The sequence below is a fragment of the Paenibacillus sp. DMB5 genome (assembly GCF_001517085.1).
Lineage (GTDB): Bacteria > Bacillota > Bacilli > Paenibacillales > Paenibacillaceae > Paenibacillus_AQ.
This window is the reverse complement of sequence record NZ_LRAC01000120.1, coordinates 230,686-346,028: the sequence shown is the minus strand read 5'-3', so window position 1 is coordinate 346,028 and position 115,343 is coordinate 230,686. Positions and strand designations below refer to the sequence as shown.

Genomic DNA, 115,343 nt, shown 5'->3' with positions numbered 1-115,343 from the left:
TCGAACAGCTCTGTGTAGAGGTGCAGCCCGCCGCAGGAGTTACCCATTGCATGGCTGTACTCGCAGAGAATGTACGGCTTTTTCGGGTTGTTTTTGGCATAGTGCTCAACCTCATGCGGTCTGATGTACATTGTGGACTCGATATCGCTGGCAGCCTCGGAAGGTCTGTAATGGAAAATCCCTTCATAATGCACCGGACGGGTCGGATCCTCTTCTCTCAGATAATCGTGCATGGCAATAAAGTTGTCGCCGCCGAAGGACTCATTGCCCAGTGACCAGATGATGACCGACGGATGGTTCTTATCGCGTTGCATCATGGAATTACAGCGGTCGATAACGTTGGCCAGCCACTCCGGTCTGCTTGCCGGAACGTTCGTCTCGACGAGCTCTTCCTGGCCGTATTTCCAGGAGCCATGGGTCTCCAAATTGGTCTCGTCGATTACATATAAGCCGTATTCATCGCATAGCTCATACCAGATAGACTGGTTCGGATAGTGGGAGGTACGTACGGCATTGATATTATGGGACTTCATCAGCTGCACGTCACGGATCATATCCGCTTTGGAGAGCGCGCGTCCGGTGTCACAGGAGAATTCATGGCGGTTGGTGCCCTTCATGACAATGCGCTTGCCGTTGATTTTCATCAGGCCGTCTTTAATCTCGAAGGTGCGGAAGCCGACTCTGGTGCTGACAAATTCCTGTACCTGCTGCTGATCGTCAATAACGCTAATAACTGCCGTGTACAGGTATGGCTTCTCTGCGCTCCACTTCTCCGGATTTGCGATATGCCGGCTAAGCTGGATCTCCTGCACATCCGTTCCATTAAAAGCAACAGCGGCAGACAGCGGCTGCTCCCAGAGCGCCTGCTTTTGTGCGTCATAGAGCTGTACTTCAACCGAATAAGGCTTCATTCCGCTGTTAAAATAATTCTCCAGCTGGATCTTCACCTTCAGCTCGGCATCGGTATATTCTTCGTCAAGCTCGGTTACTACAGAGAAGTCAGTAAGATGAACCTGCGGAGCTGTATACAAGTAGACGTCGCGGAAAATCCCGCTCAGACGCCAGAAATCCTGATCCTCCAGCCAGCTTGCATCACACCAGCGGTAGACTTCTACAGCCAGCTTGTTCTCGCCTTCCCGCAGATAAGCGGTAATATCATATTCCGATGGAGTAAAGGTATCCTCGCCGTATCCGACCAGTTCGCCGTTCACCCATACATAAAAGGCCGCTTCGACCCCCTGGAAGCTGATGAATACTGGCTGTCCTGCCCAGCCTTCAGGCACCGTAAAGGTTCGTGTATAAGAGCCGACCGGATTGTACTTTGTAGGTGCAAAAGGCGGCTTCAAGTCAGGCTCGGAAACGGCCCACGGGTAACGGACATTGGTATACTGAGGGTAGTCATAGCCCTGGAACTGCCAATGCGAAGGCACCGGAATTTCGGCCCAGCTGCTGTTGTCGTATTCCAAGGTATAGAAATCCTTAATCCGCTGCTCCGGAGTCTCTGCAAAAGCAAACTTCCAGCTGCCGTTAAGGGAATGATAGTTCGGGGACGCTGCGAACTCGCCCTGAAGTGCCTGCTCTACAGTTGTATAGGAGATCATGGAGGCATGAGCCGGCAGGCGGTTCAGCTGAAAGATTTCGGGATTGTTATTCCATTCGGGATAACCGTTGGCTGGTGGTTGGTAGTCTAGCTTCTTGCGCACATTAACATCTCCTTGTATTGTTATATTCATATTATAGAACGCCAAAAGGCTATAGGATATAAAAGGATATTAGTGTCTTATAATAAAATATGAAACAGGTGGATAACTATGAAGAGCATGATGGTGTTCTGCGCGGTGGATGATACGATTCAGCTGCCGCTGTATTCTACAACGATTGGATATTGGGAGCATCAGGAAGAAACCGCACGTCCTGCCGGATTTCCCGATTACCAGCTGCATCAGGTGCTGAGCGGTAAAGGGGAACTGACAGTCGGGGAGAAGCGGTATGTAGTTGGACCCGGAGAGATATTCTTCACCTTCCCTGATATACCTCATTCCTACACACCCATTAGCCGGGAATGGGAGCTGGCATGGATATCGTTTAACGGGAGAGAGGCAGGGGGAATGCTATCATATGCTGGTATCCGGGAATCAGGAGTCCGGAGATTGAGGGATATTGAGCTTCTGGTTCCGTTTCATGAGCTGCTTCAGCTGCCGGATGCCAATGATCTGGACAATAATCTGGAGCGCTCCAAGCTGCTGTATGCGATGCTGCTCGACCTGAAGCGGAATCTCCCGCCTGCCAGCGAGGAGGATGAGCTGGTGCGGATCAAGCCGGTGCTGGAACATATTGAGCAGCATCTGCATCGGGCACTGCCCTTGAAGGAGCTGGCAGAGGTGATTTCTGTTTCGCCGCAATACCTGTGCCGGCTGTTTCAGCGGACGGTTCATGACCGGCCGGTGACCTATATCAACAAGCAGCGCATTAACCGCAGCAAGCAGCTGATGTTCCAGCAGCGGGAGAAAAAGCTGTATGAGATTGCCCAGCTGACCGGCTTCGAGAATGCCAGCTACTTCTGTGCTGTATTCAAACGGTTGACCGGTATGCAGCCGGAGCAGTTCAAACAGCTGCACGGGCTGGATACATGATAATAGGAAAAGGCACGTTCCGCATAGTCCGGGGTGGACAGCAGAGCGTGCCTTAGGTCTTAAAGAAACTGGTGAAGGCCAAATTTTAACGGTAATACGGTTATATGATGCACTACGATGCAAGAAAAAGACTTGCTTTATGCACCTGTTCCGGCTATCGTAGATATAAGGAGTCTGTAATAGCTTTTTATAATTACGGATATTATAACTCTTGAAAGGGTGCTTTGGATGAGTGGAAAATCAGATGTAGTTATTATCGGCGGAGGACCGGCGGGTCTAAATGCAGCGTTAGTTCTGGGCCGGGCCGAAAATCTGTCATTGTGATTGACGATCTGCAGCCGAGGAATATCGTTACACGTGAGACACATGGCTTTCTTACAAGAGATGGGGCAAGTCCAAGGGAATTCCGGAAGACGGCGCATGAGGAGCTGGCGGCATATCCGTCTGTTAGCTGTGTCAGTGACACTGCTTCAGCCGTTTCAGGGAAAGATGGCGCTTTTGAAATTACAACAGTCTCAGGCGCGGTATATCATTGTAAGAAGCTGCTTTTTGCTGTTGGAAAAAAAGATCTTCCGCTGACCGTTGACGGACTGGCTGAGGTCTATGGCACAAGCGCCTTTGTCTGCCCGTATTGTGACGGCTGGGAGCTCCGGGACAAGAAGCTCATCCTGATTGTCAGTGGAGCCCACGCACTGCACCTGGCAAAAGTAATCTCCGGCTGGACGAAAGATTACAGTATTTGTACTAACGGGCCGGCGGAATTGACCGGTGAAGAACGCGGGGAGCTGGCGCGGCATGGGGTGCTGGTGCATGAAGCAGCAATAAGAACAATTGAATCGGAGGGAGGAATGGTGCAGCAGGTGGTTTTAGAGGATGAAACCAGACTTCCTTGCGAGGGGATTTTTTTCGCTCCCAAGCTGACAAGAGGCTCGGATCTCCCGCAAGCATTAGGCTGTGAAATGAATGATGGGGGCAGTGTACTCACTGATGATTTTGGCAAAACCAATATCCCCGGAGTCTTCTCAGCAGGAGATGCCGCCTCTGAAAAGTATCAGGCGATTGCAGCGGCAGCTTCCGGCGCGTTGACTGCCATTACCATCAATTCTGAGCTGAACGGAGAGGCATGGGATGCAAGTGTGTCAGTGGAATAGTGCAGTGTGGAAGTCTAAATTTACTGTGGTTTAGTGTATGGCCGCTTTTATAATCTGCCGGTAAACTGAATGTATCTTCAGAATAATCATGTGATGATGGAGGGAAATCATTGCGGGCGGCAACTGAAACCATAAATACTGTAAGGTTGAAGCTAAGACCATTTAGAGTGGAAGATGCACCGAGTATGCATGCTAACTGGATCAATGACATAGATGTCCAAAGCAATTACGGTGAACCTGTCTATAGTAGTATAGCTTTAGTAGAAGAGTTACTGCAGCAATGGGTGCTGTCCTATAATAGAAATGATTTTTACCGGTGGGCGATCATACTTAAAGATCATGAGGAATGTATTGGACAAATCGCCTTTTGTCAGGTTGACGAGGACCATCATCTTGCTGAAATTGAATACTGCATCGGCCGGTCGTATCAAAATAATGGGTATGCCACTGAGGCTTTAACAGCAGTAATACAGTATACCTTTACCCATACTTCACTGCACCGGCTGCAGGCATATCACCGCGGGCAGAATGCGGTATCTGGAAAGGTGATGCAGAAAGCTCATATGCAATATGAAGGTACACATAAAGAAAGTTACTATTATAGCGATACTGGAGTATACGATGATAAGCATTACTACGGAATCGTAAAAGTAACTATATGATTGTCATTAAAAAAAGAGCAGCCCCCGGCTGCTCTTTGACTCATTCACCGTAGATAAATCACCTAACCAGATAGGTTATCAGCGGATAACAGAGCTGGCCATTCCTGTTTTGGAGCAAATTTGAACAGTATATAAAGATACTGTAATATCTAATGTAATTAATAATAGAGTAGATTTCATAACCTCACTTCCGATATTGCTGTGTAAAGGAGCTTGTAATGGCCATGGATTATTCAATGGAAGCTATTCTTGAAGAAATGAAGCAGGAAATAGACAAGTGGATCGCATACATCAACGATAAGGATGCAGAGAAAATTGTAAAACGCACTACGCTTCAGGTCGGCATTCACGGGTACGCACTCCTTAAATATGAGGGTGGCAGAGTGGATGTGACGGATTACCCACTGGATTTATCTGTGCCGGGCAAAAGCAGGCTGAGTACCAGCGGCGGGCTTACAGAGGAGCAGGTGCGGGAGCAGATTGTTCCTGAGCTTGCCCGTTATATGCAGCATAGATTAAATTCACTCCCTTCTGCAGTGCTGGATTACCGGTTTAATTTTGAAGGGAACTTCCAAGTAATAAACGGCAGCACTGTCAAAGTGCCTATTCTCAAATATATGGACGACGCGAAGAAGCAGCTGCTGCTGGACCGGATCAGCTCCTATATCTCCAGCAAGCTTGAAGCCGGCAAATATCCGACCAAACCATTAGAAACTTTTTTCTTAGCCCGGCATCTGCTGGATGAAGAATTGTTTCCTGTCTTGGATTCCGGCAGAATCATTGGACTGTATGAGCGGATACAAGAGCTGAATAAGGGAAGCAAGCAGCTTGCAGAGCACCGCAATACACTGACCGTGGCCCTAAGGAATTGGGTTGAGGAGCAGTGGCTGCCCCGATACTTCGAGAACACAGGCAGCGAATGGCAGAAGGAATATACGAAGAAGAACGGTGCCGTGCTGGAGAAGAGCGGGAGCGGACAAGAAGCTGTAGAGCTGGTGATCTATAGTGCAGTAAGCATCCTCAGATATGAGCCTTCCTACAGCAGAAGCACCGGGCTCACCTTCCTGAATTGCGTGACCGCACTCGGCAGCACCCGGGCTGACCGGCTAATCCGGGAGGGCAGCGGAGCCTTGGCTGAGGATGTTACCAGACTTAAGGCTGAACTGGTGGATTGTATAGCTAATGATGTGTTTGCTGAGGTAAGTATCCATATGAAGCAGGAGTCAGGGGAGAGCTACGGTCAGGCGCTCCGGTTCCTGATTACGCTGCTTGAACGTGGCTTTCCCAAAAGCTATCAGATTAAGCTGAAATCTTCAGTTAAAAGCTGGCTGCCGATCAAGGGACTAGCCAAGTCGGGCACGCACCGTTTTTTTGCGAATGCGCTTGAGTACCCTGAGGTCCACCCGTTGCTGGAAGAGTACGCAAGGGCTGCCATGGAAACCTTCGAATGGTATACGGATGCGGAAGGGGAGAAGTGCTGCATGCCGGGCAGCTATGCGGTCTTTGGCCTTGGTCTCACAGACCGGGCATACTTCCCATTGGTCAGAGAATACATGGAAAAGGTAGACGTTGAACATCAGTCGGTCCAGAACGGGTTCACAGCAGCATTATATGGTCATTACGGCATTAGCACGGAGACTCTTTCTATTCTGGTTACGTGTATGCTGTACAGTACGGATTCATTAAAGCTAAAGATGATTAAAGAGATCGAGGATGATCAGCTGCTCACACTGCTGCTCAATCAGGTCCGCGGTCTCCAGTACTACCAGGTGGAACATCTTGTGTACCTTATTTGGGGCGGTAAGGACAAGCTGAAGAAGCTTGCTGACAAGGCTGAAGGGGATAAGAAGCAGGTTCTTGAAGAGCTGATGCAAGCTGCCAAACGCGGCTAACCTATCTCATGCATGAAGCATGATGACTCAGACTGGAGCCGGGTTCCGCGGCGGCGGACGCAAAATCCGCCTTATACGACACCTTAAAGATCCTTCAGATTGTGATGCAACCGGGTTAGCATGTCTGTCAGCAGACTCATCTCCTGCTCACTGAAGCCGTTAAGCAGCTGCCGGACGAATTCGGTCCGTTCCTTGTTAAGATTCACAATGCGACTCCGGCATTCCTCGGTCAGCCGCACAAAAGTCACCCGCTGATCTTCCGGGTTGCGTCTTCTGGTCACCATGCCTTCCGCCTCAAGCTGCTTCAGGTGACGTGTAATAGCAGCACTGTCGATGTGAATGGCCTTCTGCAGGTTACTCTGGGTTACCTCATCCGCGATATATAGCTGATATAGCAGATCGTACCTCGAAGAGCCGATGCCTGTGCAGCGCTCGAATTTCGGGCTGAGCTCATTACTCATTTTTTTGAGCAGGTACAATACAGCTTCTTGTTCCATTGAACAATTCATGGTGTTCCCTCCTTGATGTGATGTTAAAAGAAGACGGAGCTGTTCTCCGTCTTCTGCAATAGTTATTCAAGTAAGCAGATAATGTTTACCTTAAGCCCAAACTGTCGTTTGGTCAACTGGCAGACGGTAAGAAGTGAAGCCTTCACTGGCAGCCTTACCGATGGTCAGCAGCATGACCGGCAGATAGCGCTCTTTGTCCAATCCGAAGGCTTCAGCGATCTGGTCCTTCTCATAGCCGCCGATCGGATTCGTGTCGTACCCGTGCGCACGTGCAACCAGCATCAGCTGCATGGACACCAGCCCGGCATCGAGCAGAATAATATCGCGCATATCTTTATCGCTAATCTGCGAATACAGGGGCTTGAAGGCATTCAGCTGATAATCTTTTACTTCTTGCGGCATATAGCCGAGCTCTACAGCTTTACCATAGATTTCCTCTGCGTAATCGAAATTGTTCATGTCGCCAAAGATTGCAATGACAGCAGAGGCCTGAAGAACTTTCTCCTTATTGAAACGCGAGAGGGGAGCGAGCTTTTGCTTTCCTTCTTCACTGTCAATTACCAGGAAGCGCCATGGCTGCATATTGATAGACGAAGGAGCCGTACTGGCTTCCTTCAGAATTTCCGTCATTTCTTCTCTGCTGATTTTCACAGAGGGATCATAGGTTTTGATGGAACGGCGTCCATATACAATCTCATTAAAATCATTGGTTTGCTGAAATTCTTTCATGCTGGTTCTCTCCTTGAAGTTTATATTTTTATTTGATCCATCAATGATTGAGGGGTCAACTATTTATATATTCAATATATTTCAGATTCGCTTTGAATGCAATAGGAATGATATTACATCTGCGCTATCGAATGGTTTTTTCATATTTTTTGCTTGTTCAGTCCGGCTAAACCAAGAGTTTGCTTCAGCAGATCCAGATCCACCGATAAGTCCGCAAATCCCGAAAAACGGTCCTGCAGCGTTTCGTCAGCCTGCCCGTACATCATATAGTAATCGAGTTTGTTGTGGTTGCTGATCATCCAATAAGTAGGCACTACATGCCGTCTATGAAAAATTTCGACAACAACGGTTCCCATCATGCAAAAAGCAAGATTGGACAAGCCTGCACCATGCGGCGAAACAATCACTTTTGCGGAAGCAAACAGCTGAATTTGCTGGGCTACGGTCCAATCCTCCAGACAGACAGGAACGAAGCCATATGGCTCCAAACAACGGATTACTTCATTCTCATTGGTGATCCGGCGGGAAGAGGCTTTACTCCGGGAGATAAAAATACGGCCCGGAGCACGGAGCGTGGTGTCGCGTCCCGGCAGCATAAACTTACGCAGGACAGAAGTGGACCAAGGCGGGTAATGGGAATTCATCATCAGTGAAGGTGCCACCAGCAGTTCGGCCTGAATTTGCCGGTCTTCGCCCGTGCGGATCACAGACGATTCCGCTATGCCAAACATAGTTAACGTATCCTGTACGAAATTTCCATAAGGATTCGGGTTCATGATAAGGGTTTGAAAAGGGATATTTAGTATTCTAAGCATACCCAGACGCGGCAGCACATCATATAACCAATGAAAATAATTATGGCTCCCGCAAAAGGTCAACACGGCAGCCGTCCCCTGAAGGTCGTAATGCTCCCGGGCCTTCTGGCGGTGTAAAGCCGGGTGTTCCTCCGCTGTCAGCATTCTGTTAAGTTGTCCATCGTATTCCGGAGAAAGGTCGTAGATCAGTTTATCTTCCGATGTCAGGACTGAACCAGAGGGTCCCCAGACACGCCCATTTGGAATGTATGCAATATATCCGCCTTCGGGATGTAGAGTATAGGATTTCAAATACGGGTGAACTTCCGTTTCAACCGTTTTGGGGGCCTCATATTCAGCGGTTTCGCCAAAATCAAAAGGACTAAGCCTGATCCCGTCTCCAGAGGAAGCCGAAGCTTCCCATTCCCATACGTCTTGGTAAAACCCGGATGCACATAGATTTGTGCCTGCAGGGTTAGCCTTTCCGCTCATTTCTTCCATTATTCATCCCGCCATCCCCTTGTTATCTTGAAGCTATTTTATGCGGTCCGGGCTTAACGGGCACGAAGACGGAATAAATAGGCGGCACTGCGTTAACCCAGGCTTATTCCCCGTAGATAAACTGTTCCACTTTGCCCGCAGTCACATCAAGCTCAGGACTCGAATTGTCAATGACCGCTACATTTACTTCCGGCAGCGGCCAGGCGACCGTTCGGGGGCTGAATGCGGAGCGGAACAGCTCCCAGTTCCGGAACTTCCAGCCGTCAAGCGGAGAGTTGCGGCCGGCAATCCGTTCACGAAACAGCTCTTCGTCCTTCAAGGTGACCAGCACCACCTTCACTTCAACCTCCTGCAAAGTCATGCCGATCCGCTGCAGCTCAGTCTCAATCCAAGCCGGATCAGCAGCCTCCTTGGTGAAGGGTCCGACGACATAAAGATCGGCGGAGAGGCCGATGTTATCAAGTGCGGTATCCATAGTAATCCGGTAACCCAAATCACGGCAGAGCCTTTTATATTCGTCCGAATCCCGGTCATCAGGGTCAAGTCCGTGCATAGTCATTATTGCCGTGGCGGCAGGGCGTAACAGGATATCCATATCCAGTACCGCCGCCTTACGGCGGGAAGCCACAGCTTTGGCCAAACTTGTTTTGCCGGCGCCGCCAGGACCGAGAAAAAAGACGAGCTTGTTCATCATCAAATCTCCTTTATTATTGTCATAAGTGTATAGTAACCGGTTTCTGGCCTTTTACCAGTATAGTTCATTGCCCGGTTATCTTGTATAATTACAAAAGTAAATCGTACAAGATGGAGGCAGGGGCAAATGAAGATTAGACAGATAGAACATACGGACAACCGTTTCATTGAGCAAATCATCAGAGAATGTCTGATCGAATTTGGCGGCAACCGTGAAGGCCTCGCCTGGGCTGATGACAGCATGCATGATCTCTACAGCTATTACAACTCTGCTGATAACCGGGCATACTGGATTGTTGAGGAGGACGGCCAGGTGCTGGGCGGCTGCGGAATTGCACCTTTTGCAGAGTCGGATGAGGTGTGTGAGCTGCAAAAGATGTATCTTGCCAGCGCAACCAGAGGCACCGGTATTGCGGCTGAGCTGCTGAAGACTGCGCTGGATTTTGCAGCTCACCATTATAAGCAATGTTATCTGGAAACCCTGCAGACGATGGGTGCAGCGAACAGATTCTATCAGAAGCACGGTTTCACTATTCTTGATGAGCCGCTGGCCGGATCAGAGCATTTTGCGTGTGATGCCTGGTATATAAAAGCGCTTGAAAAGCATAACAAGCAGAGCATGAATAGGAGCTGCCTATGAGAAAACCGGTTATCGCAGTCGATATGGATGATACCATCTGTCATCTGGTTAAACGGGCTATTTACCATAACAACAATGATTTCCCGACGCATCTCCTCCGCTATGAGGATATGATTGACTGGAACACGGATCATTTGCGCCATCCCGACAGTACACAGGAGCTCTTTTTTGGGAGACCGGGGCTTTATGAGGAGCTGGAGCTGTTTGACGAGCATGTGGTGGAGGAAATGGAAAAGCTGCATAACGCCTATGATGTCATTATCGTTACTGCGGCTGCACCCAAGTCTGTCACCGAAAAGTGGAACTGGCTGCAGAAGCATATGCCATTTATTCCTGCTGAAAACTTCTTCACAGCTAAACGGAAGCATCTGATTAATTTTGATCTGCTGATCGACGACGGGCCGCATAATCTGCTGCCTGCTGTTCAGGAAGGTAAAAAGGTGCTGTGCATCCCGCATCCGTGGAATCTAAGGGCAAGGGAGGAGTATGCGTTTCCGCTGATGACCTCCTGGAAGGGTGCGAAGGAGCGGATTGATGAGCTGCTGCTGCTGGAGCGTTAATCCGCTGACCCAAAATCTAAAGAACTCCTCCGTCTGACTGCCTGTATCCAACGGGCAGCCATACGGAGGAGTTTTTTACATACAGAGAATTACGAGACTGGCAAGCTGTCAGCCATTTGAAGATCAGGTTCTTTTCTCTGGTAAAAGCGGCTGAAGCTGCCCCCGTAATCCCGCATCTCGCTTAGACTGCCACTCTCGGTAATTCTGCCGTCCTCCATAAACCAAATTTCGTCATACTGCTCAAGCAGCTCATCATTCAGATTGTGCGTAATTGTGATTAGTGTAAGATCCGGCAAAGCCAGCAGGCTGCTCTCAATCTCAAAGGCAGTCTGCCTGTCAACCGCAGATGTTCCTTCATCCAGAATCAGGATCGGCTTGCTGCGGATCAGAGCCCGGGCCACTGCAACCCGCTGACGCTGGCCGCCTGAGAGCCGGGAGCCATTTTCTCCGACAGCAGTAGATAGTCCTTCCGGCAGCTGCCGGACATAGGAATACAGGCTGCTGCTGCGGAGTGCCGCTTCCAGTACCTTTTCCGGAAACGGTTCATCCAAACAGATGTTGTGCTTAATGTCTGAGTCGAATAGAAATACATTCTGATGAATCATAGATGTTAAAAGAAGCATGGATTCGCTGTCCAGCGCTGATAGTTCAATACCGTCCAATAAGACAGAACCGTCATAGTCTTCGTAATACCCGCTGAGAAGCTTAACAAGCGTTGATTTCCCGCAGCCGCTCGGTCCGATTAGGGCGATTTTTTTTCCTTTGTGCAGCCTGAAATTTATATCCTTGAGGACGGGCTGGCCCTGCTGGTAACCAAAGCTGAGCTGCCGCACCTCCAAAGAATGTTCAAACACAGGTTTAGGCTGTTCTGATACTGAGGGCTGCTCCGCTTCGCCGGCAAGCTGTTCAATGCGCTGAAGGATTGGTTGCATGCTTCTGATCTTGGGAACATTCTGCATGATAACGAGCACAGGGCCGACCAGTCCGCCGCTTAGCTGGACCAGTGCAACCAGGCTGCCGGCGGAAATGTGACCGGTGATGATCAGATAGGCGGCAACGAACATGACGGTCAGCTGACTGAATATAGCCAGTGCCTCCGATATGCTTTCATTCGCAGCAAACAGCCGGTCGGCAGCAAAGCTGACATTGGCGGCATTTTGATTGGCCTGCTGAAATCCCTGTTCACTTTGCTTTTTAAGGCCAAAGGATCTGATCACTTCATATCCGGCCAAAAGATCTTTAATAAGTGCAGTGAAGCGGGACATCTCAGAAGATACGGCATTGAGCCTGCTCTGCAGCAGTCTTCCGAACAGCGAAGGGATCGTGAACATCAGTATCATGCCGATCGCGAGAATCAGTGTAATCAGCGGGCTTAACGAGAGGAGCACAATAAGAGAGGCTATAAAAATAACTGCGTTTTGAAAGGTTTGCAGGAAAGGCTGAAGAACATTTTCGATAACCAGCTTGATATCATTGGTCAGTGCTGACAGATAATCTGCTGTATTGGCCGCTTTGAAGTCAGCTGTATTTTTGTAGAGAACACCGCGGAATATCCGTTCCCTGATCGACACAGTAACATTGCGGACAAGGGCCTTACTGCATAAAGAATGGATGAATCCGGTCAGGCAAAGCATCAACAGGTAGACGATGGACACCAGGAGAATACGCTGGAAAAGCTGCATATCCCCCTGGAGCGCAGCATCAATTACTTCTTGCAAAACAAGAGCAATCAGCACACCGGCGGCAGCGGCAATCATACTGAACAGCAGAGTTACAGCCAACAGCAGCTTGTTGCGGGTTAAAGCGTGTTTCATCTCTAGATCAGCTCCATAATTAGATTTCGGTATAATTTGTAAGATGAAGATAACATACAAATATTAATTAAGTCAAATAAATTAGATCAACATCGAATATAAACTTATAAAAAAACTCCCCGAACCATGGTTACGGGAAGTCATTATCAATTATAAAAGAAACTGCTGCAAATCTGCGATCAGCTCCTGCATGTTCTCTGTGTGGAGATGATAGTATACTCTGCCGTTGTTTTTTTCGACCCGGACCATTCCGCAGGCAAGCAGGACGTTCATATGATGAGACATCGTTGCTGCTGTCAGTCCCAGCTGGTCGGCAATCTCCAGATTGTATTTGGGGCTTACCTTAAGTGAGGCAAGAATTTGTAATTTACTGTTATCGGCCAGCGCCTTCATCCGCAGCAGCAAAAGCTCTCTGGAATCAGAATGCTGCTTGCTGGCAATCGGCAGCATATCTACATATAACCCGTAATAGTGCTTGCCGGATAAAACCATCTGACCGAGCGGCAGGATGAGGGTAGGATAAACCTCCGGATTCTCATGATCTAACATGTTCACAAACTTAATAAACTGCTCATCCTGTTGCCGCTTAATGGACTGAACGTATGCAGGAATCAGCTTATTGATCTGCTTCTCATTCTCCCGGCGGGCTTTTTCAAAAGCCGGCAGATTCATTTTTACAATTTCTATAAGGGAAAGGAGGTGTTCACGCGGCTGGTGCAGCAGTGTCATCAGCTTCCATTTTGTAGCTTCCTTCAGCGGACTTCCGTTAAGAAAGCGGATCATTTCCTCCAGAGACTGAATGGACGACAGTTCCAGTTCTCGGGGAGAATGACTCTGCATCGCTTGCATTTCATTTATTGTTTTCAATATTTTATCCTGAACGGCCGTCTCAGCTATACCTTCCAGTGAAGTAAGCCACTCCGGATTTTCACTAAGCAATACCTGCAAAAGTAAGAAAAAGTCTGTAGTATCATCATTAAAAAAGAATACGGCGGTATCGTCCGTTTTCCTGTGTTTGGCGAAGCTGCCGATGTATTTTTCCATGATTTTCAGATGCTTGTTGTAAAAAGCTTCACCATCCAGGCCAAATTGTTCAAGGTCTTCAACCATTATTTTTCGGTAAGAGGCTTGATAGCTTACATACAATAATCCCATCGTTTCAAAGACCGGGTCCAGCTGTTCATGAATATGAAGTTTCATAGCGCCTCCGTCATGCGAGTAGTTTGGTGCTCATCTAATTAATTATATTGTGGTGTAATTGGATTGGCAAGGTAGTAGGGATGACGCGGTCACTGCTACGGAGAAAGGTCAAAAGAAAATAAAGTGTTAGACTATGCAAATAAAGGTTTAGACTTCCAATGCTGCATTAAGCTAGCGGATAGGATAGTTCCAATCGTTCTAAAAATTAAATGACCGTCCCCGGTTAAATACCGAGGAACGGTCGAAACCTAAAATTATGTCTTTGTAATCACGCACTGAAAGGTTAGTCAATTTAGATTCTGACGCGCCCATTCTGTCATGGTGGTTCCAGGACGTCCCAAAACCGTTAAGACGTCATCACGAACAACAGTTTGAGCAGTCATTTGACCTGCCGCTGCTAATTTCATCGTAATCACTGCGCTCTCCATGTAAGCACGTTCGGGAACTGTTGAAATCTGAGCAACATACGCTTCCAGGCTTGCAGGATCGAGTGTAATACACTTGATCTCTTTCCCTGAGGCTTCAGTTAGAATGTTAGCGACCTCTGGACCCGTTAGCACTTCCGTGCTCAACCAGTAATTAGCACCACCATGTTTCTCAGGACCCTCTCGCAACACGGTAGCAGCGACAGCGGCAATATCTGCTGCGAATACCCATCCTTGCGGCATGTCTCTCCAGTTGACTGTGAAAGAACCCGTTTCCGTTATATTAGCGAAGACCGTGTCCGTAATGACATTAGGGTGCAGATGCGTCCAAGCAATTTTACTTGCTTCAATATACGTTTCTATAAGGTCATGCCAGATAAAATGGGGGATAATATCACGACGCGAGGTGAAGACACCTAGATGAACGATGTGACTTATGCCTGCATCGACCGCTGCGTCGACCAGTTGTTTACTTTGGATCAGCATATCAGCCGTGTAACCAGTTAGTAAAAATACCCGATCGACGCCCGCTAATGCTGAAGCGAAGGTTGTCGGCTCATTTAGGTCAAGTACAACGGCTTCACGGCCCTCAGTTTGCCACTTCTCAGCAATTTCCCGACGACTTGTCGCCAGACGAAGTACAATGCCCTCGCCGTTTTTATCGAATTCTTTGACTACTTTTGAACCTACGGTACCGGACGCACCGATAATCAATACTCTTGGTGTTGTCATATAGAAGTTCCTCCAGAAGTTATATATATGGAACAATGTAGTTCCGTAATGAAATAATAACAGAAGCAATTATAGAACGCAATAGTACCGAATTGTTGGGGTGAAAATTGTATGATATTATAAGTCAAGGAAGGTGGCTAAGGTATTATGTCATATGATAAACAGCACGAAACAGAAGAAAAAAGAGGGCGCCCTATAGATTTGTCACGGAATAAAGTAATTCTTGAAACAACTTTAGATTTGCTAGCAGAAAACGGATATGATTCATTAACAATAGAAGCGGTTGCAATAAAGGCTAAAGTGGGGAAGGGTACAATTTATAGGCGTTGGTCTTCAAAAATGGAACTTGTAATTGAGGCCGCAACTGTAATGAGTCCTCTCGAAATATCACTAATGAAATTGAATACAAATCAAAACTTACGTGGACAGTTGATTGACCTGCTTTCTGTTATATTTTTGCAAGATAATATGAAATATCAGAAAGCCATGAATGCGATATGTAATGCTGTTAATGAACAATTAGACAAAGGTATGCGTGAGGCTTTTTACAAGCGGTATAGAAACGTTTTCGAATCGATTCTCGAACCTTATGTAAAAGAACATCTTATTACTGACGACGATTTAGAGCTAATTACAGATATTGGACCCGCTTTAGCTATGTATAACTATAGAAACCAGTCTACTAGTGTTCATTATGTTGAACGAATTGTTGATAAAATAATATTGCCAATAGTATTAAAACAAGTGTAAGTGATGGAATGGAAAGAAAGTCAATGTAAATTCAGCCTTCCGCCTTGCCAACAGCAGGCAATATCTATTGCGCTAACGGGAAACGCTAGTTTTATATAGCTTATAGATTAAAACCTCCCCTTAGAAGCAAACCAGATTTAATAGCTTCTAAGGGGAGGTTTTGATATGAAATTATAAGAGTTGTGGAGTTTGTATGAGGCAGACAAGCGAATACAAGGATTCAGTCCAAAAACATTAAAAGCATACGCCTTACAACACAAGATGTTAGTGATGGAGCTAGGCAATCTCGATGTCACAGAGGTAACGTTAAACCTACTAAAGGAGTAGTTGAATGTTTTCGCGTATAACTTAAGTCATCACGAATTTACGAAGTTCGCAAAAAGACGTTAGCCGAAAGAAGCTACTAGTTTAGGAGGAGTCTATATGATATTAGAAAAAGTTATAAACAGAATTGTAATACAAAGTGAATATAAGGATTTCGTTGATAAGTATACAAATACTATACTTACCGAATTTCAAGGCAAGATTCATAGCATTTATATGTGTGGCTCGATTCCAAAAGGAACTGCTAAACCTTTTAAGTCAGATGCAGACTTTACTATTGTATGTGTAAATCCGAATGATATTGATTATAAAAGATTGTCAAATATTAAAGACAGGCTTTTGGAAGAATATCCAGTTGTAACTAAGATTGATACGATAATTTGCTCGATTGACGATGTATTAAGTAAACCAAATGAGTGGGGTTTTTGGGTAAAGATCATTTGTGTTTGCATATATGGTCATGACGTTGGTGAAAAAGTACCACCGATAATTATTTCTCCAGAGTTCATTTTAGACTTAAATACCGAGACCAAGGAGGAAGTTGATCGTATACATAGTTTACTTTCTAATGCTAGTGATAACACAATGAAAACTAGATATATTAAAGGCTACTCCAAGAGATTAATTCGTGCATTATACTCTTTGGTTTTAGAAGATGCAGGTGTATGGCAAGATGACATTATTAAGATGAAGAATGACATATTAAACTATTGTGAGATTGACTCCACTTTAGTTGATTATCTGTATGCTTGTTACTTGGATAGTAATGTACTTGTTGAAGAGTTTCTGGGAATTGCAGATCAAGTATATAGCTATTTTGAGAACGCCTTAAATGCAATAGCTGCTTCCAGAATTTCCTTCGGATAACACCATATTGACGCTCCGGCTGAGAAGCGAGTGACCACATCCAGCCCCCTTAGCCCGAAAGGACGTCACTGCTTATTATTTTCCTAGAACAGAATCCGGATTGACAGACTCTTTGAGAGAGCGATATACTAACATCACTTAAACGTATAAGTTAAGCTTGTTATTCCATTTTAAGGAGTGTTATATTATGGATTTAGCATCCTTTTATCATGAGCCTAAGGGGCCTTTTTCGTACGCCTACGATACTGAAACACTGCATATCCGCATCAAAACCAAAAAAGATGACTTGAAGTCAGTCACTGTACTGGCGATGGACCCGTTCAACTGGAAGCCGGTCTCCAAAGATTCGCATGTCTATGAATTTGCTGTGGATCAGATGCAGCGGGTTGAGATGAAAAAGGAATATGTGACCCGATACCATGACTGCTGGTTTGCCGAGCTTACCGGGTTTAACTGGAGAAGAATTAAATACGCTTTTGTGCTGGATGACGGCATTGAGTGCTGCTTCGCAGGCTGCCAGCGTTTTACAACGTTAGAACGGGACTGGACACCACCTAAGGACTATACGAACTACTATAATTATCCGTACATTTTGGAAGAAGACCTATATACAGCGCCGGCATGGGTTCCGGATACAGTGTGGTACCAGATTTTCCCTGACCGTTTTAATCGAAGTGCCACAGCTGCTCCTTCTGAAGAAATTCTGGAATGGGGCAGTGACCAGCTTGACGGTAACGGGAAAAAGTTTGGCGGGAATCTGCAGGGAATCAGCGAAAAGCTTGACTATATCCGTGATCTCGGCTGCACCGGAATCTACTTTACCCCGCTGTTTGATTCACCGAGCTCCCACAAGTATGATACAAGGGATTATTTCAAGATTGATCCGAGCTTCGGCGACAATGAGGCTTTCGGTAGAATGGTGGAGGAAGCGCACAAGCGAGGCATTCGTGTGATGCTGGATGCGGTGTTCAATCACTGCGGTTATGAGCATCCGTTCTGGCAGGATGTGCTGAAGCATGGCAGACGTTCGCCATATTATGACTATTTTTATATTCTGGATGGAGATAAGGAGATTGTTCCGGACACGGAGCTGGCCGCCAGGGAAGGCTATTATTTCGGGGAGCACCTGAATTACCGCACGTTTGCCTATACAGAGATGATGCCCAAATGGAATACCGGCAATCCGGCCGCGCGGGAATATCTGATCAGTGCAGCCGTCTACTGGACGGAGCGTTATAACATTGACGGCTGGAGGCTCGATGTCGCTAATGAGGTATCCCATGATTTCTGGCGGGAATTCCGCAAAAGAATCAAGGCCATCCGCAGTGATATCTATATCCTCGGGGAAAACTGGCTCTACTCCAATCCGTGGCTGCAGGGCGACCAGTTCGATGCGGTGATGAACTATGAATTTACCTGGCCTGTTACCCGTTTCTTCGGGACAAATCTCCCGGTGGAGGAGCAGTACACTTCACAGGATTTCAAGTATGCCATTAACCAGCTGCTCATCAGCTATCCCAAGCATGTAGCCCGTAATATGTTCAATCCGCTGGACAGTCATGACACGGCACGGATTCTGCATTTTTGCGGTGACAACACGGAGCTGGTTAAGCTTACTTATGTTTTTCTGCTGACGTACGGCGGTTCACCGAGTATTTACTATGGCGGGGAAGTCGGGCTTAGCGGCGACGAGCATCACAACCGGCAGTGTATGCCCTGGAACCCGGAGGAGCAAAATCATGATCTGTATGACACTGTACGCAGACTGATCGGACTCCGGCGACAGAACCCGCTTTTCAAAGAGATTGATCTGGAATGGCTGTCTGCCGGGGGAAGTGAAGAAACAGTGGTTTATAAAAAATCCGCCGGCGGCGCTGCCCTGTACGTGCTGCTTCACAACTCGGCCGATGCTGCTGTTGTTAAGCTGCCTGATCAGCTGCAAAACCGGAGCTTAAGAGATTTGTATAACGGAATGGAGCTGGCAGCCGCTTCGGAAATCCGCATGGAGCCTTATTCCTTCCTGCTGCTGGCAGACGGGGAATAGACAACTTGAATATCAGCAGGAGGCAGATGTTATGACAGTCGATAATGTACCAGAGCTTTTGGATCAAATGAAGATAAGGGTCAGCCGTGAGAACAACCGTGCCGTCTCTTTTACCAATAAAGAAGCCGCCTATTATTACACACAATCACATCTGAATGATCATCCCGAGCATGCTTATTTTGAGGGGATGAATGTCGCGAAAAACCGGATTTTCGGCGGATACACCTTATATGCAGACGGGCAGGAGCTGGATAATGAGCTGGCTGAAGTTACGGTTAGTCCCTATTCGCTGGTCCGGACCCATGGCAGATTGACTGAGGAGCTGTGGCTGTTCGATTACCGGAATGTACTGGAGGTCATTGTTTCAGGGGCTAGTACTGAGATAGGCATCTCCTTAAAGGGAGAAGCGCTGGAATATCTGAAGCTTGAAGGAAACACGGCATTGTTCAAAGCAATGGAGGGGGAATGGATCGTTGCACTGCGTCCCGGAAAAGAGCAGCCGCTTAGTGAAAAGGACGGAGTCTTTCTGACAATGGCTGCGGCCGGAGGCTTTTTCATAGCCTGTGCACGGACGGCTGAAGAAGCAGTCAAGCTGATTGAGGATACAGAGCGGCAGGCTGACGCATTAAAAGGAGAGCGTGTCCGGCGTTTGGCGGAATTTTTGCAGAATAATGTTTACCTGAGCAGCAGCAATGAGGAGCTAACCCTCGCTTTGAACTGGATCAGCCTGACGATGGATCAGCTGGTGACCAGACAGCAGGGTGAGGGGATCTATGCCGGACTTCCGTGGTTCAACGAGTATTGGGGACGCGACCAGTTTATAGCAATGCCTGGTGCAGTGCTGGTCAGCGGCCAGTTTGAAACGGCAAGGCAGATTCTGCTGTCTTTTGCGGAATACCAGAACAGGGATGCGGCTTCTAAATATTATGGGCGGGTCCCGAACATTCTGGCTCCTGAAAACATCGATTACCACACTACCGACGGCACACCGCGGTTTATCATTCAGCTGCAGGACTATGTAAAATATTCCGGCGACACTGCACTTATTGAACAGCTGTATCCCGCCGTGTGCAGCAGCATCGAAGGCTCGCTCCGGTATTGGGTGGACGAAAAGGGCTATCTTACCCACGATGACAATGAGACGTGGATGGATGCGCGGGATGCTGAGCTGAAATCATACTCTCCGCGTGATACCCGGGCCAATGATATTCAGGCGTTATGGTACGGCCAGCTGCGGGCAGGTGTATATTTTGCCGATTATATGCAGGATCAGGAGAAAGCGGAGCGGTGGGGCCGTGTGGCTGACAGGTTGCAAAAGAATTTTGCGGCCGATTTCCATGATCCGGCCTATCCGTATCTGGCCGACCGGTTGGATGCGGACGGCGTGCCGGAGTTCACGCTGCGCCCGAATCAGCTGTTTGCCTTTGACCTGTTTGATGACCGGGCGTTCAAGGATACAGCTGTCCGCACAGCATGGGAGGAGCTGGTTTATCCTTGGGGCACGGCCTCGCTGGACCGGAGGCACCCGTTTTTTCATCCGTTCCATCTGACAGAGCAGTATCATAAGGACGAAGCCTATCATAACGGTACCGTATGGACCTGGCTGAACGGCATTGCCATGCAGCGGATGATTGAAGCCGGGCAGGAGGAGACGGCCTATGAGCTGTTCAGCAATATGAACCGGCAGGCGCTGGAGCTTGGTGTAGTTGGCGGACTCAGTGAAAACCAGGATGCTTATCCGCAGGAAGGAGCAAGCCGCGCGAAGCTGACTGGCGCTTACCTGCAGGCCTGGTCGAACTCGGAGCAGCTGAGGGTATGGTATCAGTATTTCCTGGGCATCCGCCCTGATCTGATCCTGGGGAAGGTTACTCTCGCCCCTCGGATGCCGCAGGAGCTGACCGATGTGCAGGTTCGGGTTAAGGCAGGGGAAGGAAGCATTGAGGCGGATTATTCTTCTGCTTCTGGCGGTGAGCAAGTGTTTGTTTTTTGTTTTGCGGGAGTAGAGCTTGCCGCAATCGTTGATGTTTCACCATTTGAGCTGCTGGAAATACCAGTGGCAGACGGAAATGAGCTGCGGATCATGCTTAACGGGGAAAAGCTGATGGCTGAGCTGCTGGACGGGAACGGGCAGCTGGCAGGACAATGGTCAGCAGACATTTCTGCTGACAGAGCCGCGCAGCAGCTTCAGAGCGATAAGATCTTTGATGGCGTACAGTTTGCGGAGCCGCTGGCTTTATCAGAGCATCCGGTGATGGAGCGGCGGTCAGCTGCGGTGGACGGAAAGACAGTTGCGGTGGATGCAAAGACAGCTGCGGTGGATGGAAAGACAGAGGAGTAAATATAGTTTTGGGCAGGGTAAGTGTTGGTGGAGCTCTATAATTGTGAGCCTCCACACCTGCTTGGAGACATAGTGGGAAAAATCCCTTTATATTGGCTTGCCTGGGGAGAAAATGCTGATATAAAGGGATTTTTCCGTTAATGAGGCCTTTTGTGGGGTGAGTGAGGTGGAATAAGGGGATTTTTCCCTTTGACAGGCTCACCTTGGAGTGAAAATGATAAATCAAAGGGATTTTTCCCTTTGACAGGCTCACCTTGGGGTGAAAATGATAAATCAAAGGGATTATTCCCTTTGATGGGACTCACCATGGGTGAAAATGCAGAATCAAAGGGATTTTTCCCTTTGATGGGGCCCACCCTGGGGTGAAGGAGCTGAATCAAAGGGATTTATCCCTTTGATTCCTTCCCAGGCATTTAGACGGCGGGCTCACCGCCACCTATGTGCATTCCTACAGCTCCATAAATGGGTCTATGCACATCTAATAACACGTGTTATACTTTTGCCGAGGTGCTGATATGAGCAAAAAAAGAGTGACCAGCCACGATGTAGCCAAGCTGGCGGGTGTATCCCGCAGCGTTGTATCCGCTGTGCTGAATGATACACCGGGCATCGGGGTAAGCGCCCAGACCCGGGAGGCGGTACTGCACGCGATCGCAGAGCTGAACTATCATGTGGATGCCCAGGCGCGCAGTATGAAGACCGGCCGCAGTATGACGCTGGCCGCGTTCGGTGATACCGGACATCCGCTGTTTATGCGGCTGCTTGAAGGGATGCAGCGGGAATGCGAAGCGGCAAGATACCACATTCTGCTCTGCTCTCCGGGGGAGCGGAGGCCGGGTGAAGCCAGAAGCGCGCTGCTGGACCTGTATCACCAGCGCAAGATAGACGGGATTGTAACGCTGGACAATACCAGCTACCGCAGTGCTGACTGGGCCGCCAAAGTGCATGACGCCGGTGTTCCCTACGTCTCCGTGGAAGGATACGCAGAGACAGAAGGAGTCTACTCTGTGCTGGCAGACTATAGAGGCAGTGTTCTAACAGCACTGGATTATCTCTGCAGGGATGAAGCAGAGTGTCAGGCGGGGCCGGTCTATGCGGAGGTACATCACGGAACAGACGGAAGACGGATCAACTGGTCCGAGAAAAACCGACGCAACGCCTATAAAGATTGGTGCAGCGGGCACGGCTATCAGCCGCAGATCCGGCGGATGGATGAATTAGAGGGCGCCCAAGGCTGGATTAGCTGGCTGACTGAGCTTCAGGCGCAGGCCGGCAACACATTGCCGCCGGTGCTGGTGAACTGGTCAAGTACAATTCCCGACCTCTACCGTGCAGCCCGTCAGCTTGATCTCATCATAGGTGATACGCTGAAGGTTATGGCCGCGGATAATACTATCCAGGGTGACCGCCTTAGTGTTCCGCGGCTTAGCTGTGTAGAAATTCCGTATGTAAGAATGGGAGAAGAGGCAGTGCGCTGTATCCTTAAGCAACTGGAGCAGGGGGGCGCTGGCGAACCGGGCAAACTGTGGCTGCCGGCAGTGTTGAGACCGGGAGAGAGTGCTTAGAATTTGGTTTATGAAGCGAATGAGAGAGTGCTGGTTAGGCTTAATGTAGCTGATTATTTACGGAATACCTCGTCAAAAAGCGGACCCGGCCATCTGCCGGTCTGCCTTCTAAATGGCATAATCACAAAGTGGATTGCCTTTTCTTTTTAGTATATAACACGTGTTATTAAAAGGAGGCTGAAAGCGTTGTTTTGGACAGATGAGAAGCTTGGTGCGCGAATTGCTGAATTGGAACGCTACCGGTACCGTGAGACTATTTTCTTGACAGAATGGCTTGGACTTGAAGACAAGGAAGGAGCCAACGGTGTATACCCGCCGGATTTGAAGCAGGGAGATCCCTACCGTGTTGGTGATTACTGGACCGGAAGGGACATGTACCTCTGGCTGCACAGAACGGTAGAGATACCGGTACACTGGCAGGACAAACGTATCGTCGGCCTGTTCGATTTCGGCCGTACGGGCGGCGGAAATAACAGCGGCTTTGAGTCGCTGCTGTTTCTGAACGGGAAGCCTTACCAGGGGGTGGACTCCAATCACCAGGAGGTTTTTCTGGAGCCGGAGACGGCGGGTACGGCAGTCAGCTTTACCTTCCGGCTATGGTCGGGCCTTGAAGGCGGCGGTCTGCCGGTGCCACAGGAGCACAGAATCAAACGGGTGGAGCTTGCATGGCTTGATGAGGCGGCCGACAATTTGTACTACACCGGCCGGGCGATGCTGGCCGTATATAAATCGCTTGGCGGCAGTGATCCGCTGAAGCAGGAGCTGCAGACCGTCCTGGACCGGGCCTTCCGCCTGCTGGACTGGTCGAGGCCGGGCAGTGAGGCTTTTTACGCTTCAGTACGGGAAGCGGATGAACAGCTGGCAGCGCGGCTTACGGCGATGGAACAGAAGCATCCGGTAACAGTAACGGCACTAGGGCACACCCATATCGACGTTGCCTGGCTGTGGCGGCTGACCCATACGCGGGAGAAGGCGGCGCGCTCTTTTTCCACTGTGCTGAGGCTGATGAAGCAGTATCCGGAATATATTTTTCTGCAGACACAGCCGCAATTGTACGATTACATCAAGAAGGATTACCCTGAGCTGTATGCCGAAATTGCCGGTCGGGTCAAAGAAGGCCGCTGGGAAGCTGGCGGTGCAATGTGGCTGGAGGCGGACTGTAACCTGACGAGCGGCGAATCGCTGGTACGTCAGATTTTGTACGGGACCAAATTTTTCAGGGAAGAGTTCGGTGTGGAATGTAAGTATTTGTGGCTGCCGGATGTCTTTGGCTATAGCTGGGCGCTGCCGCAGATTTTGCGCAAATCCGGAATAGATACGTTTATGACAACAAAGATCAGCTGGAGCCAGTACAACCGCATGCCGCATGATACGTTCCACTGGCGGGGGATGGACGGGAGCGAGGTACTCGCCCACTTTATTACGACACCGGAAGGACCGGAATCCAGCGCCTGGTACTATACCTACAACGGTTTAATGGAACCGTTTGCTGTCCAGGGCATCTGGGACTCCTACCGGGACAAGAATCTGAACCGGGAGCTGCTGCTTGCCTATGGATACGGGGACGGCGGTGGCGGGGTTAACCGGGAGCATCTGGAGCTGCGGCGGAGGCTCGATGCAATACCGGGGGTGCCGAATGTGAAGCCGGGCCGGGCGGATGATTATTTTGAGCGTCTGAATGAGACGATCCGCAGCACAGACCAGTATGTTCATACCTGGGACGGTGAGCTATACCTTGAGTACCATAGAGGAACCTACACCAGTCAGGCTTACAATAAAAAAATGAACCGCAGGCTGGAGCTGCTGTACCGTGAAGCGGAATGGCTTCAGGTGTTACTGGCTGCCGAGTCGGGCAGCTACGAGAAGTATCCAAAGCAGGAATTGGATGAGGGCTGGAAAATCATCCTGCGCAACCAGTTCCATGATATTATCCCGGGCTCCTCAATCCGTGAGGTCTACGAGGATTCGCGCGCCGAGTATGCGGAAGCTGAGGAGACTGGTTATCAGGTATCCCATGCAGCTGCTGAAGCTTTAACAAGTTCCTCCGTACAGGATACGGACAAAAAAGTGTATACGGTATTTAACGGTGCTTCCTTTGACCAGGCCGGACTGATCACCGTGTATGCCGAAGATTCTGAATACAGACAATGGCGGGATGAACACGGGGCAATGCTGCGTGCACAGCAGCTGGACAACAAATGGATGATCGAAGCGCCTGAGATCCCGATGCTGGCAGCAGCAGTCATCAGTGCACATTTTACTGACACTGTTGAACCGGAAGCTCAAACGGACTCTTTTGTATGGGAAAACTCCACCCTGACAACGCCTCACTATATTATGGAATGGAATGCCTCTGGACAGCTATGCCGCCTGTATGACCGTGATGCAGACCGTGAGGTGCTCGCTCCGGACGAATACGGTAATGTGCTGCAGGTGTTCGAGGATAAGCCGAAGCAGTACGATGCCTGGGACATTGATCTGTATTATCAGGAGAAAAAACGGGAAATCACCGGACTCGTCTCCATCGAGCTGCTTGAATCAGGTCCGCTGGCAGCAGTTTTACAGTTCTCCTGGAAGTACATGGACTCCACAGTCATCCAGAAAGTGAAGGTGTATGCCGGCAGCCGCCGGATTGATTTCGAGACGCTGGTTGACTGGCAGGAGCAGCACCAGCTGCTTAAGGTTGCTTTTCCGGTGGCCGTCCGTTCGACAGAAGCAACCTATGATATCCAATATGGTAATGTGAAGCGTCCGACCCACTGGAATACAAGCTGGGATTATGCGCGTTTTGAGAGTGTGGGGCATCAATGGGCGGATCTGTCAGAGCGGGGCTACGGGGTAAGCCTGCTTAATGACTGCAAGTACGGCTATGACATCAAGGATCATGTGATGCGCCTGTCGCTGATAAAGTCAGCAACCGCACCGGACTGGCAGGCCGACCAGGGTGAACACCGGTTCACGTACAGCTTGCTGCCGCATGAGGGGGACTGGGCCGAGGGAGGTACGGCAGAGGAAGCCTGGATGCTTAATAACCCGCTGCGGACGGTCCAAGGAAGACTCAACGGAGAAACAGGTAAATCACTGTTCCGAACGGATGTTGCAGGAGTCGCAATCGATGCCGTCAAATTGTCTGAACAGGGTGACAGTTGTGTAATCCGGCTGCATGAATTCTTCGGCGGCCGCCTGAAAGTTAAGCTGGGCAGCGGATACCCCGTTCATTCCTGGCAGCTGTGCGATCTCATGGAGCGCCCTCTGGGAGAACTTCATAGCGGCGGTGAAATCAGGCTTGAATTCAAGCCTTATGAAATTCATACCCTGCTTATAAAATTCTTTGAATAGCTCTGCTAACTCATTATCCGGGAGGATTGAACATGCCGCTGATCAGAAGAGTGAACCGGCTGCTGAAAGAGCTGCAGCTGCGCTGGATTAAGGAAAGCCGCGACATTGGAGAATGGTCCCTGCAAAGGGCGTTTTATGCGGATGAGGGAGAGTACCGGTATGAGGCTGAACGGGAAACTGCTGCTCCCGGCCGGCTGCAGAGCCAGGTTAGAGAGACGCTGTTTCTGGAAACGGCAGTCCAAATACCGGAGGATTGGGCGGACGAAAAAACCGGAATTATATTCAGGGCTGGAGGAGAGGGACTGCTGTCCATTAACGGGTTGCCCTATCACGGACTCGACAAGAACAGAAGCTTTGTCCCTCTGTCCAAGGCGCTTGCGGCAAGCGGTGAGCTGAAGCTGAGCATAGAGCTATATCATGTGCCGCTGATTCCCGACGACCCTTTAAACGGCCAGAAGGATAATGATGCTCCGCCAGTGCATTTTCAGGAAGCCCGGCTGGTGAGTGTAAACCCGGCTGCTGAAAGCCTGTATTTTACGTTGACCGTCTGTCTGGACAGCCTGAACCGGCTGGCGGAGCGGTCGGTGGAACGTCTTCAGCTGGAGCATGCGCTTGAGGATACCATTCTGCTGATCGGAGACCCGGCGGAGGCGGACGAGAAACGCTTCCGGCAGGCTGAGGAGGGACTGGTCAGCAAGCTTCAGGCTGCTGCGGGCAGCCGGAATCCGGGGGACGCCGGAACGATGCATATGGTCGGCCAGTCGCATATCGACCTGGCCTGGCTGTGGCCGCTGAAAGAAACCGTCCGCAAAACCGGCCGTACCTTCTCAACCGTTATTACGCTTATGGAGCATTATGAGGACTACCTGTATTCGCAAAGCCAGCCGCAGCTGTACGCTTATGTGAAGAAGCATTTTCCCGATTTGTATGAGCAGATCAAAAAGCGTGTCGCAGAAGGGCGCTGGGAGCTTGTCGGCGGAATGTGGGTTGAGCCGGATCTGAACATTCCTTCCGGGGAATCGCTGGTCCGGCAGCTGCTGTACGGCGGGGCTTTCTATGAACGGGAATTCGGCAAAACCTCCCGGGTGGAGTGGCTGCCTGATACGTTCGGGTATTGCGCTTCTCTTCCTCAGCTGCTGAAAAAGTCCGGGGTAGACTATTTCATGACTACCAAAATGAACTGGAACGACACGAACGCTTTTCCGTACGATCTGTTCTACTGGGAAGGTATTGACGGAACGAAAATTCTATCTTTTCTGAATCATGGGCTTAACGAGAACACACTGCCGGGAGATGTGGGTGAGCACTGGGACAGCTACAAGCAGAAAAAAGCCCATCCGGAGCAGATGCTGCTCTACGGCTTCGGGGACGGCGGAGGCGGCGTGACCCGGGAGATGCTGGAGGTCATTAGCCGTTCTGCGGCACTGCCCGGACTTCCGGTGAGCCGGTTCAGCACGGCTCATGATTTCTTTGACGGCGTCAGCGAGGCTGATCCCAAGCTTCCCGTCTGGTCGGGCGACATGTACCTGGAGCTGCACAGGGGAACCTACACGACACACGGTAGCAACAAGCGCTGGAACCGAAAAGCGGAATCGCTGTACCGTGAAGCCGAAATCTGGAACTCCCTGTCCTATCTGTCAGGTGCGGCAACACTTGAAGAATGTACGGAGCTGCAGCAGGGCGGACTCCAGGAAGGCTGGGAGCTGCTGCTGCTGAATCAGTTCCATGATATTATTCCCGGCACGTCCATCCCGGAGGTGTATGTTAAATCGGCTGAGCATTATGAGAAAATATTCAGCCGGGGGAAAAAAGCGCTCAGCAGGGGGCTTGAGGCACTGGCTGCAGCTGCAGATACCCGGGGAACAGGAACCCCTCTGCTTCTGTTTAACAGCCTTTCGTGGAACCGCAGTGATGTCGCCGTACTTACCGGAGGAGCCGAGCTGCTGAATAAAGCCCCGTATGACGCCGGCGGAAACCCGCTGCCATACGATCTGCTGCAATCAAAGGACAAATACCAGATGAGTTTTTGTCCGGGGGAGGTACCATCGCTGGGCTATACTACGGTATGGCTGCGGGATAAGACGGATGCAGATGCGGAGAAAGTTATGTGCGGGACTGAAGTAGCTGCGGCCAGCTGTGAGAATGCCGGAACTGCAAAGCTGAAAAGCTGGGAAACGGTGTTCTACAGCTTGTTATTTGACGATTCCGGGCGGATCGTCTCCTGGGTTGATAAAGCAGCCGGCCGGGAGCTGATTACTCCTGGCGCTGCCGCCAATCATCTGCAGCTGTTCCATGACCGCCCGACGGTCTGGGATGCCTGGGATATTGATCCTCATTTTGCGGAGCAGCCGGCGGCGGAAGCCGTTCAGCTCTCCAGTGAGGTCCTGCTACAAGGAAAGACCAGGGACATCTTGAAGTTCTCATGGCAGCTGAATGATTCGCTGATCGAACAGCGTCTGATTCTGCATCATCAATCCCGCCGTGTGGATTTCGAAACCAGGGTAGACTGGCATGAGGAGCACAAGCTGCTCAAAGTTGCTTTTCCGGTAGATATCCGCTCGGCCAAGGCGGTCTATGAAATCCCGTTCGGCAGCATTGAACGTCCGACCCATAACAATACAAGCTGGGAGCAGGCCCAGTTTGAGGTGTGCGGACACCGCTGGGCGGATCTGTCGGAAGGTGGCTACGGGGTAAGCCTGCTGAACGACTGCAAATACGGCTACGACATCAAAGGTAGCGTCATGCGCCTGTCCTTGCTGCGCTCCCCGCGCTGGCCGGACAACACCGCTGATATCGGTGTGCATGAGTTCACGTATTCCCTGTATCCGCATGAAGGCGGTTGGAGGGAAGGGGAGGTAGTACGGCAAGGTTTTGAACTCAATCAGCCACTGACGGTATACGCCGCAGAAGCGCATGATGGCATACGCCCTTCTACGGCTTCACTACTGGAGGTGCAGAGCCGGCAAGGTATTGTCGATGCAATCAAAATAGCTGAGGACTCCTGCGGAGCTGTAATCCGGCTATATGAATCCGGCGGCGGCAGGGAGCAGGTAGAGCTGGCCTTCTCCGCCGGGCCGGAGGGACGGAAGCAGACAAGCGGTGAAGCCACGGCTAACAGTCCGGACGGTCTGATCAAGGTGACAGAGACTAACCTGATGGAACAGCTGGTGGAGAACCCGCAGCTGTCAGTGAACGGCGGGTCGGTAACCCGCACGCTTACACCTTATGAAGTGGTAACACTCAAAGCAGCATTTCTCTGATAGTATGGTTTTAAGCAGCTTTTCCCTTGGGAGGAGCTGCTTTTTATTTTGGCGGCACAAGCGGATAGATATTTCCACCCGGTTCGTAGTTCCATGGGATACGTTAAATGGTGCGCACTTGCTACAATAACACTGTAAGCTAGAGGAACAGGTTCCAGCGATGATCGATCCTAAACAAAGGGGAGTGCATGTAAGTGACAAGAAAACGTTCACTGATCGGATCTCTGACTGCGGTGTTTGCCCTTACCGGGATACTGGCCGGCTGCGGCGGCAATAACAATGCCGGAAGCAGCGATGCAACAACACCGCCTTCCGGTTCGGCGGCTACAACGGCACCTGCGGCTACAGCCGCTGAAGTGCAGAAGGTGAATTTCTCAATTGTCTCGGCCAGACCGGGTGATGAAGCTTTTTACAAGGAACAAATGGACATTTTTATGAAAGCGAATCCAGAGGTGAAGGTGACGGTCATCGCCAATCCGACGGAGCAGTATAACAATGCGCTTCAGCTGTCTTTTGCCGCTAACGAAGGCCCGGATATCTTCTTTATTGAAGGCGGTCAGCCGCAGGCGAGAACGGTGTACGACAATAAATGGGTGGAGCCGCTGGACAGCTATATGGATGAGGCTTTTGTGGCCCGCTTCCCGGAAGGGGCCTTCAGCCGGACCAGTCAGACCCGGGTGAACGGGGAAGTCATCGGGATTCCGGTCCGCGACCCGCGCTTCGACAAGGTAAGACCACTGTACTACAACAAGACGATTCTGGAGCAGTACGGCTACAGTGAGCCGCCTAAGACACACAGCGAGTTCGTGGAAGCAGCCACCAGGATAACCAAAGAAGGCAAAGGCCAGGTGTACGGCTTCGCCATGATGGGGAAAGCGCCTGCGGTGTTCGGACTGAGTGTATCGGGACTCGGCTCAGGGCTTGAAGGCGGTGTAATCGGGTATGAGGGCAACACGATCATCAACCTGAAAACAGGGCAGTTCTCGTCGAAGTCGGCGACACCGGTCGTGGAAATCCTGCGACAGCTGAACGCCCAGAAGATTGTGGCGCCTGGCTGGGAAAACTGGGATACTGCACAGATGCACCAGCAGTTCGCAGCCGGACGGGTAGCGATGTTCATCGGGGCAGCGTGGCAGGCAGAAGAAATCCGCAAGCTGAATGCGGGCATGGATATGGGCATTGCAGCCGCACCGGTCCCTGATGCCGGACGGAGCGGATACCGGGATACTCCGACGATTGCTGAGCCGCGTTATGCGATGAGCTCACAGTCAAAGGTGAAAGAAGCTGCCTGGAAGGTATTGGACTTCCTCGGGTCGGTAGAGTTTGAACGGGCCAATTACGAATATGCAAAAGAGCTCGTGCTAATGCCTGCAGCAATGGAAGGTATAGCAATGTCCGCAGATATGGAGCAGATTGTGACGGTAATGGATGAGACCATCCGGATGCTCCGGCTGTCAATACGAATAACCAGAACTATGACCAGTTCTCGAAGAGCATCAGCGATGCCATGCCGAAGCCGAAGATTCAGGAGGTATTCCTGAAGGCAGTGGTCAGCAACGAGGATCCAGTCCCGCTGGCAGAGGATTATGATGCCAAGGCCAATAAGGTCATCGATGAGCAGATCAAGATTGCGAACGACGGAGGCATTGATTTTAGCCGAGAGGACCTGAAATATCCCGATTGGAACCCGATGGAGAATTATATTATCGAGTAAACGCTGACCTTTAGAACCCGGAAACCATACAGAAACAGACAGGAGTGAATTCACAATGGGCTACGGCACACCGCAGCAGAGCATGACTGCTTCCGCCGGCAAGGCTCCGCTCTCCAAAAGAGCGGAGCTGTTCAAACAGATCAAGAAGCACCGCTACCATTACCTGTTCGTGCTGCCGATGCTGGTGTTCTTTGCCGCTTTTACCTTGTGGCCGATGATTGCAAGCTGGTATTATTCGTTCTTTAACTGGGACGGCATCGGCTGGCCGACGGATTTTGTTGGGCTTGGCAACTTCAGGGAGGTCGCGTCCGATCCGGGCTTCTGGAATGCTTTTATGAACACGTTCCTGTTCGCCCTGACGCATGTGCTGATCCAGATGCCGCTGGCGCTGATCGTTGCGGTCATTCTCAACAACCAGTTTCTTGCGGGGAGAAATGTATACAGGCTGCTGCTGTTCGTGCCGGTTATTTCTACTACAGCGGTTATCGGTGTTATTTTCTCGATTCTGCTGAACCCGCTGGGCGGTGCGATCAACGAAATGCTGCTGGGCACAGGGCTTATCAATGAGCCGATTAACTTTCTCGGGTCAACCGCACTTGCGCTGCCGACACTGCTGGCTGTTTCTGTCTGGAAAAGCTTTGGCACTCCCATGATCTATTGGCTCGCCGGGCTGCAGACCATTCCTGGAGAGCTGTATGAGGCAGCCAAAATCGACGGGGCGAGCAAGGTGCAGAGCTTTTTCCGGATTACCGTTCCGATGCTGGCGCCGATTGGCCTTGTCATTACCCTGCTCACTTTTATCAACAACCTCGATCCGTTTGACCTGGTCCGTACGATGACTGAAGGCGGTCCGGTAAAAGCGACCGATGTGGTGCAGACTTACATTTTCCGTTATGCATTCGAGCCCGAAAGCGGCTCTTCCCGTTACGGCTTCGCCTCGGCAGCAGGCATCCTGTTCAGTCTGGCCGTTCTAGTTGTCGTCATCATTCAGGCGCTGACCGGCAAAGCTGCCCGCAAATCCGGCACGAAAGGAGCCTAAGCCTATGTACCGCCTAAACCGATTTCTTAGACAGCTGCCGGCCCAGGTCCTGCTGCTTGCCTTCACGCTTATCTGGAGTTATCCGTTCATCTGGATCATCTCCTCATCCTTCAAATCGCAGAGTGAAATGTTCCTGGGCGGCATCAACATCATCCCCAAGGAGCCGACGCTCGACAATTTTGCAAGGGCCTGGGATCTGGCAAACTTTTATCAATACTTTTTCAATTCGGTCATCGTTACCGCTTCGGTTGTTCTGCTTGTGCTTGTTATTACCTCCATGGCTGGTTATGCGCTGGGAAGAGGCAGCATGCCCGGTAAAAAGCTGATCATGACTATGCTGGTCGTCTCGATGTTCCTGCCCAAAGGCTTCACCATTCTTCCGCTGTTCGAGCTGATTGTCGGACTGGGCTTCAACAACACGCTGATGGGAGTTATCCTGGCTGAATCGGGTCCGTCCAAAATCGTATCCATCCTGCTGTTTGTCGGATATTTTGCCTCGCTGCCCAAAGAGATGGAGGAGTCCGCAACGATTGACGGGGCCGGTTATTTCCGGATGTTCTTCAGCATTATGCTGCCGCTGTCCAAGCCGATTCTGGGCACGGTAACGATTTTTAGCTTTATCGGGGCGTGGAATGCGTTTTTTGTTCCGCTGACGTTCACTTTAAGCAAGCCGTCGCTGCGGACGCTGGGTGTCGGGATGTACAACTTCTTTGGAACGAACAGTGTGGACTGGACCGGGCTGGCGGCGGGGGCGGTTATGTCGGTGGTGCCGATTATCATCGTATTCCTGTTCCTGCAGCGGTATTTCATCGAAGGTCTGGCCGGTTCCATTAAAGGCTAATCAGGCAGGAGGTGTAAGAGTTGGGCCAGTTAAAATCGTCCGGACGGAGGTTCTTGTTGTTGGAGGCGGGACAGCAGGCTGCGTGGCAGCCCTTGCGGCTGCTGAGGAAGGTGCTAAGGTGATCCTGGTTGAAAATGATGCCGCACTCGGCGGAGTGGCAACCCGCGGCGGTATCCACCGTTACTATTACGGTTCTCCGGGAGGTCTACAGGAGGAGATTGACCGCAGGACCGCAGAAGCGGCCTCCGTTTTTGGGGGGAAGACCAAGGGCTTTCATCCGGATGCCAAGCGGGTGGTGCTTGCCGCCCTTTGCCGGGAAAAGGGAATTGAGGTCTACCTGAATTCCGTTGTGTATGACGTGATTAAAGAGGAGACGGATGTCGCAGGCGTGCGTTTGCTGACTCCGGCAGGCCGGTTCGAAATCCGTGCCAAGGTAACGATTGACAGCACCGGGAATGCCCATCTGGTGCGTATGGCCGGCGGCAGGCTGAGGTACGGCCGCGAGCTGGACGGCGTGTATCATAATTACTCGCTCATTCCTCGCAGAGTGTTGGACGGTGAGATCGGGTACGACAATCTGGATGCCGGATGGGTAGATCCATATGATCCCTGGGATGTGTCGCGGGCTTTTAACCGCGGCCGGGAATGGGTTAGGCAAGGATATGCAGAGGGTGCGCATTATTTTGCGCTCTCGTCCATGCTCGGGGTGCGGGAAGGCGGACTGATCGAGGGAGACGCTACCATTACCCTTGAGGAGTACATTGAAGACCGGCCTTCACCGGAGGTGATCTGCCGCAGCTATTCCCATCTGGATAATCACGGCTTCGATACTGGGAATGAAAGTGAATTTAGCCAGCTGTGGATTGCGGTCATGGGCTTGTTCGTCAAAGGCTTGTGGTGCGATATTCCATACGGGGCGCTTTTGCCTGCCGGTATCGGAAATCTGCTGGTGGCCGGGCGGGCTTTGTCAGTAGACCGGGATGTGGGAATGGGTGTACGGATGCAAAAGGACATGCATAAAGTTGGCGAGGCGGCAGGGGTTGCCGCTGCAATGAGTAGCCGTTCCGGCCGTGCACCGCGGGAGCTGGATCGATCCGGGCTGCAGAACCGGCTGGTGGAACGGGGAGTACTGGAGGCTGAGGACCTAAAGCGGACTCATGGCCGGAATCTGCGCTTTAAGCGCGGTGAGCTGGCTGGTGTTGAACTGGGGAGGAAAAACGCCGCTTCGTACGCAGAACAGCTTGCATCTTATTTCGGGACGGACGAGCGGTGGAAGGCAGTCTGGCTGCTGGGCAGCTCAGCTGAAGCTTTAAAGGACAGTCAGATTACTCTTTTGCTGGAAAAAAAACTATATGAAGGAACACCGGAGGCAAGGTTCTGTGCTGCGATCACACTCGCCATGCTTGGAAGGGAGGCAGCGGTTCCATACCTGCTGGAACGTATTGCTGCAAAGGATATGAATAAGCTCAGCAATCATCCCAAATGTGTACCGTTCTGGATTGCTTCTTTTGTTCTGCTGCGTATGCTGAAAAGCACCGCTGGAGTGAGTCAGGCGGCGGCTGCATTTATAGAGCAGCCGGGTGCCGTTAACAGCACCTTTCTGCTGGATTACTTGTCTGCTGTTTGTCCATTGCTGAGCGCCGGGGAACGTGCTGAGGCTGCGGTGCAGTTGAGGCGTGGTTATCAGCTGGTGAACTTGGAACGGATTACCGGATGCACGGGGACCGGCCGGAATCGCTCGGCTGGAGCCTCGGGCTGAGAGCAGCAGCCTTGCTGGCAGAATTGAGCGCGGAGCAAGGGAGGGTCATTGGAAGTGCGGCTGCTGCCGGGTCGGCTGATCCGCGGGGGTATGTCCGCAATGCGGCAGTGCGGCTGCTTCCTTGGAGTTTTAGAGAGAGTGTGCCTGAAGACGGGGCTGTCCCGCTGCTCGGTGAGTTTGATGCTGCAGTGATTGGTGCGGGGACCGCAGAGGTTATCTGTGCGGCAGCATTGGGCCGTCAAGGCAAGAGGGTGGTGCTGATCGCGGACGGAAGTGCTTTGATGACGGAGGTTACGAAGTCTAGAGTGACCTTCTTTAGTGGAATTCATGCTGACAGTGATGTTGCGCATGAGCTGATTGGCCTGCTGCGGGAAGAAGGAGCTTGGAACGGGGATCAGCTGGAGCCGGTACTGGTACAGCTGGCGGCAGACCGGTTTTTGCAAAATGTAGGGGTAAGTGTTCTATACGAGGTGCGCTGTCTGGATCTGCAGGATGCAGAAGGGCGGAGTTTAATTGAAATTGCCTATAAGAACGGCAGAGGGTTGCTTACCGCCGGCAGGATTATTGGTCAGGCTGATCGGACGGGAGTTAAAGGGCAGGCTGTTCCATGTACACTGACTGCGGTTTTGATTGGCTCCGGGCCATTTGGAGAGACAGCAGACTGTACCTGGATGGAATGGAGCCATAGCGGCAACAGGCTGTCTATGCGGCTTCGGACTGGTTATTATCCGGAGGAGGCTTATCTGGATGTCCGGTTGCCTTGGGAAGCTGCCGAAACGGCAGGCATCGGGGAGCTGCTTATGCTGCCGGCAGTTGAGCATCTTCGACACCAAGGACTTATACCGGAGCATGCTGCGCTTGCCTATATCGCGGATGAACCATGGCCAGAAGGGCTGTCTCGCAGGCTGGAGGCAGGTGACGGGGACAAGGCTGAACAATTATGGATTGCGGGGAGAATTACAGCCGGAGCAGCCGCCGCAATCGGTTAAGCCTGATTATCGGAAATAGCAGGATTTATGTTCATAGAATGTCTATTCCAATTAAAAAGGAGCGATTATTCATGAGTATTCTATCTTCTTTGCCGTTAATGCGTATAGCTGAAATTAAAGTGGAAGCTTCGCCGGGGACTGAGATTACGTTCAGCTCCCTGTCTGCACTTGTGCCTGAGGGCACCCGCCATCTGCTTATTGAGGTAAATGCTGCCCAGACCTACACCGAGCGCAGATTCTGTGAGGTTATTCTGAACGGTGATACTGCCGCCCATTATAACCGCAGAGAGTTCGTGGCTACAGGCTCTGCGGTAACGACGACCAGCACAACGAATACCAATGTTGCTCAGGGCGTGGACATTCCTCCTTTAACAGCAGGATACGGGGGCGGGTATCTGCTGTTTCCGTTTGCCTTCCGCACGGATAATCTGAAGCTGTGGCATTCCATGGGATCTTCGCTGGAGACCAGGCTGCAGCGTCATGCCGGAGCCTGGGAGAATACGGCAGCAATTGACGCTATCACTCTGCGTCCGTGGCAAAATGTGCCCGGAGGGGTTAACCAGTGGGCTACGGGCTCAATCATCACTCTGTATGCAGTCAATGAAGCGCTACTGGCCGCAGACCGGCTGCCGGACACGCAGACCCGGAAATTCACCTTTGGCACCCTGCCAACGGATGCCAATCATCTGATCCTGCTGATGTATTTGCGGTCCAGCCATATTCAGTCCACCCGTCAAGGCGACCGGGTCTATCAGGAGCTCAATAATGATACTACAGCTGCCAATTACCCGCTCCACCGATTAGGAGGGGAGGGAATTGCGGATCCCAAGGTTATTGATGAGTACTTCGAAGAGAAGCGGGTAGGCTGGTCAACGGCGGCTACAGCTCCGGCGGATTCTTTCGGCAATCTGGTGGTGATGTATCCGGAATACCGCAGCACTGATTTTCATAAGCCGTGGATGAGCCAGCATGCTGCATATGAGGATATCTTCTACCCGGTCAGTCAGGAGAACGGCCGCAGAAGAAATACAGCAGCGTTAACCCGGCTGCACTATTTCCCAGGAATGGGCGGGGAATATTATATGTCCGGCTCCATCATCAGCGCCTATAAAGCAGAGTCTCCAGCAGCCAGGCACGTAGTCGCTGCCGCCGGTGAAGCCTCGGTCACACTCCAGGTTCCTGCGGGAGCTGCAGGCCTTCGCGCGGTCGTTGTGGCGAGAAGTAATTACGGAGACAAGGAAGACGGCCTCCTGCTCGGGCTGAACGGTGACCACTCGGCAGCCGGCTATGCTATCCGCCGGGCATCCGCTTATGGGGAAATAAAAAACGAGGGCGATAACGAAACTGCACTGCTGCCAGACAATGAGATCGGTGTGATTCCGGGCGCGGGTGCAGAAACTGGCCAATTTGGTTTCGGAACACTTTCCATTATCCGGCATGCCGAGACCGACCGCCATAAGCATATCCTGTCGCTTGCCGGCACATGTGGCAGCCGGATAGCCTTATACGGCGGACGCTGGAAGAGCAACGCAGCCGTAACCTCGGTGACCTTCAAGCCCAAGGCCGGGACGCTGTTCGCCGCCGGCTCTGTCTTTGAGCTGATTGTTGCTGATGATGCACTTTAGGCGAATTTAGGGCGAGCCGCGGTCAAATCAAGGACAAAAATCCCTTGATCCGGCCAAATGTGGCGGCCGGGGTCAAATCAAGGGCAAAAATGCACTTGATTCAGCCAAATGTGGCGGCCGGGATCAAATCAAGGACAAAAATCCCTTGATCAGCCAATGCAGCGGCCGGGGGCAAATCAAAGGGCAAAAATGCCCTTGACTTCGGCCAAATGTTGCGGCCGGGGTCAAAATCAAGGTCAAAAATGCCCTTGATTTGGCTCGGCGTGGCAGCACGGGTAACCGTCAAAAAGGAGTACTCCCCAATACACAGAGGGAGTGCTCCTTTTATCTTCACACTATGATTTGCCCTTATGGAAGCCTTCCTCCTCCCGATATTGGCTGGGCGTCTTGCCGACCAGTCTGCGGAAGATCCGGGCGAAGTATTTGTAGTCGGGAATGCCGACCTGTTCGGCGATTTCGCCAATCTGCTTATCTGTTTCACGCAGCAGCTGCTTGGATTTCTCAATCCGGTAGCGGGTCACGTAATCGGAGAAATTAATACCGGTCTGTGCCTTGAACAAATGGCTGAAATAGTTCGGGCTGATGGCTGTATATTCACTGATATCCGCCACACTGACGGGCTCCCGGAAATGCCTGGCGACGTAATCCAGCGCCTTCTGAATTTCGCTGCGCTGCACAGGCTGGTCGAAGGACAGCTGACTGGTGCTTTGCTTCCACAGGAACAGGCGCAGCAGAAATTCTTCGGCGTCGAAGATCGTTTCGATCCCGCCGAGCTCAGAGTGAAACCGGCTGCGGGAATCAGCATCTGCCGTAGTCCAGCGCACGGCCAGTTCCTCCATCCAGCGCAGCAGTTCAGCAGGCCGGAGATGCATCCGGGTAACCGGACGTATGTATTCGTCATACACCAGCCGCTGAAGCTGTGACGGATCACTCCAGCCGGCAAGCCGTTCAGCAGAGTCGGGAAGCTCAGGCAAAACGGGGTTATAAGTGCGGCGTGCAGCAGCTTGTTCCCTTTGTAAAGGCTCCTGTCCCGCAAATAACCCGGCACCGTAAACATGCAGCCCACCGTGCCCTTGATAGAACAACTCAGCCTTCAACTCCTCTAACTCGCCAAAGGCGGACCCGAACGATGCCGGCCAAGCTTCCGGATAGGCCTCCATGCGGTGTTCAGTGCTTATGCGGACAGAAACAGTGAACGGCAAATATTTTCTAGCATGATGCAAAATATTTTCATAGAACAGCTTATTCTCCTCAGGATCAGCACATGATTTAGAAAGTTGAATCCACAGTCCGATACTCTGCTGCTCCCAATCAAAAACATTACAGCAAAGCTTCCCGTCAGCAAGCTCCTCAATAAGCCGCATCATCACGTACTTAAACAGGGAGAGATCCTTGGGATGAAAGGTCCGGGACAGTGCGCTATAACGGTCGATGCTCACCATTCCCATTACAAAAGCCGCCTCTGGCCGATGCCAATTCACGAAATCACAGGTACTGTTTAGCCTGGAGAGGGACTGCACGGCGCCGGAACGGATATCGAGGATGAGCTGTTTGCGCAGCAGCGGCTGGCTGTCCTGCAGATGCTTGCGTTCCTCAATCGATAGCAGCATCTTTTCCCGGTCGGCTTCGATTTCAGAGCGCGCTTGAATCAGAATCTCCAACAGCTCCTGATAACCCGAGGTCACCTTCAGCAAATAGCCTAGCGCTCCAAGCATAACTGCCTTACGGGCAAATTCAAACTCCTGAAAGCTCGACAAAATAATCACTTTAACCCGAGGCATGAGCCGTCTCAGCTCCTCCGTCAGCTCCAGCCCGTTCATCCGGGGCATAACGACATCGGTAATAACAATGTCAGGACTAAGCTGTCTGCACAGCTCCAGCGCTTCTTCACCATCCTCTGCTTCGCCTATTATCTCAAACCCGTGCTCCTCCAGCGGAAAAGCATAACGGAATCTCTCGCGGATCAGCGCCTCGTCATCCACAACGATACAGCGGATTTTGTCGAGTACAACCGGATTAATGCTCATCTGCCTGTTCTCCTCTCAGCGCCGGGAAGGAAATGATGATTTTGGTTCCCAGCCCTTCCGTACTTTCAATTTTCAGACCGTAAGCCTCTCCGAACTGCAGCTGCAGCCGCTCATGAACATTCCTAAGCCCCATTGATGAATAGCGGGGAAGCTCTTCAGCAGCATGAATATCATTGTCAGAAGGCTCCAATAGACCGGCAAGCCGCCCGGCTGGAATACCGGTGCCGTTGTCTTCAACGTAGAGCTGCACAATCTTGGATTTGTACAAACTGCCGCCTACCATGATCTGCCCGTCTCCGCGCCGTTTTTCCTTAATTCCGTGAAAAATGGCATTTTCCACAATCGGCTGCAGGGTCAGCTTCAGAATGTGGCAATCCAGTATGTCCTCATCCATCTTGAAGGTTACATTAAATTTATTCTGGTAGCGTATCTGCTGCAGATACACGTAATGCTTCAGTCCCTGCAGCTCATTGTCCAGCGTGGTCAGTGCTTCCCCTTTACCCATCGAATAATTCAGCAGATTGACGAGTGCATGCAGCACCTTGGCGATTTCGTCCGTCCGCTTCAGGTCCACCAGGGCATTGATGGAATTAAGGGTGTTGTATAGAAAATGGGGGTTGATCTGGGCCTGCAGCGCCCGGAACTCATATTGCTTTTTCATCTTTTCGATCCTCAGCTTGTCGTCAATCAGCTCGCCGATATGATCAAGCATGACGTTAAAGGAGTCCGCCAGCGTGCGGAACTCGTCCTTGCGCTTTAACTGGACCCTTAGCCCGAGATTTCCTTTTTGAATGCGGCGCATCTGCAGAATCAGGCCAGAGATCGGTCCGTCGATGTAACGGGCAAGGAAGAAGGAGATAATCAGCGACAGCAGGATAAAAAAGAGCACCAGATAGATGGCATAAACCCGCAGCTGAGTGACTGGAGCGAGAATGTCCTGCTTGTCAACAAAGCTGACCAGCCGCCAATTCTGGGAGTTAGGGCTGCCAAACAGAGCCACAAATTCCTCATCCTCCGTATATAAGGGGAGAACGCCGTCGGCTTCCTGCTGAAGATAGCTTTTGATCTGGGGAAAAAGACCGCTGTATTCGTCCTGCCGTACTTTAACAGAGCTGAGGATCGGCTGGATCTCCGGGTTGAACAGCAGGGTGGAGGTGGTGGGGGACGGATTCATACCCGCAATCAGCTCATTCAGGGCCAGCAGGTCGATATCAGCAGCCAAAATGCCCTGTATGTCCATGCCTCTGTAAACGGTTACGGCAATCGTCAGCACAAGTCCTTTATTCTCCGACTGGTAAGGACCGGCAGTCTGCAAAGAGGTCCAGGAGGTCCGGGCAGAGGTAAAAAACTTATCCATAAGGGACTCCGGCAGTACAGTGGTCTGTATAGTTTCATAAATCGAGTAGTCCGGAGCAATGAAATACATGCCTCTCGAAAATGGATACACGGAATACTGGTACATACGGAGTACATTGGTAACGCCTTCACGCGACTGGTCGGTCTCCGACAGCTTTCCGGCCAGCTGGCCCAGCGGGGCTTTTATATCCGACAGAATCCGCTCCAGCTGCTCGGATTGACGGTCAGAATAGGATTTCATCTGGCTCATCTGTTTTTCGGTCAGCAGATCGGTTATATACCGGTAGGCAATCAGGCTGATGGACAGCGCAACCGTCAGCATGCAGGCGAGAATGATGACGAACATTTTAAAGCGGATTTTGTGCATAAAAAGCAGCAGCTTCCTCATACCGGCAATCCTCCGCATTTTTGACCTGTAAGACCAGTTTAACGACCCTTTTTCGCCACTGTCAATGCATGAGGCAAAGCGGGTAGATTTATCCACCCTGATCGTAGCTTTGTAGGATACGTGCTGGACTTAGACAAATTATGCCATGCATGGGTTCTTGTTCATGGTATCATCTATTAGTCTATTAATATTGAAACGCTGAAGGAGCATAAATGAAGGCTTTTTAAATAATTGCATAGTTGAGCAGCAAAGGTTTAGTTGTGAATCATGCATTTATATGTCAGCGGTTGTGCTATTCTTTTTAAAAGCAGGCTAGAGTTCCTAAAACTGAGAGGAGAGATTAAGATGAAACTGCTCAATTATGTGCAAGATGGTGGTTACCGGCTCGGTATACATACGGATGCGGGGGTTGTGGATGTTGCCGGTGCTGCCGCAGCGGGCGGTCAGGCGGAATTAGCCGGCTTAAATATCCACCAGGCCATTTCAGGCGGAGATGCAGTTCTCGATAGGCTGGCTAGCCTTGCCGGTTTCGTTACCGGTAACCCGGTCAACAGCTATCTGCTGCTGGATGAAAATGGACTAACTTTCGGGCCGGCAGTGACCCGTCCAAGCAAAATCCTCTGCGTCGGCCTCAACTACCGTAAGCATGCGGAAGAGACTGGATCGCCGATCCCGCAGACTCCGATTCTATTCAGTAAATTTAACAATGCACTGGCCGGACATCAGGAGGAGGTGCCGCTGCCTGCAGTATCACAGCAGGTGGACTACGAAGCGGAGCTGGCAATTGTTATCGGCCGGACAGCCAGCAATGTGAGCAAAGAAGAGGCTCTGGATTACGTCTACGGCTATTGCTGCGCGAACGACCTGTCTGCCCGCGATCTGCAGTTCAAGACCCAGCAGTGGCTGCTTGGCAAAACCTGTGACAAGTTTGCCCCATTGGGTCCATATCTGGTCACTGCCGATGAAATACGGGAGCCGAACAATCTCCGGATATCCTGCAGTGTGAACGGTGAGATGCGGCAATCATCCAGCACGTCGGATATGATCTTCCACTGCGATGAAATCATCAGCTACGCCTCACAGCATATGACGCTGGAGCCGGGAGACATCATTCTCACTGGAACACCGGAGGGTGTAGTTCTCGGTTATCCGCCGGAGAAGCAGGTATATCTGCAGGCTGGCGATGTTGTAACGGTTGAGATTGAAAAGCTCGGCAGTTTGACCAATACGATGACGGCACTTTAATGTATTTATCAAGCTAAACCGTGATCTCTACACTTCAGCAGAGGTAACGGTTTTCTTGGCCTATCGTCCTCACAAGCAGAGTAGAGCTGTAAAGAGAAACAGCCCTTATGAGCGTAGGGCCGAACTAAACAAATGGCGATGCACCCCAATAAAATGGGGGGCATCGCCACTAGCTGTCTACTCCTCGGAATGCGCGGCTTCGTCCTTAATTTCCTCGCGGAAGCCTTTGATGCTTTCTTGGCGTCGTTCGTTCTTTGCCTCGATTTGTTCACGTTCTTTGCCGCTGATTTCAGAAGAAAACTCGTTTAAATAGTCTTCAGCTTCATGCAGGTTTTGCATGGTGTGCTGAATGCTTTGCTGTAAATGTTCAACATTGTCTGCACGGTTATCCGGCTTTGCCATTTGTATATCGCCTCCAGTGATTAACGCGCCGTAAGGACGCTAACCTGTAGAGTGATCGTTACCGGACGATTTTATGCATCTTTTTGCCATATGATCTAACACTGTCTGCTTAATAAACATCCCGTGCATACCGCTTGGATAAGGACATTTCTTTTACATAATGATTCGCTTCATCCGCTGTCATGCCGCCGTGCTGCTGGATAACCATCCTCAGCGCGGCCTCTACCGCTTTGGCCATTTGCTGGGCATCTCCGCATACGTAGAAGTGCGCGCCTTCCTGAAGCCATGCCCAGAGCTCGGCTCCATGCTCAAGAATGCGGTGCTGTACATAAACTTTGTCAGCCTGATCACGGGAAAAGGCCGTATCCAGCCGGTGCAGGAAACCTTCCTTTTGAAGATCCTCAAGCTCTTCGCGGAAATAGAAATCACTTTCCTCCCGCTGTTCACCGAAGATCAGCCAGTTTCTTCCCTTGGCCCCGGATGCTTTGCGCTCTTGCAGGAAGCCCCGGAACGGTGCAATGCCAGTGCCCGGACCGACCATAATCATCGGGGCATCAGGATTAGCCGGCGGGCGGAAATGGGCATTCTTTTGAATGAAAATGGGAATGTCCGTATCCTCTGTAGCAAGGTCAGCGAGAAAGGTGGAGCATACTCCTTTGCGGGCTCTGCCGTTACTCTCGTAGCGGACAGTGGAAACGGTAATATGAACCTCGTCCGGATTGGCTTTCGGGCTGGAAGAAATCGAATAGAGGCGGGGCTGCAAAGGCCTAAGCTGCTCGACAAGCTCCTGTGCGCTAAGCGAAACCTTAAATTCCTGCAGCACATCGATCAGCTGACGGCCCCACAGCCATTGCTTGAGCTCTGCCGGGTTCTCATTGTCTAGCAGCTTGCTTAACCGGGCATCCTGAGAGCGGTCACGGATGAAACGAAGCATATCCGGTGTCACCCGGGCAATCTCGAAATGATGGAGCAGTGCCTCGGTCACCGGTATCTCTCCCTGCTCATTGACAAGCACTGGAGCAGAGGGATCAATGCCCAGCGTATGCAGCAGCTCGCGGACCAGATCCGGGCAGTTGGCAGGCCACACGCCCAGAGCATCGCCGGCTTCGAAGCGGACCCCGGCTGACGTAAGGTCGAAGGCGTAGTGGCGGGTTTCTTTTTCAGATCCGGCCTTGCTTAGATGCTGCTTGAACAGCAGCCTGGACGGTACAGGGTGGTTCCGGTGATATCCGCGCGGTTCTGAACTTGAGGCATCCGTAGCGGATAGGGCAAGCTGAGGGGAGGAATTACTGCTTGCTTTGGCAGGTACACCGGACTTCGGGCTGCCTGTAAATCCGCTCAATAGTTCAGAGATATCATTTGTCCACGCATCCACCTGCTCTTGAAAGTCTGTATCACAATGGGCACAGTCAAGCAGCCGCTGCGCGCCAAGCTCGGTTAGACGGGTGTCCAGATTCCGCCCGAAGCCGCAAAAAAGATCGTAATTGGAATCTCCGAAAGCGAGCACGGCATAACGCAGATTCTGAAGCTGCGGGGCATTCTCTGCCTGAAGGGACTGGAAGAAGCTTTCGCCATTGTCCGGAGGGTCACCGGCTCCGAAGGTGCTGGCGACGAACAGGGCAAACCGGTTCTTGGCCAGGTCGCTCACGGAGTATTGGTTCATATTTACGAGCCTTACATCATAGCCGGCGTGCTGTAACTTCCTGGCGCAGTCAATGGCTGCACCCTCCGCATTTCCCGTCTGTGAAGCCCATAAGATGGTTACCGGCAGCTTGGCTGCAGCGGTACTCTCCGGTAACGGGGCAGCATCCGAAGCGGATGGTCCTGATAAAGTATTAGTTCCAGCGTAAGCTTCCGCCCCGGACAGCGGGGCACGGGAGAACATGCCCGCGAGCAGGCCTTCTACAAAGAAGCGGGTTGGTACTTCAAAAGGTGCGGTGGGCGGCAGAACCGGGATGCCGGAAGCGGAACGTCCGGCCTCGGTGCGCAAGCTGGTGAGGAAGCCGGACAGATATGCCTGTTCGCGGCTATCCCAAAATCAGGGCTGCGGGGGCTTCAATCCCTAGCAGTCCTGCGAGTGTGTCGATCTGCTTCATCGTTACGGCCTCCTCAGGGTGGACAGTCTCAGTGCTTGCTGGCTTTGAAGCCGGACTCTGGTCTTTGGCCGGCGTATGCAGTTCCCCGCCAGGCTGAACTGCTGCCTTGACCAGAGACACCGAACAGAACTTCAACTCGGGCTGCAAGGACATAGGGTCGACGGCATCATTAGTAACGTCATTGACAGCCAGCTGTACCCCAAAGACATCATTCCAGTGAAAAGGGGCAAAGCAGTTGCCGGGGCGTACGCGGTCTGAAAGAACCGCGGGAAGAATGGCCAGCCCGCGCCGCGACCGGAGCTCTACCTCCTCCCGGTCTTTTATTCCCAGGGATTCAGCATCTTCCGGGTGAATTTCCACAAAGGGGCCCGGATTCAATTTATTGAGCTTCTGGACCTTGCCTGTTTTGGTCAGCGTATGCCATTGATGCTGCAAGCGGCCGGAATTCAGCACAAAGGGATAGTCGCTGTCCGGCAGCTCTGCAGGCGGCATATACGGTCGTGCCCAGAATACAGCCTTTCCGCTTTCTGTCGGGAACACGAGATCCGGAGAAATGTGATCTGAATGGTCAATCTGTCCTGTGCCGCCTTGACGGTTCAGATACCGGATGGGATTCCGGTCGTTCGGCTGATCCGGTGCACTCGGCCACTGCACAGGTGTTTCTCTTAGCCGTTCATAGGTGGCTCCGCGCAGGTCGTATCCTGTCTTCGGATTCCAGGCTTGCTGGATTTCCGCGTAGACCTCTGCTGAAGAAGAGTAGGAAAAAGACTCGGCATAACCCATCTCAGCGGCTACCCGGGCGATAAGCTCCCAGTCCGGCATGGCTTCTCCAGGCGGCTTCACGGCCTGCTGCATCAGGGTCAGGTTGCGCTCCGAATTAATCATCACGCCTTCACCTTCAGCCCATAAGGCTCCGGGCAGCAGGATATCTGCATACCGGTTGGTCTCGGTATCCAGGAAGCTGTCCTGGGTAATGACCAGCTCCGCTGCTTCCAGGGCAGCAATGACCTTCTTGCGGTTCGGAACGGTAGCCACCGGATTGGTGCAGATAATCCAGCAGGCTTTGATCTTGCCTGTGATCATGCTTTCGAACATAGAGATGGTACCGCCGCTGACATCTGTCCGAAGAGTACCTTGGGGAATTTCCCACAGCTTCTCTATGAAGCTGCGGTCAGCCTCAGACACCAGAGAACGCTGTCCGGGCAAGCCCGGCCCCATGTAGCCCATCTCCCGGCCGCCCATGGCATTGGGCTGTCCGGTGAGGGAGAAGGGGCCGCTCCCCGGACGGCAGATAGTTCCTGTAGCCAGATGCAGATTACAGATAGCATTGGTGTGCCAGGTGCCGTGAATGCTCTGGTTGAGACCCATGGTCCAGCAGGACATCCACTCCGGAGCCTCACCAATCCACTCAGCTGCCTTACGGATATCCGCTTCCGGGATGCCGGTGATTTCGGAGACTTTATCCGGCGGATAATCCTCCAGGAATTCCTCCATACTCTCAAAGCCCAAGGTGAACCGGGAGATAAAGGCCGGGTCCGTATGGCCGTTCTTAACCAGCAGATGCAGCAGCCCGTTGAGCAGGGCCAGATCCGTTCCGGGTCTGATCTGCATGAACAGGTCGGCCTTCTCGGCCGTTGCCGTCCGCCGGGGGTCAACAACAATCAGCTTGGCGCCGTTCTTCACCCGGTCCATCATCCGCAGGAACAGAATGGGATGACAATCGGCCATATTGGCGCCGATAACGAAGAATAAATCGGTCTGATCCATATCCTGATAGGAACCCGGAGGGCCATCCGCTCCTAGGGAGAGCTTGTAGCCGTTGCCGGCACCAGCCATACACAGACGTGAATTGGACTCAATATTCGGCGTCCGGATGAAGCCTTTGGCCAGCTTGTTAATCAGATACTGGGCCTCCAGCGACATTTGCCCCGATACATAGACGGAGAGTGCATCCGGTCCGTGTTCCTCCAGAATGCTGCGCAGCCGCTTCGCGGTCTCGGAGATGGCTGCACTGATTTCCATTTTTACAGGTTTAGTCCCCCGGGAGGGGCGGATGCAGGCATACTCCATCCGGCCGGATTCTGTAATCGCAGCTGCAGCAGTGCTGCCTTTGGTGCACAACCGGCCGAAATTGGCCGGATGCTCCTTATCCCCGGTTATTTTGACTACGCGGTTATCGGATACTTCGAGTATGATCCCGCAGCCAACCCCGCAGTAAGGACAGACGCTTTTAACTTTGCCAGTTGTCATGTGAGTTCACCACCTCGAAGTTTTCTGTACGAGCTGATTAGAAATTAACCCCGGATTCTGCCTTCGCCCATGATTTTCTCCAGGATCTTGTTACAGCGTAGAAGATTAGCGTGGTGAGAAGCACAATGGAACCAACCACGAGAAATCCGGTAACTTGTGAGCCTGTGGACTGCTTTAACGGGCCCAGGACGTAAGTCGGCAGCAGATACCCGCCAAGACCTCCGGCAGCACCGACAATGCCGGTAATGACTCCGATCTCACTGGAGAAGCGCTGAGGGATGATCTGAAAGACCGAGCCGTTCCCCATCCCGAGGCAGGCCATCATCACGCTGGTATAGAGCAGCATTACCAGGAATGAACCCGGCATTGAGGCAATCGCAAATGCACATACCGAAATTACACTGTACAAAACAAGCAGCAGGCGCATGCCGCCAATCCGGTCCGCAATCCATCCGCCTAAAGGCCGGAAGAAGCTGCCCGCGACGACTGTAATGGTGACCAGGTATCCTACCTGGATTTTGGTGAGCCCTCCTGGGTGTGCGCCGTCGCCGTATACATCATAGAAGAAAATGCTCGCATAGTTGGCAAACCCGACAAACCCGCCGAAGGTAATGGCGTAGAACATCGAGAACCACCAGGTATCCGCATGCTTGAAGACGCTGAGGTAATCTTTGAGCGGTTTGGGTGCAGGGGCATTTGGAGCATCTTTAGCCAATATAGCAAAAGCAATCATTACGATCCCCAGAGGAATCAGCGCGAATCCGAACACACTGTGCCATCCGTAAGCCTGGGCGATTTGCGGTCCGAAAAAGGTGGCCAGCGCGGTTCCGCTGTTTCCTGCACCGGCAATACCCATCGCCAGTCCCTGATATTGCGGAGGGTACCAGCGGCTTGCAAGGGACAGCGATACGGCAAAGCTTGCACCTGCGAAACCGAGCAGGAAACCGATCATATGAATCTGCAGCAGGCTGCTTCCGCCAAGCCAGCCCCACAGGAGGGGGATAATGGTGAGAAACATCCCGGTCAGGCCCGCTTTTTTGCTCCCGATGCGGTCTGCCAGGATCCCCATTGGAATCCGGAAGATCGAACCGCCGAGGATAGGTATGGCGACCATGGCTGCTTTTTGGGTATCTGACAATCCGAAGTCCTTGGTAATGTAGAGCGATAGCGCTCCGCACAGCACCCAAATCATAAAACTTACGTCAAAGTACAAAAAAGCAGATAACAGACTCGGGGCATGACCCGCCTTGCGAAAACTTTTTGCTTCCATTGCTGACATCCTCCTTTTAATAAACCCAAGTAATAAAAATGACAAAAAAGGGCCGACTGACAGAACCCGCATACCTGCGGATTGTGTTAATCGGCCCCGTTGCCAATTGCAGCCACGTCATCGTAGCTGACTTAATAATCTAATGTAAGATTGCCGGTTCAACAAGCCGTCCAGCCACAACATTGTGGTGAGAACTCGTTGTTTCCTTCTTTGACACAATGCTGTGTCGTTGAAATCTTATATTGTCAATATAAATAGTCACACTGAAAATGTCAATAATCATGACATATAAATTTTTATTAATTCGTATTTACGCTTTTTTTAAAGAGGTTTTTTGTAAAAGTGTTAGGAAATATAACATTGTGTGATGCGGATTGTCGTCGATCTCTTTTTTTCTACGTCTGGTGAACTGCGGCAATGCCCGCATTGCGGAACGAAACTGAAGCGGAACCATACCGCTTGGCATAAATAGTTCAATTCCCTGAGCGGAATCTTCGATTACGTTAGCTGTGTTCTATTTAAGTAGAAGCAATCCGCCCCGATTCTCAATTGGACTGAGAATGACACATCTCCGACAAACCCTGTCGGCATACCCGTTATGCATACACTTTTCAACAATTCCCAAAAAGATCATAACCTGCAGACAAAACCCGGCATTTAAGCATCGGCTGCGGCATAGTCTAGAGTATTCTTAGCAAGTAAATTATTTTAGCAAATCAGAGGGCACAGCAATCTGCTATGGCTTAATCCTGCCGCAAGGACGGAGGCCACTGAACAATGGAAGCATTGCTTGACAAATTATCTGAACAGCATGAATTGACAGAAGAAGAGTTAGTCTGGTTTCTCGGCCATCTGACTCCTGAGCTGAAGAAGAAGCTGTACAGCCGGGCATCAGAAGTCCGTAAGCAGCATTATGGTGTAAGCGTTTACTCTCGCGGGCTTATTGAATTTTCAAGCTATTGCAGGCGTGACTGCCTGTATTGCGGACTTCGCCGCTCCAATTCCAGGGCAGAGCGTTACCGGCTCACTGAGGAAGAGATTCTTGATTGCGCGGCGGAAGGCTATGAGCTGGGCTACCGGTCGTTCGTGCTGCAGAGCGGGGAGGATATCATCTATACGGAGCAGGTATTGACCTCTATTATCCGTGAGATGAAGCTGCGTTTTCCGGATGCTGCAATCACCCTGTCAGTCGGGGAACGGAGTGAAGCCTTTTACTGTGCACTGTATAATGCCGGAGCTGACCGCTATCTGCTGCGTCATGAAACTGCATCCCGTGCGCTCTATGAATCACTGCATCCCGGAATGTCGTTTGATAATCGCATGGACTGCCTGCGTATCCTCCGGGAGATTGGCTATCAGGTGGGGGCGGGCTTTATGGTCGGGCTTCCCGGCCAGACACACCGGCACCTTGCCGAGGATCTGCTGTTTGTGAAAAGATTTCAGCCCGAGATGATCGGCATCGGCCCGTTTATTCCGCACAGTGCTACACCGCTTAACGGAGCGGCGGGCGGGACGGTGGAAGATACGCTGGTGATGATCGCCATGGCCAGGCTTATGGTGCCGGATGCTCTAATGCCTGCAACTACTGCTATGGGCACATTGGACCCGTCAGGCCGGGAAAAAGCGCTCCAGTCAGGTGCAAATGTCGTCATGCCCATCCTGTCACCACTGCAGATCCGCAGCAAATACGCGCTGTATGAGCAAAAAATCTGCATGGGCGATGAACCGGAGCATTGCCGCAGCTGTCTCGAAATGCGGATCGCCGTCTCCGGTTACCGGATGGAATTCAGCCGGGGGGATCACTGCAGATATAACGTACAACTATAAAACAGTAAGTGAATATTTTCACTATTAAGGAGGAAATCCGTTGTCTACCTTGACCAAGAAAAATGCACTCGGCTTCTTTGAGATCCGCCTGGAATCCATCGGAGGGCTTGGCGCCAATCTGGCCGGTAAAATGCTGGCCGAGACCGGAGCGCTGGAGCTGGGCTTCAATGCCGCTAACTTCTCGTCATACGGTTCCGAGAAGAAGGGCTCGCCTGTTAAAACCTTCGTCCGGTTTTGTGATCCGGAGATTGAGATCAGGGATCACAGCCCGATTGAGGAGCCGCATCTGATCGCTGTTTTTCATGAAGCGCTGTACAAAATCGTAAATGTAGCCAGCGGGCTGCAGCCTGACGGGGTGATTCTGGTCAACACGACCCGCAGCTTTGATGAAGTCCGTACCAGTCTTAATGTGGAATCCGGTACTGTCGCCCTTATAGATGCGATGGGCATCGCGGTGGAGGAGAAGACCAAGATTAACACTGCAATGCTCGGCGCCATGTTCCGCATCTGTGACTTCCTTGATCCTGAAGCGATGCGAACCGTGATTCGCCGGACCTTTGAGAAAAAGTACCCGCAGCTCGTGGAGCCCAATCTCCGCACGTTCGACCGGGGCTACAATGAAGTGCAGTTCAGGACCTATGAGGTACCGGAGGGTTCGCAGATCAAACCCTTTAAGCGGGTGCAATCGCTGCTTGGATATCAAACACAGCTGCCTGGCGGCGTAATCACGGCCCAGGGCAACAGTATTCTGAAGGATCTGGGCGGGTCCCGGGCCGGACTGCTGCCGGAGTTCCATGCGGAGAAATGCATCAGCTGCGCAGCCTGCGATAATGTCTGTCCCGATTACTGCTTTGTATGGGAAGCGGAAGCCGATAAGCGCGGCCGCCTGCAGCAGGTACTGAAGGGCATCGACTACCAGTACTGCAAGGGCTGCCTGAAATGCATTGAAGCGTGCCCGACTGATGCGCTGACCAGCCTTCGTGAAGAGCCGGGATATGCCGAGCAGCACCGTGTTGCCCAAGTGTTCTGTTAATTAAAGAGGGAGGAACCGACCAATGGCTGTTAGTGAAAATCAATTATCCGGAGCGGTGCCGGCTGAGCAGGTCACCTGCTTCGAATCAGGAAATGAAATGGCGGCAACCGCTGCTGCTCAAATTAACTATCATATGATGGGCTATTTTCCAATTACCCCCTCGACCGAGGTTGCCCAATATCTCGACCAGATGAAAGCACGCGGCCAGCATGATATTCAGCTCGTTGCCGCAGACGGGGAGCATGGCTCGGCGGGAATCTGCTATGGAGCTGCGATGGCAGGAGCACGGGTGATCAACGCAACCAGCTCGCAAGGCTTCCTGTACATGCTGGAGCAGCTGCCCACCCAGTCGGGAACCCGTTTTCCAATGGTGCTCAACCTTGTAACCCGGGCAGTCAGCGGTCCGCTGGATATCCGCGGCGACCATTCCGACCTGTATTACGGCTTGAACACAGGCTGGGTTATCCTGACGGCTAGTACACCGCAGGCGGTCTATGACATGAACATTATGGCGCTTAGAATCGCCGAGCACTCAGAGGTACGGCTGCCGGTTATTGTGGCTTATGACGGATTTTTCACCTCACATCAGAAACGCAAGGTGAAATATTTTAAAGACAACAGTGTGGTTCAAGGCTTTGTCGGGCCTAACCCGAACCACAGCTATCCGAATGTGTCCGACCCGTCCCGCCCGGTAACCATTGGCGCCCATATGGGCGGAGATGATCTGCTGAACAACCATTACCAGCTGTCCGAGGCTTTGGAGAAAGCGGGCGGTGTATACAGTGAAGTTGCCAGGGACTATGCGCTGCTGTCCGGCAGGGAATACAAGATGCTCGATCTGTACCGAATGGAAGATGCTGAATACGCTGTATTCCTGCTGAATTCCGCCGGAGAGACAGCTAAAGATACCGTTGACCAGCTCCGTGCCAAAGGAATTAAGGCCGGGCTGATCCGGCCGAACATCATCCGTCCGTTCCCGGCCGAACAGCTGCGCGCTGCACTTAAGAATGTCAAAGCACTGCTTGTGGGTGAACGGGCTGATTCCTACGGTGCCCAAGGCGGAAATCTCACCCATGAAATCCGTTCGGCGCTGCAAGTTGATCCCGATAACAGCACGATTGTCCTCTCCCGTATCTTTGGACTGGGCGGCAAGGATTTTTATGCCGATGATGCGGCAGCTTTTTTCCAGCTGGCAATGGATGCGGCCGGAAAAAGCTATGCGGAGAAGCCTTTTGACTACTACGGCTATTATCCGGGCGAGGAAAAGGATGCTCTCGCTCCCGTAATGGAGCCGCTGCACGGAAATGCCTACAACACAGGGCTGATTCAAGTCACTCAGAATGAAGAAACGGGACTGCTCAAGGTGAAGCTGCCGCCGCTGCGGCAATTGACCGTGAAGCCGCACCGGCTCGCTCCCGGACATGGTGCATGTCCCGGCTGTGGCGCACTGTCTGCGCTGGAGCTCTTTTTTAAAGGAATCGAAGGGGATATGGTTGTGCTCTTCCAGACCGGCTGCGCTTATGTGGTCACTGCAAGCTATCCATATTCCTCGCATAAGCAGACCTTCGTGCACAATCTGTTCCAGAACGGGGCGGCTACACTTGCGGGTATGGTGGATGCGTTCTATGAACTGAAGCGGCGCGGAGAAATCCAGGTTGCGGATGATGTCACCTTTGTCATGGTCTCCGGGGACGGAGGCATGGATATCGGGATGGGGGCCACCGTAGGTGCAGCGCTGCGCAATCATAAAATGATCATTCTGGAATATGACAACGAAGGCTATATGAATACCGGATCGCAGCTGTCCTACAGCACACCGGTGGGCCACATGACCAGTACTTCAGGCGTCGGCGTAGCCCAAAAAGGCAAAAAAGGCCACCACAAGGATACCGCCCAAATTCTCGCTGCCTGCAACATCCCTTATGTGTTCACCGGAGCGGAAAGCAATCCCCAGGACCTGCTGCAAAAAGCGGCGAAAGCCCAGTGGTACGCCAACAATGTCGGAACCGCATACGGAAAAATACTCTGCGCCTGTCCGCTCAATTGGAAAACACCGGATGACCAGGGAAATGAGCTGGTAAAGGCAGTGGTGGATTCCTGCTTTTTCCCGCTGTATGAGATTGAACAAGGCATCACCCGCATCACCTATAACCCTGAGGATAAAGGAAAACGCATTCCTGCGGTCGACTGGCTGAAGCGTATGGGCAAAACGAAGCATCTGGTGAAGGACGCGGAGCTGCTGCAGGATTTTGAAAATGAAATTGAACGACGCTGGAGCCGCCTGAAGCTTAGACATGAGCATGAGCTGCTCTAAATCGGAATGGAAGGGAGCAGTCTGAGGTGGAACAACATCAACCTTGCAGCAGCAGTACCATTGCCGAAGCCGACCGGAAGCTGGAGCAGATCAAGCTGGCCATTAACCAGTTTAAGCAGATGAAGGGTGCTTTAATTCCAATATTGCATGAGGTTCAGGATGTGTACGGGTTTTTGCCTGAGCCTGTGCTTCAGGTGGTGTCGGCAGAGCTTGATTTGCCCATGAGCGAAATCTACGGCGTTGCGTCGTTTTATCATTTCTTTTCGCTTACTCCGAAGGGAGAGCATGTTATCCACGTCTGCATGGGCACTGCCTGTTACATTAAGGGGGCTCAAGGCATTCTGGACCGGCTTAGCACAGAGCTAAAGGTTCCCGTTCAAGGTACGACAGAGGACAATAAATTCACACTGGAAGCGACGCGCTGTCTCGGAGCCTGCGGGCTGGCCCCTGTCCTGACCATCGGGGAAAAGGTGCATGGACGCCTGACGCCGAACTCCGTACCAAAAATGCTTAAGGAATATAATTAGTTCCCGCAGTAAACGCAAATTGTTAACGGGAGGTATCGGCATGAAGCTGTTAACGGATCTTGATGCCATCCGCACGCTTACCCAGGGACGGCTGGATAACCGGAGGATTAGCGGGGCATCAGGAAAATCGGTTACGTTCAGATCCGTAATGGTATGCGGCGGCACTGGCTGCACATCATCGGATTCGAATAAAATCATCGCTGCACTGGAGCAGGAAGTCGCCGGCCGCGGCATCCAGACTCAGGTGGAGATCGTACGCACCGGCTGTTTTGGGCTGTGTGAGCTGGGTCCGGTCGTGATCGTCTATCCGGAGGGGATTTTTTACAGCCGGGTGGAGGTCCAGGATATTCCGGCGCTGGTAGAGCAGCATTTGGTCAACGGCAAGCCGTATGACAAGAAGATTTATGAGAAGACCCGCCAAGGCGATGAGCTGCTGAACTTTGAAGAAACCGATTTCTACAAAAAACAGGTACGGATTGCGCTGCACAACTGCGGTGTGATAGACCCTGAAGTGATAGATGAGTATATTGCCAGTGACGGCTACCGGGCGCTTGCCCAAGTGCTTACGACAATGAGTGCTGAGCAGGTCATTGATACAGTGAAAAAGTCCGGCCTTCGCGGCCGTGGGGGCGGCGGCTTCCTGACCGGACTGAAGTGGGAGTTCGCTGCCCGGCAGAACAAACCGCAGAAGTATGTAATCTGTAATGCCGATGAGGGCGATCCGGGTGCGTTCATGGACCGTTCGATTCTGGAGGGCAATCCGCATTCAGTTATTGAGGCAATGGCGATAGCCGGATATGCCATAGGTGCCAATCAGGGATTTATCTATGTGCGGGCAGAATATCCAATTGCTGTTCAGCGGTTCACGAAGGCGCTAGAGCAGGCAAAAGAGTACGGACTGCTGGGCGATGATATTTTCGGGACGGGATTTGCTTTTAACATTGATGTACGTCTGGGAGCCGGGGCTTTTGTCTGCGGGGAAGAAACGGCGCTGATCCACTCGATCGAAGGACACCGGGGGATGCCGACGCCGAAGCCGCCGTTCCCGGCCGTTGAAGGGCTGTGGGGCCAGCCGACCATTATCAACAATGTGGAGACGCTCGCCAATATCGGCCAGATTATTCTGAAAGGCGCAGAATGGTATGCCGCAATCGGCACGGAAAAGTCGAAGGGCACCAAAGTGTTCGCGCTTGGCGGCAAGGTGGTGAACACCGGCCTGGTTGAGGTCCCGATGGGCATTACGCTGCGTGAGGTCATTTTTGAAATAGGCGGCGGGATACCCGGCGGCAAAAAATTCAAGGCTGTACAGACCGGCGGCCCGTCCGGCGGCTGTCTGACTGAGGAGCATCTGGATTGTACGATTGATTTCGATACGCTGACCAGCCTTGGCTCGATGATGGGCTCAGGCGGGATGATCATTATGGATGAGGATACCTGCATGGTCGATGTTGCAAGGTTCTATCTGGATTTCACCAGAGATGAATCGTGCGGCAAATGCACCCCTTGCCGGATTGGAACGAAACGGCTGCTGGAGATGCTGGATAAAGTCACTTCCGGCAAAGGTACGCTGGAGGATCTTGATAACATGGAGCAGCTGTCCCTGCAGATCAAGAATGCTTCCCTGTGCGCGCTGGGGCAGACGACTCCGAACCCTGTGCTGTCGACTTTAAAATATTTCCGTGAGGAATATCTCGCTCACATTACGGACAGCAAATGCCCGGCAGGTGTATGCAAAGCGCTGATCTCCTATGAAATTGATGCGGAGCTGTGCAAAGGCTGCAGCCTCTGTGCACGCAAATGCCCGAGCGATGCCATTTCCGGCAAGGTGAAGGAGCCGTATGTGATTGATAAGGCGGCCTGCATCAAGTGCGGCGTCTGCTTCGATGTATGCAAATTCAAGGCGGTAGCGATAGTCTGACGATAGGAGTGATCAGCTTGAACACGGTCAAAATCATGATCGACGGGGTAGAGACGGAAATCGTCAAAGGCACCACGGTGCTGGAAGCCGCCCGGGATCAAGGTATAAATATCCCTTCCCTTTGTTATCTGCAGGGAGTTAATCATTCCTCCAGCTGCCGTGTCTGTGTGGTTGAGGTCGGACCGCGGCTTATCGCCTCCTGTACGCTGATCGCCGAGGAAGGCATGAAGATTCAGACGAATACGAAGAAGGTCCGCGATGCCCGGAGGACGTCGGCCCAGCTGCTGCTCTCCGATCATGACCGGGAATGCCTCAGCTGCTCGCGCGGCGGCAATTGCGAGTTGCAGAGTGTATCAAATTCGCTTAACATCCGCGAAGTGACATATACCGGTGAGCATTCGAGCCGGGAAAGGGATTATTCGTCTCCGGCAATTGTACGGGATGCTTCCAAATGCATCCTCTGCGGGCGTTGTGTCGGGGCCTGCGGTACAGTGCAGACTGTGGGTGCGATTGGTTTCGCCAAGCGGGGCTTTGACACCGTTATCTCTACAGCCTTCGGCCGTCCGCTCGCCGAGTCAACCTGTGTCAACTGCGGCCAGTGTATCATGGCCTGTCCGGTCGGCGCCCTGACTGAGCATGAGAATATCCGCGATGTATGGGATGCCATCGCTGACCCGGACCAGTATGTCGTTGTGCAGACGGCCCCGGCTGTTAGGGTAGCCCTTGGCGAAGAGTTCGGCCTGCCGGTCGGTACCCGTACAACCGGCAAAATGGTTGCCGCGCTGCGCCGGCTCGGCTTCAATAAAGTATTCGACACTGTCTTCGGGGCGGATCTGACGATTATGGAGGAGGGCACCGAGCTGCTCTCCCGGCTGTCCAGCGGACAGAACCTGCCGCTGATGACTTCCTGCTGTCCGGGCTGGGTCAAGTTCATGGAGCATAACTTTCCCGATATGCTTGATAATCTGTCCACCTGTAAGTCGCCGCATGAGATGGAAGGGGCGATGGTTAAATCCTATTTTGCCGGCAAGCTTGGACTAGATCCGCAGAAGATCACCGTTGTATCGATCATGCCTTGTACGGCCAAAAAGTTTGAAGGTGCACGTGAGGAGCTGTCCAATGAAGACATGCAGGATGTGGACTGGGTGCTCACGACCCGCGAGCTGGCCGCGATGATTAAGGAGGCGGGGATTGATTTTGTTAACCTGAAGGATGAGGAATTCGATAATCCGCTCGGCGTCGGTTCCGGTGCAGGAACGATCTTCGGGGCGACCGGGGGAGTGTCAGAAGCGGCTTTGCGTACCGTCTTCGAGCTGGTTTCCAATCAGCCGCTCGATACCATTGAGTATACCGCTGTGCGCGGGATGGAGGGCATTAAGGAGAATACGGTCGAGCTGCCGGACGGCCGCAAGATCCGGACAGCTGTTGTCCACGGGCTCGGCAATGCCCGCAGGCTGATGGAGGCGATGCAGCGCGGGGAGAATAGCTATGACTTCATGGAAGTCATGGCCTGTGCCGGCGGCTGCATTACAGGCGGAGGCCAGCCGATTCTCAGTGCGGCAGACTGCGGACAAATGGATGTCAAAGCTCTGCGCGCCAAAGCGATTTATTCCGAGGACGAAGCCCAGACCGTCCGCAAATCCCATCATAATCCGTTCATCAAGCAGCTCTACGCCGAGTTCCTCGGCGAGCCGAACAGCCATCTGGCCCATGAGCTGCTGCACACGCATTATACAGTGCGGACGAAATATTGATTAATATTCATATAAAAGGGAAAAGTGGAGTCACTTCGAACCCCGTTAATTGTAAATGTTAAGGAGGAGGGCACATTTGCGCAAGGATTGGGAACCGGCGGACTTCATCGACGACGCGGAGATTACAGCCAGCCTGCAGGAAGCCAGGCGGATGGCCGGGAGCAGGAGCGTTGTTCAGTCTATTTTAGATAAAGCGAGAGCCTGCAAGGGGTTAACCCACCGGGAAGCGGCAGTGCTGCTGGAGGTCAGGGATGAGGATATTCTGCAGGACATTTATAAGTCAGCCAAAGTCATAAAAGAGAAGATTTACGGCAACCGCATCGTCCTGTTTGCACCGCTGTATATCAGCAACTATTGTGTCAATAACTGCGAATATTGCGGCTATAAGCACTCGAATCAGGATTTTGTACGGCGGAAGCTGGGCAAAGAAGAACTTACGGATGAAGTTAGGGTGCTGCAGGAGCTGGGTCACAAACGGCTGGTGATAGAAGCGGGAGAGGATCCGGTCCATTGTGATATAGATTATGTGGTTGATGCTATTAAAACGGTCTATTCCGTTAAAGTGGATAACGGCAGCATCCGCCGGGTCAATATCAATATTGCCGCAACTTCAGTCGAGGATTACCGGAAGCTGAGGGATGCGGAGATCGGGACATACATTCTCTTTCAGGAGACCTATCACAGGCCGACTTATGCCGGGCTCCATCCGAACGGGCCCAAGCACGACTATGACTGGCATACTACCGCGATGGACCGGGCACAGCTCGGCGGCATTGATGATGTTGGTGTAGGCGTATTGTACGGATTGTATGATTACAAATACGATACAGTGGCCATGCTGATGCATGCCGAGCATTTGGAAGAGCGGTTCGGCGTAGGCCCCCACACCGTCTCTGTCCCGCGGCTGCGGGAAGCGGCAAATGTTAATCTGAAAACGTATCCATATCTGGTGAAGGATGAGGAGTTCAAGCAGCTGGTTGCCGTCCTGCGGCTGGCGGTTCCCTATGCGGGCATGATTTTGTCCACCCGGGAAGAGCCGGCATTCCGGGATGAGGTCATCCAGCTCGGCATTTCCCAGGTCAGCGCCGGATCAAGCACCGGGGTCGGCGGGTATATGGAAGCGAAGCAGGGCACGGCAGGCTTTTCAAAAGAAAAACCGCAATTCGAGGTAGGCGACCACCGTTCACCGGAGGAGATTATCCGCGGGCTGTGCCGGGACGGCTATGTTCCCAGCTATTGCACAGCCTGTTACCGGGAAGGGCGTACCGGCGACCGGTTTATGCGGCTGGCCAAATCGGGGCAGATCCATAACGTATGCCAGCCGAATTCGCTTTTGACCTTCAAGGAGTATCTGCTGGATTATGCGGATGCTGAAACCCGGGCCCTGGGTGAAGAAATTATCCGCAAAGGGCTTGAAGACATTCCCAAGGAAGCTGCACGCAAAATCACCAGGGAACGGCTGCAGCGGCTGGAGAACGGGGAACGGGATCTGCGCTTTTAATAGACCCATAAGGAGAGATTGGCCATGCAAACTACACCGCAGCCGGGCAAGATGCACATCGCAGTCTTCGGCCGGCGCAACTCCGGGAAGTCCAGTCTGATCAATGCGCTAACCGGCATACCTTATCAGGTGGTCGGCGATCAGCCGGGCACAACGACAGAACCGGTGTTTCAGGCTTATGAGCTGCCCAAAATCGGCTCCGTCATCATTATTGATACGGCTGGCATAGATGAAGATAAAGATACAGGACCTTTCCGGGTACAGAAGACCCGCGAGGTTATGGATCTGACCGATCTCAGCCTCCTGATTTTCTCCGGGGAAGAGGATGATTACAAGCTGGAGAAGGAGTGGTACCGGGAGCTTGCCAAGCGCCACATTCCGGTCATCGGCGTTATTGCCAAGGTGGATGATCATTATGTGGATCTCGATCAGTTGAAAAGCGAGCTGAACATCCCCTTCGTTAAGGTCAGCTCCCGCCGAAACATCAACTTTGGCAGTCTGCGCCATGCGATCCGCGAATTTGCCCCGGCCGAATTTGAACGGCCCACCATTCTTGGTGATCTGGTCCATCCGGGAGAAGTCGTCGTAATGGTCATGCCGGATACGATTCCTGCACCCAAATACAGGCTGGTAGCTTCCCAGCAGCAGATTCTGCGAGATTTGCTCGATCATCATGTGATGGCTCTGTCCGTTACAGAGGTGGAGCTGCCTACACTGCTGATGAATCTGAAGGGCATGCCCGATCTGGTCATTACAGACTCTCAGGTATACGACAGTGTGAACGAGATTCTGCCGGCCAATGTTCCGCTGACTACCTTCGCAATCCTGATGGCCAGATTTAAGGGGGATCTGACCACCTTTGTAAAAGGCGCAGAAGCGATTTCCACGCTGAAGCCAGGTGACAAGGTACTGCTGTCAGAAGCCTGTATCCATCATCCGCATAACGGTGAAATTGACCGTGATCTGGTAAAAAAGAAGCTGCAGGAAACAGCCGGCGGCGGTCTTGAGATCGAATCCAGTGTCGGGCCAGATTTTCCGGCGGACTTGTCAACGTATAAGCTGGTCGTGCACTGCGGCGGCTGTATATTTAACCGTAAGCAGCTGATGACAAGGCTGGCGGATTCCGGTGCCCAAGGTGTGCCGATCACGAATTACGGCATTTCCTTTGCATACTTCAAAGGCATCCTGCCGCGTGTGCTGGAGATTATGCAAGTGAAATCATAAGGGGAGATCTTTGTGGAGACAGGCGGCGGATTCCGCCTTGAACGGGATGCGCTTGGAACAGTAGAGGTACCTTTGTCTGCCTACTACGGCATTCATACGGCCCGGGCGATGGAGAATTTTGCGGTGGGCGGCCGGAGGGTCAATCCTCATCTGATCAAGGCACTGATAACGGTGAAAAAAGCGGCAGCACTGGCCCACCTTAAGCTGAACAGCTATCCGCCTGAGATCGCGATGGCGATTGTGCAGGCTTGTGATGAGATTCACGCTGGAGGGTATGACGACCAGTTCCCTGTGTCTGCACTACAGGGGGGGGCCGGTACTTCAACTAATATGAACATCAATGAAGTATTGGCGAACCGGGCAATAGAGTTGCTGGGAGGAATACGAGGTGAATATACCCTGGTTCACCCGCTGGACCATGTGAACTGCTGCCAGTCTACCAATGATGTCTATCCGACAGCGCTTCGAATCGCTGCGGTGGGTCTAATCCGCAGGATTAGTGATGCTTTTGCGTCCCTGCAGGAATCGCTGCAGAGTAAGGAGCTGGAGTTCGCAGATGTGCTGAAGCTGGGCCGTACGGAGCTGATGGATGCTGTTCCGATGACTGCCGGCCAGAGCTTCGGAGCCTATGCCAAAGCGATTCAGCGTGACCGCTGGCGCCTGTACAAGTCGGAGGAAAGGCTCCGGGAGATTAATATCGGTGGAACGGCAATCGGTACGGGGATCAATGCGCCGCTCCGGTATACCTTTTATATCACCGGACTGCTGCAGGAGCTGACCGGATACGGGCTGGCCCGCAGCGAATATCCGATGGACCCTACGCAGAACATGGATGTATTCGTAGAAGTGTCCGGTCTGCTGAAGGCAGCGGCAGTAAATCTGCTCAAAATCTCAGGCGATCTGCGCCTGCTGGCGAGCGGGCCGGCAGGCGGCTTTGGTGAGCTGGAGCTGCCTGCAGTGCAGGCCGGTCCTCCATTATGCCCGGCAAGGTCAACCCGGTGATGGCTGAAATGCTTGGTACAGCGGCAATGCGGGTGATTGCCAATGATGCGGCAGTTACACTGGCTGCAGGCAGCGGGCAGCTGGAGCTTAATGCCTTCATGCCGCTGATAGCAGATGCGCTGCTGGATTCCTTTGAACTGCTGGAACAGGCAGTCCATTTGTTCAACGAGCGTTGTGTGAAAGGAATCCGGGTCTGTGAACAGCGCTGCAAGGAACTGCTGGAGCATTCCACGGGACTCGCTGCCGCTTTTGTCGGGCCTATCGGATATGAGCGCAGTACGGAGGTTGCCATTCAGGCACGGACGGAAGGGAAGTCTATCCGGCAGGTGCTGCTGGACAGGGGGCTGCTCACTGCCGAACAGATTGACGGAATTTTACATCCCGAACAGCTCACTACGCCAGGTGTGCCCGGAAGAAGGAGTGAATAAAGTGAGCCTGAACGACTCTCCGCGGGCAAGCCGCCTGCATATTGCCGTATTCGGCAGGCGCAACGCCGGCAAATCCAGCCTCATCAACGCGCTGGCCAGACAGGAGGTCTCTGTGGTATCGCCGGTCCAGGGAACAACAACGGACCCGGTTTATAAATCAATGGAGCTGCTTCCGCTTGGAGCGGTGGTGTTGATTGATACCGCAGGGCTGGATGATGAAGGCGAGCTTGGCGAGCAGCGGAAGAAGAAGACGATGGAAGTGCTGTACAAAACGGATCTGGCTCTGCTTGTAATTAACGCACTTGAAGGCTTTACAGCGTATGACGAGAAGATTGCCGACTTGCTTAAGGAACGGAATATCCCTGTCATTGGGATTTTAAATAAAACCGATCTATTGCCTGATAGAGGTATAGGCCGGGATGCCCAGGCACAGGCAGATTTGTGCCGGGAGCAGTTTGGTTTCCGGTTCATGCCGGTGTCAGCGGCAGTGCAGGAGGGGATCAGTCCGCTGAGACAGGCATTGTCCACTGCCCTGCCTGCCAGTGATGACAAATTCCGGATCATCGGTGATCTGCTATCGCCGGGAGATTTGGTAGTGCTGGTTACGCCAATCGATAAGGCGGCACCCAAAGGCAGACTGATCCTTCCCCAGCAGCAGACTATCCGGGATATTCTGGAGAGCGATGCCATAGCTATTGTTACTAAAGAGCATGAGCTGAAGCTGACGCTGGAGAGCCTCGGGCGTAAGCCGCGTATGGTTGTAACCGACTCCCAGGTGTTCCTGAAGGCAGCCGCCGATACGCCGCCGGATGTTCCGCTAACCTCCTTTTCCATTCTGTTTGCCCGTCAAAAGGGGGATTTGGAGGAGCTGGTCCGGGGAGCAAGGGCGATTGACCGGCTGCGGGACGGTGACAAGGTGCTGATAGCCGAGCCCTGCACCCACCATACCCAGCCGGATGATATCGGCAGCGTCAAGCTGCCCCGCTGGATCAGGCAGGCGACCGGCAGAAGGCTTGAATTCCATCATGCCAACGGCATGACCTTTCCCGAAGATGTGCAGGACTATGCGCTGATCGTGCATTGCGGCGGCTGCATGATCAACCGCAGGCAGATGCTCTGGCGGATGGAGCAGGCGGCAGCCAGCCGGGTGCCTATTGTGAATTACGGGGTAGCCATTGCCCATGTCCAGGGGATACTGGAACGGGCGATTTCCCCGTTTCTGCTTGCCCGGCTTGCCTGGGAGGAGGAGAGCGCGGCGGCCAGCGGGGTTATTATGGAAGGATAAGTAGTGAGGCCGACTAGCCAATTAACTAAACAAGACCAGCACGCAAATCCCGGGGCTGGTCTTGTTTGTTTGTTGGAGCTCATGATGGGGCAGACAACAAAAATGCCATTAATATCAGCGAAAGCAGCTGGATACGCGAAATGAGAGGCATAAATGCCCTTGATTTCGTCGAAAACGGCTGGATACGCGAAATGAGAGGCAAAAATGCCCTTGATTTCGCTGAAAGCGGCTGGATGCGCGAAATGAGAGGCAAAAATGCCTTTGATTTGGTCGAAAGCGGCTGGATGCGCGAAATGAGAGGCAAAAATTTGATTTCGTCGAAAACGGCTGGATACACGAAATGAGAGGCAAATCTGCCCTTGATTTCAGCTAACGCGGCCCAATGCGCTAAAATGAGAGGCAAAAATGCTATTTTTGCGCAGGCCTATCATGGTTCAGCCGGTAAAGTCACCTGACCCCCGAATCATCCAGCCGGATCTCTGCCACCTCGCCGCTGCTGTTCACGCACCAGAATTCCAGCGTCAGATTCTGCTTACGGTCGATGTAGCCGATGATGTCTGCCCCTTGCTCGCCGGATTTGTAATATGTATGCCCGTAGAGAGCCAGCACTTTTTCTTTGGAATCACCAATATGTATGCCTTTAGCTGTAGTAAGAGTGTTATCTGGGCCGGAGATGATTAGCCGCATAATGGTACCCTTTTCTAGACCTGTGCTGACGGAAGCCGTCCGTAATCCGTTTCCCCATTCATAATAGTCGTACAATGTGTTATCCTGCATGTCCAGCGGCTCCTGATACCTGCTTTTGAAGCTGCTGCTGCCGATATTTCCTCCGATTTTCACACCTCCGACCGACTCCGCAGAAAGATCCGTAGACCGCGCCAGCACCTGCGGCCGGATAAGCAAGCAACTGGTTATGACCACTGCAGTCAATCCGATTGCGGTGCTCCACACTATTTTTTTCGTACGCATCCCTCCAATTTGCTAAAATTTAACTCTAATTAGAATAGCTTAATCAGTCAATGTCAGCTTATCATAAATATATATCATGAAAAAGTTACCAGAAATCAATCGTTTTGCCTGCACACGGCGTCTTACATATAGATACACAATATAGGGGCCCTATATAGAAGCTGTATTCCCAAAAGAGAGGGGGAGCGGGATATGATGGAGCACACGATGAATGAGGTCCGTTCTGCGGATGTTGCACTTTTGGATGAAGAGGCTTTTTTTAAACGGCTGTATGTCGAGCACCGCAAATTGTATGCTATTGCGTACAGTTATATGCGGAATGAAGCGGATGCGCTGGAAGTGGTGCAGGAGGCGTCCTGCCGGGCATGGATCAAGCGTAAAAAGCTGAAAGACGGGCAGTCCTTCACGCCATGGCTGATCAGGATCACCATCAATTGCTGTATGGACGAGCTCAGGCGCAAAAAACGGGTCTTTCCGGCTGAAAAGCCTGCGGAGGAAACAGCGCAGGAGATGCAGAGCAACGAGCGTATTGATCTGGAGCGTGCGATACACCGGCTGAAGCCGAAATACCGGCATGCCATCGTACTGAAATATTACCAGGACATGACAGTGGCGCAAATCGCGGAGGTGCTGAAAAAGCCGGAAGGTACAGTAAAAACCTGGCTCCGCGACGGACTGAAGCAAATGCGCTCATATCTGCAGAAATAAGGGAGGCGAAACGCACAATGAAAGATATAGAAGAGCAACTTCTGCACCAAAATGCAGGTGAAGTGAAGCAACAGACGGAAGCCATGCCGGAGATGAGGATTGTTCAGGCGATGCGGACCGGTATCCGTAAAGGAAAACAGCAGTCCCTGAGAAAACGGGTGATGTCAGGCCTGAAGGTCACAGTAGCTGCTGCCGCTGCTGTCCTGATGCTGTATACTTTTTTAGATACTCCTGAAAAAGCTGTGGAATACACGGTTCAGAATGCAAGTCCGGCTAACACCGGGACGGCTTCTGGCCAGTTCGATGCTTCACTGATCAGAGACAAGACCCTGCTGAATGCACTGGATCAGAATCTGCTCCGGCCAGTAAATAAAGGGGTGGAAAAAGCAGGGTTTAAAGTGGAAATCAAGAGCGCAGTAAGTGACGGACGGCAGGTGTTTATTGTATACAGTGTGCGAAACAACACAGATCAGACTGTGATTCATGCTGATTTTGGGCTGGAGTTCGGAACGTTTGAAGCGGCAGATATCGGTGCTACATTGGAAATGCTGGGTACTGACAACCAGATCAGAGCTGGACAAACCCTATACTTTGTATACTCCAATAATCTGTCACCTAATATGGATTATCCGGAGGACGTACAATATAACGTTGTCCTGACTCAGACTTCGGATGAAGCCTTAAGCTCAAGCAGCAATAAATACCGAACTAGCCTGGATGTATCGTTTAAACTGGATACCGATATGTTAAAGGCCCGCAACCGGCTTTGGACTGCCAAGCAGGATCTGACGGTAGCCGGTCAAAAGCTTAAAGTCAATCAGGTACTGTTCACTCCGCTCAGCACTTACGTGGATGTGGAAGCGTATGAGCGTAATACCAAGCAGGTCAACGGACTGATAAATCCTGTGCTGATCGGCAAGAGCGGAGATAAGATTATAAAATCCTATTATCCGGCCGTTATTACAGCTGATAATTCAGAGCTCTGGAAGGACCGGTCCCAGTTTACGCTTGTATACACAAGCAAAGATTATCTCGATCTGAACAGCCTGTCTCTGAAAACCTTCGGGATTGCGGCGGTTGATAAGAATCAGATGAAAATCGTTGTCGATCTGAAAAAAAGGCGGATTGTTGAAGCACCAGACGGCTTTTCGATAAAAGCTCAGGGGGAATCAGCAAAACCGGGTGTAATTACTTTCCGGAATAAGCGGGAAGACATTGAGACACAAGACAGCTTCATGATGCGTCTGGCAGAAAATTATACGGACGCTGACGGAAAAATGCATACGAGGCTGGGTGGAGAAGGGGTCTTTACACAATCACTGTCCCGTGGTGCCAAAACATTTGATGAGGAGTACGATTACAACTTCGGACTGCAGGCTTTCCATTATCTGCAGCCGCTGACTGTAGAGATAGAGCGCTACTGGAATCCGATGCTGGATACTCAGTCGGTGAATCTGATTCCTGAATAAAAGCAACGGAGATACAGTGACGAAAAGTAACAAACCGCCTGTTTATGCAGAGCGGTTTGTTTAGATTACCGATATAGTCATGCCAGCAGGCTTAACGGAAATTGCTGAACCATCCCCAGTCAAAGCCAACTGGCTGTTCCTGGGCAGAACCACCGGAAGAAGCAGGAGTGGTGTCTGATGTTTTATCTGATGAAGTCTGTCCGGAAGGTTCTGTTTCGGTTTGCGGTTTAGCCGTGTCTGTTGCATCGTCTGCTGAACCTGAGACAGCCTCGCTATTATCATCTGCTGCTGATCCGGTTCCTGCTGATCCGGACTCTTGTCCGTTAGCAGGCAGCACACGGCGGGCAGATGTGTAATGCTCATCCCACCAGCCGCTGTCCAGATCAGTAACCGTTACTCCGCCTTCACCGTAGGTGTGCAGAATTTTACCGTCACCGATATAGACTGCGACATGGTGAATGGGGGAATAGAAGAACACCAAGTCGCCCGGCTGCAGCTGATCTCTTGCAATATAAGTTCCGTCTGTCGATTGTTGTTTGGAGGAGCGTGAGAGGGTAATATCATGCTGGCCAAAGATGTACTGGGTGAAAGAGGAACAGTCAAAGCTGCTCGTATCCCCGGCCTCAGCCCCGTACTCATAACGGACGCCTTTATATTTCATGCCGGTAGCAATGATCTTGTCGGCAAGACTGGAATCTGCAGTTGCACTTACAGTGCTGTCAGCGGTTGCGGCATAAGCCTTATTATTGGTATCAATGAAGCCTGTTCCGGCAGCAAGCAGGGCAGTACCCAGACTTACACCAATGACCATGCTGCGGAAACGTTTTGTACGGTTAGCTGTATTCATAAGTTACCTCCTAGTTGTTGTCTGGTAAGCTTCTGAACCCACTCTAACACATATAAAAGTAACACCATTTACCAGCAAATGTGTTTTGCCAGTATTCGCAAGGCTTTACAGGCTTTTATGAAGAAATGATGACAAAATTTTAAACAAAAAGTTCTTGACAAAAGTTACGGCAAGTCAATCCTTATGAAAATCACGCTGATTGCCTTCACGGAACTTACGGGGCGAGATGCCGATAACCCTGGTGAACAGGATGGAGAAATAGTTGGCGTTGTCGTATCCGACCATTTTGGCGATTTCCCAGATCTTTTTGTCCGTGATGGCCATCAGGCGCATGGCTTCACCCATCCGGCGCTGGATTAAATAGTTGATCGGTGAAATGCCGAAATTATTTTTGTACATATGAACAAGGTAATAGGAGTCAATGTGAAAAAGCTGTGCCAGATCGGCAAGGGTCAGCTTACGCCGGTAATTCGTATCCAGATAAGCTTTGATCTGATTGGCGAGCGAAGCTTTTTCTTCCTTGGAAGTCCTGTTCTGCAAAAGAATCATCCGTTCAATCAGCAGCAGAATCGCTTCCAGCAAATGCTGTGAGATCCGTTCATAGCCTCTGCCCCGCTGTGAAAATTCATTGACCAGGGCTTGAATCAGCATGGCCAGTTCACCTGTGTAATGGCTGGAACGGATAACCGGCTCCCATCCGGGAGGAACCACCCAATCGCGCTGCTTATCAACAGGTGGAAGAAAACGGAAATTAAAATAGCAGGTAGAAAGCGGCTGATCCGGGTCAGACTGTTCCTGATGCAGCGTACCCCGGTTATAGACAAGCACATCGCCTTTTTTGGCCGTATAGGCTTTACCGTCAATAACATAGGAGCCCGCTCCGTCCTCGATATAAATGACCTCATGCAAATCCTCATGCTTGTGAAGCGCAAACTTCCATTCCGGGCTGGCACTCATTTTGCCGGCATAAATCAATTCACCGTTAAATGCCCCGTTGTTCATGTCCATCAGCAAACCAGCGTTATCATCCATTCCTTATCCTGCTTTCGTTCATTTATTCTAATGACAAGATATATCATCTTTTTGAGAAAAACAACAATAACCTTTATTGTTCCATTTCCGGTTCATTTGTACAATGAAGCTCAGTAGAAGGTCAGAGCTCAAGTGAATGAATGTGACGATGTGCAGGCATCTGGTTCGGGTAATCTTCGTAGCCGCTGAAAGCGGAACCAAATGAGACCGAGCCTGGTTTGAAAGCGCCCAGCAATATATATAACATTTTTGTGTGAGGATTGGATGGTTTGGATCTGAACAGAAGCCGGGGGGAACTATGAAAAAAGTAAATGAACGCGGCCTGGTATTTTCTTTTACCTTTATGGCCTTTCTGCTGGGAACAACGGAGTATATTATTGTCGGACTGCTGTCGGAAATCACTGCTTCCCTGCAGATTACGCTTGCAGCTGCGGGCAGTCTTGTCTCCGGTTTTGCGATAGCTTATGCGCTTGGGACACCGGTACTCATGACACTGGTCAGCAGGCTGCCCAAAAAGCAGACGATTCTGGGTACAATTGCCCTGATTGTGGTGTTTAACCTGTTCAGTGCCGTGTCAGGCACATACGGATTGATGTTATTTACGAGGATTGTCACAGCAGTCTTGTGCGGGCTGGCTATTTCGCTGTCGCTCTCAGCGGTCAGTGAGGTTGTTACTCCTGCCAGGCAGGGGAAATCTGTCTCTTACATTCTGGGCGGGTTTGGTATCGCGAATGTCCTGGGCGTACCGATCGGCACTTTTGTAGGTCAGCATTTCGAGTGGCAGGCAGCCTTTGTCCTGACAGCTGTGATGGGAGCCGCAGCCTTTGTGCTTAACCTGATTGTTATTCCCTCTAATCTGACTAACACCAAGGCTTCACTCAAGGACCAGCTCAGCCTGCTCGCTAACCGGCGCATAATATTGGCTTTTCTTATACCGGTATCCGGGACGGGGGCTGTATTCAGCATCTACACTTATATTAGACCGCTAATGGATCAGGTAATGAATATCCCTGCCGCTTCGGTAAGCTGGGTACTGCTCGCCTATGGCCTGGCCACCATTTTCAGCACCTGGCTGGGCGGGATTGTCGCTTCAGGCAATGCGCTGGGCAGACTAAGAGTGGTATTTCTGGTCCAGGCAGCAATCTATGTGCTCTTTTTCTTCGCGGCGCCTGTCCCGGTTATGGGACTTATCTTCCTGATTTTAAGTGCATGTGTATCCAATATTCTGAACGTAACAGCCCAGCTGTATCTGATCGAATTGGCGGTTGAGCATTCGCCGGGCTCCAGGGATTTCGCCGCTTCACTGAATCCGGTCGCTGCCAATACCGGTATCGCCGGCGGATCAGCTCTTGGCGGCCTGGTTGTGGGAACGGGCGGACTGGGCGCTTTGTCCTGGACTGCAGCAGGTATAGCGGTGGCTGCATTCGCAGTTACAGCAATCAGCTACCGGCTAAAGCAGAAATCTGTATCCCGTAAAGCCCAGGCTGCGGCAGCCTGATTGCGGTTGTTGGTGATTTCCTGATCAAATCTATTTATGAATCCCGGCGAAAGTGACGATACATAGATAGACACAGATCATACACAATTAGGAGAGAGCCATGGATAACCTTACCGCATTAGTATTGGCAGCACCACTGTTCAAACAGATTCATGCACAGGATATTATGATTGGCGTTACAGACAGAGAGATTTTTCATTACTACGCACCAAGCAAGGCACTGGATTTCGGCCTGACCAAAGGAAGTCCCGTTCCGCCGGATGACCCGTCACTCGGCAACGCGCTTGCCGGACGTGCCACAACGAACCGCCTGCCCGCCGAGCTTTACGGAGCGACAGTCATCTCCTCGGCTATACCGGTGTATGGACCGGAAGGCGAGATTATCGGCGCATTTGCGATTGCGTACACACTGGAAAATGAAGATAAGATGGAGCAGCTGACAGAGAGCATTAACAGAATCAGCGGCCAGCTGGTCGACATGGTCCAGAATGTGGCAGCCCAGTCTGAGGAGCTGTCGGCAACAACGGCGCAGATTCTGGATAATTCACGGCAGACCGTAGAGGAATCGAAGCAGGTGAACAAGGTCGCCGGCTTCATCCGGGAAATCTCCGAGCAGACCAATCTGCTGGGATTGAATGCGGCCATTGAAGCCGCCCGGGTCGGCGAGCAGGGAGCAGGCTTTGGCGTAGTGGCTACCGAAGTGCGCAAGCTGTCCGTCAACACCAGAGAAGCGACCAAAACGATTGAGGATTCACTGGCCCTGGTGCAGCGCTCGATCCGTCACATGGAGCAGGAGATTGAAGCTATCGCTGCTTCCTCCGCTGCGCAGGCTGAGCTCGTCACGCAGTTTAGCGATGTCATTGAAAGATTGAACGAAACCAGCGGTGAAATGACCCGATTTATTTCCTCTATTATTCAATAAAAGAATAAGATTAAGGGGTACCCCTGGGCCGATTAAAGGCCGGCAGGAGGTATCCTTTTTTTGTGTATGGCCCCAATCTTAATGCAATCTTAATGCAATCTTAATGCAGGGGCCGAAGTTGTAATACTATGCTGATTTTGCACATGCTATACTAGCTAACAGCAACTACATGCCGGAAAGGGAATCGATATGGCACATCACCGGAACAGCGCTGTTCCAATCCAAGAGCAGGGTTTAGACAGCTCTCAGCGGAAAAAACGCGGCACGCTGAAAATCTTTTTTGGATACGCGGAAGGGGTCGGCAAGACATGCGCCATGCTGAATGCAGCGCATGATGAGCAAAGAGACGGGAAGGACGTAGTTGCGGGTTACATTGAAACGCACGAGCGTCCTGAGACGGATGCGCTGTTGGAGGGACTGGAGCTGCTGCCGAGGCTTGCGTTTCCCTCCCGGGAATTTGATCTGGATAAAGCCCTGAACAGGCGGCCTGACCTGATTCTGGTGGATGAGCTGGCCCACCATAATGGTAATGGCTGCCGGCACAAGAAACGGTATCAGGATATTGAGGAGCTGCTGCGTGCAGGAATCAATGTATATACAACAGTAAATGTACAGCACCTTGAAAGTCTGCATGACATTGTCGCAGCCATCACCGGCCTGACTGTGCAGGAGCGGATTCCCGACAGTGTATTTGAGGGGGCCGACCAGATTGAACTGGTTGATATTCCGCCGGATGATCTGTTGGACCGTCTGAACAAGGGGAAGCTTGTCACAGACGGGCAGGAGCAGCATGAAAGCCTTTCACAGATGTTTGTCAAAAGCAGGCTGATTGCCCTGCGGGAAATCGCCCTGCGTTATACCGCGGATCAGCTGGGGCGGACTATCCGGCGATCCGGTGACAGGGCTGCTGAGGAGGCCTATCATACGGAAGACCATATTTTAGTCTGTATCTCCTCTGCTGCCTCCAGCAAAAAAGTGATCCGTACAGCCGCAAGAATGGCCGAGGCGTTCCGGGGGGCTTTTACAGCATTATACGTGGAAACGCCTAGAAGCAAAGAGCTGACTCACAAGAGCAAGGCTGAGCTCCGGGAAAATCTGCGGCTGGCCGAACAGCTGGGTGCCCAGCCGGCGACAGTCTACGGCGACGATATACCGGGACAGATTGCCGAATATGCCGTCTCCAGCCGGGTAACCAAGATCGTCATTGGCCGTCCGCGAAGCGGCAAAAAAAGATGGATAGCCAAAACCAATATCGTGGATAAACTGACAGAGCTGGCCCCGAATATTGATGTTCATATTATTCCGGATACCCAGCCGGCACGGTATAACAGGTTTCCTTCTTATTTGAAGCCCAAGGGCTTCTCAACGGCAGATGCCTTGAAATCACTTATCATTTTGGCAGGTTGTACGCTGATCGGGCTCTGGTTCCAACATCTCGGTTTTCGTGAAGCGAATATTATCACCGTATATATTCTGGGCGTTCTGCTGAATGCCATAGTTACAAGCGGGAGGCTGTACAGCGCGGCGAATTCCATCCTAAGCGTACTCGTCTTTAATTATCTGTTCACAGAGCCGTACTACTCGCTGATTACAGCGGACACGGGTTATCCGGTGACGTTTCTGGTTATGTTGATAGCTTCATTCATCAGCAGTACACTTACGATGAGGATTAAAGAGCAGGCCCGCCAGTCTGCGCAAAAGGCCTACCGTACAGAAGTTCTGCTGGAAACCAGCCGCAAATTGCAGCAGGCGGAAGGGGTGGAGGCTATTATCAAGGATACAGCTGTCCATATGGTCAAGCTGGTAGACCGGACTGTGATTTTTTATCCGGCCGGTCCGGAGGGGCTTGAAGATCCGCTGATCTACTCCAAGCCTGAAGCCGCTGTCGCTGCATCAGAATATACCGGAGTGAACGAATGGGCTGTCGCCGACTGGGTGTACAAAAATAACAAGCGGGCCGGAGCCACTACGGATACCTTCTCTGCAGCCAGCTGCCTGTACCACGCAGTTCGTGCAGGCGATACGGTGTTCGCGGTCGCCGGCATCGTAATGGACCGGGAAGAGCCGCTCGGCATCTTCGAGAAAAGCCTGATGATAGCCATGCTCGGCGAATGTGCCCTTGCACTGGAGAAGGAGCTGCTCAGCAGCAGGCAGAAGGAAATTTCAATCCAGATCAGGCAGGAGCAGCTGCGCGCGAATCTGCTTCGCGGCATCTCTCATGATCTGCGGACACCGCTCACCAGCATCTCCGGAAATGCCGGTATCCTGCTGGCGAACCCGGGTGTCCTCAGTGAAGCTCAGAAGATCGGGCTCTACACCGATATCTACGATGATTCGATGTGGCTGATCAATCTGGTAGAGAATCTGCTGTCCATTACTAGGATCGATAACGGCAGCCTGAATTTGTATTTTCAGGCCGAGCTGCTGGAGGAGGTCATTGCTGAAGCCCTGCTCCATGTAAACCGCAGCAGCGCAGAGCATAATATCCGGACGATTCTTGAGGAGGAGCTTCTGATGGCCCGGATGGATTCCCGGCTGATTATGCAGGTGCTGATCAACCTGGTGGACAATGCGATCAAGTATACCCAAGCCGGTTCCACCATTACAGTAGCTGCGAAGCGGGAGCGGGATTTGGTACGGGTCACTGTATCCGACGACGGCCCCGGCATACCGGAGGAGGCCAAGACTAAGCTGTTCGATATGTTCTATACAGCTGATAATCTGCGCGGTGACGGACGCCGTGGCTTGGGTCTCGGGTTATCTTTATGCAAATCCATCGTGCATGCCCACGGAGGGACAATTGAGGTTAGGGACAATATTCCGCAAGGGGCTGTTTTCAGCTTTACCCTGCAGGCAGAGGAGGTGAATGTTCATGAATAAACCTTTAATACTTGTCGTTGAGGATGACAAGCCGATCCGCAAGCTGATTACAACTACACTGGAAACACAGGGCTATAAATACCACACGGCGGAAACCGGGGAGTCATCTATCCTGGAGGCCGTTTCCAATCAGCCTGATTTGATGATTCTGGATCTTGGGCTGCCGGATATGGACGGTGTGGACATTATCCGCAAAGTACGGTCATGGTCCAACCTGCCGATCATCGTAGTAAGCGCCCGCAGCGAGGACAGAGACAAGATCGATGCTCTGGATGCCGGGGCCGATGATTATCTGACCAAGCCGTTCAGTGTCGAAGAGCTGCTGGCCAGATTGCGAGTCAGCCTGCGCCGGATCCGCTATGACAGTGAGAAGCTGCAGAAGGATGCGTCCGTTTTTATCAACGGCAACCTGAAGATTGATTATGCCGCCGGCTGCGTATGGATGGGCCAGGAAGAAATTCATCTGACACCGATTGAATACAAGCTGCTCTGCCTGCTCGCCAAGAATGCAGGGAAGGTCCTGACACATAATTATATTTTGCGGGAAATCTGGGGCAGTCTGACCTACGATGTACCGGCGCTGCGTGTGTTTATGGCAACCCTGCGCAAAAAGATCGAAAAGCCGCAGACCGCGCAGTCCAAAATCATACAGACTCATATCGGTGTAGGCTACAGGATGCTGCAGAGCGGTGAGGACATTAAATCGGGCTGAGAATATAACGAACTTAATCATTTCCACGATAATGGGCAACAAGACCATACTCATATGAGTATGGTTTTTTTGTTATTGACCGGGACAGGCGGGGCACACTAATGGGAGACTCCGTTTCATTTTTTAATGGAATCTATATTTTCCTGCGGCTACTCTAACCCAGAACTAACGGCAGGAGTAGTACGCTGGATACATGAAGTCTACTTCACATTACAAACGCTAAAGGGAGCTAATAACGATGAATGAGGTATTTCAAACAGTTGGTGTGACAGCGATGATCCTGGTACTGCTTATTTCTGCCGAACGTTTTTTTAAGGTGCATGAGCTGCGGAAGCTGGTGGAAGCGGAGGACGATGAGGCTGTCCGGAAAGCCGAGGAAGCGGTCCAGGCCTTCACTTCAGGTAAATCTTAATGCCATATTAATTGTGCCGCATGAAACCCTAACCCAGGCCTAATGGCAGAAATGTTACGCTGTAAGCAGAACAGAAAGAGAAAACATTATGGAGAGGAGCGGAGGCAATGATGGACTTGTATATGGCCGGGGCGCTGGCTGTCATTTTCGGTGTGTTCTACGCCTTTGCGCAGTGGTGCGGCCATGTTGCAGAAGATAAGGAGGGGGCTCGGTCATGACTGTGGTGCTGATAGCGGTCCTTTTGTTATTCCTCTATCTGGTGTACGCCTTGATACATCCCGAGAAATTCTAAATTACAGATGTGCGATATGAAGGAGGGTCATTTGTGGGCATTGTTCAGATTATTGTAGTCATAGCGATTCTGCTGCTGCTGGTCAAACCGGCAGGCACTTATTTATATCATGTGTTTTCTAATGAACCGAACCGGACAGACCGGGTTTTCGGCGGAGTGGAACGGGGAATTTTTGCATTAAGCGGATTGAAAAAACGTCCGGGGATGTCCTGGAAAACCTATGCGTTAAGCTTTCTTACTACCAATGTTGTGCTGGTTGCCTTCGGGTATCTCATTCTCCGGCTGCAATCCTTACTGCCGTTGAACCCGAACGGCATCGCCGGAATGGAACAATCGCTAACGTTCAATACGGTAATCAGCTTTATCACCAATACGAATCTACAGCATTACAGCGGGGAAACCGGGCTTTCCTACTTCTCGCAGATGGCGGTTATAACGATGCTGATGTTCACCTCCGCAGCCAGCGGCTTTTCGGTTGCCGTTGCTTTTGTAAGGGGGATTACCGGCAGAGCATCGCTGGGGAACTTTTTTGAGGACTTCGTTAAAGCGCATATCCGGGTGTTTTTGCCGCTAGCTCTGCTGGTGACGCTGGTTCTGGTTGCTCTGCAAGTACCGCAGACGCTTCATCCAACACTGCAGGTAACAACGCTAGAGGGTCATGTACAGCAAATTGCAATCGGACCTGTAGCGTCGCTGGAATCGATCAAGCATCTGGGAACGAACGGCGGCGGCTTTTTCGGAGCCAACTCGGCACATCCGTTCGAGAACCCCTCACCGCTTACAAATGTGATTGAAATCCTGTCCATGTGGATGCTGCCTGCAGCGCTTCCTTATATGTATGGCTTGTTCGCCAAAAACAAACGGCAGGGCTGGGGTATTTTTGCTGCCATGATGACGCTGTTCGTGCTGCTGCTCTCCCTTAACTTATATGCGGAGAGCAGCGGAAATCCTGCTGTTAATGCACTGGGAGTCGATGCTTCACAGGGCAGCATGGAAGGAAAAGAGGTCCGCTTCGGCATCCCGCAGTCTGCCCTGTTCACGACAGTTACAACTGCAGCGACAACCGGAAGTGTGAACAACATGCATGATACCCAGACCCCGCTCGGCAGTATTACGCCGCTGGCGCTGATGATGCTGAACAATGTGTTCGGCGGCAAGGGGGTCGGCCTGATCAATATGCTGATGTATGCCATCCTTGCAGTCTTCCTCTGCGGACTGATGGTCGGCCGGACACCAGAGTTCCTTGGCCGCAAAATTGAAGCCAGGGAAATGAAGCTGATTGCCGTCGCCATCCTGATTCACCCCCTGATCATACTGGTTCCGACAGCTGCTTCATTCCTGACGGAGCTTGGCCATGGGGCAATCAGTAATCCAGGCTACCATGGAATGACGCAGGTGCTGTATGAGTATGTCTCCTCAGCAGCGAATAACGGCTCGGGCTTTGAAGGGCTTGCCGATAACAGCACCTTCTGGAACGTAATGACTGGGGCTGTCATGCTGCTCGGGCGATATGTTTCGATTATTGCCCTGCTGGCGGTGGCCGGCTCGCTGCTCAGGAAGCAGCCTGTTCCGGAAACCATCGGGACATTCCGCACTGACAACAGCCTGTTTACAGGTATTCTGATTGTCACTGTGCTGATTATCGGTGCCTTGACATTCCTGCCGGTAATCGTGCTCGGGCCGGTCGCCGAGTATTTGACTCTACGCTAGGGGAGAGGAAGAACATACATGAGTACTGTACAGAAAAAAAAGCTGCTGACCGGTCCGATGGTCCGGGAGGCAGCCAAAGATAGTCTGGTGAAGCTGAATCCGGTCACCCTTATTAAAAATCCGGTAATGTTTGTCGTCGAAATTGGGACATTTATCGTCCTGCTAATGGTTCTGTTTCCGGGATATTTTAACGCTGCTGATTCCATCGGCTTCAATATCACTGTCTTTTTCATTCTGCTGGTTACAGTGCTGTTCGCCAACTTTGCTGAAGCACTGGCCGAAGGGCGGGGCAAGGCACAGGCGGACACGCTGAAAAAAACCAAGCAGGACATCGCTGCGAACAGGCTGTCCGGCAGCAGCATCAAGGTCGTTGCTTCCTCCGAGCTGCGTAAAGGTGACATCGTTGTAGTCCGCCAGGGCGAGCTGATTCCCGGCGACGGTGAAGTCATTGAAGGGCTCGCTTCAGTTGATGAATCGGCGATAACAGGAGAGTCCGCTCCTGTCATCAAGGAAGCAGGCGGGGATTTCAACTCCGTTACCGGCGGGACGAGAGTAGTCAGTGATGAAATTAAAGTCCGCATAATCAGCGATCCGGGGGAGTCTTTTCTGGACCGGATGATCTCGCTGGTAGAAGGAGCGAAGCGGCAGAAAACGCCGAATGAAATTGCGCTGAATACGCTTTTGATCAGCCTGACGATTATCTTTCTGATTGTTGTGGTGACTCTTCGCCCTATCGCCGCCTATCTGGAGGTGGATCTGGAAATACCTGTTCTGATTGCGCTGCTGGTCTGCCTGATTCCGACAACAATCGGAGGGTTGCTGTCAGCCATCGGGATTGCCGGAATGGACCGTGTAACCCAGTTTAACGTGCTGGCCATGTCAGGCAAGGCGGTGGAGGCGGCAGGGGATATTAACACCATGATCCTCGACAAGACCGGAACCATCACCTTCGGGAACCGGATGGCGAGCGAGTTCATTCCGGTTGGCCAGGAAACTGCCGGGGACTTGGCCGTGTGGGCTGCAGTCAGCTCCCTCAAGGATGAAACGCCCGAAGGCCGGTCCGTTATTGAGCTTGTCAAAAAGCTGGGCTCCCGTTATGATGCCGGGCTGGCAGCAGATGCGGAATTTATTGAATTCCGTGCGGAGACAAGGATGAGCGGCATGGATCTGCCTGACGGCAGGAAGGTGCGCAAGGGTGCTGTCGATTCCATCAAGCGCTGGGTTGCTGCCCAGGGAGGCATACTCCCGGATAATCTGGATCAGAGCGCGAACAGCATTGCCGGTAAAGGCGGAACGCCGCTGGCTGTAGCTGTGGACGACCGGATCTACGGGCTTATCTACCTGAAGGATACGGTGAAGCCGGGGATGAAGGAGCGGTTCGAGGAGCTGCGCAAAATGGGCATTAAAACGATTATGTGTACCGGTGACAACCCGCTTACCGCCGCTACAATCGCCGCTGAAGCCGGCGTGGACGGCTTTATTGCCGAGAGCACACCGGAGAACAAAATCGAAGTGATCCGCCGCGAGCAGCAGGAGGGCAAGCTGGTAGCGATGACCGGCGACGCACCAACGACGCTCCGGCACTGGCCCAGGCGGATGTAGGACTGGCAATGAATAGCGGAACGTCTGCCGCCAAGGAAGCAGCGAACATGGTCGATCTGGACTCTGATCCGTCCAAGATTATCGAAGTCGTAGCCATCGGCAAGCAGCTGCTGATGACGCGCGGTGCACTGACCACCTTCAGCATTGCCAATGACATTGCCAAATATTTTGCCATTATTCCGGCAATGTTTACACTGGCGATCCCGGAGATGGAAGTTCTGAACGTCATGGGGCTGGGTTCTCCGGGCTCGGCTATTATATCCGCTCTTATCTTTAATGCCATTATCATTCCGCTGCTGATACCGCTGGCGATGAAAGGTGTCTCCTACAAGCCGATGAGCTCTACCCGGCTGCTGCGCCGCAATATTCTGGTCTACGGGCTCGGCGGGGTTATAGTACCTTTCCTTGGCATTAAACTGATTGACTTGATTGTGAGCATCTGGATCTAAATACGAATAAGGATCATACGAAAGGATGTATTGTGAAAATGGAGCGAACAACAGACTACGCCAGCCGTGAAACGGCTGTATCCAAAGCTTCCGCTTTATTCGGCATACTCCGGCTCAGTGCCGTAATGATTATTCTCTGCGGAATTCTGTATCCGCTGGCTTCGACAGCGCTGGCCCAGGTGCTCCTGCCTTCCCAGGCTAACGGCAGCCTGCTGAAGAACAGCAGCGGTCAGACGGTCGGCTCGGAGCTGATCGGGCAGTCTTTCAGCAATCCGGCGTTATTCCATGGTAGGGTATCGAGCATTGACTATAAAGCTGAGGCTTCCGGTTCCAATAACTACGGCCCATCCAATCCCGATATGCTGCAGCGGACCAAGGACAGTATTCTTCAGTGGCAAAAGGATAATCCGGATGTTCCTGTAAGCGAACTGCCGGTGGACCTGATTACCAATTCCGGGTCCGGCCTGGACCCGCATATTTCACCCGCGGCAGCACGTGTTCAGATTCCGCGGATCAGCGGCCTGACCGGCATTTCAGCAGAACAGCTCGGACAGCTTGTCACGGAGGTAACCGAGGGGCGCGATCTCGGCCTGTTCGGGGAAGAGCGGGTCAATGTATTGAAGCTCAACCTTGCTTTATCTGAGTTAACAAAGAGATAATTCCGCATATATTGCCTTGTCCGAGCAAGCTGCGGGCAGGGCATTTGCCGGTTTGGCGAAAGGAGACGCAGCAATGGCGCCTTACAAACGCAAAACCCCGGAGGAAATTCTGTATTCCATCTATAAGCTTCACCGGGGCAGATTAAAGATCATCATCGGCTCTGTTAGCGGTTCAGGGAAAACCTATCATATGCTGGAGGAAGGCAAGCTGCTGAAGCAGCAGGGCATTGATGTGGTTATCAGCGCAGTGTCCACGATGGGACGGCCGGAAACGATGCAGCAGATAGCGGATCTGGAAAGGATACCGAGTATTCACTGGCACCAGGACGGCAGGGAGTATAAGGATCTGCCGCTGGAGGCACTGATAGAGCGCAATCCAGAGGTGGTGCTGGTTGATGGACTGGCGCACCGCAACCGCAGCGGGGCTGCTTTTCCGGCAAGGTTGGATGATATCCGCTATCTCATGGACAATGGCATCAGTGTGATTACGACCGTTAATGTATACGAGCTTGGCGGTGTTGGAGAGATTGTTTATGAAAAGACGGGTATCCGTGCTGAGGAGACGGTTCCGCTGGATACCCTGGAGCTGGCTGATGAAGTCAGGCTGATCGATGTATCTCCGGAAACGATCCTGAAGCGGATGGAGGATGGGATCCTGGGGGATGCCGCCCATCCGGCCATGTCCCGCCGGGGAAATCTAGGTGTGCTCCGGGAGTTGTCACTGCGTCTGGTTGCGGAGGGGGTCAATGAAACGCTGGAAAAGCACCGTGAAGCCCACGGGCTCACCGGTCCGTCGGGGGCCAGCGAACGGATTCTGGTCTCCAGCCAATACCACTGGAACGGCTCGCTGTATGTCAGGCGGGGACAGCAGATCGCCAAACGCCTGAACGGTGACCTGAAGGTGGTGACCTTTGTCCTGCCTGGACGTAAGCTTAGCCGGGAACAGCAGGCCTTCAAACGCTCCATTATTCAACTGGTTGAGCGGGTAGACGGCAGCTTTGAGGAGCTCCCGCTGAAGCAGCTCCGCCAGCTGCCGTCGGAGCTGGTCAGGTATGCGGTGCAGAACAAGGTGACCCGGATTGTCATGGGGCACTCCGCCAAAAGCCGCTGGCAGGAGCGCTGGCAGGGCTCCATTGCCAACCGTGTATTGCGCAGGACACGGAATATAGATGTGTTTCTGATGGCCGACCGGGCGGAGCAGGACGGCGAGCGGATACTGCCGGTGAAATCACAGCCTGTTCCGGCCGTGAACCGTTTCACCGCCTGAGCGGGCCTGAGCTGGAACGCAGAATCGAAACCATAAAGCGCGGGACGCTGAAGGTCTATATTGGTGCCGCGCCCGGCGTAGGTAAAACCTACAAAATGCTGCAGGAGGGCAACCTGCTGCTGAGCCGGGGAATTGATGTGGTTATCGGGCTGCTGGAAACGCATGGCAGAAAAGACACCCAGGCACAAACCGGGGGGCTGCCGCAGATTCCGAGAGCCCAAATCCTGTATCAGTCAACCCGGCTGGAAGAAATGGATACTGCTGCGATCATCGAACGCATCCGGAGGTGGTGCTGGTGGATGAGCTGGCCCATACCAATGTGCCCGGCAGCCGCACGGCAAAACGTTACGAAGATGTTATCCGGATGCTGGAGAATGGAATTTCCGTCATTACTACAGTCAATGTGCAGCATCTTGAAAGTTTAAATGATGCTGTAGCCCAGCTGACCGGGGTGCGGGTGCGGGAGACTATACCGGATGCCCTGCTGAGAATGGCAGGAGAGGTCGAGCTGATTGATGTTACCCCGCAAATGCTCCAGCAGCGGATGCGGGAAGGCAAAATTTATGCCTCCGAAAAGGTGACACAGGCGCTGGAATCTTTTTTTAAGATCGGGAATCTGATTGCTCTGCGCGAGCTGGCCCTGCGTGAGATTGCCGATGATGTGGATGAGCGGCTGGAGGCTTGGGACCGTGACACCTCCCTGCGCGGCCCTTGGAGCAGACAAGAGGTAATCTTTGTATGTGTGGACCTGGGAGAGCTGGCGGAGCGTCTGATCCGCCGGGGCTTCCGGATTGCCCACCGGCTCAAGGCTAAATGGTACGTACATTATGTGCACTGCGGCACCCCGCTGGATGAGGCAGGACAGAAGCGGCTGGATATGCTGCGGAGACTGACCGAACGGCTGGGCGGCAAGCTGGAAACCGCTGAAGCCGGCAGAGGCATTCACAAGCATGAGCAGCTGCTGGCCCGGATGAACGAGGTGAATACAACCCAGCTGATCATCGGACAATCACGAAGACCCATCTGGCGTATGTTGCTCAAGGAAAGCCTTGTACATTTTCTGCTGCGGCGGGCCCGCCATATGGATATGCTGATCGTAGCAGATTATGATGCGGAGGGGGCTGTGTCCGGGCGCTGAGCCGGGAGGGTGGTCAAGGCTGAAGGTAATGTGTATAATAAACAAGACTATACTAATGACAGGAGCTGACAGGATAATGTAGGATTTCTTGCGCTTATATAAATCAATAAAACAGCTTTTCGCAGGGCCGCCTTGGCTTTGCGTGTTTTATGCTTTATGTGCAAGAAGGTTCTGCATCCTTTCACTCAGAATAATAGCCTGATCCGCCCCTTATACAAGGGTCCGGGTTTGCTGTATTTATTTGAGCTGCGGAGGCCTGCCTTCTTGCAGCTCATTTTATTTGGTACAGGGGGTTACTTGTATGTCATTAATCAATGTGTCGAATCTTACATTTGCCTACGACGGCAGCTACGATAATATATTTGAGAAAGCAAGCTTTCAGCTGGATACGGACTGGAAGCTGGGCTTTACAGGGAGGAACGGCCGGGGCAAGACAACCTTTCTGAATCTGCTGCTGGGCAAATATGAATACAGCGGAACCATTTCGGCAAAGGTTGGCTTTGAATATTTCCCGTTCAGGGTTGAGCATCCGGAATATCTAACCATGGATGTCCTGGAGGAGGTCTGTCCGGGTGCGGAGCAGTGGCAGTTCGTTCGTGAATTATCCCTGCTGAAGGTTGAAGCGGATGAGGTGCTCTACCGGCCGTTTGAGTCGTTGTCTAGCGGAGAGCAGACAAAGGTTCTGCTGGCAGCTTTATTTTTGAAGGAAGACCGCTTTCTGCTGATCGATGAACCTACCAATCATCTCGATATGGAGGCGAGGCAGCTCGTCAGCGAGTATCTCAACACTAAAAAGGGATTCATTCTGGTATCCCATGACCGTGCATTTCTGGATAACTGTGTTGATCATATCCTGTCAATCAATAAAACCGGAATCGATATTCAAAAGGGCAGCTTCTCCGAATGGTGGGAAAATAAACAGCGGCAGGATGCCTATGAGCTCGCGGAGAATGACAGGCTGAAAGCAGATATCCGGCGGTTGTCAGACGCTGCCAAGCGCACAAGTAACTGGTCGGATGAAGTGGAAAAGTCGAAAAACGGTACACGGAACTCCGGCTCCAAGCTTGACAAGGGTTATGTCGGACACAAGGCTGCCAAGATGATGAAGCGCTCCAAATCCATTGAGCAGCGGCAGCATAGTGCGATCGAAGACAAATCGAAGCTGCTGAAGAATATCGAGAGCTCAGACAGCCTGAAAATCACTGCTCTTCCGTATCACAAAAACCAGCTTGCTGAATTTGATCATATTTCAATCAAGTACGGGGAACGGACGGTGTGCAGTGACGTCAGCTTTGTTATCGGACAGGGGGAGCGGATCGCCATCTCGGGTAAAAACGGTTCGGGTAAGTCCAGTCTGCTCAAGCTGCTTACCGGTGAGGACATCAGCTATACCGGAACGCTGCGGACCGGAAGCCAGCTGAAAATATCCTATGTATCGCAGGACACCTCGTTTCTGCAAGGCAGCTTAACGGAATATGCCCGGGAACATGAGGTGGATGAAAGCCTGTTTAAGGCGATTTTGCGCAAGCTTGATTTTTCCAGGGTACAGTTTGAAAAGGATATGGCCTCCTTCAGCGGAGGGCAGAAGAAAAAAGTGCTGATTGCCCGGAGCTCAGTGAGCAGGCCCATTTGTATATCTGGGATGAGCCGCTGAATTTCATTGATATCCTTTCCCGCATGCAGATCGAGGAGCTGCTGCTTGAATCCGCCCCGACGCTGCTGTTTGTGGAGCATGACCGGGAGTTTTGCCGGAATATTGCCACCAAGACTATCGTGCTTTAAAAAATGGAAAGCCGCACACGCTGCGGCTTTTTTTGTTGCTTAACGATACTTCGCCTAATATAAGAATATCGTCCATCATTAACCGCTTATTATCAATTGCTGCTGCTGTATATTTCATGTACACTTCAGCTGAATGACCTTCGGGGCTGATTTCCCGCTGATCTATCTTGCTGAAGGAAAGGATCTTACTATGAACGATATACACAGCCTTCATCCTAACAAACTTACGATTACAATGTGGGATTTCTCCTGGTACACGATGACACTGCCGGGAGAACCTTACCATGATCTGGCTGCGCGGTTCGCGGAAGCGGTAGAGCGCGGTTACAATACGATTCGCATCTGCGCCATGCCGTTCCTGCTGTTTACCGCTGAAGGGCCGCGGCCGGTCCGCTGAAGTTCGGCAGCCTGGGCAAGGTCGGGCAGCGCACCAGATGGTACAATTGCATCGGCGGTGCCGAGCTCGACGGACATGCCCATCTGCTGGAGCTGTTCAGACAGGCTGAAGCGCATAACTGTTACATCATGCTGTCCTCCTGGGAATATCAGCAGAGCCCGAGCTTTCTGGCACATCCGCAGCTGCGCGACGAGCTGGCAGCCATTGCGCCTGAGGACCGGTTCATGGCGCTTGCCAAATCGATGAACCAGCTGATCCGTTACGTAAAAGAAGCCGGCTACGGTAAGCAGATTGTTTACGCGGAGCTGCACAACGAAGTAGAATTCGGTCAGCTGACAGCCGTTGGGGCAGCCCAGGGAGTGGCGTTCGAGAATGTGCCAGCCAACGTCAGAATTATGCAGCCGTATATTGAAGAAGCGGTTGCTTATCTGCGCGAACAGCATCCGGATACTCTGATGACAGCAAGCTATACCGTGAATGAAGAATATCCGAAAGCTTATGTCGCCCGCAATATGCAGGTAGGCCACTATCACCTGTATATCAAAGGCGTGCTGAATGAGCTGATGCACAATGCAGGAATTGATGATGACAATGTACCTTTCCCGGGAGAATTCGTTCAGTCTCTGCTAAGGGAGGATGCACCGCCTTTTGAGGAATGGAGCCTGCCTCCGGGCCAGGAATGGCGGATGGAAGGGAATCCGGTAGGCATGCGGCTAATCTACCTGCATGACTGGGCGGACCCGGACAAGTGGGATTTGTTCCTGTATGACAGATACGGGGCACATAAGATCGCGATGCTCCAGAAGGCCGACAAGTCCTTTGAAGAAATTCATGAATGGGCGGACCAGGCTGGTTTACCTATTGTTATCGGAGAAGGCTATGTCGGGTACACGCCGCTTCTGGCCGGCTTCGAGGAAGGACCTGTAGGCAAATTCATCGCCGAATACGCAATCCGTAAAGGAATGGCACTCGGCTTCTGGGGCATGACGCTGTGCTCCAACTGCGCGCCGCATCATCCGTTCTGGGACGATATTGCCTGGCAGCAAAAGTGGAACCGGTTTATACTGGAAAGTTAATATAACGGCAGTGAAGTTAAAGGGCGGCTGCGCATGTTCTGTTAAAGAAGAACATGTGCAGCCGCCCTTATCGTTTAAGAAAAGCAGATATGGTCTTATGAAGTATAATCGCGGCCGAGACCCAGTTCAGTCAGCAGCTGTCTATAGGCGATAGAGGTCCGGTCAGCCGGAATATGCGCCTCGGCGGTCAGATCCAGCGGCAGATCCTCCGGAGTCTGGGCTTCAACCATCTCCCGGTCCTCCGAGAATACCTGAAGATTGAATTTAATCGTATCTTCCACTGGTACAGATTTATCGAAATTCCGCGAGATCGGACAGAACAGCCGGGTATAACGGGCAGACACCGGAGAAGCGCAGTTCAGGATCATCAGCTTGCCGTCCTCCGGAAAATGAACCGTGAGCGATGCCGCAAATGGTGCGAATACCCGGAAGGCCCGCAGCCACATGAAGCCTTCCGGCGCCGGATTCTCCTGGCCTTTACCGTAGTTGCTGACCGTGCTCCAGTAATCGGCGAACAGCTCGTTGCCTTCCCGCCGGACCTTGTACTGCGGAACCTCCGTATTGTCGGGATCAGCAAACGAATCTGCATGTACGTAGGCAAAATGGGAAACATCGAGAAAGCCTTCCATCTGGCGGCCGGAAGAGCCGGCAATATCGAAGCTTGGCGGCAAAATATTAATAAAGTCCGGATCATCCCAGCCGCTGAATTCCGGAAGCTGCTCTTCCGTTCCTGCCAGTGAGGTCCAGATTAACCCGTAGCGTTCAACGGCAGGGTACATGATGAGCTTGAGCTTGGGGGAAATCTTGGCATTCGGGTGCGCCGGTACAGAGGTGCAGGCACCTTCGCAGTTATAACGGAAACCGTGATACGGACAGACGATTTCTTCATTTTCGACCCAGCCGAGACTGAGCGGGGCCCCGCGGTGGAAGCAAAGATCACGGGCGATCACAACCTTGCCGTGACTGCGGTAGCAGACCAGCTTAACATCCAGCAGCTTGACGGATACCGGTTTATCTTTGATTTCTTCTGCAATGGCAACCGGATACCAGTACTTAGACAGAACCTGCCAGTCACCCGGTGTAAAAGTACAGTCACGGGGAAGCTGCATCTGAAATTCGGCAAGCGCATTGTTTTTTGTCATGGTAGGTTCTCTCCTTTTGGTTGTAGGTTTTGGAAATGCAATAAACCCCAGGCTAAAGAGGCGCAGAGGGATGGAGGGCAGTATTCGGAAGTTCAAAATACAAGCCGCAACAGCTCATGCATCCTCTTGTAGCCTGGGGCAATTTACGGTTGCCTGGTCGAGACGCCCACTCCAATTAATGGGCTTATACAAGAATAATAATGTTATTTAATATGACATTTATCATATAATTAATACTAAATCATCAGACTTGTCTTTGTCAATGTTAAATTAAATGACACTTGGTGAATCGTTATGGAGTATTTTAAAAGGTAAATATTCATTATAAAAAAGACTCGCGCTTTCGCCTGATGATCTCTCTGATATATACTGGAAAAGGAATATACAAGATTATCCATTCCCTTGCCGGAAAGCAAGGAGTACACAGCCATTGAAGGAGGTACATTACTACATGCTGCAAGCCCCTGAAATTATGATCGAAGAATACGAACCCCGCAGGCACGCCAAATCTATCGCTGAAATGTGGAACAGAAGTTATGAAAGCTGGGGAGGAGACAATTCGTATCAGACGGAACAGAGTGTAATAGAGGAGCATCAGAACGGAACCCACCTCAAGCTGTTTCTTGCTGTTGCCGGCGGCGAGGTTATCGGATACTGCAGCTTTTCCCATTACAAGGAAGACACCGGGGCTTTATATATCCCTCTGCTGAATGTCCGGCCCGATTACCATGGCCGCAAGATCGGCAAGATGCTCATACTCCGCGCATTGGAGGAAACGATTAAACAGGGCTGGCCCCGTCTGGACCTGTATACATGGCCGGGCAACACTAAGGCGGTGCCGGCTTATAAGAAAAGCGGTTTTTTCTGGGAAAAGCGCGATGATACCACGCATCTGATGAACTTTATCCCGTCTGTTCTGCAGACCGGTGCGGTTAAGCCGTTCTTTGAACAGCTGGACTGGTATAGAGATAGTGTGCGGGAAATATCCGTTGCTCCGGATGGCCGTAAGGAAAACGGGTTTGATTATTTTACATATGCCTGGGAAAAAGACGGGCTTAAGCTGAAAATGGAATATGAACGCACGGGACGCGGGCTGCGGCTGATTGAAACCGAAGATTATCTGATTAAGGTCTCCATTCCGCTGCAGCATCAACTTCCCTTTGGAAGCAGCTATCCGGTAATCTATGAGGCTGTGAACAAAAGCGGCAAGCCGCTTACCCTGCAGATCAAGGGTGTCAGCAATCCGAATATCAGCTTTGAGCTGGAGGAGACAAGGACTGTTGAAGAAGCTGAGCGGGTTGAGGGGCAATTCCGGGTGCATCCGGTGGAAGAAGAGCAGAATGCGTATCAGACACACCCGGTTGTAGAAGCGGAACTGCTCATTAACGGACAGCCTGCAGTGTTCAAGCTTGGGATCGAGCCGAAATATCCGGTGAAACTCAGACTTACGCTGCCTGACCGTACTATGCTTTATAAAGGCGAATCCTTTGAGCTGGATATAACAGCCGAGAATGAATATGCTACGGAGTCATTGTTCAGCTTCAGTCTGCCGGAGGATGAGGTGCTGGCATTTGATCAGCCTGTTGTCCAGATCAAGGTTCCGGCAAAAGCCCGCAAGACTCTGACCGTATCCGCGCAGCTTAAGGAGTGCGGAATCTGGAATCAGAAGCTGGCCATTACTGCCCAAACCGGAAGTCTGGAAGCTGCCGTGATTGAGCAGGAGGTCAGCCTGGTATTTCCCGGAACGGAGGCTGCCTTCGGCGGCAAGACAGACAAGGGCTGGCTTATCAGCAGCGGACGTTATTCGGCACATTTGGACAGATCCAGTAACTCACTGGAGTTGTATGAAGACCGGCAAAAAGCGCTGGGGCTCATGTTTCCAAAGTTCGGCCTGCCTTATACTAACGAATTCAAAAAGTCGCCAGCGGAGCAGGTGACAACTTACCCGGATGGCGAAGCAATGGTGCTGGAAGCCCGTTATAAACTGGATTCCACTCGGGAAGGTCTGCTTTTAACGACGGTAATCAAGCTTCACAGGAACGGTATTATTGAACGGTATCACCAGCTTCATAACAAGTCGGGTGCAGATTTTACAGAACCGCTCCATCTCAAAGAAAGCTTTGGCTTTAGCCTGGAAGGTGCCGTCATTCCTTATTGCAGTCAATACATTGACCTGAATCAGGGCGTTCATGCCGCCAGCCCCGACTACTGGGATGTGCAGAAGCTGACGGAAAACTGGCTGTATGCAGATGACGGCAAAATGACCCGGGGCATTGCCTGGCCGGCTGACCGCACCTTAATAAGGGATCACTGGCTATATGCTGTGGAGCATCCGTTTAAAAACATTGCGGCTGGCAGAACTGTACAGACAAGTCCGCTACGGATCGCGCTGGGCACTTGGAGCAATTGGCAGGATTTCCGGTCCTTTGCGCTGCAACAGGGGTATTCCCGTTCCCGGAAACCGGATACATCCTCTCAGCTGAAGATTAGCTTGAACGGCGGGAATCCGTTTATCAGCGGGGCGTCTGAGCTGCAGCTGCGGGAGCAGAAAATGAGCTTCCTGGAAGGGGAAATTTCCTTATCTTCTGCATCTGGCAGTATTGTGCCGCAAAGCCGGGTGATTCGTGCCTCTGAGCATCTGGCTGAAACCAGTCTTCCGCTTCTTTCCGGCAGACAGGGGGAGCTGATATGCTGCAGCTGCAGTTGATATGGAAACCTATCATTCGGCTGAAAGCTTTCTGGTGATTCCGGTATCCGGGGATGAAGTGAAGCGGCAGGTGAGCCCTACAGAACAAGGTGAGATTCTTACCGCCGACAACGGCGTGCTGCAGATTAAGGCTGACAGCAGCTTCGCACCAGCTCTGTTTTCCCTGCAATATCAAGGCGAGGAATGGCTCGACTCGTCCTATCCGTTACCGCAGCCCAAGTCCTGGTGGAATCCGTGGACCGGAGGTATAATAGCCGGCCCTGAAGATATTTCGCTGCTCAGTCTGCTGGAGGAGCCGCGGGAAGCGTCCTTTGCCGAACTGGCTGATAATCAGGGTAACCGCTGGTCAGGCCTAAAGATCAGCATTGAAGTAACCCGTAACCGCAAAATGCGCGGGCTTGCCCTGCATCACTATTTCCTGCTGCTGCCGGGCTCACCGGTGCTTGCTTCTGTAGTCCAGATCATGCAGAATACAGGTGCACCGCTGCACCCGCTTAAGCTGCACACCTCTGCCTTTTACAAGACAGGAAGCCAGCTCAAGGACGGCAGAGGAACACTTAAGAACGCGAACGGAGAGCAGATCACCTACAAGGCCGGCAGAGTCCAGAATGAGACAATCAGCGCAGGCGGGATCATTCAATATCACTCGAGTGAGCGGAAGCAGCGACTGAGCTTAATGAGCAGTCCGGATCAGGCAGCGCCTGAGCTGATGGTTAATACTCATGTCATTTCTTCTTATGTGGCAGAGCAGCTGTACCTGAAAGACGGGGAGAGCCGGTTCAGCACACCGCAGTTTTATCTGCTCTCTGACCTGGATATTCCGGAAGAGGCCTTCCGGGACCTGTTAAACATTAAATTCAACCTGTAGATTCCAGGAAAGGACTTATCTTATCTATGAAAATCATCGATGCACATGTCCATTATTCCAATATTGAAGCCTTTCACGAGACGGCGCAGACGCTGGCAAATATTGATTATTCGGAAAAGGGGCTGCTCGAAGAATTCCGGCGCTCCGGTGTCATAGCAGGTGTGGGAATGGGCGTGACGGAGACACTGCCGGGAGCTTTTCCCGATTCTGAGGCCCTGAATCCGATGCGGCTTGATCTGGCGGATACACTGCCGGACAATCTGTACACCTGTGTGGGCATTAACCCGCTTACACTGCACCTGGCCGGACAGCTGGAAGCACTGGAGCAGTCTCTGCGTGAAGAGCATGTTGTAGGCATCAAGCTGTACGCAGGCTACTATCATTTCAATGTCGGCGACGAAATCTATGATCCTGTCTACAGGCTGGCTTCGCAATATAATATGCCCATCGTCATTCATGGAGGGCTTACCTATGCAGATAAAGGGCTGCTGAAATATTCCCACCCGCTGTCGATGGAGGAGACCTTCCTGAAGCACCGGGACCTCACCTTTATGCTCTGCCATCTTGGAGATCCCTGGGTAATGGATACCGCAGCCCTGCTGGAGAAAAATCCGAACCTGTACAGCGACCTGTCGGGCTGGATTGTCGGTGATTCTGCCAAGGTTAACAGGCTGTTGGGTGAGCAGACGTATACCGATCATTTCCGCCGCGCCATTGTTTTTGCCGAGAAGTATGAACGGCTGGTGTTCGGTACCGACTGGCCGCTTATTCCGCTGGACGCCTATATTACATTTGTGAAGCACCTCATTCCTGAAGTACACTGGGAAGATGTCTTCTACAAAAATGCGCTGCGGGTATTTCCCAAGCTGGAGCAGCTGATCAACAAACTGAAATAAATCCGGCAGTTGTATAGAAAGTCTGCCAGGGAGAGGAAAGTCATCATGAGAAAAGTCATCGTCATCGGTGCAGGAATTCTAGGCGCTTCAACGGCTTATCAGCTGGCGAAGCTGGGCGCAGAGGTGCTGATTATCGACCGTAAGGACCCGGGGCAGGCAACAGATGCTGCTGCCGGGATCATCTGCCCCTGGCTGTCGCAGCGGCGTAATCAGGCCTGGTACAGGCTGGCCAAAGCGGGAGCCCGCTTTTACCCCGGTTTGATCAGCGAGCTTGAGCAGGAGGGGGAGACCGAGACCGGGTATGCCCGGGTTGGTGCGCTTAGTGTCCATGTGGACACGGACAAACTCAAGCAGCAGGAAGAACGTGCAAGAAAGCGGCTGGAGGATGCGCCGGAGATTGGCGAATTAACCATGCTGACTGGGCAGCAGACACGTGAACAGGTTCCGCTGCTGGCTGAAGGCTATTATTCCCTGCAGGTCAGCGGTGCTGCGCGGGTCGATGGACGGGCGCTGCGAGATGCGCTGCTGCGGTCTGCCCGGCGCAGTGGAGCCCGGCTGCTAAATGGGGATGCGACGCTGCAATTTACCGGAAACCGTGTTAACGGAGCGGTGGCTGACGGGCAGATTTTCTCTGCAGATACAGTGATCATATGTGCCGGTGCGTGGGCAGGGCCGTTGTTGCTGCCGCTCGGTATCAGGCTTAAGGTGAGCTATCAGAAGGGCCAGATCATGCACCTGAAGATAGCGGATCAAGCGGATACAGGCTCCTGGCCCGTAGTTATTCCGCCTACGGATCAGTACCTCCTGTCCTTTGACGGGGGCAGGATCGTGATTGGAGCAACACACGAAAACGATATTGAAGGCTATGATACAAGCGTAACAGCCGCCGGGATACAGGAGGTCCTCAACAAAGGGCTGGAGCTGGCTCCCGGACTGGCAGACAGTTCAGTTCAAGAGGTACGGGTAGGCTTCCGGCCGTTTACCCCGGGTTTTCTCCCGGTAATCGGTGCAGTGCCGGGCTGGGAGGGACTGCTTGCTGCCAACGGGCTCGGAGCCTCAGGATTAACGATGGGGCCGTTTATCGGAAGCCAGCTGGCGAAGCTGGCACTGGGAATTAACCCGGACATAGAGCTCCTGGATTATGATCTTGGCAAAGCCATAGAGCAGCAGGGTTAATACAAACATCAAGGAGGGCGATTCAGCTAATGAGCATAATGGATATCATCAAAACGCGGAGAAGTGTTAAACAGTTCAAGCCGGATCCTGTCAGCGAAGCAGACCTGTTATCCTGGCTTGAGGCTGCGAGCTATGCGCCGAACCACCGGATGAATGAACCGTGGGAGATTGTAATCATCGGATCGGAAACAAGGGCAGAGCTGAAGCATAAGACGGACTTTGGCGGAGCGCCGGTTGTCCTTGTGCTATTATCCAAATCTGCAGCAACTCCGTTCGAGCGTGACGAGAACGTTATGGCGGTTTCCTGTTTTGCCCAGAATTTTCTTCTGGCCGCACATGAGGCAGGCGCGGGGGCCTATTGGGCCTCATTAGGTGCACTGCCTCATAACCGTCTTATTCTAGGTGTCCCGGAGGATTACGATGTAATCGGTGTTTTTGGTATCGGCTATCCGGAAGAAATCCCGCAGCTCAAGCAGAGAACGCCTGTAACTTCCAAGATCACTTACCGTCCATAAAAGATTAGCCGCGCAATAGCGCGGCTTTTGTATTGTTAAACGATACTATTCGAACTGCGCTGACGCTGATTGCCGGTAACCTTATACGGTTAATGATTGGCAGACTAATCAGCAAAGGAGGATTTCAAGTGGCAGATCAGCGCAAACACAACATTCATACTACACCGAATCCTGACGGAGGCTGGGATAATCAGACCGGCGGCGGGAAGCTCAGCCATCACCGCACCAAAGAGGAGGCCGAGCAGCCGGCCGTGAGGAAGCGAAGAAAGCCCGTACCGAGCTGAAGGTTCACAATAAAGACGGGAAGATTTCAGACTCGGTCAGCTACGGAAATGATCCTTATCCGCCCAAAGGATAATAATTGGTTTCATGAATATCCTCCTGAACGGGAACTCTAGAATGGAGTAGACGCTCAAATTCTAAAGAGAATGAGGACGGTATTCATGAATCAGGCTTCGGGTAAAGAGAAAACACAGGAAAAGAAACTGAAATGGTGGCAGTTAAGTTTGCTCGGGGTTGCCGGAACGATCGGCACAGGTTATTTTCTCGGCTCTGGACTGGCCATTTCTATTGGCGGTCCGGCCGTACTGCTCGTCTATTTACTGGCAGCTGCCGGTACATATGTGGTCTTTGATGCGCTGGCACAGATGACTGCCCAGCATCCTGAACAGGGCTCGTTCCGGTCCTATGCCAAAAAGGCTTTCGGAAGCTGGGCAGGATTCGGCAGCGGCTGGGTATACTGGTTCTCCGAGCTGCTGATTATGGGCAGCCAGCTTACGGCGCTGTCCATTTTCTCCCGGTTCTGGTTCCCGGCGGTGCCGATGTGGACGTTTGCAGCTGGGTATGCCGTGCTCAGTCTGATCATCGTCTTTTTCGGCAACAAGGGGTTTGACCGGGTGGAAAATGTGCTGGCTGTTATCAAAGTGTCTGCGATTCTGATGTTTCTGATACTGGCAGCGGCTTTTTTGGCCGGATGGATTGGAGGCGCCAAGTATACCCCTGACATGCCTAACGGCTTCAAGGGCTGGCTTCCTTCAGGAGGAATTGGCCTGTGGTCTGCTTTTATTTTTGCCTTCTATGCTTATGGCGGCATCGAAGTGCTGGGCATTATGGCAAACAGGCTGGAGAATCCGGAAGAAGCGCCCAAGGCCGGCAAGGTCATGCTGCTGTCGCTGGCAACGGTCTATGTACTATCCATCGGTCTCGCTGTCATTATGGTTCCGCTCAGTGCGTTTAATCCTAAAGAAAGTCCGTTTATGCTGGCATTGAGCAGCGACCGGCTGGCTTTCGTTCCCCATCTGTTCAACGGGGTGCTGATTATTGCCGGCTTCTCGACCATGACCGCATCACTGTATGCGATTACCTCCATGATGATTACCCTGGCCCAGGAAGGGGATGCCCCCCGGATGTTTGCAAAGAAGTGGAAGGACAAGTATCCGTTTCTTGCGCTCTGTCTGATTGCCGCCGGATTAACCGGAGCCATTATGATGTCACTGTGGCTGCCGGACAGGGTATACGAATACATCACGACCGCTGCCGGCCTCATGATCCTATATAACTGGTCATGGATTCTGCTGTCATCCGGAAAGCTGCTTAAATCCGGCAAGCTGAGCGGACTCAAGCGCTGGAGCGGACTTATTCTGATCGGAGCTGCGGTTACGGGTACTCTTTTCCATAAAGTAAGCCGCCCGGGATTCTTCATCAGCCTGCTGATTATTGCTCTGATCGCGCTAAGTGACTTTATTGTTCAGCGTGTGAAGCGCAAGCATGGGACAGCCTCAGCGGAACAGGAGCAGGAGCAGCAGGACACTGAAATTGCCGGGCACCAAACTCTCCCGGGCTCAGAATTCAGAATCAAGGGCATCCGGCTGCGCAAAAGCAAGGTTTAGTGAAGGAACAGCAGCCGGGCAGCCTGTACCCCGAAATACAGGCCGAAACCGATAAGCGACAGGCCTGACAAGACTGAAATAGCCTGCAGTACACGGGTGGTCAGCAGTCTGCGGAATACGCTTGAAGCGGCAGCCATCGAGAAATCCCACAGCAGGATGCCGAGTACAATCCCTCCGCTGTAAATGAGCAGCTGCTGCATCGGGAATTCGCTGGCTGCTTTGGCAAGCACAGAGCCGTAAATTCCGAGCCAGAAGAGGATGGACAAAGGGTTGAACAGGGACATAAGGAAGCCGGACAGGAAGGATCTGAACAGGGAGGTGTCACCGCCGCCTCTTAAACCGGCTGCTGAAATTTCCCTTGAGCTCCTGATACCGTCAATGCCCGTATAGACAAGGACAAAAAAACCGAACAGCCACAAAAAGGCTTTGACAAACGGTGCATCCAGCAGATGGATCATGCCGAAATAGACGAGCAGCATATAGATGATGTCAGCACTGACGGCACCGAGCCCGAGTGACCAGGCGTGAAGGAATCCCCCGCGCAGACCCTTGTCCAGCTGAGCTGCATTTATGGGTCCGATGGGTGCGGAAAGGGATAAACCCAGAAGCATGTACGAGACAAAAGAATGAATGTTGTTCTCCTCCTTTTTAGGGTAATAGCCAGTACTAGCCTATTCGCAAAAAGTGGGAGGTAGGACAACCAATTTGAAGGCCCGCGAAATTTCGCGGGCCTTCAGTATATTACACTTCAATGATAATCGGCAGGATCATTGGGCGGCGCTTGGTTTTCTCGTACAGAAATTTCCCGAGTGCTTCTTTGAGGGTCTGTTTGATGACATTCCACTGTCCCAGGTCAGCCTGGTTCAATTTCTCGAGGGTAGCTACGACAAGCTGATTAATCTCCTCGATCAGCTTATCCGAATTGCGGACGTAAATGAATCCGCGGGAAATGGTATCCGGTTCATTCAGCAGCCGTCCGTCTGACTGGCTTAGTGTGATCACTGTGATCAGAATACCGTCCGCAGATAATTGGCGGCGGTCCCGCAGAACCACGTTGCCGATGTCGCCGATGCCAAGCCCGTCAACATAGATTTGCCCGGCGGGTACGCGTCCAGATTGTCTGACAACGCCGCCTGCGGATTCGACCAGCTCGCCGTTTTTCAGCAGGAAGATCTTGTCCCCTTCAACCCCTACAGCCTCAGCCAGCAGGCGGTGATGATGGAGCATCCGGTATTCCCCGTGAATCGGAATGAAATATTCCGGTTTCATCAGTGTCAGCATCAGCTTCAGCTCCTCCTGGCTGCCATGGCCGGATACATGAAGCTCGCTTCGTGAACCATAGATGACTTTGGCGCCCAGAACGTACAGGTTATCAATAATCCGGGCTACATTGCGTTCATTGCCGGGAATCGGATTGGCTGCGAGCAGCACGGTGTCCCCGGCGCTGATCTCCATCTGCCGGTTGCTGGAATTCGCCAGACGGGACAACGCGGCCATCGGCTCACCCTGGCTGCCTGTGCACAGGACGGCAATCTCGTGCGGCGGCAGCTTGGCCGCTTCGGCAGGTTCGACCAGCATCCCTTCCGGCACATTCAAATACCCCAGCTCCTGGGATACGCCAACAACGTTCACCATGCTCCGGCCAAGCAGGGCAAGCTTGCGTCCGGTCAGGCTGGCGGCATCAACGATCTGCTGCAGGCGGTGGACATTGGAGGCGAAGGTGGAGATGAAGATTCTGCGGTCCGCTTTTTGAAAAGCTTCTTCAATGTGTGTACCCACCAGTCTCTCAGAGGGAGTGAACCCGGGCCGTTCGGCATTGGTGCTTTCAGAGAGCAGAAAACGGACGCCTTTTTTACCGATGTCGGCCATTTTATGTATGTCCGGATACTGTCTGTTGACAGGGGTCATATCAAACTTGAAATCGCCTGTATGCACAACGGTGCCTTCCGGTGTATCGAACACAACACCAAGGCAATCGGGAATACTGTGGTTGGTTCTGAAAAAGCTTACTTTAGTGCTGCCAAAGTCAAGAATAGACTCCGAATCTATACGGTGCAGGCTGGTCTGGCGGAGCAGTCCATGTTCTTTAAGCTTGCTTTCAATTAATCCCAGCGTGAGACTGGAGGCATACAGCGGAAGATTGAGCTGTTTCAGCAGATACGGAATTCCTCCGATATGATCCTCATGACCGTGGGTGACGATCAGTGCCTTCACTTTGTCGGGATGAGCCAGCAGATAGGAAATATCCGGTATGATCAGGTCAATACCCAGCAGACTTTCATCGGGGAACTTGGAGCCGCAGTCAACCACGATAATATCATCACCGTATTGAATAAAATACATATTTTTGCCGATCTCCGTTACGCCGCCCAGTGCCCCAATCCAAAGCCGGTTCTCTGGCATGTATACAGGCCTCCTTGAAGTAGTTTTACTATCTATTATGCATTGCAGAGGGGAAAACTATCCTAACTTACGCTGAAAAAAGAAAAGAAGGTATCCGCTACCCTGAGAATGATGCTCCAATGCTTTTGATATTTTATGGAGCAGCCGGTTCTCTTTGTAAGGATTTTGTCTTAAGTTCGGACCGGGCAATATGCACCTTAACTGATACATTTATATCTGCCTCGGAGAAAAACCGGTTCCAGTCTTTTTGAACCTTCATAAACTCACGGTTGTGATGGCGGTACAGGTATTCTCCGAATCCGAATACATCGACCTGATAATTCCGCTGGATCTTACCGATGACCTCCTTCATTTGTTCAGTGATATATTCAGCAGTCTTCTGTTCAAGTACCTCATATCCCTTAATCTTATCTATAGGGATGCTCGGGGGAATACCACCGATGTGCCCCTCTCCTTCAATCTGTACGCGGATTAACGCTTTTTTTTCTTTTAGTTCAACCTTAAGCCTGGTCTTGGAATGCTGATACCGGATCGAAGTAAAGGTGTCTTTATCTTCAAGCGGAACAGACAGCGATGTTACCTTTAATTGATTTCGAATCAGATTTACGATACGTGTATCGTATTCAGAGAGAAAACCGACCAGCTTATCATTCCTGAATATACCGGCCCCGGAAACCTTGACTATCGATTGGGGCACAGTTGATTTCAGACTGTCCATATTGCTGCTGTCAGAGGCGTTGCCTTGAACCGTCAGGGCTCCAAGCATTAGCTCTCTGCCATGGGCTAGTGTTGCCTGCGTAATATCAAACAGCCGGGTCTCCGGCACGCCTCCCCACGTGGACTGAAAATTTTCAATCTGGTTACGGATTTTGAGGCTGCCATATTCACCTCCGGGATTCAAGATTTGTAATACCTGTCCAGCTGGAACATCTTTGGTAATAAGGATCAGAACATCCTCACGGACATACCGGGATCTTCTTACTGCATCAAGAAGCTGATTCAGTCCTTTCCTGGCCATCTGTTCATCAATCAGGAGCACCCGAATATGGGAGAGCAGCAGCAGACGATCGAATTGATCATTCAGCCTGGCGACTGTATCTGCAAGAGTGTCTCCTTCAGATGTATATAATGTCGTGGGTGACATCCCTTTACCGCCCTCAATAGCCTGAGCTTCTGCTGCATTTAATACTTCAAAGGTCTGCTTCAGCCTGTGCTCCTTGCCCTGTTCTATAGCAACCCCGGTTAACAGGGAGGATCGGTTAATTTCAACCAGATCCCAGCATCCGGACAGAAGCACACATAAGGATGTGAATGCCGCGATACCAGACGTAATCCGCAGTTTTCTCATAGGGAACGTCTCCTTAAAGCCGCTGGAGATGACAGGTAAGGCACACCAAACAGCTGAATGCGCGAAAGATGAATCATTAAAAATGCACATCCCAAAATTACCCCGTAAAGCCCGAAAATGGAGCCTGCGGCAATCAAAGCATAACGGAAAAGCCGGATGTTTGCGCCAAAAGTATAGAAGGGAGCCACATAACTGGAAATCACGGTCAATGCGACAACAATAACGGTTATGTTGGAGACAATCCCGGCTTGCACGGATGCCTCACCCAGAACGAGCGCACCGGCTATGGCAATGGACTGTCCAACTATGCGAGGCATTCTTGTACTGGCTTCCCTGAGAATTTCAAACGTAATTTCCATGATCAGAATCTCGATTACTGAAGGAAATGGAATGCCTTCCCGCTGACCTGCAATACTTGTAAGCAGGATGGTTGGGATAAGCTCCTGATGATAGCTGATAACGGCAACGTACAGGGAAGGGACACATAGAGAGAAGAGAAATGCGATGTACCGGATAAAGCGGGAGAATACGCCAAATACCGCCCATTGATATTTATCCTCAGGGGATTCAAAAAAATCAGCAAAAATCGCCGGTGCCACAAGGATGAACGGACTTCCGTCCACAATTACAGCTACTCTGCCAGCCAGAAGATTCGAACAAACAGTATCGGGTTTTTCACTGCTGAGCATTGCCGGAAACATGAGAAACTGATCACGCGGCTGAAGCTTCTTTTCTATAGCACTAGAATCAAACAGGCTTTCCAGTTCAATCGCCTGCAGCTGATTTCTCAGCTGTTCAAGCACATCCGTATATACTGTGCCTTCCAGATAGCACAAGTAAATAGCTGTCCGTGTACCGTTGCCCTTTTCATATCGTTCAAAATGCAGCCGCTCGTTCATAATCGCCGGCGGATAAGGCTTATATTGGTTGCTGCCGATTCTGTAAAACCATCCTTTGGACCCTGGATTACATTTTGACTGGTTGGTTCGGTAATGCTTCTTTGCTCCAAAGCTTTAACATCAATAAGAAGTGCTTTGTTCACTCCCGTAATGAATAGCGCAGCATATCCCTGACTGATCAGCTTTGGTATCTCCGGCAGATGATCTTCCATGCGTGTAGTCATACCGGCGAATACCTGTGAACGCAGAATATCAGGAAGAGCCTCAGCCATGGTATCCGGCATTAGCCGGTTAAGAAGTGTGACAGGCTTGATAATGTTGTCCATCATATAGCTTGAATTTGTCAGAGTAGACAGGTAACACAGCAGGGCTTCGGTACCGTAAATTTCCTGTGATACGGCTGCCAGATCATCGCTGTTGCCAAAAACGTCCACAAGCCAGCTCTTAAGATCAGCGAGGCTGGTGTACTTCCAAAGGCTATCTGAGGCTGTATCAGTCATGAAGTTTCCCCTTTCTTTTACGGAGCATGATTAATAGGGCAGTAGCAGCCGGAATGGCACATTGTGCAGGGATATGGAGACAAAAGATAACAATATTCAATCCTTCGCTTATATGCTCTGCGCTGTTCTGAGTAACCAGAAGGGATAGCGCTCCGATGAGTAAGGACAGGGGAAGCAGTACCTTTTGTTTTGAACTCTTGAAGACATATCCGGCGCCCTTAACCGCAGCTGCCAGGAAAATTGCGCACTTCAGCAAAACGCCAAAAATAATAATTAACGCCACCAGTGCATCCATCCGGGTGATAAAGTTATAGATATTTATCATTCTTGCAGCGTCCAGCAACGGAAAGGAAGAGAATTTGATATTCTCCTTGCCTAAGGTGGCCGTCTGTAAAACATCAGCCGCAATGAGGAGCACTCCGGCGCTCAGCAGTGCTGCCAGACCGGTCCGGCGGAATTCAGGCTTTTGTCCCATAGCCGGGAAAAAGACAAGAAATACAATCATTTCACCGTATGGAAACCATATTGTATTTTCCAGTACTGTACTTGCTATTTTCCGGAAGTCTCCCGTAAATAAAGGCAGCAGGCGTTCCAAGTCAACCGAATGGCTGAGAATGAGGAGTATGCCTAAGGCAGTGAAGAACAGAATGATCAGAGCTGCAATAAGGACGGATAACCGCCCAAGCACAGCCAGACTCCCGGCCGAGGCATAAGCCACCAGTATGACAAACGGAATTACAAGCAGATCCTCTGGAGTGGAGCGTAAAAGGGAAGTCATTACCAGCTCAATCATGTCACGAAGGTTTCTCGCAGCAATATAAATGAAATACACTGTATAACTGAGAACCAAAGCCTTACCTGCGGCTTTTCCCCAGGCTTTTTCCAGCAGAGCGTAATAGCTTATATTTCTGCCTGTACCTATCAAACCTGTATACAAGATAAATAGAAAGCTGGCGAAGAAAAGTGTTACAATTTCCACCAGCCAGGTGTCAGGAACGAGCTGAGGAGTGCCGAATAGGATTGAAGTGCCCAGCAGATAGACCAATATAAGGCAGTAGGTATGACCAGGAGAAACTTTTGAATGGATCGCCACTTAGTTCCGCCTCCTGCTCTGCCTGTTTCTGATATCGCTCCACAGGGACAGGGCGATGGCAGCTCCCATTAATACCAAAGGTATATCTGTAAGATTTCGGCTGAACAAAAGGGAAAATGCATTAAGAAAAGTTTCGTGATACACTAAGGAGTCTAAAAACGCGAGCAATATCAGGCTGAGAATTGAAATAACAATGACAGCTGCACAAGCCATAAACAACCTCCCTGCGGGTAGAGCATTTTGATCATTTATACTGCGCATGGGAAGTGAATTTTATGCAAAACAGGGATTTTATTAATAAAGCAGGAGAGGTGCCGGGATGAAAAACAGTATTATTGAGTATTGCCTGGGCAAGCACGGGGCGGTCAAGGAATATCCCTTTGGTCCGGAACCGGAGGTTTTTAAGGTGGGCGGTAAAATGTTCGCGTTTCTTTATGAGGGAACGGAGGAAGCATGCCGGATCAATCTGAAATGCGACCCTGTCATTGCCGGGAACCTGCGTGAACAGCTCGAGGCTGTCAAGCCGGGCTATCATATGAACAAAAAGCACTGGAATACCGTTATCGTCGACGGTTCCTTATCACTTGCTGAGATCTATGACATGATCGACCATTCCTATAGTCTCGTTGTCGCCAAGCTTCCCAGAAGCCAGCGTGACAAACTGCACGAACAATAGAATGCCGGCAGCACTGCAATGGTCCTTGAGTTAGGGCTCATGCATTCGTTTATAAATACATATACAGTCAGCAGACAGGAGGAAGCCCACAAACTGGAGAGCTGAGGTGCATTGTATTGAAAAAAATGTGTTTGTTATCGTTGCTGACCGCCTTTATAACCGCCGGTTGCTCGTCCGCAGCAGTTGAACCGCAACTGTCACTGCCGTCAGCGCAGGAGAATCCGGTTCAGGAATCGCCTTCGGTTTCAGTATCTGAACCGGAGGGTCTTGCCGCTAATCTTGAAGTTCCCTGGTCAATCACCAAATCCGGCGCTGTCTTGTATATAACAGAACGGACAGGAGGCATCGTGAAAATCGACAACGGGATTGCGGTTAAGCAGCGGGTTGAGCTGAAGAAGAAGCTGGCGGACGCTTCTGAGGCCGGTCTCCTGGGACTTGCGCTTGATCCGGATTTTGCCGGATCGGGACTGGCGTATGCCTATTACACCTATACTGACAGTTCAGGACAGTTCAACCGGATTGTTACGCTTAGACACGACAACGGAATCTGGAAAGAGGAAGCGCTGCTGCTGGATAAGCTTCCAAGCGGCTCTGTCCATCACGGGGGAAGGCTTGCCCTCGGACCCGACGGCAAGCTGTATGCCACAGCAGGTGATGCCGGTGAAGCGGAGATTGCCCAGGACCGCGGAAATCCGGGCGGCAAAATTCTGCGGCTGAACTTGATGGGTCAGTGCCGGAGGATAATCCATTTGCAGATTCCTATGTCTACAGCTACGGTCACAGGAATGCCCAGGGGCTGGCCTGGACGGATGACGGTGTATTGTATGCAAGTGAGCATGGCAACCGCAGCCATGATGAGATTAATGAAATTGAACCGGGCCTGAACTATGGCTGGCCGGTTATCGAAGGGGAAGAACAAAGGAATGGTATGGTGACGCCGTTATTCACATCAGGCAGTGATACGACCTGGGCACCGTCCGGCATGGCTTATGCTGATGGCAGGCTGTATGCAGCGGCTTTACGGGGCAGTGCCATACTGGCATTTGATCTGGAAACTGGCGGGGAACGGAAAGTTGTAACCGGATATGGCCGGGTCCGTGATGTGCTGATTGCAGATGGCATGCTTTATTTCGTCAGCAATAATACTGACGGGCGGGGTAGTCCTCAGGAGGAGGATGACAAGCTTTACCGCGTCTCCCTGTCCGCATTGGATGAGGGTTAAGTGTTACCCGGCTTGCCTAAGGCTGAGTATCTGTAATACAGAAACAGCAGCCGCTAAGCTGCTGTTTTCTTTGATAGCGCAGATGCCGGGGATCGTGCTACTGACCGTCCATTAGCTCATTGATGTAAAGGCTGTTTAGGGACTGCTCGGCAGACTCTTTGTTATGCTTGTAGGATATCTTATAGATACAGGAAAAGATTACATTCAGCACATATTCAAACGCCATCTGCGAGGAGAAGGTTCCAATTTTGGCATGCTTGACTTCGTCATCAGGTACACAGATACAATGCGTACTAAGCTGTGCCAGTTCACTGTTACCAGCAGCGGTAATTGTAATAACAGGGACCCCCTGCTGCCTGAGGTGGCGGGCTGCCTTTAAATAAACCGGTGAATTCCCGTGGTATGTAACAAAGACTGCGCAGTCCTCCGGCGTCAGATTAACGGTATGGTATGCCCATTCATGCAGTTCTGTTGCAATTACGGCATATTTGTTGATTTTGATCAGCTTGTTCTGAAAGCTCCTGGCCCGGATCTGGGAATCCCCCAAGGCATACATAAAGATTCTTTTCGCCTGATCCAGCATACCCGCTGTCTGTGCAAGGACTTCATCGTCCAGATAGGAATAAGCCCTGCTGACCGTTTCTTTCATTAGTCCGGCTATTTCCCCTGCTACCTGGAGCGCGGTTTCCCCATAGCCAAACGGATAATTCGGATCGACACTGGAGGGGATCTGGGTTTGCTGCTGAAATTCGCGGGCAAGCTGGAGAGTGAACTCCTTAAACCCCGATAAACCGAGCTTACGGGTCAGCCTGTTGATTGCCGAGTGGGACGTATAGGTAGCTTTGGCAAGCTCCTGTATGTTAAGCTGCAGCATATTTTCCCTGTGGCGCAGGATATAGGCTGCGATGCTCTGCTCGTTAGTTGTAAAATGGGGCATTTCTGATAATTGCCGCAGCAGCTTCAATGCTTTTCACCTCGATAAACATTTTGTTCAATCATGAAGGGGGCATGGTACATTGATTTGGTCGTTTGTACCGTTTTGCCTCCAGATTCTTTACGCCTGAATAAGTTCCTTTATAATAAACGAAAAAGACCACAGGGGGAATGCACATGCTGACAATCGCTTATATCGGAAACGGCAAAAGCACCAACCGCTATCACCTGCCGTTTGCCCTGAACCGGGACTGCCTGAAGGTAAAAACCATTTATGCCCGCAATCCGCACAAAGCAGAATGGGACAAGCTTCCCGGCGTTCTGTATACAGATGATATCCAAGCAGTAATGAACGATGCCGAGATCCAGCTGGTCGTGATATGCACACATATTGATTCGCATTATTCGTATGCCAAGCTGGCGCTTGACCACGGCAAACATGTGCTGGTAGAGAAGCCTTTTATGATGAGCGCGGAGGAGGCAAAATCGATCTTTGAGTATGCCCGGGAAAAGAAGCTGATTATCCAGTGTTACCAGAACAGACGCTATGATTCAGACTTCCTCACCACGAGAGCGGTAATCGAATCGGGCAAGCTTGGCGAGCTGCTGGAGGTTGAGATGAATTATGACTATTACCGGCCGGAGACTCCGAATTCGGTTAAGCAGTTTTCCCGGTATAGCAGCTACCTGTTCGGACATGGCGTTCATACCATTGACCAGGTGATCTCTTATTTCGGAACGCCGGACCGGGTGCATTATGATGTGCGGCAGCTGCTCGGGCCAGGCAGGATGAATGATTATTTTGATCTGGACTTTTATTATTCCACGCTTAAGGTATCGGTCAAATCGAGCTTTTTCCGTCTGAAGGCACGTCCGAGCTTTGTGGTCTACGGTAAAAAAGGGGTATTCGTCAAGCATTCGATAGACCGCCAGGAAGAGCACCTCAAATTATTTTACCTGCCGCAGGGACATGCCGATTTCGGGGTGGATACGCCTGAACATTACGGGACGCTGACTTATCTGGATGATGAGGGCAACTACCATGAAGAAAAGGTTGTTTCCGCCAGAGGGGATTATGCCCGGGTCTATGACGACATCTATGAGGCGATTGTGAACGGCCGGGAAAAAACAATCAGGGATGATGAAACGGTTGCCGTCATGGAAATTATGGAACGCGGGATCGAGGGGTGCAGCTGATGAAGCTCGGAATTGCCGGAGCGGGGAATATTGTCCTGGACCTGCTCAGCTTTGTGCAGGATATACCGGGGGTTGCTATACAGGCGATCTGTTCCAAGTCCGAACATCAGGAGAAGCTGCTTTTGCTGCAAAAGAAACACAGGATTCCGCAGATTTACCACAGCTATGAAGCGATGCTGGCGGATACGGATGTCGATACAGTCTACATCGGACTTCCGAATCATCTGCACTTCACATACGCCAAGGAGGCATTGCTGGGAGGCAAACACGTGATCTGCGAGAAGCCGTTCACCTCGAATCTGGAAGAATTCCTTGAGCTGCAGCAATTAGCCCTTCAGAACAGGCTGGTTCTGGCCGAGGCCATTTCCAATCAGTATCTTAACAATTACCTGCTGCTGAAGGAGCACTTGCCCAAGCTGGGCAAACTCAAAATCGTAGAATGCAATTACTCCCAATATTCGTCCAGGTACGATGCCTTTTTGGCCGGAGAGGTGCTGCCTGCCTTTAATCCGGAGCTGTCCGGAGGGGCACTGATGGATATCAATATTTATAATATCCATTTTGCAGTCGGCTGTTTCGGGAGTCCGGAGAAGGTGCTCTATCATGCTAATATGGACCGCGGCATTGATACCTCCGGCATCCTGCTGCTTGACTACGGTGAATTCAAATGCGTCTGTATCGGGGCCAAAGACAGCACCGGGCAGAATGGAGTGAACATTCAAGGGACCCGTGGATATATCCATATGTCCGGGCCCGCTAACGGGATTGACAGCTTCGAATATGTACAGGGCAAACAGCCGTCCGTGACTATAGACCGGAAGAATCATCCTCACCGGATGTATGATGAATTCAAGGCTTTTGAAAGGATTATCCGTGAAGGAGACCTGGATACAGTGAACAAGATGCTGGAGCATAGCGGCCGGGTTATGCAGATCGTTGAACAGGCGAAGCAATCGGCCGGCCTGGTGTTTGGTGCTGACCGGCGTGGTGCGTAGTCCGCTATATCTTGTGATTTTAAATGAGATATTAAGGCAAGAACTAAATGAAAAACATTTGCCTATAAGCCGTACGGATCACCGTACGGCTTATTAGCAATCTTCTGCATCTGTTATTGTTGTTATTATAAATATTATATAAATTGATAACATGTAAATATAGGACTATAATTAATGCAGGACTATACTATTCATCATTTATATTAAATTAGCAGAAATATTCGATTGGGAGTGGGATTCTTGCAGACAATGATCAAGCTGGAAGGCGAATGGAAGCTGCAGCTGGATGGAGACAAAAAGGGGCTTGTATTGCCTTACACTGATACTATCCAATTACCGGGCACGACCTCTTACGCCCGAAAAGGACCCAAGAACGAGGAGGTTCTGATCAGCGCGCTGACTGATGAATATTTGTTCGAAGGACAAGCCTGGTATTCCAGAGAGATTGAAATTCCTGAGGAACTGGCCGGTTTGTCATGCCGGTTATATCTGGAGCGCACACGGATGACAACGCTTTATATTGACGGGAAGGAAATCGGCAGCCGGGACAGCCTGAACACTGCACATGTGTACGATTTGGGCCGCCTGCCGGCAGGGAGCCATACCGTTACGGTCTGTGTCAGCAACACCGGATACCCTACCAAAGGCGGACATATGACCTCTCCGGATACCCAGACGAACTGGAATGGCATCACCGGCCGGATGGAGCTGCAGTTCTTCGCTGAATCGTATTTGAGCGGAATCCGGCTTACTCCGGATGTAGCAACCCGTTCGCTCCGCATCTCAGCCAAGCTTGAAGGCAGTGCAGAAGGGGTGCTGACCGTATCCGCTGCAAGCTTCAACGGAGATGCTGTGAATGCAGCCGGACATGTGGCGGCTGCACAGACGTATGTGCTCACACCGGGGGATTTTGACGTAGAATACAGCCTTGGCCCTGACGCGCTGCTGTGGAGTGAATTCGCACCCAATCTGTACAATGTGAGCCTGGCTCTCAGTACCGGGGAAGGCGTTGCGGCAGACCGCAATGAGCTGGTCTTCGGCTTGCGTGAGTTCAAGGCGGACGGCGATAAATTTGCCATTAACGGACAGAAGACCTTTCTGCGCGGCAAGCATGACGGACTGATCTTTCCGCTGACCGGATATGCGCCGACCGATGTGGAAGAATGGGTCAGAATTCTCGGCATTTCCAAATCCTACGGCATTAACCACTACCGGTTCCACACCTGCTGTCCGCCGGAGGCGGCTTTTACAGCAGCAGATTTGCTGGGCATCTATATGGAACCGGAACTGCCCTTCTGGGGTACCGTCACTGAACCGTCAGACGATAACCATAATCAGGCGGAGCAGGATTATCTGGTGAGCGAAGGTTATGCCATTCTGCAGGCTTTCGGCAACCATCCGTCCTTTGTTATGATGTCGCTCGGCAATGAGCTGTGGGGCAGCAGAGCCAAAATAGATTCCATTCTGAAGGAATACAAGGAATTTGACAGCAGACCGCTTTATACACAGGGCTCCAATAATCACCAGTGGGTGCCGGAAATTCTGGAGCACGAGGACTTTTTCTGCGGGGTACGGTTCTCCAGAAGCCGGCTGTTCAGAGGCTCTTATGCAATGTGTGATGCGCCGCTGGGCCATGTTCAGACTGCTGTGCCGGGAACGCTGAAGGATTACGACGACCAGTTCGTACCTCCTGCAATGGCAACGGGTGCGGACGTAGGAACTGGAACCGGAGGAGAAATTCAGATCCAGTACGGCACCGAAGCCAAAACCGTACAGGCTGATGATGCGTCCGGAGAATGGATTCCGCACATCCCGGTCATCTCGCATGAGATCGGCCAATATGCGACCTACCCTGATTTTGAGGAAATTGCCAAATACAGCGGACCGCTCAAAGCCAAAAATTTCGAGGTCTTCCGTGAACGCCTGGAAAAGAACGGCCTCGGCCATCTTGCCGCCAAATACTTTGCAGCTTCCGGCAAGCTTGCGGCTGCCTGCTACAAGGAAGAGCTGGAGGCTGCTTCCGGACCAAGCGGCTTGCCGGGTTCCAGCTGCTGGATCTTCAGGATTTCAGCGGTCAGGGCACCGCACTGGTTGGCGTTTTGGATGCTTTTATGGACTCCAAAGGCATGATTACACCGGAGGAATGGCGCACCTTCTGTAATGATGCAGTGCTGCTCGCGCGTTTCCCGAAATATAACTACGTTTCCGGGGAACCGTTCCAGGCAGACATTGAGCTCAGCTGGTTCCGCAGCAGCACTCCGGATACGCTTGAGCTCAGCTGGTCCTTGACCGCTGAAAGCGGAACACTAAGCGAAGGAACAGCGGCAGCAGAGATTCCGGCAGGTGCTAATTATTTTGAACTATACCAGCTTAAGCTCGACCTTCCGGATGTTAAGGCAATGACCTCCATTAAGCTGAGTCTGCAGATCACCGGCACGGATATCCGCAAGAGCTATGATCTTTGGATCTATCCTGAACTAAGCAGCACCGGACTTGAAGAAGTGCATGTTTACCATGAGCTTGATGATGAAGCACGGGCGCTGCTGGAGCAGGGGGCAGACATCCTGCTGATGCCGGATCCGGATTCGCTGAAGAATGCGGTTCAAGGCTTTTATAGCACCGATTTCTGGTGTTATCCGATGTTCCGTTCTATCTCCGAGAGTATGAACCGTCCTGTGCCGGTCGGCACGATGGGGCTGCTGATTGACAATGCTCATCCTGCGCTCGGGGGCTTCCCGAGTGAAGAGCACTCCACTTATCCTTGGTGGAACATTATCGAACATTCAAAATCACTCATTCTGGATGGTACGGATCACAGCTGGAGTCCGATTGTCCAGACCATCGACAACTTCGAGCGTAATCACAAGCTGGGCTTCCTGCTGGAATGCCGTGTTGGTGAAAGCAGGCTGCTGATTTGTCCGCTGAATGCAGCTAAGGCTGCTGAGACTCCGGAGGGCAGACAATTCCTGTCCAGTCTTACCAGCTATATGCGCTCTGAGGCATTTAATCCGGAGGCAGAGGTAACCATTGACGAGCTGCAGCGGATTATTCAATAAGCGTCCTAAGCTTCCTCAGAGGCAGGTCCGAAAAGGTGTTGTAGTCCGCTCTCATTGACCTGGTGCCATTTACCAGTCTTCTGCCGGCAAAATAATGTTATGGTAGAGGGTAGCAATGGATACGAGGTGATAAGTTGTATGACTAAGAAACACTGTTTGTTCTGTGATGCTATTGTTCCGATCGAACGGGAAGGGGAATATGACCGTTATCTGGATTGCTCCTGCTCTCCGGCCGGGTTCTATTTCCTCCACAAGGACAGCTATGATGTGATTAATGCGCTGCCGCACGCTGCCAAGCGGGATCTGCTGCATGTTGTCTCAGGCTACATCAGGGAAAAGACCGATTGTGGCGAGCAAGTCTATCTTTCTTCCGGTGATCTGGATTCAATAGCGGGCAGTCCCAAAACCCCGGTAACGATTGAGGATAAAGGAAACCGGCTGCTGCAGTTCCTGTACCGGAACTCTGAATCTCCGGGAGACCCGGTTACGATTCATCCGCTGTCTGCCAGCTATAACCTGACCTATTCCCCTAACCTGCAGGAATTGGTATATATCATAGACAAGCTTGGAAGCGAGCAGCTGCTCATCCGGGAAGGGATGAATTTTCGACTCACGCAGCAGGGCTGGAATGAAGCCGCCGCAAGTGCGGGCGGCAAGAAATTAAAGCCCTGCTCCGTGCTTCTTCCCGCTAATGATGAGCTTACTGCCATGTGGCAGGAAAATTTACTGACCACAATAGGCCAATACGGTTATCTGCCGTCTGTGCTCAATCATCCGGCGGCGAATGTCAGCGGGCAGTATCCTCTGGAGCAGCTTGCCGATAGCAAATTGATCATTGCTGATTTAACAGGCCGCTCAGCCGGTGTCTATTTCGCAGCAGGCTATGCGCTTGGGCTGGGCATACCGGTAATCTGGACCGTACACAGCAGCGGAGCTGCCCAGCTTGATGTCCAGCTGCACGACATCCGTCCGCTGGTCTGGGATACGGCAGATGAGCTGGCTGTACTGATCAGGCAAAAACTCACTAAATAGTGGATGATTTATAGTTTAACTGCCTGAATTTATGCAAAACAGCCTGTACCGGATTATTGATCCGGTACAGGCTGTTTCATTGTGTAGCGTCACCGACTAGTGAAATCATAAATCCATTTATGATGTAGTCGAGGAGGTCATAGCAGCTTTTAATTCAGTTCCCATTCGTGAAGCAGCATAATTGCCGCACCTGTTGCCACTGCTTCATCCGTAAGTGCACCCTGCGTGAAGACGGGACTGTACTCGGGATAGCGGTACGTATTCTTCTTAGCAACTTCTACGGCTGTCTGAAACACCAGCGGGTCAGCACTGATCAGCGGACCGCCGAGAATGACATATTCGGGATGGAAGGTATTGATCAGGTTGGCCAGTCCGATGCCGAGATAACGGGCCGTTTCGGTAAACTGCTCCTTAACGAGCGGATCACCCTGTGACAGGGCATCGAGCAGTACGGTGAAATTAACTCGCTCCGGAGGGAGTGCCGACAGGAGGCTGCTCCGGCCGCTGCTTAGCTGGCTGCGGACCCGCTCCTCAAGCGAAGGTACCGATACAAAGGCTTCAAGAGCACCATAGTTCCCCTTATCCCTCAGCCGTGGACCTCCGGTCCGGATGATCATCTGTCCCACCGCTCCTTCTGTGTCGACGGCACCGCGGATGATTTTGCCGCCGGACATCAGTCCGGAACGGATGTTGGCTCCGGCATGCACATAGAGCGCGTGCTCGACATTTTCCCCCCGGAAGGCCCAATGTTCGCCGATTAACGCCGTGTTGGCGCCATTGTCCAGCTTGGCCGGAATTCCCAGTCGCGCAGTCAGCATCTCACATACCGGTACGTTCTTCCAGGAAGGGGAGGGGAAGAGCTCCGGCTCCAGAATCACCCCGTTCTTCTGATCCAGCGGACCCACCGCACCAACGCCGATCCCCAGCACCTGCTGTGATGAAATCCCCTCCTTGGCCATAAAGACATCCGCAGCTTTACCGACAAGATCCACCAGGCGTTCAGGCGTCATCCCGGCATCCATTTCCCAGCGTGCCAGAGATAAAGTCTTGAGATGAAGATCATATAGTCCAAGCTTGGAGTACAGTCTGGATATTTCAAGCCCGAGCAGATAGCGGTGTCCGGGGTTAGTCTGGAACAGAACCGGCTTCCTTCCGCCGGTAGAGCTGCCGAAGCCGGAGGCGATAATCAGTCCCTGTGAAATCATGTCTTCCAGCAGCCGGGTCAGACTGCTGCTGGCCACGGCAAAATGCTGTAATAAATCAGCCTTCGAAACGGTACCATGCTCGAAAATCCGGTCATATACCTGTTTTTTTATAGAAGGAGCTGAATGAGTAATCATATGTATTCATTCTCCATTTCCAAGTCGAATAGTCGGGTTATTTTAAGTATAGCGGCAGCATTCCGTTTTTTCCAGAGTAGATGCGGTAATTTCTGTATGGAAAAAAGGATTTTCATAAAAGTTGTCGAAAATTTCCGTTAGAGGGACTTTTGTCATTGCCAACTCGGCAAATCCCCACTACAACAAACGCAACTGACATGCGCGAAAGGGAAGGCTTCTATGTTTGCTTTTATCCGAAAAAGTCTGATTGCCCGGATTCTCTGTGTGACAACAGCAGTTATTCTGGGGATCACGGCAGGTAATCTCGCCATCCAATGGGTGAATACCGGGACAGCCGTTCAAGGAACCATCAGCAGCTACAACATGAACATCGCCAGCCATTATGTAACACAGCTCGATGCCGGACGCTACAGTGATTTTCTGGCCGACCCGCAGGAGTCGGAACTCTACTGGTCGCTGCGGGATGAACTGGACCAGTTCCGGACATCCATCGGAGCCCGGTATGTCTATTTCGTGAAAATTGATGAAGCCGGTCAGCCGCTGCTGATGATTGACGGCAGACCGCCTGGCGACCCGCTGGCATCCCCGATCAATGAAGAAACGGATATGCCGGATACTGCAGTCAAGTCCGTTCTTGCAGGGAATAATGCCAGCTCTGAGCTGATCAAGAATCCTGAATACGGAGATTACATATCCGCCTTTGTCCCGGTCAAAAATGAACAGGGTGCGCTCATCGGGGCGCTGGGAATCGATACGGATGTCACTGTGGTCAGTTCACTGACCCGGGATGTGCTGCTCCAGAGTTTGCCGCTCTACCTTATTATTCTTGCTGTCTCCCTGGTTGCACTTGGCGTTATCGCCTGGTTCATCACCCGTTCCTTGCGTCCGCTGCATACGATAACTGCAGGTGCGGGGGCGATGGCCGGCGGGGATCTGGCGGAGGCTTCCCGGATTCTGCACGGACGGCCGGTCAAATCCCGGGATGAGATCGGAACCGCCTATCAGGCGATGCTCAAAATGTCAGGTGAATTGAATATCCGGGTTAAAGGTATGGTCTCAAATGTATCAACAGCCTCTGATAACCTGTACGGTACCTCAGAGACCTTCGCCAAGAATGCTGATGATGTGCTGCGGATGAGTGAAACGGTGAACGTAAAGATCGGAGAGATATACTCCGGAGCAAGCACGCAGACGGAAGGAGCGCAGAGCAGTGCGCTGGCAATGGATGAGATGGCTCAGGGAATCTCCCGGATTTCTGCAGCTTCCGCTTCTGTATCGGAGACTGCCGTCCAGGCCCTGGATAAGGTAAATACCTCCCAGACCGCCATGTCCCGGATGAGCCGGCAAATGGAATCCATTGCTGAATCAACAGACGAGACGATGAATATGGCTGTACTTCTTCAGGGCTATACTGCTGAAATTGAAGGTGCTCTGGCGGCAATCAGACAGTTCGCCGACCAGACGAAGCTTCTGGCTCTCAATGCTTCGATAGAAGCAGCCCGGGCGGGAGAACACGGACGGGGATTCACCGTCGTTGCCGGCGAGGTGCGCAAGCTTGCGGAAGGCTCTGCCTCGGCAGTGGAGCGTGTTGCAGACTTGCTGATACATATCGGAACAGTGTCCTCCGGCATAAGCACGCAGATGACGGAGGCTTCAAGAGAAGTAGGTGAGGGTGTTCGAATGTCCGCTGGTGCAGAGGAAGCCCTGGTGCTTGCAGCAGCCGCATTCCGGGAAGTGGCGGAACAGATCGTAGATGTATCTGCAACAGCAGAAGAGCTGTCTGCTGGTTCAGAGGAGGTAGCCGCCACTGTTGGCAGCATGGCTATGATTGCCGGCGGGGTTACCGAGCAGACCCGCCAGATCCGCGAGCTTACCGATCTTCAGCTGGAGAAGATAAGGGAGGTATACGAAGCCTCAAGAGTAATCAGTGTGAGTACAAGCGATATGCGTCAGGCGATCCTGCAGGTCAGGGTTTAACACAATCGGCTGCATTAATCCTAAATACAGGATAATGCAGCCGTTTTTGTATGGTGTTCAGCAGGATTTACGGACGACCAGCTCGGTATTGACCTGAATCTGAACATGTTCAAGCCCGTCACCGCTTATTTTCTTCAGCAGCAGATCAATCGCTGATTTGGCGAGTACATCCTTTCTAACATGAATGGTTGTCAGCTCAGGACTAATGATTCTCGCTTCTGTGATATCATCAAACCCGATAACCGCTACCTGCTCCGGAACCCGGATCTGCAATTCCTGAAGCGACTTAATGACACTGATCGCAATATAGTCATTCTCGCAAAACAGTGCAGTCGGCACAGCGGGCATCGCGGATACCGCCTCCATGAACAGCTCCTGGGAGACAACCAGAGTCGGATCAACTGCCACTGTCGGCATGTCCCCGAGGGAAAGCCCACCTTCCTGCAGTCCAGCCAGAAACCCTTCCTTACGCTGCTCAAAGTTCACTACCCGGATTATTGACTCCACATATCCTATATGGCGATGGCCCGAAGCAAGCAGGTGCCTGGCAGCCTGATAGCCGCCCATAAAATTGTTAATGGAGACGAAGCTGGCATTAATCTGCCTGAAGCTGGTATCCAAAACTACAGTGCAGGGATGAATAGATTTGAGTCTATCTATGAGGCTGGCAGGCAGATTGGTTCCAAGCAGCATCAGTCCCGCGGAGGGCTGCTCCTTTTCCATGTTTTCAATTTCCGGCTGCAGCTGCTGCATTTCCAGGGCGGAGATGACAAGGCTGTACCCTGCTTGTATCGCGGCATCCGTAACATGATGAATCAGTTCATTGAAGAATGGCTGGGATTCGTAGTGTTCCGTTACAATGCCGGTGTTTTTGCAGGCGACAAACCGCAGTACGTTATTGTTTTTTGGCTGAGGGGATTTATTCCCTGTCAAGGTTCTTGGCATATATCCATGGCTGCGTGAGATGTCGAGAATATGCCGGCGGGTTGCTTCGCTGATTCCCGGTTTATTATTAAAGGCCAGAGATACGGCTGATTTGGATACACCGGCAAGCCTGGCGATATCGTCAATTTTCATAGGGATCACTCCAACTAAGGGATTGGCTAAAGTATAGCATGTATATAGAAAAAGTTCACTAAAACTAAACTAAATTAAAGTATTAGTTTAGTTGAAAATCCTATTATATTTTCGTTGACCTATTGAAATATCAGTGCTAATATCCACTTGTAAGCGCTTAGTTTGAATGTATTTGGGAAAGTTTATATAAACTAACCTAAACTAAATTTATCAGCAATGAAATTGTGCGGGTTGAAGATTCTCTAGGGGAGGAATGGCATTATGACATTCAATGACAACGCAAAGGCAGATTTTAAGGTATCTGGAGAGACCGGACAATGGGGATTGTTTGAGATTAGTCTTCAGGGGCCCTCATCCGGAAATCCGTTTACCGAAATTTCGCTTGGTGCAGAGTTTATGTCTGCCGAACGAACTGTGAGCATGGCCGGCTTCTATGATGGCGGCGGGGGTTATTACATCCGTTTTATGCCGGATATGCAGGGGCAATGGAGCTTTAGGACTTTCAGCAACGTGAAGGAAATGGATGGAATTACAGGCTCGTTTCTGTGTGTTGAACCTGTTCCGGGTAACCGCGGGCCAGTTTCGGTAAAGGACACCTTTCATTTCAGCTATGCGGACGGTACCCCTTATGTCCCCGTAGGAACAACCTGTTATGCCTGGACTCACCAGGGGAGAGAGCTGGAAGAACAGACGCTGGATACGCTAAAGTCTGCCCCGTTCAATAAAATACGCATGTGCGTCTTTCCGAAATCGTATCTGTACAACAGTAATGAACCCGAGCTGTATCCGTTCGCAGGCTCATTACAGGAAGGCTGGGATTATGACAGCCTGAATCCGTTGTTCTTCCGCCATCTTGAAGAGCGTATTGCCGATCTCGGCCGGCTGGGCATTGAGGCGGATATGATCCTGTTCCATCCTTATGACCGCTGGGGTTATGCTGAAATGCCGCCGGAAACTGATGACTTGTATCTCCGGTATGTTACGGCTCGTTTGTCGGCTTTTCACAATGTCTGGTGGTCCCTTGCCAACGAATACGATCTGATGCGGAGCAAGCAGCCGGAAGACTGGGAACGCTACGCGGCAATCATTACAGCCGGTGATCCGGCCGGCCACCTGATCTCCAACCATAACTGCGGAGCCTTTTATGATTACAGCAAACCCTGGGTCACTCATTGCAGTATCCAGCGGGTGGATGTTTATAAAACCGCCGAATCGACAACAGAATGGCGTAACCGGTGGAATAAGCCGGTTGTTATTGATGAATGTGCATATGAAGGGGATGTGGATCAGGGCTGGGGCAATATTAACGGGGAAGAGCTGACCCGGCGCTTCTGGGAAGGGGCTG

82 protein-coding genes, 9 pseudogenes and 1 riboswitch (2 of these 92 only partly in view) are annotated in these 115,343 nt (G+C 51.7%); of the genes and pseudogenes, 63 read left to right on the top strand and 28 right to left on the bottom strand.

From position 1 onward, the window contains the following. Positions 1–1,703: the 5' portion of a glycoside hydrolase family 2 TIM barrel-domain containing protein gene (locus AWJ19_RS13775; protein WP_068724506.1), read on the bottom strand. 1,411 nt of this gene lie to the left of the window's left edge; only the first 1,703 of its 3,114 coding nucleotides appear in the window; its start codon is at positions 1,701–1,703; its stop codon lies off the left edge, out of view. A gap of 108 nt (positions 1,704–1,811) precedes the next feature. On the opposite strand from AWJ19_RS13775, the gene AWJ19_RS13770 reads away from it, so the two are divergent. The 4 genes and pseudogenes from AWJ19_RS13770 (at position 1,812) to AWJ19_RS13755 (ending at position 6,338) form a co-directional block, all read left to right on the top strand. Continuing rightward, positions 1,812–2,633 carry an AraC family ligand binding domain-containing protein gene (locus AWJ19_RS13770; protein WP_068724505.1) on the top strand — a complete coding sequence of 274 codons (822 nt, stop codon included), beginning with the start codon at positions 1,812–1,814 and terminating at the stop codon, positions 2,631–2,633. 228 nt (positions 2,634–2,861) lie between these two features. Continuing rightward, positions 2,862–3,784 (top strand): annotated as a pseudogene (locus AWJ19_RS13765) (NAD(P)/FAD-dependent oxidoreductase). A gap of 110 nt (positions 3,785–3,894) precedes the next feature. After that, positions 3,895–4,446: a GNAT family N-acetyltransferase gene (locus AWJ19_RS13760; protein WP_068724503.1), complete on the top strand. Its 552-nt coding sequence runs from the start codon at positions 3,895–3,897 to the stop codon at positions 4,444–4,446. Between the two features lie 224 nt (positions 4,447–4,670). Then, complete coding sequence (locus AWJ19_RS13755; RefSeq protein WP_068724615.1) at positions 4,671–6,338, top strand: DUF6138 family protein; 1,668 nt, start codon at positions 4,671–4,673, stop codon at positions 6,336–6,338. 83 nt (positions 6,339–6,421) lie between these two features. On the opposite strand, the gene AWJ19_RS13750 is transcribed toward AWJ19_RS13755, so the two are convergent. The 4 genes from AWJ19_RS13750 to AWJ19_RS13735 all read right to left on the bottom strand — a co-directional run bounded on the left by AWJ19_RS13750 (position 6,422) and on the right by AWJ19_RS13735 (position 9,562). Further along, positions 6,422–6,847: a MarR family transcriptional regulator gene (locus AWJ19_RS13750; protein WP_068724500.1), complete on the bottom strand. Its 426-nt coding sequence runs from the start codon at positions 6,845–6,847 to the stop codon at positions 6,422–6,424. A gap of 90 nt (positions 6,848–6,937) precedes the next feature. Beyond that, complete coding sequence (locus AWJ19_RS13745) at positions 6,938–7,576, bottom strand: nitroreductase family protein (RefSeq protein WP_068724499.1); 639 nt, start codon at positions 7,574–7,576, stop codon at positions 6,938–6,940. Between the two features lie 140 nt (positions 7,577–7,716). Then, positions 7,717–8,871, bottom strand: a complete 1,155-nt coding sequence (locus tag AWJ19_RS13740; protein WP_068724497.1) for a glycosyltransferase 61 family protein — start codon at positions 8,869–8,871, stop codon at positions 7,717–7,719. Between the two features lie 103 nt (positions 8,872–8,974). Continuing rightward, positions 8,975–9,562 (bottom strand): AAA family ATPase, encoded by a 588-nt coding sequence (locus tag AWJ19_RS13735; protein ID WP_068724496.1) that lies wholly within the window; start codon positions 9,560–9,562, stop codon positions 8,975–8,977. Between the two features lie 129 nt (positions 9,563–9,691). Between AWJ19_RS13735 and AWJ19_RS13730 the strand changes: the two genes are divergently transcribed. Both AWJ19_RS13730 and AWJ19_RS13725 read left to right on the top strand, forming a co-directional pair. Then, positions 9,692–10,204 (top strand): GNAT family N-acetyltransferase, encoded by a 513-nt coding sequence (locus tag AWJ19_RS13730; protein ID WP_068724494.1) that lies wholly within the window; start codon positions 9,692–9,694, stop codon positions 10,202–10,204. Beyond that, complete coding sequence (locus AWJ19_RS13725; RefSeq protein ID WP_068724492.1) at positions 10,201–10,764, top strand: hypothetical protein; 564 nt, start codon at positions 10,201–10,203, stop codon at positions 10,762–10,764. Before AWJ19_RS13730 ends, AWJ19_RS13725 begins: the two co-directional genes overlap by 4 nt. 89 nt (positions 10,765–10,853) lie before the next feature. Here the strand turns inward: AWJ19_RS13725 and AWJ19_RS13720 are convergent, their stop codons facing one another. The 3 genes from AWJ19_RS13720 to AWJ19_RS13710 form a co-directional block, all read right to left on the bottom strand. Then, the gene (locus AWJ19_RS13720) at positions 10,854–12,578 is read right to left on the bottom strand and encodes an ABC transporter ATP-binding protein (RefSeq protein ID WP_068724491.1); all 1,725 of its coding nucleotides are present in this window, start codon (positions 12,576–12,578) and stop codon (positions 10,854–10,856) included. A 150-nt stretch (positions 12,579–12,728) separates the two neighbouring features. Continuing rightward, a complete protein-coding gene (locus AWJ19_RS13715; protein ID WP_068724489.1) occupies positions 12,729–13,778 on the bottom strand; it encodes a metalloregulator ArsR/SmtB family transcription factor in 1,050 nt (349 codons plus the stop codon). Positions 13,779–14,065: 287 nt separating this feature from the next. Then, positions 14,066–14,935 carry an NmrA family NAD(P)-binding protein gene (locus tag AWJ19_RS13710; RefSeq protein ID WP_068724488.1) on the bottom strand — a complete coding sequence of 290 codons (870 nt, stop codon included), beginning with the start codon at positions 14,933–14,935 and terminating at the stop codon, positions 14,066–14,068. 147 nt (positions 14,936–15,082) lie between these two features. Between AWJ19_RS13710 and AWJ19_RS13705 the strand changes: the two genes are divergently transcribed. From AWJ19_RS13705 to AWJ19_RS13640, 15 genes are all read left to right on the top strand, one after another. After that, positions 15,083–15,685 (top strand): TetR/AcrR family transcriptional regulator, encoded by a 603-nt coding sequence (locus AWJ19_RS13705; RefSeq protein ID WP_068724485.1) that lies wholly within the window; start codon positions 15,083–15,085, stop codon positions 15,683–15,685. Positions 15,686–16,108: 423 nt separating this feature from the next. Beyond that, complete coding sequence (locus AWJ19_RS13700; protein ID WP_068724484.1) at positions 16,109–16,876, top strand: nucleotidyltransferase domain-containing protein; 768 nt, start codon at positions 16,109–16,111, stop codon at positions 16,874–16,876. 187 nt (positions 16,877–17,063) lie between these two features. After that, on the top strand, positions 17,064–18,920 hold the full coding sequence (locus AWJ19_RS13695; protein WP_068724482.1) for a glycoside hydrolase family 13 protein: 1,857 nt from the start codon (positions 17,064–17,066) through the stop codon (positions 18,918–18,920). A gap of 31 nt (positions 18,921–18,951) precedes the next feature. Beyond that, positions 18,952–21,258, top strand: a complete 2,307-nt coding sequence (locus AWJ19_RS13690) for an amylo-alpha-1,6-glucosidase (protein ID WP_068724477.1) — start codon at positions 18,952–18,954, stop codon at positions 21,256–21,258. Positions 21,259–21,447: 189 nt separating this feature from the next. After that, entirely contained in the window at positions 21,448–21,624 is a 177-nt protein-coding gene (locus tag AWJ19_RS35220; protein ID WP_157890006.1) for a hypothetical protein, read from the top strand. 149 nt (positions 21,625–21,773) lie between these two features. Next, complete coding sequence (locus AWJ19_RS13685; protein ID WP_068724475.1) at positions 21,774–22,823, top strand: LacI family DNA-binding transcriptional regulator; 1,050 nt, start codon at positions 21,774–21,776, stop codon at positions 22,821–22,823. A gap of 186 nt (positions 22,824–23,009) precedes the next feature. Next, positions 23,010–26,162, top strand: a complete 3,153-nt coding sequence (locus AWJ19_RS13680) for an alpha-mannosidase (RefSeq protein WP_068724473.1) — start codon at positions 23,010–23,012, stop codon at positions 26,160–26,162. Positions 26,163–26,194: 32 nt separating this feature from the next. Continuing rightward, positions 26,195–29,422, top strand: coding sequence for an alpha-mannosidase (locus AWJ19_RS13675; protein ID WP_241781735.1), 3,228 nt, complete (start codon positions 26,195–26,197; stop codon positions 29,420–29,422). A gap of 194 nt (positions 29,423–29,616) precedes the next feature. Further along, entirely contained in the window at positions 29,617–30,963 is a 1,347-nt protein-coding gene (locus AWJ19_RS13670; protein ID WP_068724471.1) for an extracellular solute-binding protein, read from the top strand. After that, positions 30,930–31,136, top strand: a complete 207-nt coding sequence (locus tag AWJ19_RS13665) for a Nif11-like leader peptide family natural product precursor (protein ID WP_068724469.1) — start codon at positions 30,930–30,932, stop codon at positions 31,134–31,136. The genes AWJ19_RS13670 and AWJ19_RS13665 overlap by 34 nt, the downstream gene beginning before the upstream one ends. Before the next feature lie 55 nt (positions 31,137–31,191). Beyond that, positions 31,192–32,175, top strand: a complete 984-nt coding sequence (locus tag AWJ19_RS13660; protein ID WP_198536560.1) for a sugar ABC transporter permease — start codon at positions 31,192–31,194, stop codon at positions 32,173–32,175. Positions 32,176–32,179: 4 nt separating this feature from the next. Continuing rightward, the gene (locus tag AWJ19_RS13655; RefSeq protein WP_068724468.1) at positions 32,180–33,016 is read left to right on the top strand and encodes a carbohydrate ABC transporter permease; all 837 of its coding nucleotides are present in this window, start codon (positions 32,180–32,182) and stop codon (positions 33,014–33,016) included. Further along, a complete protein-coding gene (locus AWJ19_RS13650; protein ID WP_082707877.1) occupies positions 32,898–34,775 on the top strand; it encodes an FAD-dependent oxidoreductase in 1,878 nt (625 codons plus the stop codon). The genes AWJ19_RS13655 and AWJ19_RS13650 overlap by 119 nt, the downstream gene beginning before the upstream one ends. Next, positions 34,730–35,764, top strand: a complete 1,035-nt coding sequence (locus tag AWJ19_RS13645) for a hypothetical protein (protein WP_068724464.1) — start codon at positions 34,730–34,732, stop codon at positions 35,762–35,764. The genes AWJ19_RS13650 and AWJ19_RS13645 overlap by 46 nt, the downstream gene beginning before the upstream one ends. Positions 35,765–35,835: 71 nt before the next feature. Then, positions 35,836–37,389, top strand: coding sequence for a hypothetical protein (locus tag AWJ19_RS13640; RefSeq protein ID WP_068724462.1), 1,554 nt, complete (start codon positions 35,836–35,838; stop codon positions 37,387–37,389). A gap of 100 nt (positions 37,390–37,489) precedes the next feature. Here AWJ19_RS13640 and AWJ19_RS13635 read toward each other — a convergent pair whose 3' ends face one another. From AWJ19_RS13635 to AWJ19_RS13625, 3 genes are read right to left on the bottom strand one after another with little or no spacing between them, the layout of a single operon-like run. Further along, positions 37,490–37,675 (bottom strand): hypothetical protein, encoded by a 186-nt coding sequence (locus AWJ19_RS13635; protein ID WP_128083590.1) that lies wholly within the window; start codon positions 37,673–37,675, stop codon positions 37,490–37,492. A gap of 49 nt (positions 37,676–37,724) precedes the next feature. Then, positions 37,725–39,416 (bottom strand): response regulator, encoded by a 1,692-nt coding sequence (locus AWJ19_RS13630; protein ID WP_068724459.1) that lies wholly within the window; start codon positions 39,414–39,416, stop codon positions 37,725–37,727. After that, positions 39,406–41,160 carry a histidine kinase gene (locus AWJ19_RS13625; RefSeq protein ID WP_068724457.1) on the bottom strand — a complete coding sequence of 585 codons (1,755 nt, stop codon included), beginning with the start codon at positions 41,158–41,160 and terminating at the stop codon, positions 39,406–39,408. The genes AWJ19_RS13630 and AWJ19_RS13625 overlap by 11 nt, the downstream gene beginning before the upstream one ends. Positions 41,161–41,505: 345 nt before the next feature. On the opposite strand from AWJ19_RS13625, the gene AWJ19_RS13620 reads away from it, so the two are divergent. Next, on the top strand, positions 41,506–42,405 hold the full coding sequence (locus AWJ19_RS13620) for a fumarylacetoacetate hydrolase family protein (RefSeq protein ID WP_068724455.1): 900 nt from the start codon (positions 41,506–41,508) through the stop codon (positions 42,403–42,405). A gap of 177 nt (positions 42,406–42,582) precedes the next feature. On the opposite strand, the gene tlp is transcribed toward AWJ19_RS13620, so the two are convergent. From tlp to AWJ19_RS13605, 4 genes are all read right to left on the bottom strand, one after another. Further along, positions 42,583–42,807, bottom strand: coding sequence for a small acid-soluble spore protein Tlp (gene tlp, locus AWJ19_RS13615; RefSeq protein WP_068724453.1), 225 nt, complete (start codon positions 42,805–42,807; stop codon positions 42,583–42,585). Positions 42,808–42,916: 109 nt separating this feature from the next. Next, positions 42,917–44,797: a sulfite reductase subunit alpha gene (locus AWJ19_RS35830; protein WP_198536559.1), complete on the bottom strand. Its 1,881-nt coding sequence runs from the start codon at positions 44,795–44,797 to the stop codon at positions 42,917–42,919. A 37-nt stretch (positions 44,798–44,834) separates the two neighbouring features. Further along, entirely contained in the window at positions 44,835–47,153 is a 2,319-nt protein-coding gene (locus AWJ19_RS35825; protein WP_198536558.1) for a nitrate reductase, read from the bottom strand. 37 nt (positions 47,154–47,190) lie between these two features. Continuing rightward, entirely contained in the window at positions 47,191–48,423 is a 1,233-nt protein-coding gene (locus AWJ19_RS13605; protein ID WP_068724451.1) for a nitrate/nitrite transporter, read from the bottom strand. A gap of 777 nt (positions 48,424–49,200) precedes the next feature. Here AWJ19_RS13605 and hydE point away from each other — a divergent pair. From hydE to AWJ19_RS13550, 11 genes and pseudogenes are all read left to right on the top strand, one after another. Continuing rightward, positions 49,201–50,250, top strand: coding sequence for a [FeFe] hydrogenase H-cluster radical SAM maturase HydE (gene hydE / locus AWJ19_RS13600; protein WP_068724449.1), 1,050 nt, complete (start codon positions 49,201–49,203; stop codon positions 50,248–50,250). A gap of 40 nt (positions 50,251–50,290) precedes the next feature. Beyond that, entirely contained in the window at positions 50,291–51,283 is a 993-nt protein-coding gene (locus tag AWJ19_RS13595; protein ID WP_068724447.1) for a 2-oxoacid:acceptor oxidoreductase family protein, read from the top strand. Between the two features lie 22 nt (positions 51,284–51,305). After that, positions 51,306–53,597, top strand: coding sequence for a thiamine pyrophosphate-dependent enzyme (locus tag AWJ19_RS13590; protein ID WP_068724445.1), 2,292 nt, complete (start codon positions 51,306–51,308; stop codon positions 53,595–53,597). A 26-nt stretch (positions 53,598–53,623) separates the two neighbouring features. Continuing rightward, complete coding sequence (gene nuoE, locus AWJ19_RS13585) at positions 53,624–54,124, top strand: NADH-quinone oxidoreductase subunit NuoE (RefSeq protein WP_082707875.1); 501 nt, start codon at positions 53,624–53,626, stop codon at positions 54,122–54,124. Positions 54,125–54,272: 148 nt separating this feature from the next. Continuing rightward, positions 54,273–56,042 carry an NADH-quinone oxidoreductase subunit NuoF gene (nuoF, locus tag AWJ19_RS13580; protein ID WP_068724608.1) on the top strand — a complete coding sequence of 590 codons (1,770 nt, stop codon included), beginning with the start codon at positions 54,273–54,275 and terminating at the stop codon, positions 56,040–56,042. Positions 56,043–56,059: 17 nt separating this feature from the next. Further along, positions 56,060–57,796, top strand: a complete 1,737-nt coding sequence (locus AWJ19_RS13575) for an NADH-dependent [FeFe] hydrogenase, group A6 (RefSeq protein WP_241781734.1) — start codon at positions 56,060–56,062, stop codon at positions 57,794–57,796. 76 nt (positions 57,797–57,872) lie between these two features. Continuing rightward, a complete protein-coding gene (gene hydG / locus AWJ19_RS13570) occupies positions 57,873–59,297 on the top strand; it encodes a [FeFe] hydrogenase H-cluster radical SAM maturase HydG (protein ID WP_241781733.1) in 1,425 nt (474 codons plus the stop codon). 24 nt (positions 59,298–59,321) lie between these two features. Continuing rightward, a complete protein-coding gene (gene hydF / locus AWJ19_RS13565) occupies positions 59,322–60,521 on the top strand; it encodes a [FeFe] hydrogenase H-cluster maturation GTPase HydF (RefSeq protein WP_068724438.1) in 1,200 nt (399 codons plus the stop codon). A 108-nt stretch (positions 60,522–60,629) separates the two neighbouring features. Next, positions 60,630–61,951 (top strand): annotated as a pseudogene (locus AWJ19_RS13560) (aspartate ammonia-lyase). Between the two features lies 1 nt (position 61,952). Further along, the gene (gene hydF / locus AWJ19_RS13555; protein WP_068724436.1) at positions 61,953–63,236 is read left to right on the top strand and encodes a [FeFe] hydrogenase H-cluster maturation GTPase HydF; all 1,284 of its coding nucleotides are present in this window, start codon (positions 61,953–61,955) and stop codon (positions 63,234–63,236) included. 65 nt (positions 63,237–63,301) lie between these two features. Continuing rightward, positions 63,302–63,580 carry a hypothetical protein gene (locus AWJ19_RS13550; RefSeq protein ID WP_068724434.1) on the top strand — a complete coding sequence of 93 codons (279 nt, stop codon included), beginning with the start codon at positions 63,302–63,304 and terminating at the stop codon, positions 63,578–63,580. A gap of 103 nt (positions 63,581–63,683) precedes the next feature. Here the strand turns inward: AWJ19_RS13550 and AWJ19_RS13545 are convergent, their stop codons facing one another. Continuing rightward, positions 63,684–64,205 carry a hypothetical protein gene (locus tag AWJ19_RS13545; protein WP_068724432.1) on the bottom strand — a complete coding sequence of 174 codons (522 nt, stop codon included), beginning with the start codon at positions 64,203–64,205 and terminating at the stop codon, positions 63,684–63,686. Positions 64,206–64,397: 192 nt separating this feature from the next. Here AWJ19_RS13545 and AWJ19_RS13540 point away from each other — a divergent pair, with 192 nt between their 5' ends. After that, positions 64,398–64,913, top strand: a complete 516-nt coding sequence (locus AWJ19_RS13540) for a sigma-70 family RNA polymerase sigma factor (RefSeq protein ID WP_128083589.1) — start codon at positions 64,398–64,400, stop codon at positions 64,911–64,913. A 17-nt stretch (positions 64,914–64,930) separates the two neighbouring features. Next, positions 64,931–66,382, top strand: a complete 1,452-nt coding sequence (locus AWJ19_RS13535; RefSeq protein ID WP_068724431.1) for a DUF4179 domain-containing protein — start codon at positions 64,931–64,933, stop codon at positions 66,380–66,382. A 331-nt stretch (positions 66,383–66,713) separates the two neighbouring features. Here AWJ19_RS13535 and AWJ19_RS34095 read toward each other — a convergent pair. After that, positions 66,714–67,229: pseudogene (locus AWJ19_RS34095) on the bottom strand (C40 family peptidase); the annotation flags it as partial. 174 nt (positions 67,230–67,403) lie between these two features. Continuing rightward, a complete protein-coding gene (locus AWJ19_RS13525; RefSeq protein WP_068724429.1) occupies positions 67,404–68,261 on the bottom strand; it encodes an AraC family transcriptional regulator in 858 nt (285 codons plus the stop codon). A 298-nt stretch (positions 68,262–68,559) separates the two neighbouring features. Here AWJ19_RS13525 and AWJ19_RS13520 point away from each other — a divergent pair, with 298 nt between their 5' ends. The 10 genes and pseudogenes from AWJ19_RS13520 (at position 68,560) to AWJ19_RS13480 (ending at position 83,584) form a co-directional block, all read left to right on the top strand. After that, positions 68,560–69,759 (top strand): MFS transporter, encoded by a 1,200-nt coding sequence (locus AWJ19_RS13520; protein ID WP_068724427.1) that lies wholly within the window; start codon positions 68,560–68,562, stop codon positions 69,757–69,759. A 100-nt stretch (positions 69,760–69,859) separates the two neighbouring features. Further along, a complete protein-coding gene (locus tag AWJ19_RS37285; RefSeq protein WP_068724425.1) occupies positions 69,860–70,681 on the top strand; it encodes a methyl-accepting chemotaxis protein in 822 nt (273 codons plus the stop codon). 189 nt (positions 70,682–70,870) lie between these two features. Then, entirely contained in the window at positions 70,871–73,561 is a 2,691-nt protein-coding gene (locus tag AWJ19_RS13510; protein WP_068724424.1) for a sensor histidine kinase KdpD, read from the top strand. Then, positions 73,554–74,273, top strand: a complete 720-nt coding sequence (locus AWJ19_RS13505; protein WP_068724422.1) for a response regulator transcription factor — start codon at positions 73,554–73,556, stop codon at positions 74,271–74,273. The genes AWJ19_RS13510 and AWJ19_RS13505 overlap by 8 nt, the downstream gene beginning before the upstream one ends. A 238-nt stretch (positions 74,274–74,511) precedes the next feature. Further along, on the top strand, positions 74,512–74,685 hold the full coding sequence (locus AWJ19_RS35215; protein WP_157890004.1) for a hypothetical protein: 174 nt from the start codon (positions 74,512–74,514) through the stop codon (positions 74,683–74,685). A 325-nt stretch (positions 74,686–75,010) separates the two neighbouring features. Then, positions 75,011–76,687: a potassium-transporting ATPase subunit KdpA gene (gene kdpA / locus AWJ19_RS13500; RefSeq protein WP_068724420.1), complete on the top strand. Its 1,677-nt coding sequence runs from the start codon at positions 75,011–75,013 to the stop codon at positions 76,685–76,687. Between the two features lie 18 nt (positions 76,688–76,705). Further along, positions 76,706–78,738, top strand: a pseudogene (kdpB, locus tag AWJ19_RS13495) (potassium-transporting ATPase subunit KdpB). A 38-nt stretch (positions 78,739–78,776) separates the two neighbouring features. Continuing rightward, complete coding sequence (gene kdpC, locus AWJ19_RS13490) at positions 78,777–79,397, top strand: potassium-transporting ATPase subunit KdpC (RefSeq protein WP_068724419.1); 621 nt, start codon at positions 78,777–78,779, stop codon at positions 79,395–79,397. Between the two features lie 73 nt (positions 79,398–79,470). After that, positions 79,471–81,802, top strand: a pseudogene (locus tag AWJ19_RS13485) (histidine kinase). A gap of 301 nt (positions 81,803–82,103) precedes the next feature. Then, positions 82,104–83,584: pseudogene (locus AWJ19_RS13480) on the top strand (Lsa family ABC-F type ribosomal protection protein). On the opposite strand, the gene AWJ19_RS35820 reads toward AWJ19_RS13480, so the two are convergent. Next, on the bottom strand, positions 83,571–83,789 hold the full coding sequence (locus AWJ19_RS35820; RefSeq protein WP_128083588.1) for a hypothetical protein: 219 nt from the start codon (positions 83,787–83,789) through the stop codon (positions 83,571–83,573). The pseudogene AWJ19_RS13480 and the gene AWJ19_RS35820 overlap by 14 nt on opposite strands. Here AWJ19_RS35820 and AWJ19_RS13470 point away from each other — a divergent pair. After that, a pseudogene (locus AWJ19_RS13470) lies at positions 83,775–85,057 on the top strand (cellulase-like family protein). The gene AWJ19_RS35820 and the pseudogene AWJ19_RS13470 sit on opposite strands and share 15 nt — an antisense overlap. 95 nt (positions 85,058–85,152) lie before the next feature. On the opposite strand, the gene AWJ19_RS13465 reads toward AWJ19_RS13470, so the two are convergent. Beyond that, positions 85,153–86,199, bottom strand: a complete 1,047-nt coding sequence (locus tag AWJ19_RS13465) for an aromatic ring-hydroxylating dioxygenase subunit alpha (RefSeq protein ID WP_068724415.1) — start codon at positions 86,197–86,199, stop codon at positions 85,153–85,155. 109 nt (positions 86,200–86,308) lie between these two features. Next, positions 86,309–86,411: riboswitch (purine riboswitch) on the bottom strand. Positions 86,412–86,650: 239 nt separating this feature from the next. Here AWJ19_RS13465 and AWJ19_RS13460 point away from each other — a divergent pair. From AWJ19_RS13460 to AWJ19_RS13430, 8 genes are all read left to right on the top strand, one after another. Beyond that, the gene (locus AWJ19_RS13460; protein WP_068724413.1) at positions 86,651–88,906 is read left to right on the top strand and encodes a GNAT family N-acetyltransferase; all 2,256 of its coding nucleotides are present in this window, start codon (positions 86,651–86,653) and stop codon (positions 88,904–88,906) included. Position 88,907: 1 nt separating this feature from the next. After that, positions 88,908–89,774, top strand: a complete 867-nt coding sequence (locus AWJ19_RS13455) for a hypothetical protein (RefSeq protein ID WP_068724411.1) — start codon at positions 88,908–88,910, stop codon at positions 89,772–89,774. Positions 89,775–89,800: 26 nt separating this feature from the next. After that, positions 89,801–90,670, top strand: a complete 870-nt coding sequence (locus AWJ19_RS13450) for an amidohydrolase family protein (RefSeq protein WP_068724409.1) — start codon at positions 89,801–89,803, stop codon at positions 90,668–90,670. A 45-nt stretch (positions 90,671–90,715) separates the two neighbouring features. Then, entirely contained in the window at positions 90,716–91,846 is a 1,131-nt protein-coding gene (locus tag AWJ19_RS13445; protein ID WP_068724408.1) for an FAD-binding oxidoreductase, read from the top strand. A gap of 29 nt (positions 91,847–91,875) precedes the next feature. Beyond that, a complete protein-coding gene (locus AWJ19_RS13440) occupies positions 91,876–92,361 on the top strand; it encodes a nitroreductase (RefSeq protein ID WP_068724406.1) in 486 nt (161 codons plus the stop codon). 128 nt (positions 92,362–92,489) lie between these two features. Next, complete coding sequence (locus AWJ19_RS13435; protein WP_347231114.1) at positions 92,490–92,645, top strand: DUF2188 domain-containing protein; 156 nt, start codon at positions 92,490–92,492, stop codon at positions 92,643–92,645. Beyond that, positions 92,642–92,719: a hypothetical protein gene (locus tag AWJ19_RS36595; protein ID WP_347231118.1), complete on the top strand. Its 78-nt coding sequence runs from the start codon at positions 92,642–92,644 to the stop codon at positions 92,717–92,719. The genes AWJ19_RS13435 and AWJ19_RS36595 overlap by 4 nt, the downstream gene beginning before the upstream one ends. Before the next feature lie 85 nt (positions 92,720–92,804). After that, a complete protein-coding gene (locus tag AWJ19_RS13430) occupies positions 92,805–94,250 on the top strand; it encodes an amino acid permease (protein ID WP_068724404.1) in 1,446 nt (481 codons plus the stop codon). Here the strand turns inward: AWJ19_RS13430 and AWJ19_RS13425 are convergent. The 5 genes and pseudogenes from AWJ19_RS13425 to AWJ19_RS13405 form a co-directional block, all read right to left on the bottom strand. Beyond that, positions 94,247–94,882 (bottom strand): LysE family transporter, encoded by a 636-nt coding sequence (locus tag AWJ19_RS13425; protein WP_128083587.1) that lies wholly within the window; start codon positions 94,880–94,882, stop codon positions 94,247–94,249. The genes AWJ19_RS13430 and AWJ19_RS13425 overlap by 4 nt on opposite strands. A gap of 109 nt (positions 94,883–94,991) precedes the next feature. Continuing rightward, positions 94,992–96,653, bottom strand: coding sequence for a ribonuclease J (locus AWJ19_RS13420; protein ID WP_068724400.1), 1,662 nt, complete (start codon positions 96,651–96,653; stop codon positions 94,992–94,994). A 133-nt stretch (positions 96,654–96,786) separates the two neighbouring features. Further along, positions 96,787–98,001, bottom strand: a complete 1,215-nt coding sequence (locus AWJ19_RS13415) for a Ger(x)C family spore germination protein (protein WP_068724398.1) — start codon at positions 97,999–98,001, stop codon at positions 96,787–96,789. Then, positions 97,998–99,400: pseudogene (locus AWJ19_RS13410) on the bottom strand (spore germination protein). The gene AWJ19_RS13415 and the pseudogene AWJ19_RS13410 overlap by 4 nt, the downstream one beginning before the upstream one ends. Beyond that, positions 99,393–100,493, bottom strand: a complete 1,101-nt coding sequence (locus AWJ19_RS13405) for a GerAB/ArcD/ProY family transporter (RefSeq protein WP_241781732.1) — start codon at positions 100,491–100,493, stop codon at positions 99,393–99,395. Before AWJ19_RS13405 ends, AWJ19_RS13410 begins: the two are co-directional and overlap by 8 nt. A gap of 319 nt (positions 100,494–100,812) precedes the next feature. Between AWJ19_RS13405 and AWJ19_RS13395 the strand changes: the two genes are divergently transcribed. Together AWJ19_RS13395 and AWJ19_RS13390 are read left to right on the top strand one after the other, a co-directional pair. Further along, a complete protein-coding gene (locus AWJ19_RS13395; protein ID WP_068724394.1) occupies positions 100,813–101,169 on the top strand; it encodes an MmcQ/YjbR family DNA-binding protein in 357 nt (118 codons plus the stop codon). Positions 101,170–101,294: 125 nt separating this feature from the next. After that, positions 101,295–102,391 (top strand): annotated as a pseudogene (locus AWJ19_RS13390) (PQQ-dependent sugar dehydrogenase). Between the two features lie 97 nt (positions 102,392–102,488). Here the strand turns inward: AWJ19_RS13390 and AWJ19_RS13385 are convergent. Then, complete coding sequence (locus AWJ19_RS13385) at positions 102,489–103,355, bottom strand: MurR/RpiR family transcriptional regulator (RefSeq protein ID WP_068724392.1); 867 nt, start codon at positions 103,353–103,355, stop codon at positions 102,489–102,491. A 146-nt stretch (positions 103,356–103,501) separates the two neighbouring features. Between AWJ19_RS13385 and AWJ19_RS13380 the strand changes: the two genes are divergently transcribed. From AWJ19_RS13380 to AWJ19_RS13365, 5 genes are all read left to right on the top strand, one after another. Then, positions 103,502–104,521, top strand: a complete 1,020-nt coding sequence (locus tag AWJ19_RS13380; protein ID WP_068724390.1) for a Gfo/Idh/MocA family oxidoreductase — start codon at positions 103,502–103,504, stop codon at positions 104,519–104,521. Continuing rightward, a complete protein-coding gene (locus AWJ19_RS13375) occupies positions 104,521–105,516 on the top strand; it encodes a Gfo/Idh/MocA family oxidoreductase (RefSeq protein ID WP_068724389.1) in 996 nt (331 codons plus the stop codon). Before AWJ19_RS13380 ends, AWJ19_RS13375 begins: the two co-directional genes overlap by 1 nt. Positions 105,517–105,765: 249 nt before the next feature. Next, positions 105,766–107,646, top strand: a complete 1,881-nt coding sequence (locus AWJ19_RS13370; protein ID WP_241781743.1) for a glycoside hydrolase family 2 TIM barrel-domain containing protein — start codon at positions 105,766–105,768, stop codon at positions 107,644–107,646. Then, complete coding sequence (locus AWJ19_RS36590) at positions 107,628–108,572, top strand: hypothetical protein (protein WP_241781731.1); 945 nt, start codon at positions 107,628–107,630, stop codon at positions 108,570–108,572. Before AWJ19_RS13370 ends, AWJ19_RS36590 begins: the two co-directional genes overlap by 19 nt. A gap of 138 nt (positions 108,573–108,710) precedes the next feature. Beyond that, a complete protein-coding gene (locus AWJ19_RS13365; RefSeq protein WP_068724387.1) occupies positions 108,711–109,604 on the top strand; it encodes a hypothetical protein in 894 nt (297 codons plus the stop codon). 149 nt (positions 109,605–109,753) lie between these two features. On the opposite strand, the gene AWJ19_RS13360 is transcribed toward AWJ19_RS13365, so the two are convergent. Further along, positions 109,754–110,944 carry an ROK family protein gene (locus tag AWJ19_RS13360; protein WP_068724385.1) on the bottom strand — a complete coding sequence of 397 codons (1,191 nt, stop codon included), beginning with the start codon at positions 110,942–110,944 and terminating at the stop codon, positions 109,754–109,756. A 219-nt stretch (positions 110,945–111,163) separates the two neighbouring features. On the opposite strand from AWJ19_RS13360, the gene AWJ19_RS13355 reads away from it, so the two are divergent. Then, positions 111,164–112,921 carry a methyl-accepting chemotaxis protein gene (locus AWJ19_RS13355; RefSeq protein WP_068724383.1) on the top strand — a complete coding sequence of 586 codons (1,758 nt, stop codon included), beginning with the start codon at positions 111,164–111,166 and terminating at the stop codon, positions 112,919–112,921. Between the two features lie 57 nt (positions 112,922–112,978). On the opposite strand, the gene AWJ19_RS13350 is transcribed toward AWJ19_RS13355, so the two are convergent. Continuing rightward, positions 112,979–113,998: a LacI family DNA-binding transcriptional regulator gene (locus AWJ19_RS13350; RefSeq protein ID WP_068724380.1), complete on the bottom strand. Its 1,020-nt coding sequence runs from the start codon at positions 113,996–113,998 to the stop codon at positions 112,979–112,981. 261 nt (positions 113,999–114,259) lie between these two features. Here AWJ19_RS13350 and AWJ19_RS13345 point away from each other — a divergent pair, with 261 nt between their 5' ends. Then, on the top strand, positions 114,260–115,343 hold the 5' portion of the coding sequence (locus AWJ19_RS13345) for a DUF5605 domain-containing protein (RefSeq protein ID WP_068724378.1). It continues 398 nt past the right edge of the window; 1,084 of the gene's 1,482 nt are visible here — the first part of the coding sequence; its start codon is at positions 114,260–114,262; its stop codon lies beyond the right edge, outside the window.

What these genes read in the sequence shown, in the direction of transcription:
- AWJ19_RS13770 (WP_068724505.1), top strand. Translation starts at nt 1,812, where the DNA reads ATGAAGAGCATGATGGTGTTCTGCGCGGTGGATGATACGATTCAGCTG.
- AWJ19_RS13755 (WP_068724615.1), top strand. Translation starts at nt 4,671, where the DNA reads ATGGATTATTCAATGGAAGCTATTCTTGAAGAAATGAAGCAGGAAATA.
- AWJ19_RS13750 (WP_068724500.1), bottom strand. Translation starts at nt 6,847, where the DNA reads ATGAATTGTTCAATGGAACAAGAAGCTGTATTGTACCTGCTCAAAAAA.
- AWJ19_RS13745 (WP_068724499.1), bottom strand. Translation starts at nt 7,576, where the DNA reads ATGAAAGAATTTCAGCAAACCAATGATTTTAATGAGATTGTATATGGA.
- AWJ19_RS13740 (WP_068724497.1), bottom strand. Translation starts at nt 8,871, where the DNA reads ATGGAAGAAATGAGCGGAAAGGCTAACCCTGCAGGCACAAATCTATGT.
- AWJ19_RS13735 (WP_068724496.1), bottom strand. Translation starts at nt 9,562, where the DNA reads ATGAACAAGCTCGTCTTTTTTCTCGGTCCTGGCGGCGCCGGCAAAACA.
- AWJ19_RS13730 (WP_068724494.1), top strand. Translation starts at nt 9,692, where the DNA reads ATGAAGATTAGACAGATAGAACATACGGACAACCGTTTCATTGAGCAA.
- AWJ19_RS13725 (WP_068724492.1), top strand. Translation starts at nt 10,201, where the DNA reads ATGAGAAAACCGGTTATCGCAGTCGATATGGATGATACCATCTGTCAT.
- AWJ19_RS13720 (WP_068724491.1), bottom strand. Translation starts at nt 12,578, where the DNA reads ATGAAACACGCTTTAACCCGCAACAAGCTGCTGTTGGCTGTAACTCTG.
- AWJ19_RS13715 (WP_068724489.1), bottom strand. Translation starts at nt 13,778, where the DNA reads ATGAAACTTCATATTCATGAACAGCTGGACCCGGTCTTTGAAACGATG.
- AWJ19_RS13710 (WP_068724488.1), bottom strand. Translation starts at nt 14,935, where the DNA reads ATGACAACACCAAGAGTATTGATTATCGGTGCGTCCGGTACCGTAGGT.
- AWJ19_RS13705 (WP_068724485.1), top strand. Translation starts at nt 15,083, where the DNA reads ATGTCATATGATAAACAGCACGAAACAGAAGAAAAAAGAGGGCGCCCT.
- AWJ19_RS13700 (WP_068724484.1), top strand. Translation starts at nt 16,109, where the DNA reads ATGATATTAGAAAAAGTTATAAACAGAATTGTAATACAAAGTGAATAT.
- AWJ19_RS13695 (WP_068724482.1), top strand. Translation starts at nt 17,064, where the DNA reads ATGGATTTAGCATCCTTTTATCATGAGCCTAAGGGGCCTTTTTCGTAC.
- AWJ19_RS13690 (WP_068724477.1), top strand. Translation starts at nt 18,952, where the DNA reads ATGACAGTCGATAATGTACCAGAGCTTTTGGATCAAATGAAGATAAGG.
- AWJ19_RS13685 (WP_068724475.1), top strand. Translation starts at nt 21,774, where the DNA reads ATGAGCAAAAAAAGAGTGACCAGCCACGATGTAGCCAAGCTGGCGGGT.
- AWJ19_RS13675 (WP_241781735.1), top strand. Translation starts at nt 26,195, where the DNA reads ATGCCGCTGATCAGAAGAGTGAACCGGCTGCTGAAAGAGCTGCAGCTG.
- AWJ19_RS13665 (WP_068724469.1), top strand. Translation starts at nt 30,930, where the DNA reads ATGCCGAAGCCGAAGATTCAGGAGGTATTCCTGAAGGCAGTGGTCAGC.
- AWJ19_RS13660 (WP_198536560.1), top strand. Translation starts at nt 31,192, where the DNA reads ATGGGCTACGGCACACCGCAGCAGAGCATGACTGCTTCCGCCGGCAAG.
- AWJ19_RS13655 (WP_068724468.1), top strand. Translation starts at nt 32,180, where the DNA reads ATGTACCGCCTAAACCGATTTCTTAGACAGCTGCCGGCCCAGGTCCTG.
- AWJ19_RS13645 (WP_068724464.1), top strand. Translation starts at nt 34,730, where the DNA reads ATGCACGGGGACCGGCCGGAATCGCTCGGCTGGAGCCTCGGGCTGAGA.
- AWJ19_RS13640 (WP_068724462.1), top strand. Translation starts at nt 35,836, where the DNA reads ATGAGTATTCTATCTTCTTTGCCGTTAATGCGTATAGCTGAAATTAAA.
- AWJ19_RS13630 (WP_068724459.1), bottom strand. Translation starts at nt 39,416, where the DNA reads ATGAGCATTAATCCGGTTGTACTCGACAAAATCCGCTGTATCGTTGTG.
- AWJ19_RS13625 (WP_068724457.1), bottom strand. Translation starts at nt 41,160, where the DNA reads ATGAGGAAGCTGCTGCTTTTTATGCACAAAATCCGCTTTAAAATGTTC.
- AWJ19_RS13620 (WP_068724455.1), top strand. Translation starts at nt 41,506, where the DNA reads ATGAAACTGCTCAATTATGTGCAAGATGGTGGTTACCGGCTCGGTATA.
- tlp (WP_068724453.1), bottom strand. Translation starts at nt 42,807, where the DNA reads ATGGCAAAGCCGGATAACCGTGCAGACAATGTTGAACATTTACAGCAA.
- AWJ19_RS35825 (WP_198536558.1), bottom strand. Translation starts at nt 47,153, where the DNA reads ATGACAACTGGCAAAGTTAAAAGCGTCTGTCCTTACTGCGGGGTTGGC.
- AWJ19_RS13605 (WP_068724451.1), bottom strand. Translation starts at nt 48,423, where the DNA reads ATGGAAGCAAAAAGTTTTCGCAAGGCGGGTCATGCCCCGAGTCTGTTA.
- hydE (WP_068724449.1), top strand. Translation starts at nt 49,201, where the DNA reads ATGGAAGCATTGCTTGACAAATTATCTGAACAGCATGAATTGACAGAA.
- AWJ19_RS13590 (WP_068724445.1), top strand. Translation starts at nt 51,306, where the DNA reads ATGGCTGTTAGTGAAAATCAATTATCCGGAGCGGTGCCGGCTGAGCAG.
- nuoF (WP_068724608.1), top strand. Translation starts at nt 54,273, where the DNA reads ATGGTATGCGGCGGCACTGGCTGCACATCATCGGATTCGAATAAAATC.
- hydF (WP_068724438.1), top strand. Translation starts at nt 59,322, where the DNA reads ATGCAAACTACACCGCAGCCGGGCAAGATGCACATCGCAGTCTTCGGC.
- AWJ19_RS13545 (WP_068724432.1), bottom strand. Translation starts at nt 64,205, where the DNA reads ATGCGTACGAAAAAAATAGTGTGGAGCACCGCAATCGGATTGACTGCA.
- AWJ19_RS13540 (WP_128083589.1), top strand. Translation starts at nt 64,398, where the DNA reads ATGATGGAGCACACGATGAATGAGGTCCGTTCTGCGGATGTTGCACTT.
- AWJ19_RS13535 (WP_068724431.1), top strand. Translation starts at nt 64,931, where the DNA reads ATGAAAGATATAGAAGAGCAACTTCTGCACCAAAATGCAGGTGAAGTG.
- AWJ19_RS13525 (WP_068724429.1), bottom strand. Translation starts at nt 68,261, where the DNA reads ATGGATGATAACGCTGGTTTGCTGATGGACATGAACAACGGGGCATTT.
- AWJ19_RS13520 (WP_068724427.1), top strand. Translation starts at nt 68,560, where the DNA reads ATGAAAAAAGTAAATGAACGCGGCCTGGTATTTTCTTTTACCTTTATG.
- AWJ19_RS37285 (WP_068724425.1), top strand. Translation starts at nt 69,860, where the DNA reads ATGGATAACCTTACCGCATTAGTATTGGCAGCACCACTGTTCAAACAG.
- AWJ19_RS13510 (WP_068724424.1), top strand. Translation starts at nt 70,871, where the DNA reads ATGGCACATCACCGGAACAGCGCTGTTCCAATCCAAGAGCAGGGTTTA.
- AWJ19_RS13505 (WP_068724422.1), top strand. Translation starts at nt 73,554, where the DNA reads ATGAATAAACCTTTAATACTTGTCGTTGAGGATGACAAGCCGATCCGC.
- AWJ19_RS35215 (WP_157890004.1), top strand. Translation starts at nt 74,512, where the DNA reads ATGAATGAGGTATTTCAAACAGTTGGTGTGACAGCGATGATCCTGGTA.
- kdpC (WP_068724419.1), top strand. Translation starts at nt 78,777, where the DNA reads ATGGAGCGAACAACAGACTACGCCAGCCGTGAAACGGCTGTATCCAAA.
- AWJ19_RS13465 (WP_068724415.1), bottom strand. Translation starts at nt 86,199, where the DNA reads ATGACAAAAAACAATGCGCTTGCCGAATTTCAGATGCAGCTTCCCCGT.
- AWJ19_RS13460 (WP_068724413.1), top strand. Translation starts at nt 86,651, where the DNA reads ATGCTGCAAGCCCCTGAAATTATGATCGAAGAATACGAACCCCGCAGG.
- AWJ19_RS13455 (WP_068724411.1), top strand. Translation starts at nt 88,908, where the DNA reads ATGGAAACCTATCATTCGGCTGAAAGCTTTCTGGTGATTCCGGTATCC.
- AWJ19_RS13450 (WP_068724409.1), top strand. Translation starts at nt 89,801, where the DNA reads ATGAAAATCATCGATGCACATGTCCATTATTCCAATATTGAAGCCTTT.
- AWJ19_RS13445 (WP_068724408.1), top strand. Translation starts at nt 90,716, where the DNA reads ATGAGAAAAGTCATCGTCATCGGTGCAGGAATTCTAGGCGCTTCAACG.
- AWJ19_RS13440 (WP_068724406.1), top strand. Translation starts at nt 91,876, where the DNA reads ATGAGCATAATGGATATCATCAAAACGCGGAGAAGTGTTAAACAGTTC.
- AWJ19_RS13430 (WP_068724404.1), top strand. Translation starts at nt 92,805, where the DNA reads ATGAATCAGGCTTCGGGTAAAGAGAAAACACAGGAAAAGAAACTGAAA.
- AWJ19_RS13420 (WP_068724400.1), bottom strand. Translation starts at nt 96,653, where the DNA reads ATGCCAGAGAACCGGCTTTGGATTGGGGCACTGGGCGGCGTAACGGAG.
- AWJ19_RS13415 (WP_068724398.1), bottom strand. Translation starts at nt 98,001, where the DNA reads ATGAGAAAACTGCGGATTACGTCTGGTATCGCGGCATTCACATCCTTA.
- AWJ19_RS13395 (WP_068724394.1), top strand. Translation starts at nt 100,813, where the DNA reads ATGAAAAACAGTATTATTGAGTATTGCCTGGGCAAGCACGGGGCGGTC.
- AWJ19_RS13380 (WP_068724390.1), top strand. Translation starts at nt 103,502, where the DNA reads ATGCTGACAATCGCTTATATCGGAAACGGCAAAAGCACCAACCGCTAT.
- AWJ19_RS13375 (WP_068724389.1), top strand. Translation starts at nt 104,521, where the DNA reads ATGAAGCTCGGAATTGCCGGAGCGGGGAATATTGTCCTGGACCTGCTC.
- AWJ19_RS13370 (WP_241781743.1), top strand. Translation starts at nt 105,766, where the DNA reads ATGATCAAGCTGGAAGGCGAATGGAAGCTGCAGCTGGATGGAGACAAA.
- AWJ19_RS36590 (WP_241781731.1), top strand. Translation starts at nt 107,628, where the DNA reads ATGGACTCCAAAGGCATGATTACACCGGAGGAATGGCGCACCTTCTGT.
- AWJ19_RS13365 (WP_068724387.1), top strand. Translation starts at nt 108,711, where the DNA reads ATGACTAAGAAACACTGTTTGTTCTGTGATGCTATTGTTCCGATCGAA.
- AWJ19_RS13360 (WP_068724385.1), bottom strand. Translation starts at nt 110,944, where the DNA reads ATGATTACTCATTCAGCTCCTTCTATAAAAAAACAGGTATATGACCGG.
- AWJ19_RS13355 (WP_068724383.1), top strand. Translation starts at nt 111,164, where the DNA reads ATGTTTGCTTTTATCCGAAAAAGTCTGATTGCCCGGATTCTCTGTGTG.
- AWJ19_RS13350 (WP_068724380.1), bottom strand. Translation starts at nt 113,998, where the DNA reads ATGAAAATTGACGATATCGCCAGGCTTGCCGGTGTATCCAAATCAGCC.